This window comes from Rhizobium sp. NXC14 (assembly GCF_002117485.1).
GTDB lineage: Bacteria > Pseudomonadota > Alphaproteobacteria > Rhizobiales > Rhizobiaceae > Rhizobium.
In genome coordinates this window covers 171,278-285,045 of the sequence record NZ_CP021033.1, presented here as the reverse complement: position 1 = coordinate 285,045, position 113,768 = coordinate 171,278, and the positions used below count along the sequence as shown (strand labels likewise).

Annotated in this window: 110 protein-coding genes, 2 pseudogenes and 1 riboswitch (2 of these 113 running past the window's edge); of the genes and pseudogenes, 55 read left to right on the top strand and 57 right to left on the bottom strand. The window is 60.9% G+C overall.

Annotated elements, in window-relative coordinates; genetic code table 11:
* The 5 genes in view from NXC14_RS29370 to NXC14_RS29350 are tightly spaced (at most 8 nt apart) and all read right to left on the bottom strand, a layout consistent with a single transcriptional unit that may run on beyond the window.
* Positions 1-37, bottom strand: the 5' portion of a protein-coding gene (locus NXC14_RS29370) for an ABC transporter permease (RefSeq protein ID WP_085781536.1). 908 nt of this gene lie to the left of the window's left edge; the window shows 37 of its 945 coding nt (coding positions 1-37); it begins with the start codon at positions 35-37; its stop codon lies beyond the left edge, outside the window.
* Positions 34-1,083 carry an ABC transporter permease gene (locus NXC14_RS29365; RefSeq protein ID WP_085781535.1) on the bottom strand — a complete coding sequence of 350 codons (1,050 nt, stop codon included), beginning with the start codon at positions 1,081-1,083 and terminating at the stop codon, positions 34-36. The genes NXC14_RS29370 and NXC14_RS29365 overlap by 4 nt, the downstream gene beginning before the upstream one ends.
* Positions 1,073-2,605 (bottom strand): ABC transporter ATP-binding protein, encoded by a 1,533-nt coding sequence (locus NXC14_RS29360; RefSeq protein WP_085781534.1) that lies wholly within the window; start codon positions 2,603-2,605, stop codon positions 1,073-1,075. Before NXC14_RS29360 ends, NXC14_RS29365 begins: the two co-directional genes overlap by 11 nt.
* The gene (locus NXC14_RS29355) at positions 2,602-4,014 is read right to left on the bottom strand and encodes an amidase (RefSeq protein WP_085781533.1); all 1,413 of its coding nucleotides are present in this window, start codon (positions 4,012-4,014) and stop codon (positions 2,602-2,604) included. The genes NXC14_RS29360 and NXC14_RS29355 overlap by 4 nt, the downstream gene beginning before the upstream one ends.
* Positions 4,015-4,022: 8 nt before the next feature.
* Entirely contained in the window at positions 4,023-5,009 is a 987-nt protein-coding gene (locus NXC14_RS29350) for a BMP family protein (RefSeq protein ID WP_085781532.1), read from the bottom strand.
* A gap of 236 nt (positions 5,010-5,245) precedes the next feature.
* Between NXC14_RS29350 and NXC14_RS29345 the strand changes: the two genes are divergently transcribed.
* On the top strand, positions 5,246-5,923 hold the full coding sequence (locus NXC14_RS29345) for a lysophospholipid acyltransferase family protein (RefSeq protein WP_245362255.1): 678 nt from the start codon (positions 5,246-5,248) through the stop codon (positions 5,921-5,923).
* A complete protein-coding gene (locus tag NXC14_RS29340; RefSeq protein ID WP_085781531.1) occupies positions 5,920-6,849 on the top strand; it encodes a phosphatidate cytidylyltransferase in 930 nt (309 codons plus the stop codon). Before NXC14_RS29345 ends, NXC14_RS29340 begins: the two co-directional genes overlap by 4 nt.
* Positions 6,850-6,867: 18 nt before the next feature.
* Here the strand turns inward: NXC14_RS29340 and NXC14_RS29335 are convergent, their stop codons facing one another.
* The 5 genes from NXC14_RS29335 to NXC14_RS29315 all read right to left on the bottom strand — a co-directional run bounded on the left by NXC14_RS29335 (position 6,868) and on the right by NXC14_RS29315 (position 10,941).
* Positions 6,868-7,191, bottom strand: a complete 324-nt coding sequence (locus tag NXC14_RS29335; RefSeq protein ID WP_085781530.1) for a chaperone modulator CbpM — start codon at positions 7,189-7,191, stop codon at positions 6,868-6,870.
* A 2-nt stretch (positions 7,192-7,193) separates the two neighbouring features.
* On the bottom strand, positions 7,194-8,108 hold the full coding sequence (locus NXC14_RS29330; RefSeq protein ID WP_085781529.1) for a J domain-containing protein: 915 nt from the start codon (positions 8,106-8,108) through the stop codon (positions 7,194-7,196).
* 90 nt (positions 8,109-8,198) lie between these two features.
* On the bottom strand, positions 8,199-8,645 hold the full coding sequence (locus NXC14_RS29325; protein ID WP_085781528.1) for a universal stress protein: 447 nt from the start codon (positions 8,643-8,645) through the stop codon (positions 8,199-8,201).
* Positions 8,646-8,909: 264 nt separating this feature from the next.
* A complete protein-coding gene (locus NXC14_RS29320) occupies positions 8,910-9,734 on the bottom strand; it encodes a phosphoenolpyruvate hydrolase family protein (RefSeq protein ID WP_085781527.1) in 825 nt (274 codons plus the stop codon).
* A 10-nt stretch (positions 9,735-9,744) separates the two neighbouring features.
* Complete coding sequence (locus tag NXC14_RS29315; protein WP_085781526.1) at positions 9,745-10,941, bottom strand: Tm-1-like ATP-binding domain-containing protein; 1,197 nt, start codon at positions 10,939-10,941, stop codon at positions 9,745-9,747.
* A 131-nt stretch (positions 10,942-11,072) separates the two neighbouring features.
* On the opposite strand from NXC14_RS29315, the gene NXC14_RS29310 reads away from it, so the two are divergent.
* From NXC14_RS29310 to yghU, 7 genes are all read left to right on the top strand, one after another.
* On the top strand, positions 11,073-11,738 hold the full coding sequence (locus NXC14_RS29310; protein ID WP_085781525.1) for a GntR family transcriptional regulator: 666 nt from the start codon (positions 11,073-11,075) through the stop codon (positions 11,736-11,738).
* Between the two features lie 179 nt (positions 11,739-11,917).
* Positions 11,918-13,171: an extracellular solute-binding protein gene (locus NXC14_RS29305; protein ID WP_085781524.1), complete on the top strand. Its 1,254-nt coding sequence runs from the start codon at positions 11,918-11,920 to the stop codon at positions 13,169-13,171.
* A 59-nt stretch (positions 13,172-13,230) separates the two neighbouring features.
* Positions 13,231-14,166, top strand: a complete 936-nt coding sequence (locus NXC14_RS29300; RefSeq protein WP_085781523.1) for a sugar ABC transporter permease — start codon at positions 13,231-13,233, stop codon at positions 14,164-14,166.
* Positions 14,163-14,990, top strand: a complete 828-nt coding sequence (locus NXC14_RS29295) for a carbohydrate ABC transporter permease (protein WP_085781522.1) — start codon at positions 14,163-14,165, stop codon at positions 14,988-14,990. Before NXC14_RS29300 ends, NXC14_RS29295 begins: the two co-directional genes overlap by 4 nt.
* A 2-nt stretch (positions 14,991-14,992) precedes the next feature.
* Positions 14,993-16,084 carry a Gfo/Idh/MocA family oxidoreductase gene (locus NXC14_RS29290; protein ID WP_085781521.1) on the top strand — a complete coding sequence of 364 codons (1,092 nt, stop codon included), beginning with the start codon at positions 14,993-14,995 and terminating at the stop codon, positions 16,082-16,084.
* Positions 16,085-16,098: 14 nt separating this feature from the next.
* The gene (locus NXC14_RS29285; RefSeq protein WP_085781520.1) at positions 16,099-16,479 is read left to right on the top strand and encodes a cupin domain-containing protein; all 381 of its coding nucleotides are present in this window, start codon (positions 16,099-16,101) and stop codon (positions 16,477-16,479) included.
* Positions 16,480-16,633: 154 nt separating this feature from the next.
* Positions 16,634-17,509: a glutathione-dependent disulfide-bond oxidoreductase gene (yghU, locus tag NXC14_RS29280; RefSeq protein ID WP_085781519.1), complete on the top strand. Its 876-nt coding sequence runs from the start codon at positions 16,634-16,636 to the stop codon at positions 17,507-17,509.
* 83 nt (positions 17,510-17,592) lie between these two features.
* Here the strand turns inward: yghU and NXC14_RS29275 are convergent, their stop codons facing one another.
* From NXC14_RS29275 to NXC14_RS29255, 5 genes are read right to left on the bottom strand one after another with little or no spacing between them, the layout of a single operon-like run.
* Positions 17,593-19,107, bottom strand: a complete 1,515-nt coding sequence (locus NXC14_RS29275; RefSeq protein WP_085781518.1) for an ABC transporter substrate-binding protein — start codon at positions 19,105-19,107, stop codon at positions 17,593-17,595.
* Positions 19,108-19,126: 19 nt separating this feature from the next.
* Positions 19,127-20,827 carry an ABC transporter ATP-binding protein gene (locus tag NXC14_RS29270; protein ID WP_085781517.1) on the bottom strand — a complete coding sequence of 567 codons (1,701 nt, stop codon included), beginning with the start codon at positions 20,825-20,827 and terminating at the stop codon, positions 19,127-19,129.
* The gene (locus NXC14_RS29265; RefSeq protein ID WP_085781516.1) at positions 20,824-21,675 is read right to left on the bottom strand and encodes an ABC transporter permease; all 852 of its coding nucleotides are present in this window, start codon (positions 21,673-21,675) and stop codon (positions 20,824-20,826) included. The genes NXC14_RS29270 and NXC14_RS29265 overlap by 4 nt, the downstream gene beginning before the upstream one ends.
* Positions 21,672-22,610, bottom strand: coding sequence for an ABC transporter permease (locus NXC14_RS29260; protein ID WP_085781515.1), 939 nt, complete (start codon positions 22,608-22,610; stop codon positions 21,672-21,674). Before NXC14_RS29260 ends, NXC14_RS29265 begins: the two co-directional genes overlap by 4 nt.
* Positions 22,611-22,661: 51 nt before the next feature.
* The gene (locus tag NXC14_RS29255; protein ID WP_085781514.1) at positions 22,662-23,552 is read right to left on the bottom strand and encodes a proline iminopeptidase-family hydrolase; all 891 of its coding nucleotides are present in this window, start codon (positions 23,550-23,552) and stop codon (positions 22,662-22,664) included.
* 129 nt (positions 23,553-23,681) lie between these two features.
* Here NXC14_RS29255 and NXC14_RS29250 point away from each other — a divergent pair, with 129 nt between their 5' ends.
* Positions 23,682-24,476 carry a LuxR family transcriptional regulator gene (locus NXC14_RS29250; RefSeq protein WP_085781513.1) on the top strand — a complete coding sequence of 265 codons (795 nt, stop codon included), beginning with the start codon at positions 23,682-23,684 and terminating at the stop codon, positions 24,474-24,476.
* Positions 24,477-24,526: 50 nt separating this feature from the next.
* Positions 24,527-25,441 carry a proline iminopeptidase-family hydrolase gene (locus NXC14_RS29245; RefSeq protein WP_085781512.1) on the top strand — a complete coding sequence of 305 codons (915 nt, stop codon included), beginning with the start codon at positions 24,527-24,529 and terminating at the stop codon, positions 25,439-25,441.
* Between the two features lie 16 nt (positions 25,442-25,457).
* Here NXC14_RS29245 and NXC14_RS29240 read toward each other — a convergent pair whose 3' ends face one another.
* The gene (locus tag NXC14_RS29240) at positions 25,458-26,372 is read right to left on the bottom strand and encodes an acetamidase/formamidase family protein (protein WP_085781511.1); all 915 of its coding nucleotides are present in this window, start codon (positions 26,370-26,372) and stop codon (positions 25,458-25,460) included.
* A 261-nt stretch (positions 26,373-26,633) separates the two neighbouring features.
* Between NXC14_RS29240 and NXC14_RS29235 the strand changes: the two genes are divergently transcribed.
* Positions 26,634-26,888, top strand: coding sequence for a type II toxin-antitoxin system Phd/YefM family antitoxin (locus NXC14_RS29235; protein ID WP_085781510.1), 255 nt, complete (start codon positions 26,634-26,636; stop codon positions 26,886-26,888).
* Positions 26,885-27,307, top strand: a complete 423-nt coding sequence (locus tag NXC14_RS29230) for a type II toxin-antitoxin system VapC family toxin (protein ID WP_085781509.1) — start codon at positions 26,885-26,887, stop codon at positions 27,305-27,307. The genes NXC14_RS29235 and NXC14_RS29230 overlap by 4 nt, the downstream gene beginning before the upstream one ends.
* Positions 27,308-27,419: 112 nt before the next feature.
* On the opposite strand, the gene NXC14_RS29225 is transcribed toward NXC14_RS29230, so the two are convergent.
* A complete protein-coding gene (locus tag NXC14_RS29225) occupies positions 27,420-30,893 on the bottom strand; it encodes an AAA family ATPase (RefSeq protein ID WP_085781508.1) in 3,474 nt (1,157 codons plus the stop codon).
* Positions 30,893-32,161 (bottom strand): DNA repair exonuclease, encoded by a 1,269-nt coding sequence (locus NXC14_RS29220; RefSeq protein ID WP_085781507.1) that lies wholly within the window; start codon positions 32,159-32,161, stop codon positions 30,893-30,895. Before NXC14_RS29220 ends, NXC14_RS29225 begins: the two co-directional genes overlap by 1 nt.
* A gap of 263 nt (positions 32,162-32,424) precedes the next feature.
* Positions 32,425-32,556: riboswitch (TPP riboswitch) on the top strand.
* Between the two features lie 94 nt (positions 32,557-32,650).
* Between NXC14_RS29220 and thiC the strand changes: the two genes are divergently transcribed.
* The 6 genes from thiC to NXC14_RS29190 all read left to right on the top strand — a co-directional run bounded on the left by thiC (position 32,651) and on the right by NXC14_RS29190 (position 39,184).
* Positions 32,651-34,483, top strand: coding sequence for a phosphomethylpyrimidine synthase ThiC (thiC, locus tag NXC14_RS29215; protein WP_085781506.1), 1,833 nt, complete (start codon positions 32,651-32,653; stop codon positions 34,481-34,483).
* A gap of 2 nt (positions 34,484-34,485) precedes the next feature.
* Positions 34,486-35,472 (top strand): glycine oxidase ThiO, encoded by a 987-nt coding sequence (thiO, locus tag NXC14_RS29210; RefSeq protein ID WP_085781505.1) that lies wholly within the window; start codon positions 34,486-34,488, stop codon positions 35,470-35,472.
* Positions 35,469-35,666, top strand: coding sequence for a sulfur carrier protein ThiS (gene thiS / locus NXC14_RS29205; protein WP_085781504.1), 198 nt, complete (start codon positions 35,469-35,471; stop codon positions 35,664-35,666). The genes thiO and thiS overlap by 4 nt, the downstream gene beginning before the upstream one ends.
* Position 35,667: 1 nt before the next feature.
* Positions 35,668-36,441 (top strand): thiazole synthase, encoded by a 774-nt coding sequence (locus tag NXC14_RS29200; protein ID WP_085782045.1) that lies wholly within the window; start codon positions 35,668-35,670, stop codon positions 36,439-36,441.
* Positions 36,438-37,073 (top strand): thiamine phosphate synthase, encoded by a 636-nt coding sequence (locus NXC14_RS29195; protein WP_085781503.1) that lies wholly within the window; start codon positions 36,438-36,440, stop codon positions 37,071-37,073. The genes NXC14_RS29200 and NXC14_RS29195 overlap by 4 nt, the downstream gene beginning before the upstream one ends.
* A gap of 275 nt (positions 37,074-37,348) precedes the next feature.
* On the top strand, positions 37,349-39,184 hold the full coding sequence (locus tag NXC14_RS29190) for a HAMP domain-containing methyl-accepting chemotaxis protein (protein ID WP_085781502.1): 1,836 nt from the start codon (positions 37,349-37,351) through the stop codon (positions 39,182-39,184).
* 265 nt (positions 39,185-39,449) lie between these two features.
* Here the strand turns inward: NXC14_RS29190 and NXC14_RS29185 are convergent, their stop codons facing one another.
* Genes NXC14_RS29185 through NXC14_RS29170 form a run of 4 tightly spaced genes read right to left on the bottom strand, consistent with a single transcriptional unit; the run spans position 39,450 to position 42,424 of the window.
* A complete protein-coding gene (locus tag NXC14_RS29185; protein ID WP_085781501.1) occupies positions 39,450-40,256 on the bottom strand; it encodes an ATP-binding cassette domain-containing protein in 807 nt (268 codons plus the stop codon).
* A 12-nt stretch (positions 40,257-40,268) separates the two neighbouring features.
* Entirely contained in the window at positions 40,269-40,970 is a 702-nt protein-coding gene (locus NXC14_RS29180; RefSeq protein WP_085781500.1) for an ABC transporter permease, read from the bottom strand.
* Positions 40,967-41,692, bottom strand: coding sequence for an ABC transporter permease subunit (locus NXC14_RS29175; protein WP_085781499.1), 726 nt, complete (start codon positions 41,690-41,692; stop codon positions 40,967-40,969). The genes NXC14_RS29180 and NXC14_RS29175 overlap by 4 nt, the downstream gene beginning before the upstream one ends.
* A 33-nt stretch (positions 41,693-41,725) precedes the next feature.
* Positions 41,726-42,424, bottom strand: a complete 699-nt coding sequence (locus NXC14_RS29170) for a GntR family transcriptional regulator (RefSeq protein WP_085781498.1) — start codon at positions 42,422-42,424, stop codon at positions 41,726-41,728.
* Positions 42,425-42,600: 176 nt separating this feature from the next.
* Between NXC14_RS29170 and speB the strand changes: the two genes are divergently transcribed.
* The 9 genes and pseudogenes from speB to NXC14_RS29130 all read left to right on the top strand — a co-directional run bounded on the left by speB (position 42,601) and on the right by NXC14_RS29130 (position 52,796).
* Positions 42,601-43,647: an agmatinase gene (gene speB / locus NXC14_RS29165; protein ID WP_085781497.1), complete on the top strand. Its 1,047-nt coding sequence runs from the start codon at positions 42,601-42,603 to the stop codon at positions 43,645-43,647.
* 78 nt (positions 43,648-43,725) lie between these two features.
* Positions 43,726-44,568: a transporter substrate-binding domain-containing protein gene (locus NXC14_RS29160; RefSeq protein WP_085781496.1), complete on the top strand. Its 843-nt coding sequence runs from the start codon at positions 43,726-43,728 to the stop codon at positions 44,566-44,568.
* Between the two features lie 115 nt (positions 44,569-44,683).
* Positions 44,684-46,066 carry an aspartate aminotransferase family protein gene (locus NXC14_RS29155; RefSeq protein WP_085781495.1) on the top strand — a complete coding sequence of 461 codons (1,383 nt, stop codon included), beginning with the start codon at positions 44,684-44,686 and terminating at the stop codon, positions 46,064-46,066.
* Between the two features lie 17 nt (positions 46,067-46,083).
* The gene (gene ggt / locus NXC14_RS29150) at positions 46,084-47,676 is read left to right on the top strand and encodes a gamma-glutamyltransferase (RefSeq protein ID WP_085782044.1); all 1,593 of its coding nucleotides are present in this window, start codon (positions 46,084-46,086) and stop codon (positions 47,674-47,676) included.
* A gap of 17 nt (positions 47,677-47,693) precedes the next feature.
* Positions 47,694-49,126: pseudogene (locus NXC14_RS29145) on the top strand (NAD-dependent succinate-semialdehyde dehydrogenase).
* Between the two features lie 61 nt (positions 49,127-49,187).
* Positions 49,188-49,676 carry a hypothetical protein gene (locus NXC14_RS33755; RefSeq protein WP_245362254.1) on the top strand — a complete coding sequence of 163 codons (489 nt, stop codon included), beginning with the start codon at positions 49,188-49,190 and terminating at the stop codon, positions 49,674-49,676.
* A 46-nt stretch (positions 49,677-49,722) separates the two neighbouring features.
* Positions 49,723-50,253 (top strand): phosphotransferase, encoded by a 531-nt coding sequence (locus NXC14_RS33750; protein WP_245362253.1) that lies wholly within the window; start codon positions 49,723-49,725, stop codon positions 50,251-50,253.
* Positions 50,254-50,297: 44 nt separating this feature from the next.
* The gene (locus NXC14_RS29135) at positions 50,298-51,620 is read left to right on the top strand and encodes an aspartate aminotransferase family protein (RefSeq protein ID WP_085781494.1); all 1,323 of its coding nucleotides are present in this window, start codon (positions 50,298-50,300) and stop codon (positions 51,618-51,620) included.
* 174 nt (positions 51,621-51,794) lie between these two features.
* The gene (locus NXC14_RS29130) at positions 51,795-52,796 is read left to right on the top strand and encodes an IS30 family transposase (protein WP_085780658.1); all 1,002 of its coding nucleotides are present in this window, start codon (positions 51,795-51,797) and stop codon (positions 52,794-52,796) included.
* A 326-nt stretch (positions 52,797-53,122) separates the two neighbouring features.
* On the opposite strand, the gene vapB is transcribed toward NXC14_RS29130, so the two are convergent.
* Positions 53,123-53,401, bottom strand: coding sequence for a type II toxin-antitoxin system VapB family antitoxin (vapB, locus tag NXC14_RS29125; RefSeq protein ID WP_085782043.1), 279 nt, complete (start codon positions 53,399-53,401; stop codon positions 53,123-53,125).
* Positions 53,402-53,619: 218 nt separating this feature from the next.
* Here vapB and NXC14_RS29120 point away from each other — a divergent pair, with 218 nt between their 5' ends.
* The 9 genes from NXC14_RS29120 to NXC14_RS29075 all read left to right on the top strand — a co-directional run bounded on the left by NXC14_RS29120 (position 53,620) and on the right by NXC14_RS29075 (position 62,449).
* Positions 53,620-53,871 carry a hypothetical protein gene (locus tag NXC14_RS29120; RefSeq protein ID WP_085781493.1) on the top strand — a complete coding sequence of 84 codons (252 nt, stop codon included), beginning with the start codon at positions 53,620-53,622 and terminating at the stop codon, positions 53,869-53,871.
* A gap of 166 nt (positions 53,872-54,037) precedes the next feature.
* The gene (locus NXC14_RS29115) at positions 54,038-56,440 is read left to right on the top strand and encodes an FdhF/YdeP family oxidoreductase (RefSeq protein WP_085781492.1); all 2,403 of its coding nucleotides are present in this window, start codon (positions 54,038-54,040) and stop codon (positions 56,438-56,440) included.
* 215 nt (positions 56,441-56,655) lie between these two features.
* Positions 56,656-57,198 carry a cytochrome c gene (locus NXC14_RS29110; RefSeq protein WP_085782042.1) on the top strand — a complete coding sequence of 181 codons (543 nt, stop codon included), beginning with the start codon at positions 56,656-56,658 and terminating at the stop codon, positions 57,196-57,198.
* A complete protein-coding gene (gene coxB, locus NXC14_RS29105) occupies positions 57,195-58,178 on the top strand; it encodes a cytochrome c oxidase subunit II (protein WP_085781491.1) in 984 nt (327 codons plus the stop codon). The genes NXC14_RS29110 and coxB overlap by 4 nt, the downstream gene beginning before the upstream one ends.
* Positions 58,175-60,088, top strand: coding sequence for a cytochrome c oxidase subunit I (gene ctaD / locus NXC14_RS29100; RefSeq protein WP_085781490.1), 1,914 nt, complete (start codon positions 58,175-58,177; stop codon positions 60,086-60,088). The genes coxB and ctaD overlap by 4 nt, the downstream gene beginning before the upstream one ends.
* Positions 60,085-60,687 (top strand): cytochrome c oxidase subunit 3, encoded by a 603-nt coding sequence (locus tag NXC14_RS29095; RefSeq protein WP_085781489.1) that lies wholly within the window; start codon positions 60,085-60,087, stop codon positions 60,685-60,687. Before ctaD ends, NXC14_RS29095 begins: the two co-directional genes overlap by 4 nt.
* The gene (locus NXC14_RS29090) at positions 60,684-61,577 is read left to right on the top strand and encodes a cytochrome c oxidase assembly protein (RefSeq protein ID WP_085781488.1); all 894 of its coding nucleotides are present in this window, start codon (positions 60,684-60,686) and stop codon (positions 61,575-61,577) included. The genes NXC14_RS29095 and NXC14_RS29090 overlap by 4 nt, the downstream gene beginning before the upstream one ends.
* Positions 61,552-61,974 carry a c-type cytochrome gene (locus tag NXC14_RS29085; RefSeq protein ID WP_085781487.1) on the top strand — a complete coding sequence of 141 codons (423 nt, stop codon included), beginning with the start codon at positions 61,552-61,554 and terminating at the stop codon, positions 61,972-61,974. The genes NXC14_RS29090 and NXC14_RS29085 overlap by 26 nt, the downstream gene beginning before the upstream one ends.
* A gap of 211 nt (positions 61,975-62,185) precedes the next feature.
* Positions 62,186-62,449 carry a hypothetical protein gene (locus tag NXC14_RS29075; RefSeq protein ID WP_085781485.1) on the top strand — a complete coding sequence of 88 codons (264 nt, stop codon included), beginning with the start codon at positions 62,186-62,188 and terminating at the stop codon, positions 62,447-62,449.
* A gap of 518 nt (positions 62,450-62,967) precedes the next feature.
* Here the strand turns inward: NXC14_RS29075 and NXC14_RS29070 are convergent.
* From NXC14_RS29070 to NXC14_RS29045, 7 genes are all read right to left on the bottom strand, one after another.
* On the bottom strand, positions 62,968-63,333 hold the full coding sequence (locus NXC14_RS29070; protein WP_085781484.1) for a response regulator: 366 nt from the start codon (positions 63,331-63,333) through the stop codon (positions 62,968-62,970).
* Positions 63,334-63,607: 274 nt separating this feature from the next.
* A complete protein-coding gene (locus NXC14_RS34035; RefSeq protein WP_348630271.1) occupies positions 63,608-63,745 on the bottom strand; it encodes a helix-turn-helix domain-containing protein in 138 nt (45 codons plus the stop codon).
* Between the two features lie 727 nt (positions 63,746-64,472).
* Entirely contained in the window at positions 64,473-64,772 is a 300-nt protein-coding gene (locus NXC14_RS29060; protein WP_085781483.1) for a DUF982 domain-containing protein, read from the bottom strand.
* 194 nt (positions 64,773-64,966) lie between these two features.
* Entirely contained in the window at positions 64,967-65,455 is a 489-nt protein-coding gene (locus NXC14_RS29055) for a DUF4142 domain-containing protein (RefSeq protein WP_198175595.1), read from the bottom strand.
* Between the two features lie 129 nt (positions 65,456-65,584).
* Positions 65,585-65,926 carry a hypothetical protein gene (locus NXC14_RS29050; protein ID WP_085781481.1) on the bottom strand — a complete coding sequence of 114 codons (342 nt, stop codon included), beginning with the start codon at positions 65,924-65,926 and terminating at the stop codon, positions 65,585-65,587.
* Entirely contained in the window at positions 65,923-66,078 is a 156-nt protein-coding gene (locus NXC14_RS32780; RefSeq protein WP_157131525.1) for a hypothetical protein, read from the bottom strand. The genes NXC14_RS29050 and NXC14_RS32780 overlap by 4 nt, the downstream gene beginning before the upstream one ends.
* A 30-nt stretch (positions 66,079-66,108) precedes the next feature.
* Positions 66,109-67,386: an NAD(P)/FAD-dependent oxidoreductase gene (locus NXC14_RS29045; protein WP_245362265.1), complete on the bottom strand. Its 1,278-nt coding sequence runs from the start codon at positions 67,384-67,386 to the stop codon at positions 66,109-66,111.
* On the opposite strand from NXC14_RS29045, the gene NXC14_RS33740 reads away from it, so the two are divergent.
* The 5 genes from NXC14_RS33740 to NXC14_RS33735 all read left to right on the top strand — a co-directional run bounded on the left by NXC14_RS33740 (position 67,285) and on the right by NXC14_RS33735 (position 72,867).
* Entirely contained in the window at positions 67,285-67,503 is a 219-nt protein-coding gene (locus NXC14_RS33740) for a hypothetical protein (protein WP_245362267.1), read from the top strand. The two genes, NXC14_RS29045 and NXC14_RS33740, sit on opposite strands and share 102 nt — an antisense overlap.
* A 411-nt stretch (positions 67,504-67,914) precedes the next feature.
* Positions 67,915-70,698 (top strand): cyanophycin synthetase, encoded by a 2,784-nt coding sequence (gene cphA, locus NXC14_RS29040; protein WP_245362252.1) that lies wholly within the window; start codon positions 67,915-67,917, stop codon positions 70,696-70,698.
* Positions 70,698-71,567 (top strand): isoaspartyl peptidase/L-asparaginase family protein, encoded by an 870-nt coding sequence (locus tag NXC14_RS29035; RefSeq protein WP_085781479.1) that lies wholly within the window; start codon positions 70,698-70,700, stop codon positions 71,565-71,567. The genes cphA and NXC14_RS29035 overlap by 1 nt, the downstream gene beginning before the upstream one ends.
* Entirely contained in the window at positions 71,560-72,384 is an 825-nt protein-coding gene (locus tag NXC14_RS29030; RefSeq protein ID WP_085781478.1) for a cyanophycinase, read from the top strand. The genes NXC14_RS29035 and NXC14_RS29030 overlap by 8 nt, the downstream gene beginning before the upstream one ends.
* 6 nt (positions 72,385-72,390) lie before the next feature.
* The gene (locus tag NXC14_RS33735) at positions 72,391-72,867 is read left to right on the top strand and encodes a hypothetical protein (protein WP_245362251.1); all 477 of its coding nucleotides are present in this window, start codon (positions 72,391-72,393) and stop codon (positions 72,865-72,867) included.
* A gap of 27 nt (positions 72,868-72,894) precedes the next feature.
* On the opposite strand, the gene NXC14_RS29020 is transcribed toward NXC14_RS33735, so the two are convergent.
* From NXC14_RS29020 to NXC14_RS28960, 13 genes are all read right to left on the bottom strand, one after another.
* Positions 72,895-76,869, bottom strand: coding sequence for a CheR family methyltransferase (locus NXC14_RS29020; protein ID WP_085781477.1), 3,975 nt, complete (start codon positions 76,867-76,869; stop codon positions 72,895-72,897).
* A gap of 65 nt (positions 76,870-76,934) precedes the next feature.
* Complete coding sequence (locus tag NXC14_RS29015; RefSeq protein ID WP_085782039.1) at positions 76,935-77,957, bottom strand: chemotaxis protein CheB; 1,023 nt, start codon at positions 77,955-77,957, stop codon at positions 76,935-76,937.
* A gap of 149 nt (positions 77,958-78,106) precedes the next feature.
* The gene (locus NXC14_RS29010; protein ID WP_085781476.1) at positions 78,107-78,499 is read right to left on the bottom strand and encodes a response regulator; all 393 of its coding nucleotides are present in this window, start codon (positions 78,497-78,499) and stop codon (positions 78,107-78,109) included.
* A gap of 69 nt (positions 78,500-78,568) precedes the next feature.
* Positions 78,569-79,726: a helix-turn-helix domain-containing protein gene (locus tag NXC14_RS29005; RefSeq protein ID WP_085782038.1), complete on the bottom strand. Its 1,158-nt coding sequence runs from the start codon at positions 79,724-79,726 to the stop codon at positions 78,569-78,571.
* A 177-nt stretch (positions 79,727-79,903) separates the two neighbouring features.
* Complete coding sequence (locus NXC14_RS29000) at positions 79,904-80,818, bottom strand: cytochrome c (protein WP_085781475.1); 915 nt, start codon at positions 80,816-80,818, stop codon at positions 79,904-79,906.
* Positions 80,819-80,891: 73 nt separating this feature from the next.
* Entirely contained in the window at positions 80,892-81,626 is a 735-nt protein-coding gene (locus NXC14_RS28995; RefSeq protein WP_085781474.1) for a TIGR04290 family methyltransferase, read from the bottom strand.
* Between the two features lie 17 nt (positions 81,627-81,643).
* Complete coding sequence (locus NXC14_RS28990; RefSeq protein WP_085781473.1) at positions 81,644-82,690, bottom strand: UDP-glucuronic acid decarboxylase family protein; 1,047 nt, start codon at positions 82,688-82,690, stop codon at positions 81,644-81,646.
* Between the two features lie 12 nt (positions 82,691-82,702).
* Positions 82,703-83,803, bottom strand: a complete 1,101-nt coding sequence (locus NXC14_RS28985; protein WP_085781472.1) for a glycosyltransferase — start codon at positions 83,801-83,803, stop codon at positions 82,703-82,705.
* Positions 83,800-84,888, bottom strand: coding sequence for a glycosyltransferase (locus tag NXC14_RS28980; protein WP_085781471.1), 1,089 nt, complete (start codon positions 84,886-84,888; stop codon positions 83,800-83,802). The genes NXC14_RS28985 and NXC14_RS28980 overlap by 4 nt, the downstream gene beginning before the upstream one ends.
* Positions 84,885-86,015: a glycosyltransferase gene (locus tag NXC14_RS28975; RefSeq protein ID WP_085781470.1), complete on the bottom strand. Its 1,131-nt coding sequence runs from the start codon at positions 86,013-86,015 to the stop codon at positions 84,885-84,887. The genes NXC14_RS28980 and NXC14_RS28975 overlap by 4 nt, the downstream gene beginning before the upstream one ends.
* Positions 86,016-86,017: 2 nt before the next feature.
* The gene (locus NXC14_RS28970; protein WP_245362250.1) at positions 86,018-87,130 is read right to left on the bottom strand and encodes a glycosyltransferase family 4 protein; all 1,113 of its coding nucleotides are present in this window, start codon (positions 87,128-87,130) and stop codon (positions 86,018-86,020) included.
* A complete protein-coding gene (locus NXC14_RS28965) occupies positions 87,127-89,169 on the bottom strand; it encodes an NAD-dependent epimerase/dehydratase family protein (protein WP_085781469.1) in 2,043 nt (680 codons plus the stop codon). The genes NXC14_RS28970 and NXC14_RS28965 overlap by 4 nt, the downstream gene beginning before the upstream one ends.
* Positions 89,166-90,269: an SDR family NAD(P)-dependent oxidoreductase gene (locus tag NXC14_RS28960; RefSeq protein ID WP_085781468.1), complete on the bottom strand. Its 1,104-nt coding sequence runs from the start codon at positions 90,267-90,269 to the stop codon at positions 89,166-89,168. Before NXC14_RS28960 ends, NXC14_RS28965 begins: the two co-directional genes overlap by 4 nt.
* 198 nt (positions 90,270-90,467) lie before the next feature.
* Between NXC14_RS28960 and NXC14_RS28955 the strand changes: the two genes are divergently transcribed.
* Together NXC14_RS28955 and NXC14_RS28950 are read left to right on the top strand one after the other, a co-directional pair.
* The gene (locus NXC14_RS28955; protein WP_085781467.1) at positions 90,468-91,457 is read left to right on the top strand and encodes a zinc-binding dehydrogenase; all 990 of its coding nucleotides are present in this window, start codon (positions 90,468-90,470) and stop codon (positions 91,455-91,457) included.
* A complete protein-coding gene (locus tag NXC14_RS28950; RefSeq protein ID WP_085781466.1) occupies positions 91,454-92,479 on the top strand; it encodes a Gfo/Idh/MocA family oxidoreductase in 1,026 nt (341 codons plus the stop codon). Before NXC14_RS28955 ends, NXC14_RS28950 begins: the two co-directional genes overlap by 4 nt.
* A 4-nt stretch (positions 92,480-92,483) precedes the next feature.
* On the opposite strand, the gene NXC14_RS33220 is transcribed toward NXC14_RS28950, so the two are convergent.
* From NXC14_RS33220 to NXC14_RS28945, 3 genes are read right to left on the bottom strand one after another with little or no spacing between them, the layout of a single operon-like run.
* Positions 92,484-92,654 (bottom strand): hypothetical protein, encoded by a 171-nt coding sequence (locus tag NXC14_RS33220; RefSeq protein ID WP_198175594.1) that lies wholly within the window; start codon positions 92,652-92,654, stop codon positions 92,484-92,486.
* Positions 92,651-92,848, bottom strand: coding sequence for a hypothetical protein (locus tag NXC14_RS32775; RefSeq protein ID WP_157131523.1), 198 nt, complete (start codon positions 92,846-92,848; stop codon positions 92,651-92,653). Before NXC14_RS32775 ends, NXC14_RS33220 begins: the two co-directional genes overlap by 4 nt.
* On the bottom strand, positions 92,845-93,066 hold the full coding sequence (locus tag NXC14_RS28945; RefSeq protein ID WP_085781465.1) for a hypothetical protein: 222 nt from the start codon (positions 93,064-93,066) through the stop codon (positions 92,845-92,847). Before NXC14_RS28945 ends, NXC14_RS32775 begins: the two co-directional genes overlap by 4 nt.
* A gap of 187 nt (positions 93,067-93,253) precedes the next feature.
* Here NXC14_RS28945 and NXC14_RS28940 point away from each other — a divergent pair, with 187 nt between their 5' ends.
* A complete protein-coding gene (locus tag NXC14_RS28940) occupies positions 93,254-94,060 on the top strand; it encodes a nucleotidyltransferase family protein (protein WP_085781464.1) in 807 nt (268 codons plus the stop codon).
* A 10-nt stretch (positions 94,061-94,070) separates the two neighbouring features.
* Positions 94,071-94,793 carry a metallophosphoesterase gene (locus NXC14_RS28935; protein WP_085781463.1) on the top strand — a complete coding sequence of 241 codons (723 nt, stop codon included), beginning with the start codon at positions 94,071-94,073 and terminating at the stop codon, positions 94,791-94,793.
* Between the two features lie 18 nt (positions 94,794-94,811).
* Here NXC14_RS28935 and NXC14_RS28930 read toward each other — a convergent pair whose 3' ends face one another.
* Entirely contained in the window at positions 94,812-95,018 is a 207-nt protein-coding gene (locus NXC14_RS28930) for a hypothetical protein (RefSeq protein ID WP_085781462.1), read from the bottom strand.
* A 270-nt stretch (positions 95,019-95,288) separates the two neighbouring features.
* On the opposite strand from NXC14_RS28930, the gene NXC14_RS28925 reads away from it, so the two are divergent.
* On the top strand, positions 95,289-96,458 hold the full coding sequence (locus NXC14_RS28925) for a zinc-dependent alcohol dehydrogenase (RefSeq protein WP_085782036.1): 1,170 nt from the start codon (positions 95,289-95,291) through the stop codon (positions 96,456-96,458).
* A gap of 11 nt (positions 96,459-96,469) precedes the next feature.
* A complete protein-coding gene (locus tag NXC14_RS28920; RefSeq protein WP_085781461.1) occupies positions 96,470-97,270 on the top strand; it encodes an SDR family NAD(P)-dependent oxidoreductase in 801 nt (266 codons plus the stop codon).
* A gap of 71 nt (positions 97,271-97,341) precedes the next feature.
* Here the strand turns inward: NXC14_RS28920 and NXC14_RS28915 are convergent, their stop codons facing one another.
* From NXC14_RS28915 to NXC14_RS28905, 3 genes are all read right to left on the bottom strand, one after another.
* Positions 97,342-97,605 (bottom strand): hypothetical protein, encoded by a 264-nt coding sequence (locus NXC14_RS28915; RefSeq protein ID WP_064712032.1) that lies wholly within the window; start codon positions 97,603-97,605, stop codon positions 97,342-97,344.
* Between the two features lie 54 nt (positions 97,606-97,659).
* Complete coding sequence (locus tag NXC14_RS28910; protein ID WP_085781460.1) at positions 97,660-97,905, bottom strand: hypothetical protein; 246 nt, start codon at positions 97,903-97,905, stop codon at positions 97,660-97,662.
* Positions 97,906-97,980: 75 nt separating this feature from the next.
* Positions 97,981-99,879 (bottom strand): APC family permease, encoded by a 1,899-nt coding sequence (locus NXC14_RS28905; protein ID WP_085781459.1) that lies wholly within the window; start codon positions 99,877-99,879, stop codon positions 97,981-97,983.
* A 213-nt stretch (positions 99,880-100,092) separates the two neighbouring features.
* On the opposite strand from NXC14_RS28905, the gene NXC14_RS28900 reads away from it, so the two are divergent.
* The 7 genes and pseudogenes from NXC14_RS28900 to NXC14_RS28875 all read left to right on the top strand — a co-directional run bounded on the left by NXC14_RS28900 (position 100,093) and on the right by NXC14_RS28875 (position 107,134).
* Positions 100,093-101,499 carry a cytochrome B6 gene (locus NXC14_RS28900; protein ID WP_085781458.1) on the top strand — a complete coding sequence of 469 codons (1,407 nt, stop codon included), beginning with the start codon at positions 100,093-100,095 and terminating at the stop codon, positions 101,497-101,499.
* Between the two features lie 18 nt (positions 101,500-101,517).
* Positions 101,518-102,144 carry a DUF4142 domain-containing protein gene (locus NXC14_RS28895; RefSeq protein WP_085781457.1) on the top strand — a complete coding sequence of 209 codons (627 nt, stop codon included), beginning with the start codon at positions 101,518-101,520 and terminating at the stop codon, positions 102,142-102,144.
* Positions 102,145-102,205: 61 nt separating this feature from the next.
* The gene (locus NXC14_RS28890; protein ID WP_085781456.1) at positions 102,206-104,188 is read left to right on the top strand and encodes a protein-L-isoaspartate(D-aspartate) O-methyltransferase; all 1,983 of its coding nucleotides are present in this window, start codon (positions 102,206-102,208) and stop codon (positions 104,186-104,188) included.
* A gap of 102 nt (positions 104,189-104,290) precedes the next feature.
* Positions 104,291-104,818: a DUF4142 domain-containing protein gene (locus tag NXC14_RS28885; RefSeq protein WP_085781455.1), complete on the top strand. Its 528-nt coding sequence runs from the start codon at positions 104,291-104,293 to the stop codon at positions 104,816-104,818.
* A 51-nt stretch (positions 104,819-104,869) separates the two neighbouring features.
* Positions 104,870-104,931 (top strand): annotated as a pseudogene (locus tag NXC14_RS34030) (DUF2934 domain-containing protein); the annotation flags it as partial.
* 76 nt (positions 104,932-105,007) lie between these two features.
* Positions 105,008-105,265, top strand: a complete 258-nt coding sequence (locus NXC14_RS28880; protein ID WP_245362264.1) for a hypothetical protein — start codon at positions 105,008-105,010, stop codon at positions 105,263-105,265.
* An 84-nt stretch (positions 105,266-105,349) separates the two neighbouring features.
* Positions 105,350-107,134, top strand: a complete 1,785-nt coding sequence (locus NXC14_RS28875; protein WP_085781453.1) for a thiamine pyrophosphate-requiring protein — start codon at positions 105,350-105,352, stop codon at positions 107,132-107,134.
* Positions 107,135-107,202: 68 nt separating this feature from the next.
* Here NXC14_RS28875 and NXC14_RS28870 read toward each other — a convergent pair whose 3' ends face one another.
* The 7 genes from NXC14_RS28870 to NXC14_RS28840 all read right to left on the bottom strand — a co-directional run.
* Positions 107,203-107,967: a FadR/GntR family transcriptional regulator gene (locus NXC14_RS28870; RefSeq protein ID WP_085781452.1), complete on the bottom strand. Its 765-nt coding sequence runs from the start codon at positions 107,965-107,967 to the stop codon at positions 107,203-107,205.
* Positions 107,968-107,992: 25 nt separating this feature from the next.
* On the bottom strand, positions 107,993-109,057 hold the full coding sequence (locus tag NXC14_RS28865; RefSeq protein ID WP_085781451.1) for a four-carbon acid sugar kinase family protein: 1,065 nt from the start codon (positions 109,055-109,057) through the stop codon (positions 107,993-107,995).
* Positions 109,054-110,046, bottom strand: a complete 993-nt coding sequence (locus tag NXC14_RS28860; protein ID WP_085781450.1) for an oligopeptide/dipeptide ABC transporter ATP-binding protein — start codon at positions 110,044-110,046, stop codon at positions 109,054-109,056. The genes NXC14_RS28865 and NXC14_RS28860 overlap by 4 nt, the downstream gene beginning before the upstream one ends.
* The gene (locus tag NXC14_RS28855; RefSeq protein ID WP_085781449.1) at positions 110,046-111,053 is read right to left on the bottom strand and encodes an ABC transporter ATP-binding protein; all 1,008 of its coding nucleotides are present in this window, start codon (positions 111,051-111,053) and stop codon (positions 110,046-110,048) included. Before NXC14_RS28855 ends, NXC14_RS28860 begins: the two co-directional genes overlap by 1 nt.
* A complete protein-coding gene (locus NXC14_RS28850; RefSeq protein WP_085781448.1) occupies positions 111,050-112,009 on the bottom strand; it encodes an ABC transporter permease in 960 nt (319 codons plus the stop codon). The genes NXC14_RS28855 and NXC14_RS28850 overlap by 4 nt, the downstream gene beginning before the upstream one ends.
* Positions 112,010-112,011: 2 nt before the next feature.
* Positions 112,012-112,968: an ABC transporter permease gene (locus NXC14_RS28845; RefSeq protein WP_085781447.1), complete on the bottom strand. Its 957-nt coding sequence runs from the start codon at positions 112,966-112,968 to the stop codon at positions 112,012-112,014.
* Positions 112,969-113,100: 132 nt separating this feature from the next.
* A protein-coding gene (locus NXC14_RS28840) for an ABC transporter substrate-binding protein (protein ID WP_085781446.1) crosses the window boundary here: on the bottom strand, positions 113,101-113,768 show its 3' end. It continues 970 nt past the right edge of the window; the window shows 668 of its 1,638 coding nt (coding positions 971-1,638); its start codon lies off the right edge, out of view; the stop codon is at positions 113,101-113,103.

The following is a 113,768-nucleotide window of genomic DNA, read 5'->3' as shown; positions in this document are numbered from 1 at the left end:
GGCCGGCGGAGGCGATAATGTCGAACAATTGCGTCATCGCCGGATCCTGTACTGGGTGAAGAACAACGCGATCAGCATCGTCAGCAGCGACAGCGCCACCGTCACATCGGCGATATAGGTCGGAATGCCGAGGCCACGGCTCATGCCGTCGGCGCCGACGAACATGGTGGCCGTAAAAATCGCGGCGAAGACGACGCCGAGCGGATTGAGGTTGGCAAGCATGGCGACGACGATGCCGGCGTAACCGAAACCGGGCGACAGATCGGTCGTCACGTAACCCTTGACGCCCATCACCTCGATTGCGCCGGCGAGCCCCGCAAGCCCGCCGGAGAGACAGGCGACCTTCACCAGCGTTTTGCCGAGGGGCACGCCTGCGAAGACCGCACCGGCAGGATTGAGGCCCGCAGCGCGGGACTGCATGCCGAAGACGGTGCGGGACTGGACGAAATGGACGACGACGGCAAGAGCGATCGCGATCGCAAAGCCGATATGCAGGCGCGATCGGGCGAGCAGTTTCGGCAGCATGGCGTGATCGCTGACGGATTGCGATTGCGGCCATCCGAAGGCGAGCGGATCCTTGAGAACGCCGTCGATCAACATCGAGACGAAAAGCACGGCGATGAAGTTCAGGAGCAGGCTGGTGACGACCTCATCGACGGAAAAGCGCAGCCTGAGCCACAGCGGAACCAGGATCAGCACCATGCCGGCGACGGCGCCGATCAGCAGCAGGAGCGGGATGAGGATGGGCGCGGGGAGATTGCCAAGTAGCTTCGAACTCGCCGCAGCGACGGCGATGGCGCCGAGGTAGAACTGGCCCTCGGCGCCGATATTCCATAGCCGCGCCCGAAAGGCGACGGCGGCCGCAAGCCCGGTCAACATCAGCGGCGTTGCCCGCGTCAGTGTTTCGGTCGCCGAAAGCCGCGAGCCGAAGGCGCCGGTCAGGATGCGCCGGTAGGCATCGAGAACGGGCGCGCCGGCAATCGCGATCAGGATGCCCGCCAGAGCCAGCGCTGCGATGACCGCAACGACAGGCGTGAATATCAGCAGGGAAAGCGGGCGGTGCTCGCGGCGCTCAAATCGCATGGCCGGCCCCTGGAGTTTCCTGCCATTCACCGGCCATCATCAGCCCCAGCCTGCGGGCGTCGGCGTCTTCAGCCTCGACGGGCGGCGACAGGCGGCCGCCGACGATCGCCTGTATGCGGTCTGCAAGTGCGATCACCTCGTCAAGATCCTCCGAGATCAGCAGCACGGCGGTTCCCTGCCGGCGGGCTTCGAGCAGGCGTGCGTGCACGGCGGCGACTGCACCTTCGTCGAGGCCGCGGGCAGGCTGCGCGGCAATCAGGATACGCGGCCGTCGATACAGGCTGCGCCCGAGAATGAGCTTTTGCATATTGCCGCCGGAAAGCAGCCGAGTGCGAATTGCCGGGCCGCCGCCGCGAACGTCGAATCCGTCAATGATCTCCCTCGCGAAAGCCATGCCCGCCTTGCGGTTGACGAGACCACGGCGCGAAAAGGCCGGTGAGGCGATCCGCTCCAGCACGGCGTTTTCCCAGATCGCCATTTCGCCGATCACACCCTCGTGGTTGCGGTCCTCGGGAATGCGGCCGATGCCGGCTTCGACGACATCGGCGACGCCGAGATTGCCGATGGTTTCCCCGAACAGCTTGAGCTCGCCGGCGCTGCGCGCCAGCGTACCCGACAGAACATGCGCCAACGCCGCTTGGCCATTGCCGGAAACGCCGATAATGCCGAGGACCTCTCCCTGATGCAGCCGAAAGCTGATCGATTTCAGCCGGTCGACCCCGCCCGTGCGCACCGTTACACCGGCAGCTTCGAGGACAACGGCGCCGGGTGTCGATGGTTCGCGAACGGGCCGTGTCACGCGGCGTCCGACCATCAATTCAGCCAGCTCCACCTTGCTCGTGTCCGATGCCCTGCGTTCGGCGACCATCTTGCCTCCGCGCAAGACGACGATGCGGTCGGCCGCCGCCATGACCTCATCGAGCTTGTGCGAAATGAAGATCAACGACAGGCCCTGGCGGGCCATCTCCTTGAGCGTCGTGAACAGTCGCTCGGCCTCGATGTTGGTCAGCACCGCCGTCGGCTCGTCGAGGATCAGGATGCGGGCGTCGTTGTAGAGTGCCTTGAGGATTTCCACCCGCTGCTGCTCGCCGACCGACAGATCGCCAAGGCGGGCTTCCGGGTCGACCGTGAGGCCGAAGCGTTCGGAAATCGCCAGGAGCTTCTTGCGCGCCGCCGATGTTGCCGACCGCCAGGACCACAGTTTTTCAGTGCCGGTCATGACATTTTCGAGGACCGTCAGATTGGGGGCGAGCGAAAAATGCTGGTGCACCATGCCGACACCGGCGCGGATTGCCGCGCGTGGCTTTCCCTGCGGCACCTCCGCGCCCTCGATCAGAATTCGCCCGGCGTCCGGCATGTAATGGCCGAAAAGGATGCTCATCAGCGTCGTCTTGCCGGCACCATTCTCGCCGAGCAGGGCCACGATCTCGCCCCTCGCGAGCGTCATGGAAATATCGTCATTGGCGAGATTGTCGCCGAAGCGTTTGCTGACACCGATAATTTCCAGAACAGGCCCGGTCATGTCGCCAATCCTGCGACCGGAAAACGGTGCTGCCATAGCGCCTCGGCCTCCAGGCGTGCCGCCAGCGACAGGAGGCGTGGCTCCTGGCCCATCGACGCTATGAGTTGCACCGGCAGCGGCATGGCGTGCTCATCCTGTCCGAAAGGGAGCGTCAAAGCAGGGAAACCTGAGATATTGGCCAGACAGGCAACCGGCGCAAATGCCGCCATGCGTTCGAGATGCAAATTCGTGTCGGCATGATCGGACGGAAAGGAGCCTATCGCAAGAGGCGCGGATGCAAGCATCGGCATCAGGATGCAATCGACCTTATCGAACAGTGCCCAAAGGGCGTGGCTCACCAGAACGGCATCGTTCAGCGTGTTCCAGAGCATAGACGCCGAAAGCGCCCGGCCGCGCGCCGCGAAAGCCTGCGTGAGAGGCTCGGCTCTGCTTTCCTCAAGAGCCGCCGCCTCGATGAGTGCGGAAAGGTTGACGGAAACGATATCGGCAAAGGCGCGGCGGCTGGCGGCGATGCTCCATTCGAAATCGGCCCACGCCAAAGGAACGATGACGTGTCCGTCGCTCTCCAGCATGCGCGCCGCGTCTTCGACGGCGGCAAGCCGGCTACCCTCGGTCGGATAGGTCGGCCCGGTATCGGTCAGCAGGCCGATCCGCAGACGGCCGTTGTCGATATCGGTGGGGGCGGGATCCGGAACGGGTCCGCGGGAATTGCCGCTCAACCGGTCGAAAATCAGCGCCGTATCCCGCACCGAGCGACAGACCGCCAGTTCGCTGGCAATACCGGCGAGGTGGTTGCCGAAGGATGGACCGCCGGGAATGGCGCCGCGGGTCGGCTTCAGTCCGACGAGGCCGCAACAGGCGGCAGGCACACGGATTGAGCCGCCGGCGTCGGTGGCATGGGCGATCGCGACGATTCCGGCAGCAACCGCTGCCGCCGCGCCGCCGGATGAACCGCCAGCGGTGCGCGCCGGATCGAGCGGATTGCGGCAGACCGGTCCAATTGCCGGTTCGCTGGCGAGCGATAGACCGAATTCCGGGCTCGTCGTCAGGCCAAACGGGCAGAAGCCGGCGTCGCGAAAGCGAAAAGCGAGATCGGAATCGGTTTCGCCGCCCTTTCTTTCCAACAGGCGGGAACCCGCCGTGACCGGCAGCCCTCGAAAGGGACCGCCAAGATCTTTCGCCAAGGTCGGCACGCCGGCAAAGGGCCGGGCAGAGAAATGATCCGGCGCGCTCCGCCGCTCCCGGTCGCTGGCGTGTGCGGCGGCGAGGCCCATGGCGGCATCGAGATAGGCGATCGCGCCGAGCGACTCACGCCGTGCAGCTCTCTCAAGAGAGGCCTGCATCGCTTCCGCAGCGCTCAGGCTGCCGCGCCTGATCGCTGCCGCCAGCTCCGTTGCGTCGCCCTGCATGGACCGAACTACTTCGGCTCGTCCATCATCTTCGGAACTTCGAAGGTGCCGGCCTTGATCTCCGCGCGCTTGGCTTCCATCGCGGCTTCCGCCTCGGCAGGCGCCACGCCCTTGACGAAGACGATATCGCTGCCGCCTTCCTTCATCAGGCCGTAGGATGTGTAGTTTCGGCCCACCGGTTTGCCGGCGGCGACATCGGCGATCGCGGCATTCAGGATCGGACGGAAGTACCACATGGCATTGGCGAAGACCGTATCCGGATAACGCGGCGTATAATCGATCAGCGAGCCGACCGACCTGATGCCGCGTTCCTTGGCGGCGTCGGCCGTGCCGATGCGTTCGCCGAACAGGATGTCGGCGCCGGCGTCGATCTGGGCAAGGCCAGCTTCACGGGCCTTCGGCGGATCGAAGAAAGTGCCGATGAATGCGACGAGGTGTTTTGCATCAGGGTTGACCGCCTTGACGCCGGCGGCGAAGGCGTTGATCAGCATGTTGACCTCGGGAATCGGAATGGCGCCGACCGAACCGACGATGTTCGACTTGGTCATCTTGCCCGCAAGCATGCCAGCGAGATAGGCGCCGTCGTGATTCCAGGTGCCGAAAACACCGAAATTGTCGCCGGCTTGCTCGCCGCTCGAACCAAGCACGAAAGCGGTATCGGGATAGTCGGCCGCGACCTGACGGGCCTCCTTCTCCACGGCATAGGCCTCGCCGATAATCAGCTTGTTGCCCTGTTCGGCATATTCGCGCATGGCGCGGGGATAATCGGTGCCCGAGACGCCTTCGGAGAAGACATATTCGATGACTCCGTCCTTGGCCGCGTCCTGGAGGGCCTTGTGCAGGCATGAGTTCCAGGCATTTTCAACCGGCGACGCATGGATGCCGGCAACTTTCAGGGGCGCAGCCGCCCTTGCTAGCGAGGCGAAGCCGCTGACGCCAAGCGCAATGCCCGACGCGATCACTGCCCGGCGTGAAATCAACATGTCTTTGGTCATTGATTGTTCCCCTTTTTTTACCAGCTGGTTCAAAAATCATAGTAGCGCCTAAAAACGTGTCAAGCAGTGAACCGGGTCAAAAATCAGGCTAATCGGCCGCAGCAGCCTGGCTGAATGAACGAGACGTCCTAGGTCTGCATGCCCGGTGCCGCCGTGCTTCTCGGGCCGGATCTGCAGGGCTTGGCGCGACAACTCCGGCACGCTATGCATAGAACCGTTGGGTTGGGGAAATTGAAATGGGTGAAGAAGAAGACGCCTCGCGGCGGCCGATCGCGAGCCGGTCGTCGTCCTGGGCGATCGCCCTCGTCCGTCGCCTTCTCGTGCTGTTCGTGCGGATCATGGTCGGCGCCCGAAGCGAGTGGCGGGGCTGTACGCCCGACCTTCGCCGCCGCATCTATTTCGCCAATCACAACAGCCATGTCGATACTGTTGCCGTCATGGCTGCCCTGCCGTGGCCGGTGCGACGGCTGACCCACCCGGTCGCGGCGCGCGATTACTGGGGAACGAGCGCCTTTCGGCGTTTCATTGCCGAGAAAGGCCTGCGCGCCGTCCTGATAGACCGCAAGCCTCTGCCCGACAGCAACCCGCTGGAGCCGGTCGAGCGCCTGCTGGAGGAGGGGTGCTCGGTCCTGATCTTCCCGGAAGGAACGAGAAGCTCCAGCGAGGAGATCGCCCCGTTCCGCAGCGGCATCTATCGTCTTGCCTGTCGTTTCCCCGATGTCGATCTCGTGCCGATCCATCTCGACAATCTTCAGCGCATCTTGCCGAAGGGAAGCTGGCTCATCGTGCCGATCACCTGCACGGCCCGCTTCGGCAAGCCGCTGCGCGTCGAACCGGGCGAAGGAAAGGACGCATTCCTGGCCCGCGCCCGTGCAGCAGTCATCGAGTTAGCGGACGGAAAGCACATCGCATGAGCAGCTTTTTCTCCATCGTGCTTGCCGCAATCCTCGGCCTGCTGGCCGTCGCCTCCGCTACTGGTTTCATCCTTCAGCGGCGCGCGACCGAGCCCGGATCCGTCGCCACCGTGCATAACCTCAATGCCCGCATCCGCTCATGGTGGATCATGGTCGCGATATTCGGCGGTGCGATCCTGCTCGGCGACACCGCTGTGGTCGTCCTGTTCGCATTCCTGTCCTTCATGGCACTGCGCGAATTCTGGACGCTGACGCCATCGCGGCGCGGCGATCACCTGGCGCTTTTCCTGTCCTTCTTCGTTGTCCTGCCGGTGCAATATGTGCTGCTCGGGACTCTATGGTACGGCCTCTTTTCGATCTTCATCCCGGTCTATGCATTCCTAATCCTGCCGGCAGTGGCGACCCTGACGGGCGACGTAAACGAATTCCTGGCGCGCACCGCCAGGGTGCAATGGGGATTGATGCTGACGGTCTATTCGATCAGCCATGCCCCCGCGCTCCTGATGCTGGAGACCGGCACGCCGCCCGCCCTGCTGCTCGTCTATCTCGTCATCGTGGTGCAGCTCAGCGACGTCTTCCAGTATGTCTGGGGAAAGCTCCTGGGGAAACACCGCTTCTCGCCGAACATCAGCCCATCGAAGACGCTTGAAGGCCTCTTCGGTGGCGGCGCATCGGCCATACTGGTGGGAACGCTGCTCTATCGCCTGACGCCGTTCTCGCCTCTGCAGGCCGCAGCCGTCAGCACCGTCATCGTCGTCGCCGGCTTCTTCGGCGGCTTCGTGCTCTCCGCCATCAAGCGCGATCTCAACGCCAAGGACTGGGGTTATGTGATCGAGGGCCATGGCGGGGTGCTCGATCGTCTCGACTCCATCACCTTTGCCGCGCCGCTGTTCTTCCACATCGTCCGCTATTGGTTCACGACATAGACACGAGCTGCGGCCTAGTCAAAACTGTTCGAGATCCTCAAGACATTCTAACAACCGCCGCTGGACATCGCGTTCCTGCCTGGAGATGGCGGTCATCAGCTGACTCATTGTTCCCCTGATTCCATGAAGCTGATCGACCAGATCCATGACGACGTCGACGCCGGCTTCGTTGACGCCCATATTGCCCATGAGATCCAGAATTAACCGGGCGCGGGCGACATCGGCATCGCGAAACTGTCGCTTTTCGCCTGAGGTCTCAGGGATCAGCCAACCCTGTTCGACCCAGAAATCGAGCTGGACCACATCGATTTTCAAGTAAAGACGGAACTCATGATCATCCATGATCAGGCCTCCATGTTCTTCCTCGGATCGTATGGATGCGCCGCCGCCCACTCCTTCACCAGGGACGGCAGCCGTTCGTCAGGTTGGTCGGGCAACACGATCTTCAAGGTGACGTAGATGTCGCCATGCCCGCCGCCGCGTTTCGGAACGCCCTTGCCCTTCAGGCGCAGGACTTTCCCGGTGTTCGAATGAGGCGGCAGCGTCAGATTGACTGGGCCGGAAGGCGTGGGGACGCGAAGCTTGCCGCCGAGCACCGCTTCGCTGAGCGAAATCGGCAGCTCGAGGCGGATGTCGTCGCCGTCGCGCGTGAAGAAACGGTGCGGGCGCACATGAATTTCGATGAGCGCATCGCCCGCCGGCCCGCCGCCGATGCCCGGTTCACCCTTGCCGCGCAACCGCAAAGTCTGGCCGTCGCGCGTTCCTGGCGGGATCCCGACCTCGAGCGCGGGGCCATCGGGGAGCTTGACCTCGGTTCTGGTGCCGTTGATGGCCTCGAGAAAATCGACCTCCATGGAGAAGCGCCGGTCCTGGCCCTGGCTGCGCGCCCGGCCGCCGCCGGTACGGCGCGAAAAGAAGCTCGCAAAAATGTCATCGGCATCGCCGAAGTCGGCAAAGCCGGCGCTGTTGCGATAGGGATTATCGGCGCCGCCGGCCGAGGCATAGTCGCGATAATAGTTGCGCTGCGCCCGCTCGGCGCCTGTCATATCGATCTCGCCGCGGTCAAAGCGTCCGCGCTTTTCTTCGTCGCTCAGAATCTCGTAGGCGGTCGAAATTTCCTTGAAACGTTCCTCGGCCTTCCTGTCGCCTGGGTTCAGGTCGGGGTGCAATTTTTTGGCAAGTTTACGGAACGCGCTTTGAATATCCTTTTGCGACGCATCCCGTTTCACGCCCAGAAGCTCATAGGGATCCTGGCTCATGCATGTCTCCGCTCAGGCAGCCAATTCTGCCGTTGATTTGGCTGTGATATAGGTTGTCAAGGCGCCGGCGGGGAGGGGAGGCCCTGAGACTCAGAAAACGGCTTCGTCTTCCTGCGGCTGATCGGGACGCCGATCGATGAGGACCGAGCATCCCGCGCGACGCATGACCTTTTCGACAATCGAAGAAAAGACGTAGTCGGTGATATCGGTGACATGCGATGACAGCAGGATGAGATCGGCCGATTTTTCAGCGGCGGCCGATACGAGCATGGAGGCCGCAACGCCAATGCGAACCTCGATAGTTGCCGGAACACCCAGTTCCCTGCAGAGCGATACGAGCTTCTTTTCAGCCTCGGCCATCGCCGTCGTTTCGAACTCCTCCGGAAGATCCATGAGGTGGCGGTGCGGAATGTTCTCGATGACATGCAAGACGACAATGTTGCCGCCGTGGTCCAACAGCGCCGCCGCCCGACGCAGGAGGCGGATTGCCGTTTCCCGGGAACCCATGCCGATGCCGCAGATGATCGTTCGATACATTGAAACCGATATCCCGAATGCGAATAGCCGCACCGATCATACCGGCACCCGCGACCTCCGTTTTGACCGATATCAAACACAAATGCCGCGGCATCGCAACGCATGAACGGCGGTCGTCTTCGGAATGGGCTCGCGGCTGATCGTTCAGTTGGCGGCATGGCCGTCGGCAATAGTTTTACCGCGATGTCGTCAACCATCGAGATTCACATGCCGGCGCCCCACAACGAGGCGCCGGCGGCTGGCATGCGGCCGGTCCAACCGCGCTTATATCCTGGCGAAGTCCTCGACCTGCGCGCGGATGGCGACCTCGGTCGGCAGCCGCTCCATCGAACTTGCGCCGTAGAAACCGTTGCATCCCTTGCAACGGGCCAGCACGTAGGCCGCATCCGCCGGCATGGCGATCGGGCCGCCATGGCAGAGCACGATGACGTCGTCGCGTACCGACCTCGCGGCGTCCGACCATGCGTTGATCTTCTCCACGCATCCGTCAAGCGTCAGCGCCGTTTCCGCGCCGATCGCGCCTCCCGTGGTCAGGCCGAGGTGGCAGACGACGATATCGGCGCCGGCCTTGGTCATGGCGGCGGCGTCATCGCTGCTGAAGACATAGGGTGTCGTCAGCATATCCTTAGCGTTCGCACGGGCGACGATGTCGATTTCCAGCTCAAAGCCCATGCCGGTCTCTTCGAGATTGGCGCGGAACGTTCCGTCGATCAGCCCGACCGTCGGAAAATTCTGGACGCCGGCAAAGCCCATAGCCTTCAATTCGTCGAGGAAGTGATCGGGCAGCATGAAGGGATCGGTGCCATTGACGCCGGCAAGCACCGGCGTGTGGCGCACGACCGGCAGCACCTCGCGGCCCATTTCTTTGACGATTTCGTTGGCATTGCCGTAGGCCAACAAGCCGGCCAGCGAGCCACGCCCGGCCATGCGATAACGGCCGGAATTATAGATCACGATCAGGTCGATGCCGCCGGCCTCCTCGCTCTTGGCCGAAAGGCCCGTGCCGGCGCCGCCGCCGATGATCGGCCGGCCCTCGGCGATCTTGCGGCGAAGCTTGTTCAGAATGTCGTTTCTATCGATACGGGACAAAACTCTCTCCTCAGGCAGGGATGTCGTGGAAGCTGGCGACGAGTGTCGCGGCAAATTCCGGACTGTTGATATGGGTATCTATCTCGACGAGACGTCTGTTTGGCGCGTCGCGCCAGCCGGTCCGGATGGCGGAAAACAGCGCGGCGTCGGCTTCCGGATCGTGGAACGGCTGACCGACGGCATCGATTGCCGAGACGCCCTGAAGCGGCAGCAGGAAGCGGACCGGGCCCTGCATGAGGTTGAGCCGTTCGACGATGAAAGCGCCGATCCTGCCGTTTTCCTCCGGCGTGGTGCGCATTAGGGTCACCTGCGCATTATGGACGTGAAGCCTGCGGTCGCGGAAAGCCGCCGGCACCGTTTCCCGCGCGCCGAAATTCACCATGTCGACGGCGCCGACCGAGCCGACATAGGGCAGGCCGGTGCGGATGATTGCGCCGAAGCGATCCTCGGTCGCGGGAAAGACGCCGCCGACAAGGAGATCGGGAACCTCGGTCGTCGTCACGTCGATCACGCCCTGCAGCAGACCTGATTCAGCGAGCTTCTCCATCGATTGGCCACCGACGCCGGTCGCATGGAAGACGTAGACTTCATGGGTCTTGCCGAGCATCTCGCGGACCTGGGTCACGCAAGGCGTGGTGACGCCGAACATGGTCATGCCGATGCCCGGCCGATCATCCGTGGAGGCGGGAACGGGGTTGCGGGCCATGCCGGCCGCGGCATTGGCCGCATTCCCGATCACTCTGCGTGAAATCGCATTCAGACCGGCGATGTCGACGACCGAATACATCATGGTCAGATCATTCGGGCCGACATAGGGCGCCACATTGCCTGAGGCCACCGTCGAGACCATCAGTTTCGGCAGGCCGATCGGAAGCGCCCGCATCGCCTCGGTCACCAGCGCAGTATTGCCGGTACCGCCGAGGCCGAGCACAGCGCCGATATCGTTGCGTGATTTCAGGTAACCCGTCAGCGCCTTGGCCATGGCCGAAACCGCCGTTCCCCGGTCAGTCTGCCCGAGCACGGCCGCAGCACCATCCGGATGAAATGCCGCGACGTCGCGCGCTGGAATATCGGCGCCCGCACCCTCACCAAGCGTGCCGACATCAATCAGAACGGCCTCGGTTCCGGCTGAAAGAACCACCTCCCTGGCGTAGTTCAGTTCAGCGCCCTTGGTGTCTGAGGTGCCGACGATATAGACCTTTCCCATTGGTGTTCCTCCCCTTTTGGTCCAGCTCCCGCTGATCTTCCAACAAAATTCCCCGTTGTATATTTTCCATATTGTATATTCTTCCGTATATTGCATACTTAAATCGCGAATGCCAGACGGAAGTGGAGACCATGAACGCACCGCGCCACCTGACCCTTCGAGAGCGGATCTACGAGGAAATCGTTCGGCTGATCGTTTCCGGCGAACTGCCGAGCGGCGTCTCCATCGACGAAAAGGAACTGACGGAACGCCTGCAGGTCAGCCGCACGCCATTCCGCGAAGCGATCGGCACGCTTGCCAAGGAAGGGCTGATCGAGATCAAGCCTTATCGCGGCTTCTTCGTACGCAGCTTCACGCCCAAGGAGATCGACGACCTCTACGAGCTGCGCAAGACGCTCGAGTGTTTCGCCGTCGAGCTCGCCGTTCCGCAGATGAGCGACCGGCATATCGCCGGTTTCGAACGTATTCTGGATGAGGCAGTGGCGGCGCTGCGCCGCGGCGACATGGCGACCTACGGCATCCGCGACAAGGAATTCCACGAGACGATTGCCGAGCTTTCGGGAAGCGCCCCGTTGGTCGAAACCTTGGCACGGCTCGCGCTGCAAATCCAGATCTGCCGCTCAATCGCCAATGAGAGCCGCGATCTCGCCGAGCGGGCAGCCGAGGAGCGCGATCAGATCCTGCAGGCTTTCCGGTCGCGCGACATAACCCGCGCCAAGGCGCTGATGCACGCGCATATCAGCGACGTTCAGCAGGCCGTCATGGCGCGCTTTCAGAAGGAAAATCCGGCGCGCTAAAGCAGTCGCGCAAAAGTGTGCAGCGGTTTTGCGGTTACGACATGCGGAAACCAAAAACCTAAGCGTGGAAGCGAATTTGAAAGATCGCGACACCCGTGGCCTGATGGAATGAAGGAGAGGGGGGTCTCCTTTTCAACAAGCGAAAAACGTGGCCGTGGAGCGGCCCAGGAGGAGGGACAATGCTGAAATTTCTTGCCCGCGGAACGGCACTGGCGGCGATGATCGCCGCAAGTTCACCGGCGCATGCCGAGACCCTGAAGATGTGGGGTCCGGAACAGATCACCGAACCGCTGGTCGCCCAGTTGTGGAACGGCATCAAGGCCGATTTCGAAAAGGCCAATCCCGGTGTGACAGTCGAATTCATGCCGCCGACCGGCACGATCAGCAACGGCGCGGTGCAGGCAGCGATCCAGTCGGATGCCGGCCCCGATGTAATCCTCACCAATTCGGGCATCGGCCGCGTCAGCGTCGTCAAGAATGCCAAGCAGGTCATGCCGCTCACCGAACAATATGAAAAGCGCGGCTGGAAGGATGAGATCTACCCCTGGCTTTACACCGAACTGAAAGGCCAGTTCGGCGGGGAAATCTACGAAGTTCCCGATGGGCTCGATGCCCTCGGTATCTGGTATCACAAGGATCTTTTCGAGCAGGCGGGCTGGAAGATCCCGGCGACCTGGGCCGAGTTCGAAACGCTGATGAAGTCGATCGAGCAAAGCGGCCTGCAGCCGATCGCCATCGGTCCGCGCACGCCGGGCAGCGCCGGCCATCTTTTCGGCAATCTCCTGCAATCGGCGAGCGGCAAGGACGTGATCGGCAAGGCGCTGCGCCGCGAGATCGCCTTCAGCGATCCTTCGGTCGCCGCCGGCGCCATCCGGCTGCAGAAGCTGGTCGAGGCGGGCTACATCAAGAAGGAAATGGCGGGTCTCGACCTCGACGGCGCCTCACGCCTCTGGTTCAACAAGCGCGCCGCCATGTTCGTTGCCGGCCCCTGGTTCACCGCCAATGCCCGCAAGGCCGGCTATGACCTCGCCAATGCCGGTTATGCGCCCATGCCTTCCGACATCAAGGGGGCTGATATCCCGACCGGCGGCGTCGGCTGGAGCTGGCTGGTGCCGGTTAACTCCAAGCAGCCGGAGCTTGCGATGAAGTGGATCGACTTCATGCTGTCGGATGCGGTGATGAAAAAGCGGGCGCAGGACCCGGCAAGCACGATGATCTATCCGCGTGAAATCCCCGGCGTAGAACCACCGACCCCCGTTCTCAAAGATATCTTCGCGGCAGCCGCCGGCGGCGTCGGCTACAATCCGAGCGTCTATCTGCCCGGCCCCGTACTCGACACTTACTTCCAGGTCATCCAGGGTCTCATCTCCGGCCAGATCGGCGGCGAGGACGGCATGAAGCAGATCCAGGCGAAGATGATAGAGGCGAAATAGTGGCCATTCCAGAAACGCCGGGAAGCAAGGCCGTGGCTCCTCTTAGCACTGCACCTGCCATGGCGGGACATACGGGCGGCAAGCCCGCCCCTATGTCCAAACGCCGGGCGGCAGGCTCGGCTTCGCCCGATGGCGATGCCGGCACCGCATTCTGGCTGATGGCGCCGGCGCTCGCTCTCTATGCCCTCTTCACGCTGCTGCCGATCGCTGCCACCTTCTGGCTGAGCTTCAACAGTTCCGCCGGCTTCAATACCTCCGCGAGTTTCGTCGGCGTCGACAACTACGCCAAGGCGGCGCAGGATCCGATCGTCTGGAAGAGCCTCGGCCATACCTTCATCTGGCTGGCCTACCACGTGGTGATGGCAGGCGGGCTTGGCCTTCTGCTGGCGCTTGCGGTCAGCAGGCTCAAGATCACGCAGGTCTTCTTCCGCACCGCTTTCTTCCTGCCGCATCTGGTCTCGCTTGCCGTGGTCGGCGTCATCTGGGCCAATATCTACGACCCGTTTTTCGGGCTGCTGAACACGGCGTTGACAAGGATCGGCCTCGGCGCCTTCACCCAAGGCTGGCTTTCCGATCCCGCCCTGGTGCTGTTCTCCGTCAATGTCGCAAGCTCGTGGCAGGGGTTCGGCCTTTACATGCTGCTCTTCATCGCCGGCCTGCAGAATATCGACCACTCGCTCTATGACGCGGCCGAAGTGGACGGCGCCAACGCTTTCCAGAAGCTGATTTATGTGACGCTGCCGGGGCTTCGCGAGGTCATGACCTTCGTCGTCTCGCTGGCGATGATCAACGGCCTGAAGGGCTTCGCCACGGTCTTCGTCATGACCAACGGCGGGCCTTTCTATCAGAGCGAGCTGATCACGACCTATATCTACCGGCTTGCCTTCCAGTCCCAGGATCACGGGCTTGCGGCGGTGCTCTGCATCCTGCTCAGCCTGCTTGCGATCGCCATCACCATCGTCTTCAACCGCTGGCGCGCGAGGCTCTCCCAATGAGTGTGCGCAGCCGCGAATGGCCGGTGGCGCTGGCGCTGACCCCGGTCTTGATCCTGATCCTCTCCCCCTTCGTCTGGCTGCTGATATCGAGCTTCAAGACCGAGGCCGAGATCGGCCGGGCCGATCCCTTCACCTGGCCCGCCGACCTGATGTGGCGGAATTATCTCGACGCCTGGCAGATCGGCGGTTTCGGCGACCTCGTCGGCAACAGCCTCATCAACCTCGTCGGCGTCGTCGCCCTCTCGCTCGTCACCTGCGCGCCGGCTGGTTATGCCCTTGCCAAGATCCGTTTCCCCGGCCGGGAATGGCTGTTCTATGCCTTCATCCTCGGCCTCACCGTGCCGGTCCAGGCGATCGTCATCCCGCTCTACCAGGTGCTCTTCGGGCTGAACCTCGTCAACACGCTTGCTGGTATCGTGCTGGTCCAGGTCAGCAACGGCATTCCCTTCGGCATTTTCCTGATGCGAAGCTTCTTTATCGGCGTGCCCGACGATCTGATCGAAGCCGCCAGGATCGACGGCGCCTCGCATTTTCAGATCCTCACCAAGGTCTTTCTGCCGATCTCGACGCCGGCGGTGCAGGCGCTCGTCATCATCACCGCGCTCTCCACCTGGAACGACTTCTTCCTGCCGCTGATCGTGCTGATCAGCCCCGAAGTGCAGACGCTGCCGCTCGGGCTGGTGCGTTTCGTCAGCACCTATGCTTCCGACTACCGTCTGGTCTTCTCGGGAACCGTGATTTCGTTCCTGCCGATCATTCTTCTCTACATCCTGATGCAGCGCCGTTTCACCGAGGGGCTGACGCAGGGAGCAATCAAAGGCTGACCATGTCGCATCATGTCCAGCGGGAAATCCGCTACAATTTCGAATTCGATCACCGCATCAAGGCCTGCTTCATCGGCGCCGGCGGCCATGCCTACCGCAATGTCTATCCGGCGCTGCGCTATGCGCCCGTGGACCTCGCCGGCATCTGCGATCTCGATATCGGCCGCGCCGAGAAATTCGCCAAACTCTTCGGCGCCGGCAAAGCCTATACCGACCATCGCGAGATGCTCATGTGGGAAAAGCCGGACCTGGTCTTCCTCGTCACCGCCTATCATCCCGACGGCCGGGTGCAGGCGACCGACCTTGCGCTCGACGCACTTGCCTCGGGCGCCCACGTCTGGATGGAAAAGCCGACGGCTGCGAGCCTGGAGGATATCGAAAGGTTGCAGGCGGCAAGTACGGCGGCCGGCCGTATGGTGATGACCGGCCTCAAGAAAACCTTCTTCCCGACGATTGAGAAGCTCAAGGACCTGATCGGCTCGCCCGGTTTCGGCAGGCTGACCTCGATCAACGTCCGTTATCCCCAGAGCCTGCCGAGACCGGAAGACCGCGCCGATCTCGTCAAGATGCAGAGTTTCCTCGACCATATCTACCATCCGGGCGCGATCCTCAATTTCCTCGGCGGTGAGATCGAGCGCGCTGGCTATGAATGGGAGCCGTTGACGGGCGCGAGCGTCACCAGCCTGCGCTTCCGCTCCGGCGCGATCGGCACGCTGCATTTTGCCGCTGGCCAGTCGGGCGGCAGCATCTTCGAGCGGGTCGAAGTCATCGGCGAAGGCGCAAACGCCATTGTCGAGAACGGCAGCCGACTGACTTATTTCCGCAAGGCGGACCTGCCGTCCTACGGCCGCGCCGCAAGCTTCATCCAGCCGGACGAGAATGCGGCGCTGTTCTATGAGCCCGAACATTCGCTCGGCCAGCTCTACAACAACAACCTCTTCTATCTCGGCTATGTGCCCGAAATCCTGCACCTGACCGACGCGATCCTTGCCGGCACGCAGATATCAAGGGGCACGCTCGAAATCGCCCGCGAGATCATGAAGCTCTTCGAATTCTACAGACGCACGGATGCCGGCGTCACTTCCAATCTTTGACCGGAGGCACAGTCTTGAACGAGACCGACATCATTTTCAGGAAAGCCGGCGGCGAATTCATGCCGACCTCCTGGGGCGAACTCAACTGGAAGATCACCGGCGACGGCACGCCCGGCGCCGAGATGACCTTCGGCACCTGCCGCATCAGTCCCGGCGAGCGCAACCAGTTGCACTCGCATCCCGATTGCGAGGAGATCCTTTACGTCGTTTCAGGCAGTTGCGAGCACAAGCTTGGCGACGCCCTTTATCGGCTCGAAGCCGGCGATGCGATCCGCATCCCCCGCAACGTCAGGCACTGGGCGCGCGCGCTCGGCAGCGAACCGCTCTTCGCCCTGATCATGTTCTCCTCCGGCACCAGGACGGCGGTCAACCATGAAGGCGAGGGCGCGGCCTGAACCGGTCATTTTCCGCAACTCTGCCAAGCTCTGACGTTTGCGTGAAACCATTCCGACAGCTGTGACAAACCCTCATCACCTCTGCTATGTCAGGAAAAATGCGGCGACCCAACAGGCGTCGCGCTCTGTCCGATCAATGCCAGGAGTTTGAAAGATGAGCGGTACCTCCGACTATATCCCCCCGAAAGTCTGGACCTGGAACAAGGCGAATGGCGGCCAATTCGCCAATATCAATCGCCCGATAGCGGGACCGACACATGAGAAGGAGCTTCCGATCGGCCGTCATCCGCTGCAGCTCTATTCGCTCGGAACGCCGAACGGCCAGAAGGTCACGATCATGCTCGAGGAACTGCTGGCCCTTGGCCATAGCGGTGCTGAGTATGACGCCTGGCTGATCAAGATCGGCGAGGGTGACCAGTTCGGCAGCGGCTTTGTCGCCGTCAATCCCAACTCCAAGATTCCGGCGCTGATGGACCGCAGCGGGCCGAAGCCGATCCGCGTCTTCGAATCCGGCGCCATCCTCACCTATCTCGCCGAAAAATTCGGCGCCTTCCTGCCGACTGAGCCGGCCGAACGCGCAGAATGCCTGTCATGGCTGTTCTGGCAGATGGGAAGCGCGCCCTATCTCGGCGGCGGCTTCGGCCATTTCTACGCCTATGCGCCCGTCAAGATCGAATATGCGATCGACCGCTTCGCCATGGAAGTGAAGCGTCAGCTCGACGTGCTCGATCGCCGTCTTGCCGAAAGCGAATATGTGGCAGGCAGCCATTATACGATCGCCGATATTGCCATCTGGCCATGGTACGGCGGCCTGGTGAAGGGTTGGAGCTACGGGGCGGGCGAATTCCTGCAGGTCGAGGACTATAAGAACGTGTTGCGCTGGGCCGACACTATCTACAGCCGGCCCGCCGTGCAGCGCGGCCGGATGGTCAACCGCCTCTCCGGCGACCCGTCGAGCCAGTTGCACGAGCGTCACGACGCCAGCGACTTCGAAACCAGAACGCAGGACAAGCTCGCGGCAGCCGAATAAGCAAGCCGATCATTCACTTGTCGCGGCAATGAACGAGGCTCCGCGGCCCTAAAGGCGGCGGAGCCTTTGCATGCTGCACGAACTCAGTTCTTGACCGTGTCTTCCAGAAAGAAGCGGCCGAGCGGGTTCTGGTGGAAGTTCTCGATATTCTTGCGCGAGACGTTGATGTAAGGGCTATAATAGAGGTCAATCCAGTTGACGTCGTCCTTGGCCATTTTCTGCAGATTTACATACATCGCTTCGCGCTTCTTCGGATCGAGCTCGAGACGCGCCTTGGCGACCAGTTCCTTCACTGCCTCGTTCTTATAATTGGTCAAATAGTTGTTGTTGGAATCGTGGCCGAGGACGAAGGTGGTCTTCTGGTCCGGGTCGAGAATATCGTTGGTCCAGTAGTTGACCGAGATGTCATAGTCGCCGGCAACGAGCATATCCCATTCCTGGCTCGGGTCGACCTTCTGTAGATTGGCGGTGATGCCGGCCTTCTGTAGCTGCTGCTGGACCAAGACGGCCGTCTGCTCGTCGACTTCGTCGCCGGCACGCACCACGTAATTCAGCGTTAGGTCGGAGGCTCCGGCAGCAGCCAGCAGCTCCTTCGCCTTTGCGGGATCATAGGGCCGCTGCAGGTTGTCGGCGTAGTAATAAAGCGCACCCTTCGGAATGTAGGAATTGGCGACGGTGCCCTGGCCGAAGGTGACGGTGTCGACGATCGCCTTCTTGTCGATCGCAAGGTCCAAGGCCTGGCGAACTTCCTTCTTGCCGAGCGCGCCATGCGCGTGATTGATCAGCAGATGGTCCTCGCGTGTCGATGCGTCGATGGCGACATTCAGATTCGGATCCTTCTTCAGCTCTTCCACGCGGGAGAAGGGCACGAAAATCGCAGCGTCGAGCTCGCCGGCCTGAACGTTCAGCATGCGGGTGTTGTCATCGGGCACCGAAATCCACTCGACGCCGTCGAGCTTGACGCGGTCGGCTTCCCAGAAATTCGGGTTTTTCTTGAGGATGACGCGGTCGCCGCGCCGCCATTCGTCGACCACGAAGGCGCCGGATGCGATCGGCTTCTCGCCATACGCATCGGGTCCCAGCGATTCCATGCCCTTCTTGGAAATGACCGAGGCATTGGGCAGGGCCAGCGTCGAGAGGAAAGGCGCGGACGGATTCTTGAGCTTGATCGTCAGCGTATGCGCGTCGGTCGCAACCGCCGTGTCGATCACTTTGTAGGAATCGCTCCAGAGCGAGGTAGGGTCGTCGCGGATGCGCAGCAGGCTGTAGGCCGCATCTTCCGCCGTCAGCGACGAACCGTCGGAGAATTTCGTGTCGCGGATCTTGAGCGTATAGGTCAGCCCGTCATCCGAGGCGGTCCAGCTTTCGGCCAGCCCCGGCTCCAGCTTCGTGCCTGTCTTGTCGACGCGGATCAGCACATCGTAGACATTCGAGAACACCCAATTGTCGATGTTCTGCGCGGTCTTGATCGGATCGAATGTCGTCGAATCCTCGCGGCGGCCGATGGTGAGCACACCGGCGGCCTCGGCATAGCTCGCACTCAGCGTCAGGCCAGTGAGCATGGCGGCGAGCCCGATTGATTTCCACCTGTTTGTCATCAGTTCGTTCCCTTCTTTGTTATGGCATGCGTTTGATGGATATGGATTGCGGCTCTTCCCTGCGGCCGGTGCCTTGCAGCAGCGGCTTGTCGGGATCGATGTCGGGAATGGCAGCGATCAGCGCCGCGGTGTAGGCATGCTTCGGCCGCGCGAAGACCTCGTCGGAGCGGCCCTCCTCGACGATCTCGCCGCGATACATCACGACGACGCGTTGGCAGAGATTGCGCACGATCGCCAGATCATGGGCGATGAAGACCAGCGTGAGGTTCATCTTGGCGGTGAGCTGGCGGAAAAGCTCGATGATCTGCGCCTGGATGGTGACGTCGAGGGCCGCCACGCATTCGTCGGCGATGATCAGCTTCGGCTCGACGGCGAGCGCGCGGGCGATGCCGGCCCGCTGACACTGGCCGCCGCTCATGCTGCGCGGTTTGCGCTCGGCGAATTCGCGTTCGAGACCGACGAGATCGAGCAGCTCGCCGATGCGTGCCGAGATATCGACGGCGGCGACCTTACCTTGGACCTTCAATACCTCGGCGAGCATCTGTCCGATCGTCAGCCGCGGGTTCAGTGCATTGTAGGGGTCCTGGAACACCATCGCCGTTTCGCGCCTGAGCTTTGCAAGGCCCGCGCTCCTCTGCTGCGCGAGATCGATGCCGTCGAACGTGACGTGGCCGGCAGAAAGCGGCGTCAATCCCAGCACGGCGCGGGCAAGCGTACTCTTGCCACTGCCGGATTCGCCGACAATGCCGACCGTCTCGCCAGGCATGATCTGCAGACTGACGCCGGCAACGGCGCTGATCGTCTTGGCACTGCCCTTGAACAGGCTGCCGCCGCCCCTGAAGCGCACATGCAGATCGTCGATTTCCAGCAAGGGTCTCGCCGGCCGCCTGACCTCGGCAAGCTCGAGCGTCGGTGCGGCTATCCCGCCCGGCAGCGAAGGATGGCTGTTGATCAGGTTGATCGTATAGGGATGCTGCGGCCGCGCCAGGATGGCCCGCTTCGGCCCCTCTTCGATGAGCTTGCCGCCGCGCAGCACGGCGATGCGGTCGCAGGTCTGGGCGACGATGCCGAGATCGTGGGTGATCAGAATGATCGACAGGCCGCGCTGGTCGCGAATGTCGATCAACAGCCGCAGGATCTGCGCCTGGATGGTGACGTCGAGCGCCGTCGTCGGCTCGTCGGCGATCAGGATTTTCGGATTGCAGGACAGGGCCACACCGATCATCGCCCGCTGCCGCATACCGCCGGAAAATTCATGCGGGTAGCTATCGTACTGGCGCTTCGGATCGGGGAAGCCGACCTGCGCCAGGATGTCCGTCGCTGCCGCGCGAGCCTCGCGGGCGCCGAGACCCTGATGATAGCGGATGCCCTCGGCGATCTGGTCGCCAATGCGCATCACCGGATCGAGATGGCTGGTCGGGTTCTGGAAGATCATGCCGATCTCGCCGCCGCGCACCTTCAGCATCTCGCCATCGTCGACCCGCATGAGATCGCGCCCTTCGAGCAGCACGCTACCGCTTTCGATCGTCAGCAGCGAGGAGGGCAGCAGGCGCACCAGCGAGCGGCAGAACAGGCTCTTGCCCGAGCCGCTCTCGCCGACGAGGCCGAGAATTTCACCGCGGCCGAGGTCGAGCGAGACCGCATCGATGAGCGTTCGCGGGCCGGAATCGAGATGCGCCCTGACGGTGAGATCGCGGACGGAGAGCACGGACCCGCTCATTCGTGCACTCCCAGCAATTCGCCGAGCGCGTCGCCAAGCATGCTGAAGCCAAAGGCGAGGCAGACGATGGAGAGGCCGGGAAACAGGGTGATCCACCAGGCTGTGGTGATGAAGCTCTGCCCTTCGGCGACCATGACACCCCATTCGGCGATCGGCGGCTGGACGCCGAGGCCGAGATAGCTGACGGCCGCGCCGCTGAGCAGCACCAATGTCGCATCGGACATGGAAAAGACGATCGAGCCGGCAATCGCGTTCGGGAGCAAGTGCCGGAACATGATACGCGGGCGGCTGAAGCCGAGGCTGACGGCGGCGACGGCGTAATCGCTGCCCTTCAGCACCAGCATCTGCGCCCGGATCAGCCGCGCATAGGAAACCCAGCCGACCAGCGCCATGGCGATGTAGAAGCTGCCGAGCCCGGGGCGAAGGATCGCGATGATCGACAGCATCAGCACGAGAAAGGGAAAGGCAAGAATGATATCGACCAGACGCATGAACAGCGCGTCGACGACGCCGCCGAAAAAACCGGCGATCGTGCCGACCGTCGTGCCGATCAGAAAGGGGAAGACGACGCCGATCAGCGCCATCTGGAGATCGATGCGCGCACCCCAGATGACGCGGGAAAGGATGTCACGGCCGAAATTGTCGGTGCCGAAGGGGTGAAGCAGCGAAGGCGCCTGCAGGCGCACCTCGGCATTCTGCATGATCGGGTCATAGGGCGCGATAAGAGGCGCGCCAAGCGCCAGCAGGATGAAGAACAGCAGCACGCCGGCGCCAACGGCAAACATCGACCGCCGGCCGAGAAGGCGGCGCCAGCCAGGGGACGCGGGTGCTGTCGCCTCGATGCTCATAGCTTCACCCTCGGATCGACGGCAACGGTGACGATGTCGGCGATGAAGTTGATCAGCACGGTGGCGCAGGCAAAGACCATGGCGACGCCCTGCACCACCATATAGTCACGCGAAAAGATCGCCCTGACGAGGAGCTGCCCCATGCCTGGCAGCGCAAAGACGCTCTCGACCACAACCGTGCCGCCGATCAGCCAGCCAATGTTGACGGCGAGCAGGTTGATCGTCGGCACCAGCGAATTCGGCAGCACGTGCCGCCAGAAGACGATGGCTTCGGGCATGCCGCGGGCGCGCGCCGCCGTCGCGACATCCGATCTCAGCGCCTCGATCATTGCCGCCCGCAGGCTGCGCGTCAGCACCGTCGAGAGCGAGAGCGCCACCGTCAGGCTCGGCAGCACAAGATGCGCAAGTTTTTCGCCGAGGGTCGCGCCGTAGCCAGAAACCGGCAGCAGGCCGAGCTCGACGCTGAAGAGGATGATCAGCATCAGCCCCAGCCAGAAGGGCGGGAAACCGATACCGAAGGTCGAGACGATGCGCACCACATGGTCCGGCGCACGGCCGGCATTGCGCGCGGCGATCGCCGCCATCGGCACCGCGATCAGGACCGACAGGATGACGCTGGCGGCAACAAGCGCGAGCGTCGGCTCGATGCGGGTCGCGATCAGCTTCAGCACGTCGATCTTGTAGAGGATCGATTTGCCCATCTCGCCATTGGCGAGGTTCTTGAGGAAATAGACATATTGCAGCCACATCGGCTGGTCGAGACCGTATTGGGCGCGAATATTGGCAAGTGCCTCCGGCGTCGCCCGCGTGCCGAGGATGTTGCGTGCGGGATCGCCAGGGATCAGCCGAACCAGAATGAAGGTGATGACGCTGATGCCGAAAATGACCGGCAGGAACTGCAGCGGTCGGGTCAGAACGAATTTATAGCGATGCATGACGGCGCTCGCCCCTCTGTCTTCGTCCGGTTTGAGCCGCTTTCATTTGCATCAGGCTGCCTTGTGCCGGTCGAGGAAATCGAGAAGCGCCGGATAATAGTCCTGCGGGTTCTCGTAGAAGGGCATGTGGCTGGCATTGGCGAACACCCGGAGCTCGGCATTTGGCAGCGCGAGCTTCATCCTGAGAGCGCACGCCGGCGTCAGCTCGTCATGCTCTCCCGTGGTGATCAGCACCGGCAGCGTCAGCCGAGGCAGATCCGGGATGCGGTTCCAGTCTTTGAGGTTGCCGATATAAAGAAACTCGTTCGGCCCCTGCATCGTCGCGTAAGGCGCCATGTTCCAATCGTCGAGCGAGCGGCGCACCGGTGCCGGCCATTCGGCCAGGCGGCAGACATGGCGGTAGTTGAGGATGGTGACGGCAGCGAGATATTCCGGGTGGTCGTAAGTGCCCTGTGCCTCGTGCTTCTGCATCATCGAGACGGTCTCGGGGCCGAGTGCTGCCCGCAGCCGCTCCAGTTCCGTAATCAGATGCGGCATATCGGCGACGGTATCCTCGAGGATCAGTGTCTTGAGGTTTTCGGGATAGGTCAGCGCATAGTCGATCGCGAGCCACCCGCCCCAGGAATGGCCAAGCATGTGGACCTTTCCGAGCCCGAGCGTCTTGCGCACCGTTTCGGTCTCCTCGACATAGCGGCCGATCGTCCAGAGCGACAGATCGTCCGGCCGGTCGGAGGCGCCGGTGCCGAGCTGGTCGAAGGCGACGACTCGGTAGCCTTGGTCGATCAGGCAGGAGTGCGCCTCGCGCAGGTAATCACAGGGCAGACCGGGACCGCCGTTCAGGCAGAAAACCGTCTCGTTGCCGGTTCCGAAGCTATAGGCGACGACGCGATAGCCACCGACATCGATCTCAAATCGCGCGTCCGGCTGTATTTCACGCCACATTGATTGCTCCAGCAGAAAATACCCCTTGCTCAATATTTGGGCGTGGTTAATTTTTTACCGTAAATCGCGTTCCGTGCCAGCTATAAGAAGTGATAGGGTAGGGCGCCACGCCGAAACCGGGAGCAGCCCATGCTTGACGACATCGGAACGATCAGACGGCAGTTTACAGCGCATGAAACGCTGGACGGCCGGATCGACCAGGCCTTCGAGGCGATGAAGCAGCTGGGCTTCGAGGCTCTGATCTACGACTATACGCCGGTGCCCTACGACCTTGACGGCGCGATCATGATCCCGTCGCTGCTGAAGCTCCGGAACATCGCCGAAGATATGCACGACTATTGGTTCGATCGCGGTTATTTCCGCATCGACCCGGTGCAGCAGGTGGCGCTGCGCAGCAGCGCTCCGTTCTTCTGGAATTACGACACGAATGCCGACACGCTGATCAACCGCTTCATGAACGACGACACCGCACCGGTGACGCGCTATTTGAGTGAACGCGACATGTCGACCGGTGTCACCGTGCCGGTGCATATGCCGGGAGGCGATTATGCGACGGTCACCGGCATCCGTTTCCGGGGCGACCGCGATTTCGAACGGCATGCGTTGCGCGCTATCGCCGACTTCAACCTGCTTGCCCACGTCTTCCATGAGAGCGCCTATTCGCTTTTCGACAAGAAGGCTCGCAGCGTCGGCACCATCCGCCTGACCGAGCGGGAGCGCGAATGCCTGCGCCATTCGGCGGAAGGCTATTCCGCCAAGGAAATCTCGCGCATCATCGGCCGTTCCGTTCCGACCGTGGTCATGCATCTCAACGCCGCCGCCAAGAAACTCGGCGCCCGCAACCGTACCCAGGCCGTCGTCCGCGCCACCCATTACCGCCTGCTCGATGAGCATGGCCGATCATTGCCATCCTATAACTTGTGATAGCTGCCTTCGCCGCTGCCGCCGCGTTATGGTCTCCAGACTTCCGAGGAATGGAGATGTCGGTGGCCGAAGTCGCAACAAGTGAAGCCTATCTGCCCTTTCGCGATTATCGCACCTGGTACCGCGTCACCGGTTCGCTGAAAAGCGACAAGCTGCCTCTCGTCGTTGCGCATGGAGGCCCCGGCTGCACGCATGACTACGTCGATTCCTTCAAGGACATCGCCGCCCTCGACGGCCGCCCGGTCATCCACTACGACCAGCTCGGCAACGGCAATTCCACCCGCCTTCCGGACAAGGGCCCGGATTTCTGGACGGTCGGCCTCTTCCTCGAAGAGCTCGACGCGCTGCTTGCCCATCTCGGCATCCAGCATCGTTACGCCTTCCTCGGCCAATCCTGGGGTGGCATGCTCGGCGCCGAACATGCGGTGCGCCGGCCGCAAGGCCTGAAAGCCCTTGTCATCGCCAACTCGCCGGCCAACATGCACACCTGGGTTACCGAAGCCAATCGGCTGCGGCAGGAATTGCCGAAGGACGTACAGGACACGCTGCTGAAGCACGAACGGGCGGGAAGCCTTGCCGATCCGGACTATATTGCCGCCTCGCGCGTCTTCTATGATCGCCATGTCTGCCGCGTCGTGCCATGGCCGCCCGAAGTGGCGCGCACCTTCGCCATCATGGACGAAGACAATACCGTCTATCGCAACATGAACGGCCCGACGGAATTCCACGTCATTGGAACGATGAAGGATTGGACGATCGAAGACAGGCTCGACCGCATCGAAGCACCGACGCTGCTGATCTCGGGCAGATATGACGAGGCAACGCCCCTGGTCGTCAGGCCCTATCTCGATCGCGTCGCCGGCTGCGAGTGGGTGCTCTTCGAAAATTCCAGCCATATGCCGCATGTCGAGGAAAAGTCGCTTTGCATGACGACAGTTTCCCGCTTCCTGTCGCGGTACGACTGACGCATATGCCGGTCCGTCACGATCGGCGGACCAGCCATTTCTTGGCGACCCGGCAGGCCATCGTATAGGCCGGATCGAAGACGTTGCCGACATCGTAACGCACCACCTGACCCAGCAGATGGCTGGCCGCCGTCCTGTCGAGTCCGTAATCCGAGGCCAGCCAATTCAACATTTCGCTCGTCGCGTGCTGAAGCGCCTGATCGAGGGGCCGGGCATTGCCGATGGTGAAGATGTCTTCAGCGGTTTCTCCGCGTGGCCAGACCAGCCCGGCCTTCTTGTCCACCGTCAGCCGCACCGTGATTTCGAAAGTCGTCTCGACGCCGGTGCCGACGATCTCGCCATCTCCTTGCACGGCATGGCAGTCACCCAAAAAGAAAAGGGCGCCCGGCGCCGATACGGGCAATCGAACGGTCGTGCCCGGACCGAACAGGCGATAATCCATGTTGCCGCCATATTCGCCGCTGGTCGCCGTCGAGATTGCCTGGCCAAGGCTGGGCGCAACGCCGAAACAGCCGATCATCGGCGCAAGAGGCAGAACGAAATTATCGAGGCCGGAGACCGGCTCGGACAATCGGACCGTCAATGCTTCGCGGTCGATCGCCCAGATCGCCATATCGCGCGGCGGCAGCTCGCGAACCGTTTCGGGATCGATGACATTGGCCGCGACGATGCTGCGCGTAAAACCAGTGTCCCTCGTCGGGATCATGCTGATGATCTCGACCGTCAACGCATCTCCGGGCTCCGCGCCTTCCACGAAGATCGGGCCGTTCATCGGGTTGGGACCGGAAGCCCAGCGGATGCCGTCCTTGTCATAGCCGATGGCGTCGAGTGTCTCCGTGACGACGGTATCGCCGTCAGCGATGTGCAAGGCGGGCGGAAGAGAGCCGATGACATTGTGAAAGGTCGTCGGAATGAAGCGGTGAGTGGTCATGAGAATACGGCTCTCGCTTTTTCAAATCCATCAGCCCGCGGCTGGGTTGCGCGGCTGAGAGTCGGGACTAGATCAGAGATGATCTGGGAAGCCAATATCCCTGCATCGCTCGTGTGCCCCACATCGATTTGGCGATCGTCACCCGACGGCTCCCGCCGCGAAAAGGTGGGTTGCCCGATCCGCGCAAGAGCGTTATGGCCGATCTTGGCTTTCATTCTCCGGATGCTATATGTAGGTAAGTGCCTACATCGGAGGTGGACTATGAGCGTGACACATCTTTCCAGCCGCGAACTCAATCACGACGTGAGCAGGGCAAAGAAGGCGGCGCAAAATGGTCCGGTCATCATCACGGATCGTGGGAAGCCATCCCACGTGTTGATGACCTATGACGAATTCGAGCGGCTAACCGGCAAGCCTCGCAGTCTCGTCGATGCTCTCTCCATGCCGGGCCTGTCGAATATAGACTTCGACCTGCCTCGTGTTGAGATCGCCCCCCGAGGAGTCGATCTGTCTTGAAATATCTGCTGGATACCAATGTTGTTTCCGAACTACGCAAGGTCGGAGACGGCAAGGCCGATGCCAATGTGGTCGCATGGGCTGGAGCGCAAGATGCAACAGGCCTATGCATCTCCGCCATGACGATCCTGGAATTGGAACGTGGAATACTCGGCGTCCAGCGCCGTGTTGCAGCGCAGGGCGCTCGTCTGCGTGCGTGGCTGGAAAATCAGGTTCGGCCAGCATTTGCCGACCGTATCCTGCCGATCGACGATACGGTCGCGACGCGCTGCGCGCATCTGCATCTTCCAGACCGGCGCAATGAAGCCGATGCCTTGATTGCCGCGACTGCCCTTGTTCACGGCCTGACTGTCGTTACCCGCAATGTCCGGGGTTTCGAAGGCACGGGTATTATCGTGCTGGATCCGTGGCAAGATTGATTCCTGCCGAGACGCAGAGACAATGTTTCGGCCAGGGCTTCTCCTCACAACGAATGCCGCCAGTTCGACTCCCACCCAGAGCATTGGGGGCGCGGCGTTTCTTTGCGCCCTGTCACGGCAGTTGATGTATGGTCACGTTCGGAACAACGGCTCGAGCGATCTCGCAGAGGTGCCAATGGTGGGTAAGGTAGATAACCTGTCCGACCTTTGCCATTTCGCCGAGCAGGCGGAAAACCTCTTCGGAGCGAGGATTGTCGAAACTCTCCATGATGTCGTCGGCGACGAAGGGTACGGGTGGGCGAAACGCTGCGAATTCCTCGTAACCCGCCAGCCGCAGCGCGAGGTAGAGCTGGAACTGAGTGCCGGTCGACATCGCGTCCGCAAGCTTCGAACCACCGTCGCGCGACACGCCGATCAATATCTCCTTATCCCGGTCGGGCTGGGTTGTCAGGCCGGAATAATTGCCGCCGGTGATCAGGCGAAAGGCCTCCGATGCGCGGTTCATCATCGAACTGCGATGTTTTTCGCGATAGATATGCAGCGCCTGTTCGGCCGCGAGCGTGCCGGCGCGCAGCGTCAGGTGCCGCACGGCCAGTTCCTCGATTTCAAGGAAAATGGTTCGGCGCTTGGCCTCGATCCGGGCCACGGCGTCGTCTCCGCCGACGGCCTCGAGCTTCTGCCGCGCCAGCGACACGTCGGAATAGAGAAGCTTCGCACGCTCGGTGAGATCCTCGATCCGGGCACCAAGCTCGATGGCCTCGCGCTCGACCGCAGCGGCGTCGACACCGTCAAGGCGCCGTTCGGCTTCGGAAAAACTCGGAGCACGCAATGCCTCGGTGATCTGATGGCGTAAGGTTGCGGCCCGCTCCTCCAGCCGGTCCCGTTCTCGGGACTGGTTCAGGAATGCTTCGACCGTAGCAAGCGAGTCAGCGGCGAAATAGCCGGTCAATTCGCCCTTGCCGGCATTGTGAACGGCCAGTTCCTCCTCCAGCGCACGCCGTTTTTCCAATTGCTTGTCGAGATCCGCCTGCCGATCTGCCCGAAGCTGAGCCGCATGCCGCGCCGCCTCATGACGTTCCACAAGGGCGTTTGCAGAGGCGAGCATATCCGCCGGCGGCGGGCTGAGGTCGCAATCTCTGAGAAGACCGGCGATATGCTCGCGGAATTGCTGCTGGTCGCGCTCCATCGCGGCAACACGACTTGCGAGGTCATCCCTCTCCTTCAGGATGGAGGGCAGTGTAGCGAGCGCATTCAGCATTGCTCGGACGGCCGCCATAGAGCCGGCCTTGTCGGCAAACCAGGTTTGCGACAGTGCCTCCGCCCATTCCCGCTCCCAGGCCGCCATGGTGGCTTCCGCCTCCTGCCGGTCGCGCTGGCGCTCCCTGAGATCGTGGCTGAGATCGCCGACCGCCTTCTCATGCGCCTGCCGCGCCGCCCGCTCGGCTCTGCCGGCGGCGAGTATATCATTCGCAGCCTGCATCAGCTCGGCGACCGGTCGCTGGTCTGCGTCGTCAAGACCGGCTTCTGCAAGGCTCTCCGCAAGCGTTGCGGCATGCCTGTCCAGTTCGATGCGAAGCGCGTGCACCGTGTCTTCTGCGTGTTGCAGATCGTCCCAGGCGGCCAGCGCCGCGGCTCGCTTGGTGCTCCAAGTCTCGAGTGCGGCCACGCGCGCCGCGGCTTCAGCGTCATATTCGATGTTTTCAGGCAGCAGATCACCGATGCGCCCGGCAAGCGCATCGTGTTCGGCGCGCGCTTCGCCAAGCAGTTCCCTTTGCCGCTCGATCATTGCTGCCGTTGCCGCTTCCGCCTGGCGGAGTTGGCGCAGCTCGGCCAGTTCCTGCGCCCGCGACAGCCGGCCGGCGGATACCACGTCGTCCTGCCGCATCCGCTCCTCGAAAATCCGAGCCGTGGCGGCATTCAGGCTGGTGAGATGCGCCTGCCAGGCGGCATCGCGTTCATCGCGCAGCCGCGCGGCCTCGGTATCGTCGATAGAACCGCCGGCGACGAAGGCCGCGATCCGGGCTTTGGTCATCGCCAGTTCGGTGCCGAGATCGCGCAGCCTTCCCTCGTGATCGCCAATCCGCTTGTCGATAGCCGCCGCCCGGCCACGCCAGGCTTCGATCTGTCGAGGCTCTGCCGCGGTCGTCCGCCGCAGAGCGACGGCGTTGCCGCTCCAGGGTGCGAGCTGTTCAAACTGGTTCTCCTGCGTTCGTTTCGCCTGGACAAGTGTGCGTTCTTCCATGGTAAGCCGCACGAGGAGATCAGATCCCGCCAGCCGGCTCAGGGCGATCTCGATGTGGCCGAAACGTTCGGGATCCAGGACCCCAGCTCCATCTCGCGCGCCGCCCTCCCTGTCCAGCCTTTCGAGATTCTCCCGCGCTCGCAACAGTTCCCGATCAGCGGCTGCCAGTTTCGCCTCGACGCCGGAACGCCGTTCGATGAGGTCGCGGATGATGCCGATCAGCGAAGCGGGCAGCAGCAGGGCCTCGGGTTTCGCATGGCCCGGCTGTTCGAGATCGGCCAGCAGTCTGACCAGCTCACCCTCCTGTTCGGCCAGCGCCAGCCGGCGCTTCGGCAGGTCGCTCTCAGCCGCGAGATAGCGCGCTCGACCCTGATCCAGCAGGTCCATATGCGCGGCGACCGCCAGCGCCCTGTCGTCGATCGCGATCGCCTCGATCTCATCTGCAAGCTGGCGCAGCGTGCGGTCGGCGGTTTCGACTAGCGCCTGCAGCCGCGTCTCGTCGCGCGAAAGCTGGGGCAGGAGCGCGAACCATTCGGCCGGCGGCCGCGGCAGATCGCTCATGCCGGCTGCATCTGCATCCAGCCGCCGGAGCTCCAGGGCCGCGGGTAGGGCGCCGAGAAGGCGCGTCAGCTCCTGATGCCGGGTTTTGGCCTCGGCCAGTTCCCGCGTGGTTTTGCCATAGGCAGCGTCGGCCTGCTCATAAGTCGATTTCAGGGCCGAATAGGTGGAGGCAAGCGTGTCCATGGCATTGCGCTCGACCTTGAGCGCTTCGAGCGAGCGTTTGAGTTCCGCGAGCCTCGTGCTCGACGACCGCTTCTTGTAGATCGCGTTGGCTTCGTCGGCCGCGGTCACCAGCGAACGGCTGAGCCCTGCCAGACCCGAGCTTGCCGAGAACAGCAACTCGCCGAGTTCGCCCTTGCTTTGTATGATGGCGTTGCCGCCTTCCTTGAGCGACTGATCATCGAGCGAGAACATGGTGCGATAGGCCTCGCGACCGACGCCGCCAAGCGCGCCGGCCAGGAGCGCCTCGTTCACAGCTTGTCCCCGATCGTCGACAAGGCTGCCGGTCCGCAGCTTGAGCCGGGCGAGCTCGTATTCCGAACCACCAAATTCCAGCCGCGCACCGACCTTCATCGTATTATAGGCATGCAGGAAATTGTAGGTGCTGCGCTCACCAATGCCGTAGAGCAGATCAAGATAGGCGGCGAAGGTGGTCGACTTGCCCGCTTCGTTCAGGCCATAGACGATGTGCAAGTCCGGCGAACCTTGACGGGCCGCGCCGAAATCGATGGAGTGATCGGTGAACTTGCCATAGCGGGTGAGATCGAGGCGGCGCAGACGCATCAGCTGTCTCCCCGATCCACCGCCTTCATCCGGGCGGCGATGTCCTCGGCGCCATCGGCGAGAAGGCTGTCGATGAAGCGTTCAAAACCCGCCTCGTTCTGGCCGGCAAATGCCCGGCTTTCGGGCGGCAGGTCGGCAAGCAGGTCCCGGACCATCTCCCTGACATCGTCACGAAAACCGCCGCGGGCCATGACCTCGTCGCGCATCAGCGCGCCGAGTTCGACGACGGGATCGGCGGCGGACGCGTCTGCGGGGATCGAGGGCGCTTCGAAGGCGAGTTCCAGCTTCTCGATCCACGTGCGGCCGATCAGGTCGCTGCGCCGCTCGGCTTCCGTCTGCATGAGATCAACATCGCGCCGCAGCTGCCAGGAGAGCGGCGTGCGGCCGGAAAGCCTGAGACGTGCGACAAGATGCGGCGAAGCCGTGCGGTCGCGCTGCGCCATCAGGGCCGTCTCGACCATCATGGCCGCCTCACGCCAATCATCGACACCTGTGAGGTCGACATTGACGCGCTCGAACTGCGCGATGCTGGTGCGCCGCTCCTCGACCGTCACGGTCCGGTCGTCCGCCACGGTCACCAGCGACACGGTCTTGACGCCCGCTTCATTGATGTCGCGGCCCTGCGGCATGCCGGGCATGATGACCGTCGCCGTGCCGGGATACTGGCTGCGCTGGTGGAGATGCCCGAGCGCCCAGTAATCGAAACCAGAGGCATGCAGGTCGAGCACGTTGCAGGGCGCATAGACATCATGTCCGGCCGATCCGGCCAGGCTCGTATGCATGATGCCGATATTGACGGCATCCGCCACCGGCGGCTTGAACTTCGGCAGCAGCGGGTCCGGGGCTTGCGGTTTCGCAAAGCTCAGGCCGTGGATCGCGACCGACAAGCTGCCCTTCGTGGCCTCCACGATCTCGGCATGGCCGCCGAAGATCTTCACCGTATCAGGCATCACCAGTTCCCGAGCGATCTTCGACATGGCATCGTGATTGCCGCGGATCTTGAAGACGACAATGCCCGCCCGGTGCAGCCGCTCCAGCTGACTCGCCAGGAAGCGCGCCGTCTTCATCGACGTCTGCTCCCCGTCGTAGAGATCGCCGGCGATGACAAGCGCGTCGACCTGCTCCTCAAGGCAAAGATCGACGATCGCGACCAACGCCTGCCGGCTGGCGTCACTGACGAGATCGGCCAGCTCTGCGTTGCGAAGTGCGAGAGAGCGCAAGGGAGAGTCGAGATGGAGATCGGCAGTGTGGAAAAAACGATAGGCCATGAATACAAGAATGGTGTTGCGATAGAGTGATCCAGCAGGCGCCTGACAAATAAACGGACGTTATCGCCCGTCAGCAAAACATGAGACCATGCCACGAATATTCAGAGCATGGACGGCAGCGTCCTGGCGAGTGAAATGGGCCGGCGGAGCCGGCCCATCCACAATCAATACAGCTCTATCGGACTGGCCGCCGACTCAAAAGGTCCGGATGGGAACGCGTGAGCATTGGCTTGACATCAGGGCCGCAGCGGTCTTTGATGCCGAACATTCACCAGGGGTGTCCCGGCAAGGGGCTGAGATTCTGCTGAACAATACGGCTTTGCCTGTTGTGGCGCAGTGACCCGTTGAACCTGATCCAGTTCATACTGGCGTAGGGACGGTGCAGACGCTGCGGCTGTCGGGCGGATTTCGCTTTGTCGCATGAGGCGTCTTTCCATCATTCCAACACTGGAACTGGGTCTCCAAACGTCAAACCTTGGAGCCTCGCCCATGAATATCGTCGCACCCAAGCTTACTCCGGTCGTCACCACCGGCCCGCTTCCGGCCTCGACCAAGATCGCCAAGCCCGGAACGCTCTATCCTGATCTGCGCGTGCCGATGCGCGAAATCAGCCTTCACCCGACCTCCGGTGAACCGCCGGTCACGGTCTATGATTCCTCCGGTCCCTATACCGACCCGGCACATACGGTCTCGATCGACGCCGGGCTGCCGCGTCTGCGCGAGAACTGGATCAGAGCGCGCGGCGATGTCGAAGCCTATGTAGGCCGGGTGGTGAAGCCTGAAGATAATGGTTTTGCCGCAGGCGATCGGCTGACGCCGGAATTCCCTATTCGCAACACGCCGCTGAAGGCAAAAGCAGGCCGCGCCGTCACGCAACTCGCCTATGCGCGCGCCGGCATCGTCACGCCGGAAATGGAATTCATCGCCATCCGCGAAAACCTCGGCCGGCAGGCCGCGAAGGAGGCGCTCGCGCGCGACGGCGAGAGCTTTGGCGCTGATATTCCCGATTTCGTGACGCCCGAATTCGTGCGCCAGGAAATCGCAGCCGGCCGGGCAATCATTCCGGCCAACATCAACCACCCGGAATCCGAACCGATGATCATCGGCCGGAATTTCCTGGTGAAGATCAACGCCAATATCGGCAACTCGGCGGTCACCTCGTCGATGGCGGAAGAGGTGGAAAAGATGGTCTGGGCGATCCGCTGGGGCGCCGACACGGTTATGGACCTTTCCACCGGCCGCAACATTCACAACATCCGCGAATGGATCATTCGCAATTCGCCGGTTCCGATCGGAACGGTGCCTCTCTACCAGGCGCTTGAAAAGGTGAACGGCATTGCAGAGGATCTCACCTGGGAAGTCTATCGTGATACGCTGATCGAACAGGCCGAGCAGGGCGTCGATTATTTCACCATCCATGCGGGCGTGCGGCTTGCCTATATTCCGCTCACCGTCAATCGTGTCACCGGCATCGTCTCACGCGGCGGCTCGATCATGGCCAAGTGGTGTCTGCATCACCACAAGGAGAGCTTCCTCTACGAGCATTTCGAGGAAATCTGCGACATCTGCCGTGCCTATGACGTCTCCTTCTCGCTTGGAGACGGCCTTCGCCCGGGCTCGATCGCCGATGCCAATGACGCTGCGCAATTTGCCGAGCTCGAAACCCTCGGCGAACTGACCAAGATTGCCTGGGCCAGGGATTGCCAGGTGATGATCGAAGGCCCTGGCCACGTGCCGATGCACAAGATCAAGGAGAATATGGACAAGCAGCTCAAGGTCTGCGGCGAGGCTCCCTTCTATACGCTCGGACCGCTGACGACCGACATCGCACCGGGCTATGATCACATCACCTCCGGCATCGGAGCCGCGATGATCGGCTGGTTCGGCACGGCCATGCTCTGCTACGTCACGCCGAAGGAGCATCTGGGCCTGCCCGACCGCACCGACGTCAAGACCGGTGTCATCACCTACAAGATTGCCGCGCATGCCGCCGACCTCGCCAAGGGCCATCCGGCCGCCCGCATCCGTGACGATGCGCTGTCGCGGGCGCGGTTCGAATTCCGCTGGGAAGACCAGTTCAACCTCTCCCTCGACCCGGATACGGCGCGTTCCTTCCATGACGAGACCCTGCCGAAGGAGGCCCACAAGGTGGCGCATTTCTGTTCGATGTGCGGCCCGAAATTCTGTTCCATGCGCATTTCCCACGATATTCGCGCCGAGGCGCAGAAAGAAGGACTGGAAGCCATGGCCGCCAGGTATCGCGATGGCGGCGACCTCTACATGCCGGTCGCCGACGCTGCGAAAACGCTTGCCGGAGAATGACGATGCATGTTCTCGTCAAGGGGGCCGGCGTTGCCGGCCTCACCGTTGCCTGGCAGCTCCATCGGCACGGTTTCCGGGTCAGCGTCGCTGAGCAAGCCGAACAGGTCGGCGCCGGTGCTTCCGGCTTTGCCGGCGGCATGCTGGCTCCATGGTGCGAAAGGGAAAGCGCAGACGAGCCGGTCCTGGCGCTCGGCCGTCTTGCCGCCGATTGGTGGGAGGCAGCGCTGCCCGGCCATGTCAATCGCCGGGGGACGCTTGTGGTGGCGGCCGGGCGAGATGCCGGCGAACTCGACCGCTTTTGCCGCCGGACAAGCGGATGGGAATGGCTGGACGAGCCGGCGATCGCGACGCTTGAACCGGATCTCGCCGGCCGCTTCCGCAGGGCATTGTTCTTCCGGCAGGAAGCGCATCTCGATCCGCGGCAGGCGCTCTCCGGGCTTGCCGCCGGACTTGAGGAAGCTCGCATGCGCCTCACATTCGGCGTCAGGGGCGATGCCGACCTTGCCCGTTACGATCGCGTGATCGACTGCACCGGGGCTGCCCAGATCGGCCGTCTGCCCGGATTGCGCGGCGTTCGCGGAGAGATGCTTTGCGTCGAAACGAACGAGATCTCTCTCTCCCGTCCCGTTCGCCTGCTGCATCCGCGCCACCCGATCTATATCGTGCCGCGCCAGCGAAATCGCTTCATGATCGGGGCGACGATGATCGAAAGCAACGACATCGGCCCGATTACCGCGCGTTCGCTGATGGAGTTGCTGAATGCCGCCTATACCCTCAATCCTGCCTTCGGCGAGGCACGGGTTACGGAAACCGGGGCAGGCGTGCGCCCGGCTTATCCCGACAATCTGCCGCGGGTGACGCAGGAGGGGCGCACCTTCCATGTCAATGGCCTCTACCGTCATGGCTTTTTGCTGGCGCCGGCCATGGCAGGGGAGGTGGCGCGGCTTCTTCTTGGAAAAGACAAGCACTCGGAAAGGAAGGCATCATGACCTTCATCATCAATGGCGAGGAACAGGAGGTCGCGGCCGCGACGCTCGCGGATCTTCTTCTCGCTCTCGACTACGAAGGCGAATGGCTGGCGACCGCAGTGAACGGCGAGCTGGTGCACCGTGAGGACCGCGGCGATTTCAGACTCGGAGAACGCGACCGCATCGAAATTCTCTCCCCCATGCAAGGTGGCTGAGATGCTGAAACTTTATGATGTTGAAGTCCGCTCCCGACTGCTGCTCGGCACCGCCCGTTATCCGTCTCCAGCTATCCTTGCCGAGGCGGTCAAGCGCTCGAAGACCGAGATCGTCACCGTTTCGCTTCGCCGCGAAGCCATCGGCGGCAAAGCGGGCGGCGCCTTCTTCGACCTGATCCGCGAGCTTGGCGTGCATGTGCTGCCGAATACGGCCGGATGTCACAGCGTGCAGGAGGCCGTGCTGACGGCGAAGATGGCGCGCGACGTCTTCCGCACCGACTGGATCAAGCTCGAAGTTATCGGACATCACGATACGCTGCAGCCTGACGTCTTCGGCCTTGTCGAGGCGGCCCGCATCCTGACCGGCGAGGGCTTTCAGGTCTTCCCCTATACGACCGATGACCTTGTCGTCGCCGAAAGGCTGCTGGAAGCCGGCTGCCGCGTGCTGATGCCCTGGTGCGCGCCCATCGGTTCCGCTCAGGGGCCGCTGAACCCGATGGCGCTGCGAGCGTTCCGGGCGCACTTTCCGGATGTGCCGCTGATCATCGATGCCGGCATCGGCCGCCCGTCTCACGCCGCCACCGTAATGGAGTACGGTTATGATGCCGTCCTTCTCAACACCGCCGTTGCCGGCGCCGGAGATCCCGCCAGCATTGCCGAGGCGTTCGCGCTTGCAATCGATGCCGGCCGTCTGGCGCATGGCGCAATACCGCTGGAGCCACGCGACATCGCCGTCCCATCCACTCCCGTCATCGGCAAGGCAGTCTTCTCATGAAGCTAGACCCCTTCTATCTCATCGTCGACAACGCCGAATGGGTCGAGCGTCTCGTGCCGCTCGGCGTCAAACTCGTCCAGCTGCGCATCAAGGATTGCCCGGACTCCGTGCTTGGCGAGCAGATCCGGCGATCGAAGGCTGCCTGCGCGGCAGCGGCTTGCCAATTGGTCGTCAACGACTATTGGAAGCTGGCGATCGATGAAGGATGCGATTTCGTTCATCTCGGCCAGGAAGACCTGATGGCCGCCGACAGGAATGCCATTCGCCGCGCCGGCCTGAGGCTCGGCCTATCCACCCACGACGTATCGGAGCTGGAGACGGCGCTGGCCGCCGAGCCGGATTATGTTGCGCTCGGGCCGGTCTGGCCCACGATCCTCAAACAGATGAAATGGGCGCCGCAAGGCGTTGAACGTCTTTCCGACTGGCGCCAGCGTGTCGGCGCGATACCGCTCGTCGCCATCGGCGGGATCACCGCCGAACGCGCGCCGCTGGTATTGGAAAAAGGCGCCGACAGTGCTGCCGTGGTCACCGATATCACCCGCAACGCGGATCCCGAGGCCCGCACGCGACAGTGGCTGGCCGCGACCGCGCCGTGGCGGCGCGCGAATGAGGTATCACCGGTGACCTCTTGATACTGAAGCCGCAAAGCGCGTGGAGACGGAAGCGGATCGACGGCACAGTCAGGCACGAGGCCGTTGCCGGCCGAGCCTTTCGATCACACCTGAGTCGCCACTAACATACCCTTGATAGCAGCGAAGAGCACTTTGCTACGCTTCGTTTGTAAGCGACATAAATTATTCAAGCAGCGACGGCCGAACTATTTAAAGTTAATCCTAAATTAGCGACTCGCGCGAATTCTTCAGGTTATCTGAGCTGTATAGCCCGCCCTAGAGTACTGGAGAATTGTATGAAACGCCCCACCGTCAAACAGACCCTTATTGCCGTTTTGTCTGTTATCTGTGCCTTCCTGATTGTTCTATCGTATAATTCCCTCAGCACAATCTCGACACTGAATGACAGCGCTCAGCAGATTGGCGGCTTCTGGATGAAGCGGATGATCACTGCCAGAGATATCAAAGGCAACTTCTCTGATCTGAAGCTCGCCTATGCGCGCTACCTGTTGGAGGCGTCGCCGGAGAAGCGGGCCGCCGAGGCGAAGCTGATCGACGAGACGAAAGCCGCAGTCGAGCGGGCAATCCAAGAGTATGTGGCGGGCGTCCGGACGGAGAAAGGTCGCGAGCTGATCAATGACGTCAAGTCAGGGCTCAAGAAATATAGTGAGCTCGCCGGGCAAATGGTCCAACTGCAGGACAACGGCAAGACCGCCGAGGCAAGCAGTCTCTTTCGGCAGAACATGGAGGCACAATCTGATCTGGTGAGCCAGGAGATTGCGGACCTGGTGGCCTTCATTCTCGGACAGACCGAAACATATGTGACCACAAGCAATGCAACCGCGGGCAACGCGTTCACGACCACGGCATTGATTGCCACCCTTTCTATTCTGGTCACCTCTGCCGGAGCGCTCTTTGCCGTCTTCGGCATCGCCAATCCGATCCGCCGAATTGCCTCTGCCATGACGATCCTCTCCGACGGAGATCTGCAAAGCGAAATTCCCTACGCTGGGCGTGGCGACGAGATCGGGGCAATGGCAGGAGCAGTGGAGGTGTTTCGACAGAACGCCATCAATGTTCTTCGACTGGAGCAGGAAGCAACTGCATCGCGAAGCCAGTCGGAGGCGACGCGCGCTGCCGCACAGGAGCGCGCCGAACGGGAAGCACAGCAGTTGCGCTTTGCGACAACTACGCTTGGCGATGGATTGAGACGCCTTGCGGGCGGTGACGTTTCTTTCCAGTTGGCGGAGCCGTTCGCTCCGGAATACGAGGCGCTGCGTGGGGATTTCAATGCTTCGCTTCGACAACTCGGCACAACCATTGGTGCTGTACTGCAGACGGTGCACAGCATTGACAACGGAACATGCGAAATCGCGTCCGGTGCGCAAGATCTCTCCAAGCGGACCGAACAGCAGGCAGCTTCCCTGGAGGAAACTGCGGCAGCCCTCGATGAGATTACCGCCAATGTGACGACCGCCTCGAAGAGAACCGAGGAGGCTCGCACTGTCGCCCAGGTGGCTAATGTCAGTGCAGAACGTTCTGCTGCCGTTGTGTCTCACGCCGAACAGGCGATGCGGCGGATAGAGGAAAGCTCGGAGCGGATATCAAGCATCATCGGCGTCATTGACGACATTGCTTTCCAAACCAACCTCCTGGCGCTGAATGCTGGCGTCGAGGCAGCACGGGCCGGCGAAGCCGGCAAAGGTTTTGCGGTTGTTGCCCAGGAGGTTCGCGAGCTTGCCCAGCGCGCAGCGACGGCGGCGAAGGAAATCAAGGGCCTTATCCAAAAGTCCTCCGCCGAAGTCGGCACCGGCGTAAGACTGGTTCTCGAGACTGGCCAGTCGCTGAACGAAATCAGCGAGCAAGTGTCTCAAATCAATCAGTTGATGGACGCAATTGCTACGTCTGCGCGTGAACAGTCCACCGGACTTGCCGAAATCAATACGGCCGTCAATCAGATGGACCAGTCCACTCAGCAGAATGCCGCGATGGTCGAGCAATCCACCGCAGCGGCCGCTTCCTTGTCGGCAGAGGCGAGCAGACTGCGCGAACTGGTCAATCAGTTCACTCTCGACCGTCAACCCCCTCGGGCCGTTGAGCCTAGACACAACGTCCGCACCATGGCGGCGTGATCACGATCAGGTGCTTGTCCTGATGTAACCGGGTACGAGAACCAACAGCGCCTTGTTCTCTCCGCAGGCAACTCTTTAAGGGGTGGATCAAGAAGGGCGCAAGGGGTTCTCGGCGCGCGATTTCACGACCCTTCTTTCAAAGCATGCTTGACGTGGAGGATGGTGATCGCAACGGTTCCCACAACCATCGGAACAGCAACAAGCATGATCGCTGGATCGACATGGAACCCAGGTCGCATTGTCAAACGAGTTGCAGTCTCCTACGTCACTTTCGCTCATTGGCAAGAAACTGCCGAAACCGCTCGGATCGCGGACGGCTGAAGAGTTCAGCAGGCGTGCCCGTTTCTTCCACAACACCTTTGTGAAGAAACACCACTTTGCTGGACACGTCGCGCGCGAAAGCCATTTCGTGCGTCACGACAAGCATCGTCCTACCTTCCTCGGCAAGGGAGCGCATAACCTTGAGCACTTCGCCGACGAGTTCGGGATCGAGTGCGGAAGTCGGCTCGTCAAATAGCATTACCTTTGGGCGCTGGGCCAGTGCGCGAGCGATTGCAGCGCGTTGTTGCTGCCCGCCGGAGAGGTGCGCTGGATAGAAGTTTCGCTTGTCGGCGATACCAACCCGTTCGAGTAGAGCTTCGGCTTCGGCAACGCATTCCGCGCGGTTTCGCTTCTGTACGTGCACCGGCGCTTCTATCACATTCTCCAGGATGGTCAGATGCGACCAGAGATTGAAGCTTTGAAATACCATGCCGATGTGTTCGCGCATGCGATCGACTTGCCTGCGATCAGCAGGCTCCGTTCGATGTCCGACTTTCTTCAGAGAATATATCTCGCCGCCGATGCTGATTTCTCCGCTGTCGGGGACTTCAAGCATATTAAGACATCTGAGCATCGTGGACTTTCCGGAGCCGGATGAACCGAGAATGGAAATCACATCTCCCTCATGCGCTTCCAGCGAAACCCCCTTCAGGACTTCCAACGGGCCGAAGCATTTGCGAAGGTCCTTGACCGAAACGGCAGCGCTCTTGTTTTTGTTGTCGCTTGCCAGAACTGTTCCCCTGTCAGACATAGTCACTCCCGTCTAAGATTGCAGCCGTATGCGCATGTGCGGCGAAAGCCAAAAGTCGATCACCATGAGCATCCGGGTGACGATGAAGTTGATCGCGAGATAGATCGCGCCTGCGACAATGAAGATCTCGAAAGCGCGGAAGCTGTCGGCGATTAGTTTTCCAGCAAGGCCGGTGACTTCCATGATCGTAATGACAGACGCGAGGGCTGTTGCCTTGATCATCAGGATGATCTCGTTGCCATAGGCGGGCAGCGCATGCCTGATGGCGATTGGCAGGATGATTCGTCTGAACAGGAGAACGCTCGACATGCCGCAAGCGCGTGCCGCCTCGATCTCCGGGCTGGAGACGGCCCTGAGGCCACCGCGGAAAATTTCGCTGCAGTAGGCGGCCGTGTTCAGAGTAAGCGCCAGCACCGCACACCAATAGGGCTCGCGAAAGAACCACCAGAGCCCGAGGTCTTGCAATCCGTGCCGAAACTGGCCGAGACCATAATAGATCAGGAACATTTGGACGAGCAGAGGCGAACCTCTGAAGACGAAGACGTAGGCACCGGCTATGTTTTGTCCGATTGCACCGCCGGTCACCGCCAGCAGCGAGATCGCAAGCGCCAGGATGCTGCCTGCCAGAATGGAAGTGACCGCAAGCTCGAGGGTTAGCGGCACACCGGTCAGAAGCGTGAGAAACGTATCCCACATGAAGCCGATATCCGTCATAGCGCTCTCCTCACGCCTTGGGTCGTTCGAGCTTCCATTCGTTTGAACACAATCGAGGAGAACCAGGTTACGACGAGGTAGAGAATGACCGCCGACAGGTAGAACTCGAATGGCCGGCGAGTGGAGCCTGCAGCGATCTGCGACTGGCGCAGCAGTTCGACAAGGCCCGTGACGGAGATCAATGCCGATTCCTTCAGCACGAGTTGCCAGGTGTTTCCAAGGCCGGGAATGGCGTAACGAAGGACGAGCGGCGCGACGATACGCCTGAATTTGGGCCACGGCCGCATGCCGACGGCGGTGGCGGCTTCGATTTCGCCGCGTGCAACCGATCTGTAGGCTCCGCGAAATACTTCGGCCTGATAGGCCGCCGAAACGACGCCAAGCGCCAGCGTCCCGGTCAAAAATGCCGGCATTCCGATAAAACCCTGATACCCGAAAAGGCCGCCGACAGTCCCTAGGAATGCGCTGCCGCCGAAATAGAAGAGATAGATGACCAGAAGGTCAGGCACGCCGCGAAGGATTGTGGTGTAGCAGTCGGCAAGCCAGCGGAGTGCCATGTGGCGGGACAGCTGCATGAAGGTGACGACCGAGCCGATCACCGTTCCAGCCAGAAAGCCGCAGACGGATACACCGATCGTCATGGCCACCGCGGTCAGAAGCAGCCACCCCCAACCGGTTGGTCCGAAACCGATGAGAGTCAGGTAACTACCGATAAATGCCATGCGTGGACCTCTTGATGACAGATCAGGGTTGCTTCACTCGGCAGCGCGCCGGTGCGCCCAAATGCGCTGAAGCTTCGACATGTTCTTGAGCGAGCTTTGGACATGCGCCCGAGCTGCGATCGCGGCAGCCTCCTTGTCGCGTGCACAGATGGCGTCCGCGATTGCCCGATGCTCGTCGAGATCGGTGTGCTCCAGGTCAACCCAGAGCACTTCGAGCCAAAGCGCCAGGCGAAGCTGCTGGTAAATTTGATCCGTCGCCCTCACGAGGGCCTCGTTTCGGGTCGATTCGACGATCACGCGATGGATGTGCAATCCAAGATCGAGATTGCGCGCGGCGTCCGATGGCGCCTCGTTGGTCGTTTCCTTGAGTTCCACCATCTGGATGATGACGTCGCGAAGCCGATCGAGGTCTTCCTCGGTCGCCATCTCGCAGGCGAGCTGTGCCGCGCAAACATCGAGCGCTTCGCGAACGACTAGGAGATTGCAGAATTTGGTGACGTCGAGATCGGTCACCGTGTAACCGAAATTCCGCTGCCCGACGACAAGCCCTTCCTCTTCCAGCTTCATCAGAGCTTCGCGCAGCGGCGTTCGGCTGACGCCGAAGCGTTTGGCAAGCGTAACCTCAGAAAGGCGCTCCGAGGGGCGAAGTTGGCCGCTGAGGATCAAGTCCTTCAATTGCGAATAGGTGCTTTCGCGCAACGATCCCCGCTGTTCCGTTTTGGTCGGTGCCAATCAATTCCCCTTCCATCTCTGGTGCATTCACCGGGTCCCGGCGAATTCACCTTAACGTTTTTTCTCTTGCCCGATCAAGAAGAATACGATTATGTATACAATGTTGGCGACAACAAGCAATGGTCCTAGTTTGCTTTGTGATCGCTGCCTGATGGGGCAGAACATATGGAGGTCCGATGCCGGAGATTCTCAGCCTGGACGAATTGCGGAAGCGCTACTTGAATTCTTCGGGCGGTGAAATGTTCGATGAGGAGTTTCGAAAAGTCGCCGAACTGGTCTTTGGTGACGGCGATAGCCGTCAGGCGCCCTATTGTGGCCTTCCGACATTATTGAAGGCCCCGTATCGTCCCGATGCCGCACCCAATTTCACGGATATGGACATCGCGCTTTTCGGAATTCCCATGGATCTCGGGGTGACGAACCGATCGGGTGCGCGGTTCGGACCGAGGGCCGTACGCAACGTCGATCGCGTTGGGCCCTACAATCATGTTCTGCGAGCCGTCCCGACTGCAAATGCACGCGTTGCCGACGTGGGCGATGTCCCGTTCAAAAGCCGTTTTGATCTTGCTGCGTCCCACCAGGATATTGAGCAATTTGTCCACCGCCTGATAAGGGCTGGAGTCGTGCCCCTAGGGGTCGGCGGCGACCATTCGGTCAGCCTTCCCATTCTAAGGGCCATCGGCAGGCAACGGCCGGTGGGGATGATCCACATCGATGCGCATTGCGATACGGGCGGGTCATTTGAGGGCTGCAAATTCCATCATGGCGGGCCATTCCGCCAGGCGGTTCTCGACGGTGTTCTTGACCCCAGACGGACGATCCAGATCGGAATTCGAGGAAATTCCGAGTATCTGTGGGAGTTCTCCTATGCATCGGGCATGACCGTCATCCATGCGGAGGAAGTCGCCGATCTCGGCGCCAGGGGCGTGATCGCAAAGGCGAGAGAAATCGCCGGATCAGCCCCGACCTACGTCAGCTTCGATGTCGATTCTCTTGATCCGGCCTTTGCGCCCGGCACAGGGACGCCGGAGGTCGGTGGGCTGACATCCGCCCAGGCGCTTGGAATTCTGCGCGGTCTTTCAGGTTTGAACATCGTCGGCGGCGACGTCGTGGAGATCGCTCCGCAATACGACCCTACCTCGAACACGGCGCAAATTGCCGCTCAGGTCTTATTCGAGCTCCTCTGCCTTGCGGCCGAGGCAATCAAGGTTCGCGCGTCCTAGCAAATCGCCGGACGCGCGGAGTCTGCAACAGCCTTGCTTTGGGAAAAGGGCAGGGTGCAACAAAAGGGGAATGCCAATATGCAATTATCAAAACTTTTGCTGATGTCCGCTCTGCTTGGCGTGCTGTCGGCTGGCGTCGCCGCCGCGGAGACAAAACCGACGGAGATCACCATTGCAACCGAGGGCGCATACGAGCCCTGGAATTTTACCGGCCCCGACGGCAAGCTCGCAGGATTCGAGATCGATCTTGCCAACGACCTCTGCGCTCGCATGAAGATCAAGTGCACCATCGTCGCCCAGGATTGGGACGGGCTGATTCCATCGCTCACTGCGAAGAAGTTCGACGCCATCATGGCGTCGATGATCGTTACCGAGAAGCGTCTTGCCGTCATATCGTTCAGCAAGCCCTATGCTTCGACGGCGGCCGCCTTCATGGTCGATAAAACCGGCCCTCTCGCAAATCTGCCGGGAACCGGAACGACGGTTGACCTCGCTGGCGACAAAGCGAAGGTCGAGCAGGAATTGCAGCCGCTTCGAGACGCCCTGAAGGGCAAGGCCGTAGGCGCCCAGGTGTCGACGGCCAACGCGGCCTTTCTAGATGCCTATTTCAAGGGTGTTGTCGATCCCAGGGAATACAAGACCGTCGAACAGCATGATCTCGACCTTCAGGCCGGTCGTATCGACGCCGTCGTTGCGCAGAAGACGTCACTGAATGCAACGCTCGGCAAGGAAGACTTCAAAGACTACAAGATCGCCGGCCCCACCTTCAAAGGCGGGGTCTTCGGCCAGGGCATCGCGGCAGGCCTTCGCAAGGACGACACCGTCCTGAAGTCGATGTTCGACGCGGCGATCGAAGCTGCCGAAGCGGACGGCACGATCAACAAACTCGCCCAGAAGTGGATGAAGACGACGCTTGATTGATCAAGCGGCAGCGCTCGCATTTCGGCAGCGATTGGCAGCCGGCGCACCGAGAGGTCGCGCCGGCTGACCGGCCCAGCGTCGCCATCGAAACACACGATCATTTTGGAGAACCACTGTGACCATCCTTCTCAACTCCCTCGAATCCCGCGACGCCGCCTTCATTCTTCATCCCTACACCAACGCTTCGCAGCATTTGAAGGACGGCCCGCTGGTGATTGCCAAGGGGGAGGGGATCCACATCATCGACAGCGACGGCAATAAATACATAGAGGGGCTTGGTGGGCTGTTTTGTGCCTCGCTGGGTTTCAGCGAACAGCGGCTGGTAGACGCGGCAACCCGCCAGATGAAGGAATTGCCCTTCTATCACAGCTTCGGCGGCAAGACGCACGAGACCGCGGTCGAGCTTGCCGACCGGCTCATCCAGCTTTCACCGGTGCCGATGTCGAAGGTGTTCTTTGCCAATTCGGGTTCCGAGGCCAACGACACGGCCATGAAGCTTGTCTGGTATTATCACAATGCCATCGGCAAGCCGGAAAAGAAGAAAATCATCTCGCGGATGCGAGCCTACCACGGTGTGACGATCGCTTCGGCCAGCCTGACGGGACTTCCTAACAACCATCGCGATTTCGATCTGCCTATCGATCGGGTCCTGCATACGGATTGTCCGGAATTTTATCGTTACGGCCGCCCGGGCGAAACGGCAGAGGAGTTTGCGACGCGCTGTGCAGATTCGCTCGAACAGATGATTCTCGCCGAGGGGCCTGAAACCATCGGTGCATTTTTCGCCGAGCCGTTGATGGCATCAGGCGGCTGCATCGTCCCGCCGCCGACCTATTACGAGAAGATTCAGGCGATCCTCAAGAAATACGACGTGCTGCTGATCGCAGATGAGGTCATCTGCGGCTTCGGCAGGCTCGGCACTATGTTCGGCTCCGAAAGCTTCGGGCTTCGGCCCGATATGATCGTCATGGCAAAGCAGCTTTCGGCCGCCTATCAGCCGATATCCGCACTGATGATCAATGAAAAGGTCCATTCCGCAGTCGTTGCCGAGAGCGAGAAAATCGGAACATTCGGACATGGTTTCACCTATAGCGGCCATCCCGTTGCAACCGCTGTCGCTTTGGAAACCTTGAAAATCTATGAGGAGCGCGACATTGTCGGTCATGTCAGGGATATCGCCCCGGTATTCCAGAGGCGGTTGAAGGAGCTTGGCGACCATCCGCTCGTTGGGAACGCCCGCGGCCGCGGCCTCATCGGGACTCTCGAACTGGTTCGCAACAAGGAAACCAAAGAGCCGTTCAAGCCGACGGACGGCATTGCCATTCACGCAGGCAAGCAGGCCCAGGTCCACGGCGTCATCACCCGCGCACTTGGCGACAACTACTCGCTTTGCCCTCCGCTCATCATTACCGAAGCACAGATCAACGAATTGTTCGACCGCTCTGCCCGTGCGTTGGATGACACTTACACATGGGCCCGGGCGACCGGCCTCTACTGAGCAAGGGAATCGAAGACATGCGAAATTTCGAAATGCCGGGAAGATCGATAGCTGTCGGCCGCAATGGGATGGCAGCAACATCGCATCCTACGGCGACTTTGACTGCGATCGATATCCTCAAGGCCGGCGGCAAGGCGATCGACGCTGCGGTGGGTGCCTGTGCCGTGCAATGCGTGGTCGAGGCCGGATCCACCGGCATCGGCGGTGATTGTTTTGCGCTCCTCGCATCCAATGGCAATGATGATGTCATTGCCTATAACGGCTCCGGCCGCACGCCGGCCGCCGCGCACTTCGAGTGGTATCGGGACAATGGCATAACCTCGCTCGAGCGATCGTCGCCGCATGCGGTGACCGTTCCCGGTGCGGTGGATGCATGGGCGCGTCTGGTCGCAGATCACGGAAGGATGCCGCTCTCCGAAATTCTCGCTCCCGCGATAGCGTTGGCGCGCGATGGCTACGGGATCACTCCGCGAGTTGCCGCCGACATCTCCAATCAACGCGAATTGTTGCTGCGCGATTCTTCGACGCGCCGCATTTTCCTGGCCGATGACCAAGTGCCGCCTGTGGGATCGGTTCAACGTCAGTCGGAATTGGCCCAAACGCTGGAGACGATAGCAGCCCTGGGGCGTGACGGCTTCTATCGCGGCCCCGTGGCGGAAGACATGGTGGCGCGGCTGAATTCGCTTGGCGGGCTCCATACGCTTGAGGATTTTGCATCTACCGCCGGCGAATATGTGAAGCCGATCAGCGCGACCTACCGAGGCTGGACGGTGCATGAATGCCCGCCGAACGGGCAGGGTATCATCGCTCTGATGATATTGAGGATCCTTGAGCGTTTTGAACGCACGGGCGATCCGCTTGACGCTGATAATCTGCACATCGAAATCGAAGCCACTCGACTGGCCTACGCAGCCCGCGATCGGTGGATAGCCGACACCTCGGTATCGGATGTTCCGGTCGATTTCCTGTTGTCCGATGAACTCGCAGATAGTCTTGCGGCCAAGATCAATATGAACGAAGTTGCCGACACCACGGCGGCTCTCGACGGTGTCGCGCATGCCGACACAGTCTATATTTCGGTTGTCGACAAGGACCGAAATGTTGCGAGCTTCATCAACTCCATCTTCCATTCCTATGGAAGCGGTCTGATGGCGCCAAACTCCGGCGTGTTGTTCCACAATCGCGGGCAGAGCTTCAGCTTGAAACAGGGCCATCCAAACGCGATAGGACCGCGCAAGAGGCCTATGCACACGATCATCCCCGGATTGGTGACACGCCACGGCAAAACCGTTTTGTCATTCGGCGTGATGGGCGGGCACTATCAGGCAATGGGCCACGCCCACGTCCTCTCCAAGCTGTTCGACTTCGGTCTGGATATCCAGAGCGCGATCGATCTGCCTCGGCTCTTTCCGCTCCCCGGCACGGCGACGGTCGAGGCCGAAGCGCGTCTTCGAACCTCCATTGGTGACAATCTCGAAGCGCGCGGTTTCAAGGTTGTCGCGCCGAATTGGGCGATCGGCGGCGCCCAGGCAATCTGGATTGACGATCAACACAATGTTCTGCTGGGCGGTTCCGATCATCGAAAAGATGGTTGCGCGCTCGGCTACTGACGGCAATGGAGCGCGAAATGCCGGCTTATCCGGATACCCAGCTTTACATTGATGGCCTCTGGAGGGACGGTTCGAACGCCCGCCTTTCCATCGTCAATCCCGCCACAGGTGAGGTCATCGGCCGCGTTTCAAATGCCGGCAGGAATGATCTCGACCAAGCGCTGTCCGCCGCCGCCGCGGGGTTCGAGCAATGGCGGCAAGTCAGTCCGTTCGAGAGGGCAAAGCTGATGCGGCGAGCGGCCGAGATCCTGCGCGGCCGTTCGGCGGAAATCTCGCGACTGATGACCTTGGAGCAGGGCAAGCCGCTGGCAGAGTCCAGGGCTGAAACGGCGGGCGCCGCCGACATTATCGATTGGTTTGCCGAAGAGGCTCGGCGTAGCTACGGCCGCCTGATCCCTCCGAGAGCGACCAATGTCAGGCAAATTGTGGTCAAGGAGCCTGTCGGTCCGGTGGCGGCCTTCAGCCCCTGGAACTTCCCCCTGAACCAGGCGGTGCGGAAAGTCTCGGCGGCCCTTGCGGCCGGCTGCTCCATTATTTTGAAGGGGCCGGAGGAGACGCCGGCAAGCTGCGCCGAACTTGTTCGCGCCTTCGCCGAAGCCGGCCTGCCGGCGGGCGTCCTCAATCTGGTTTTCGGAATTCCGGGCGATATTTCAAATCACCTCATCCCGCATTCCGTCATCCGCAAGATCTCCTTCACCGGATCGACGCTGGTCGGAAAGCAGTTGGCTTCGCTCGCCGGCGCCCACATGAAGCGCGTCACGATGGAACTTGGCGGCCATGCGCCGGCTCTGGTTTTCGATGATGCGGATATCGATCTTGCGGTCAGGATCTTGGCCGGTGCGAAGTTTCGAAATGCCGGCCAGGTCTGCGTGGCCCCAACGCGCTTCCTCATCCAGGAACGGGTCTTTGAAAAATTCCTCGACGGCTTCGTCAAGGCGGCCGAGGCAGTCAATGTCGGCGATGGAATGCGCGACGGCGTAACCATGGGCCACTTGCCAACGCGCGAAGGGTCGAAGCAATGGAAGCACTGACCGCCGACGCCGTCATGCGCGGCGCGCGGATTGCAACCGGAGGCAAAAGGATCGGCAATCTCGGCAATTTCTTCCAGCCGACGGTTCTGACGGATGTTCCACAAGACGCGCGCGTGATGAACGAAGAACCTTTCGGTCCGATGGCGATCGTCAGCGCATTTTCGGATTACGGTTCTGCCGTTGCGGAAGCCAACCGCTTGCCATACGGGCTGGCTGCATACGCCTACACGACTTCGGCCAAGACGAGCGCCGAGCTTGCGCGCGACATCGAAAGCGGCATGCTTTCTATCAACCACCACGGACTAGCGCTTCCCGAGCTGCCATTCGGCGGCATCAAAGATTCCGGTTATGGTTCAGAAGGCGGGGCCGAGGCAATGGAAAGCTACTTCCATACAAAGCTAGTGACCGAAGCGACATAATTCGATTTTTGACCTCAGAAGGCCCGAAAAATTTCAAAAGACCTACCTAAAGAGGTGGAGAATGTCGGTGTTACAAAAAAAATCCAAGACTGGTGTGCTCGGCGCCGAACTGGAAACTGCTTCTGTCCCGGTGTCATGTGACAAAGCGCAACAAATTGCGTGCGACCATTATGGCCTTGCTGGTCGCGCAACATGGCTGTGGGGCGAGAAGGACAGTAATTTTCACCTGTTGCTCGAGGATGGTACGGCCTATCTTCTAAAAATCCTCAATCCTGCAGAGGATCCTCTCGTCACCTCCATGCACAGCTTAGCGCTCTTACATGTGGAAGAAGTGGATCCGGGAATTCCTACCCAGCGTGTCATTCGCACACGTGACGGAGCTGCGGATTTTCGCGTTGTGACGGACGACGGCAGCGAACGCGGCGTACGCATGGTCACCTTCGCGCCGGGCGTTGCTCAACGGACCGCGCCACAGTCTCCTCTGCAGCGGCGGCGGGTTGGCACAATGCTAGGACGTTTGCAAAAGGCCTTGAAAGAGCTTTTCGCATGAGGCCGCATCACATCGCATCAGCTGGGATTTGAAACATGCGGTAGGGATGCGCGAAGCCCTGCCGACATTTGCCGATCTACATCAGCGAACACGCCTCGAAAATGCGATCGACGAGTTCGAGACGGCGATTGTGCCGATCATGAATACGTTGGATGCCCAGGTCATCCACAACGACTTCAACATGGAAAACATCCTTGTCGATACGACAATGCCGGATACGATCACTGGTATCATCGATTTTGGCGACATGGTGCACGCCCCGACGCTTTTCGACGTGGGGGTCGCTGCTGCCTATCAGATCGGGGATGAATCTGATCCGATAGGGGCGATGTGCGATCTTATCGGGGGATATCGCAGCGAATGCTCCCTGTCCGACGCCGAAATCCCCCTCATCTACAAGGCAGCGGTCATGCGGTTGGTAATGCGGCTTTGTATTCCGAGATGGCGCGCACGGCTGTTCCCCGAGCACGCTCAGCGCTTGACCACCCAAAGTGCGGGCGTTTGGGCGCAATTGGCGCGCCTTGACGCGGTTCCAAGAACCGTCGCTGTCGAAAGACTGCGCGAAGCCAATCGGTGATCACAAGCATGAAAAAAACCGTTTCCCCCAAGCCGAGCGCACCCATGGTCAATGGTTTCGACTCGGCACGGCTCGGCAGCCTGCCGGAGCGAGAGCGAAAGATGATCGAGCGCCGACAGATGTTACTCGGACCGTCGTATCGGCTCTTTTATGAAAACCCGGTCCATGTCACGAAGGCCAAGGGCGTATGGCTGTATGGGCCGGACGGAGAAGCCTATCTCGACGCCTATAATAACGTGCCGTCGGTCGGTCATTGCCACCCGCACGTTGTGGAGGCAATAAGTTACCAGGCGTCGCAACTCAATACGCATACACGTTATCTGAACGAGCAAATCCTCTCCTACTCAGAAAGGCTTTTGGCGACATTTCCGGCCGAACTCGACCGTGTCATGTACACCTGCACCGGAAGCGAGGCGGCCGATCTGGCCCTGCGGTTGGCACGCCATTACACAGGTGGCACCGGTATCATCACTACGGAGAACGCCTATCATGGCGTGACGGCCTCGGCGGCGGAAATCTCGCCGTTGCTCGGCGACAGCGTACCCCTTGGCCAGCATGTGCTGACAGTGCCGGCGCCCGACACCTATCGCGCCAATGGTCGCGATGTCGGCGCGGCATTGGCGGACGACGTCGCCAAAGCGATCGGCCACATGCGCCGCCGGGGTATCACGCCGGCCGCCTTTATCGCCGACAGCATCTTTTCCTCGGACGGCGTTTTTGCCGATCCGCCCGGTTTCCTCAAACCCGTCGTCGATGTGCTGAAAAAAGCCGGCGTGCTTTATATCGCTGACGACGTGCAGCCCGGCTTTGGGCGAATGGGCACAAACATGTGGGGTTTCGCGCGTCACGAAGTCATCCCGGACATTGCAGTGACAGGCAAGCCGATGGGTAACGGAATGCCAATCGCAGCGGTCATTATGAAGTCGGACATCCAGGAGTGTTTCGGCCGGGATATACGTTACTTCAACACATTTGGGGCCAACAACGTTTCCTTGGCTGCTGCCTCGGCTGTACTTGACGTTATCGAGAGCGAAAATCTCATGCAAAATGCGCGCAAGACAGGGGACTACCTGCGCGCAGGAATGAAGAGCCTGAAAGAGACGTTCGGTTCGATTGGAGATGTCCGGGGCAGCGGTCTGTTTCTCGGATTGGAGTTTGTACGCAATCAGGACAGCCGCGAGCCAGATAGCGCCGTCGCGTTGAAAGTTGTGAGCGAGCTTCGCGAACGGCGTGTGTTGATAAGTGCTTCAGGACTGAATGGTAATGTTCTCAAAATTCGGCCGCCGCTCCCTTTCTCTCGCGAAAATGCCGATATGCTGCTCAACGCAATTGAGGATGCCCTTGTCGAAATAGAACGCGAGGGCTGAGTACGGCGGCTCACCGCTTTGTGCCACAGAACGCTCACCTCCAGCTTTGGAGGTCGCCACTTGTGCCGCTGTTCCATAATTCAGCTTATGCCAGATTCGCCTTGTAGCCGGTACATTCTATTTCCAAGTGCGACATGCCAATGGTTTCAATGGCTTCACTTTGGAGATTTTGGCATGTCCCGATGCTATACGCAGCTTGCCCTCGCCGATCGCCGACGCCTGCATCACTTGGTGGCGGCGAAAGTTCCGGTCAACGAGATGGCCCGTCAGCTTGGCCGTCACCGCTCGACGATTTACCGCGAGATCAAGCGCAACACGTTTCGCGATCGTGACCTGCCGGACTACGACGGCTACTACAGCACGGTTGCGAACGACATTGCGCAGGACCGACGTCGCCGGCTGAAAAAGCTGCGGCGTCACCCGAATTTGCGAACACAGATCATCAACCAGTTGGAGGCTCGCTGGTCTCCGGAACAGATTGCCGGACGCCTGCTGTCGGACGGCCTCAGTCGTGTTCGCGTTTGCAAGGAGACAATCTATCGCTTTATCTACAGCAAGGAAGATTATGGGCTTGGTCTCTATCAGTATCTACCGGAAGCGCGCCGCAAACGTCGTCCACTGCGCTCCAGGAAGCCGCGCGACGGTGTTTTTCCAGCCACGCACCGCATATCCCAACGTCCTGATTCTGTTGGAGATAGATCGCAGTTTGGGCATTGGGAGGGCGACCTCCTCATCTTCGAACGTCCACTCGGCCATGCCAATGTCACCTCCCTCGTCGAGCGCAAGAGCCGCTATACCGTTCTCATCAAGAATCCGAGCCGGCACTCGCGCCCGATCATGGACAAGATCATCAGAGCGTTTTCGCCTTTGCCGGCCTTCGCGCGTCAAAGCTTCACCTTTGATCGCGGTACCGAGTTTGCCGGATTCAGGGCTTTGGAAGAAGGGATCGGTGCGCATAGTTGGTTTTGCGACCCAAGTGCGCCTTGGCAAAAAGGAACCGTCGAGAACACCAACAAGCGCATTCGACGTTTCCTGCCAGGCACCACAGACTTGGCAGTTGTGTCGCAACACGACCTTCTCAACCTGACGCGCCATATCAACGATCAGCCGCGCAAATGCCTCGGATACAGGACACCGACCGAGGTATTTATGGCGCATTTGCGCGAAGATGGGTGATCCCCTATCCTGCAAAACAGGCATGATGCACTTGGGTTAGCTTCTCCAGCCGGTGGGTTCAAGGATGAAGTGCGACTTGCGATAGATAGGTGTGTTCAAGGACTTCATGAACGATCCGGAGGTGATTGCCAAACGACAGAAGGCGCTGGCGCGGGTGGAGGCTGCGGAATGAATGTGACGGACATAGTCTCAAAGCTAGTCTAAAGCCGGGGGTGCGTCTCATCCGCCCCCCTCCCCACCCTTGCAACCCGGCCCAGCCGGTTCGGTCGGGGGGCTGATCGTCAATGCCAGCGTCGCATTTCCAATTGGCTGGCGCCGTCGCAGTTTTAACCAGCTTTTACATCGCCACCTGAGGGTTGCATTGATCTCCACGCCCTATCCCGTTCGGCCTGCTCCTGATCACCGCGCCCCTCCGCCATGAATGAGTCGTCAAATCTTGCGAAACGCGCCAATACGCCCTCCAGGGAGGGTTTTAGCGGGCGGATGCGGAGCTCGTCACCAATGCGCTCGATTTGAAGCTCCATCTCGGTCTGGCTGTAAGCCAAATCGGCGGGAATTCTCACCGCTTGGGAATTGCCATTCCTGAATACTTTTGTCGTAAGCATGACATTCTGCTTTCCGAAGTCGAACTCGTGAATGTAAATCATCCGTGTGTACATCATAGATTTTTCGCGGCGATGCAAGTTGCCGGAAGGAAAGGGCCAGACCGCGAGTAGGCCTGCTCTGACGAGGTGCGCAGGGAACGAAATTCGGGCGATCAGGTTAGTCCAAGGAAAAGCGGTCTTTCGAGCCCTGGCGACGAGTTGAACCCGAGGAGCACGTTGTGAATGTTGTAAGTTTCCCGCGCCAGCTCCACGATGAACCCGATCGAGCTTTCGTCAACACCGACGCAGATGCGCGACCGCTCTATAAATTTGCCTTGCAGTACGACATGGACGGCAAGAGCTGGGCGACCGACGTGTGGGCCTATTCAGCCAAAGACGCCGAAGATCGCGTCGCAGCGATGCGGCGGTCGCTGACGATGTGCGGACAGCTCTATGCCGAGGTGAAGGCCGACGCTCTGACGCAGCTCTGAGCACAAGCGACACGGCTAAGATGGCCAGGCGATTGCCACCCGTCTCCCCTAACCGACTGTCGACCGCCCGCTCATCAGTTTTGGCATGTCATCTGGAACAGTTTGTTTCTCGAAGAGTTCGGGTCGCAAAAATTCGGGATCCCCACGCCGATATCGGGAGGTATCAATGTCAGCGCGATCGAAACATCCGCCAACTATTGGTGAGAGCACGCCTGCGGCCGGCGGATGGGCGGCGGCAAGATCTCTTGGAGAGATTCTTCTTCGCGAGCATGTCCCCCGCTCGGGGCCGTCGCTGCTTTCCCATCACAACAAACCAGATGGCTACATGTGCGTCAGTTGCGCCTGGGCCAAGCCTGCAAAACCCCATGCCATGGAGTTTTGCGAGAACGGCGCAAAGGCGACCGCCTGGGAGGTCACTTCACGCCGCGCCGACCGCGCCTTCTTCGCAGCCCACACATTGCATGAGCTGGAGCAATGGAGCGAGCACGATCTCGAAGAACAAGGTCGGCTGACCCATCCGATGCGGTGGAACAGCTCGACCGACAAATATGAACCGGTGGACTGGAGCGATGCGTTCTCAGAAATCGGCGAGGAGCTGCGGGCAATTTCTCCGCGTGAGGTCGATTTCTACACCTCCGGGCGCGCCGCCCTCGAAACCTCCTACATGTATCAGCTTTTTGCCCGCATCTTCGGCAGCAATAACCTGCCCGATTCTTCCAACATGTGTCACGAAAGCTCCTCGGTCGGCCTGCCGGAAAGCATCGGAGCCTCCGTCGGCACGGCAATCCTTTCCGATTTCCAGAACTGCGATTGCATTTTCTATATGGCACAGAACGTCGCCACCTCTTCCCCGCGGATGCTGCATGACCTGCAGGATGCCGTCGATCGGGGCGTGAAAATCGTCACCTTCAACCTGTTGCGCGAACCGGGCCTCGAACGTTTCATCAACCCGCAAATGCCGAGCCAGATGCTGACCGGCCGGTCGACGCCGATTTCGTCGGAATATTATCAGGTGAAGAACGGAGGCGACATCGCGGCCCTCTTCGGCGTCTGCAAAGCCTTGATCGAAGCCGACGATGCGATGAAGGCACTGGGCATGAGCAAGGTTTCAGGCTCCGATGCCGTGCCCCATAAGCCGGATAATGCCGCGGCAGTGGCGTTCGCCGCTTCCATAGCGGCGGCCGACAAAAAGCATGTTCTCGACCACGATTTCATCAACACGCACACGTCGGGTTTCGAGGAGTTTGCCGAAGCCGCCCGCCGATATGACTGGGCCGAACTGGAACGTGTTTCTGGCTTGACCCGCGAGCAGATGATTCAGGCAGCCCGCACCTATGCCCATTCGGAGGCAGTGCTGATGGTCTATGGCATGGGTCTGACGCAGCATGTGATGGGTGTCCAGAACGTTCATATGGTCGCCAATCTCGCGCTGCTGCGCGGCAATATCGGCAAGCCGGGCGCCAATATCTGCGCCGTGCGCGGCCACTCGAACGTGCAGGGCCAGCGCACGGTCGGGATAACGGAAAAGCCCGACCTCGTGCCGCTCGACAAACTGGCGCAACTCTACCAGTTCGAACCGCCACAATGGGAAGGACGCTCAACCGTCGACACCTGCAAGGCGATCCTGGAGGGCGACGCCAAAGCCTTCGTCAGCCTCGGCGGCAATTTCCTGCGCGCCGTCCCGGAAACGGAGGCGATGGAGGAGGCGTGGCGCAAACTCCGCCTGACCGTACAGATCGCGACGAAGCTCAATCGCAGCCACGTCATCCACGGCAAAGTCGCCTATCTCCTGCCCTGCCTCGGCCGTATCGAGATCGATGAACAGGCAAGCGGTCCGCAAGCCGTCTCCATCGAAAGTTCCGTGGCGCATTTTCATGGCTCGCGCGGAAAGGCGAAGCCCGCAAGCGAGGAGCTTTTGTCGGAGCCAGCCATCGTCGCCGGCATAGCCAAGGCGACGCTGACCAAAGGCCGCGTTCCTTGGGATGAATGGGTCGGCGATTATTCGAAGATCCGTGACGCGATCGAAGCGACCTATCCCGAAACGTTCAGGGATTTCAACAAACGCATGTTTCAACCGGGCGGCATTCCGAGACCGGTTCCGGCCCGGGAGCGCAAATGGACGACGCCCAACCAGAAAGCCAATTTCATCACGCCGCCGCGGCTCTTCCCCGAACTCGACATCGGTCCAGGCGCCACTGAGGTTCTCAACCTCGCCACGCTGCGCTCCAACGACCAATTCAACACGACAATCTACGGATACGGCGATCGCTACCGGGGCGTGAAGGGAACGCGGAAGGTGGTCTTCATGAACGAAGAGGATATTGGCAGACTGGGCTTCAAAGAAGGCGATTTCGTCGATCTGACGACTGCCATCGACGTCGCCACAACGCGTCGCGTCACCGGCTTCAAGGTTGCTCGGCACGCGATTCCGGCCGGGTGCTGCGCGGCCTATTACCCCGAGGCGAACCCGCTTTTTCCGCTGGCACATCACGACGCCAAAGCCAAGACCCCGTCTTACAAGATGTTGCCGGTGCGGCTCAGTCTCTCGGCCCTGTCGTCGCGGTCCTGACCCAGGTCCCGGCAATGCGCGAAAGCAAGCAGGTCCCCTGGTCGGCGGCAGTATCGCTTCTCGCGATGGCAGCCGTATGGGCCGCCATCGCCTGGGCAAGCCGTCCACGCTTGCGTCGCGCCCATCCCGTCGTCGCGTCCAATCTGTTCCCTTTGCTTGCCGATAGCACCGTCAAGAAGGGCGGCACCTGGTTCGTCTCGACGTTGCTATTCGGTATGTTGGTGATCGGAGCCGCGCTCGGCTGGGCAAGACATCCAAGACAATACCGTGCCGATCCGCCCGTCACATCATCTCTCGATCAGTTCCGCCTGATGCCGGACAGGATCGGCGGCACACCACCCGACGTCTATTTCGCGCTTGGCAAGCCCTATGAGACGACCGCCTATGATCTGAGCCAGGGCAAGCGCCTTTATTCCTGGTTCGGCTGCTCTAGTTGCCATGGAGACGGACGAGGCGGGACCGGCCCTTCGTTTCTTGACGGCTGGTGGTTTTATGGCTCGGAAATGGTATCGGTGGTGGCATCCATACGCGACGGACGGCCTCACGGCATGCCTGCCTTCGCGAACAAAATGACCAGCGACCAGATCTGGCAGCTTGCTGGCTATATCAGGACAATCGGCACCTATTCCGCCCTCTATACCGCGCCGAGCCGCAATGACGACAAGCATACGAGGCCGGCCGAGAACCGGGCGCCGGCCGCAACTCTTTTCGAGGAAGGGCCGGTGGGCATCCGCTCCGATCGAGGTGTCCGGCCTTGAAGATCGCTCCGGCATGCACCCTGTTTCTGTCCGGCTGCGCTGTCGGGACGCAATCGGCGCTGAATGCGGACGGACCTGCAGCTTCGGAACTCAAGAGCCTGTTATTCCTGTTCGTCGCCGTCTGCGGCGTCGTCTTCGTGCTCGTCATGGGCGTCATGGCATGGGCGCTGGTTCGCGGGAAGAACCAGCGCCCCGGCGAACCGCAGACCCAGCGTTCCATCGGCGGGGTCGTTACCGGCGCGATCATGACGACCTTCCTGGTCGTAAGCTTCCTGACCATCACCAGCTTTTACGCAACCAATGGCGTCGACCGCGGCCGGGACAATCCGCCGACCATCGCCGTCCGCGGGCAGCAGTGGTGGTGGCAGTTTACCTATCTCGATGCGGATCCCGCCAGAACCTTCCAGACTGCCAACGAACTGCATATCCCGGTGGGAGCCGATGTCCGGCTGCGCCTGGAGGCAACTGATGTCATTCATTCCTTCTGGGTGCCAAACCTGACGGGAAAGCAGGATCTGGTCCCCGGCCGCGAGAACGGGCTGACGCTGCATGCCAGCAAGGCCGGCATCTATCGCGGCCAATGCGCCGAATTCTGCGGCCTGCAGCACAGCCACATGGCACTGCTGGTGATTGCCGAGGAGCCGGAGGACTACGCCAGGTGGCTGGAGTCGCAGAGAAAGACGGCAGCCGCGCCGGCCGATGGTGATGCCGCTGCGGGAAAGCTCGTCTTCATGAGCAAGCCTTGCGCCGCCTGCCATACCATCCGGGGCACCGAGGCATCGGGCACTTCAGGGCCTGACCTCACCCATGTCGGCAGCCGCAGCATGATTGCGGCGGGGCTGCTGGAGAATACGCGGGGATCGGTTGCGGCATGGATTGCCGACCCGCAAACGCTGAAGCCGGGCAACAACATGCCGTTGGTTCCCCTCACCGGCGACGAGCTGCGACAGGTGAGCGCCTATATGAGTGGTCTGCCATGACAGGCGGCGGCAGAACCCCTTCCCCCGCCGATCTGGCTGCCGGCAGTGAAGAGGCGGACGCCTTCCTCAGGCGCACATGGTCGACGCCGCCTGGATTGTTGGCAGCGCTCTCCACGGTCGATCACAAGATCATCGGTCGGCGCTATATCGCGACAGCCTTTGTCTTTCTCATCCTCGGCGGCGTGCTGGCGCTTGTGATGCGCATCCAGCTCGCCTTCCCCGAGGCCCGCTTCATCAGCGCCGACCGGTACAATCAGATCTTCACCGTGCACGGGAGCAACATGATGTTCCTGTTTGCGGTGCCGGTCATGGAGGCGATGGCGGTCTATCTCGTTCCTCTGATGGTCGGAACCCGCAACATCGCCTTTCCCAGGCTGAACGCCTTCTCCTATTGGATCTACCTCGCCGGAGGACTGCTGCTGTGGATCTCGCTTGCCCTCGATACCGCGCCCGATGTCGGCTGGTTTTCCTATGTGCCACTCGCAGGCCCGCAGTATGGCGCGGGGAAACGGGCCGATCTCTGGGCGCAGATGATCACTTTCACCGAGGTGTCCGCCCTCGCGGTCGCCGTCGAGATCGTCGTGACCGTCTTCAAGCTGCGGGCGCCGGGCATGTCGCTCAATCGCATCCCGCTCTTCGTCTGGTCGATGCTGGTGACGGCCTTTCTGGTCATCCTGGCAATGCCGGCGATCATGTTCAGCTCCTCGTCGCTCATTCTCGACCGGCTGGTCGGCACGCAGTTCTACAATCCCTCCGAAGGCGGCGACGTCCTACTCTGGCAGCACCTGTTCTGGTTCTTCGGCCATCCGGAGGTCTACATCATCTTCCTGCCGGCGGTCGGCATGGTGTCCGCCATGATCTCCACCTTCACGCAGCGTCCTGTCTTCGGCTACCTGCCTTTGGTGCTGGCAATGATCGCGACAGGAGTCCTGGCCTTCGGCCTCTGGGTGCATCACATGTTCGTCGCCGGTCTGCCCCGACTGGGAAGCAGCTTCTTCACCGCCTCAAGCATGGCGATCGCCATTCCCGCCGGAACCCAGATCTTCTGCTGGCTGGCAACGCTGTGGGATGGCCGTCCAGTCTTCAAGACACCGCTGCTTTTCATCATCGGCTTCCTCATCACCTTTGTGATCGGCGGAATGACTGGCGTGATGGTTGCGTCCGTGCCGCTCGACACTCAGGTTCACGATACCTATTTCGTCGTGGCGCATTTCCATTACGTGCTGATCGGCGGCTCGGTCTTCCCTCTCATCGGCTCGATCTACTACTGGTTCCCGAAGATGACCGGCCGGATGATGAGTGAAAGGCTCGGCCGATGGGCTTTCGGCCTGATCTTCATCGGCTTTCACCTGACGTTCTTCCCCATGCACATCCTCGGCCTTGAGGGTATGCCGCGGCGTGTCTATACCTATCCGCCGGAGTTGCCCTGGGCAGGCTTGAACCTCTTTGTCAGCCTCAGCACTATCATCCTGGCCGTCGGCTTCCTGGTCTTCTTCGTTGACGCCATCCGCAGCTTCAAATTCGGGCCGCCCGCGGAACCGAACCCCTGGAACGCCTCGACGTTGGAATGGGCCACATCCTCGCCCCCTGCCCCTTACAACTTCCGCCACATCCCCGTCGTGGAATCGGCCGAACCGCTCTGGACCGACAGGGAAACATTGCCCGTGGCCACGGGACTTCGGCTCGACCGGCGAGAAGTGATCGTCAGCAGCGTTGCAGCAGCGGAGCCGGAGGCGCGGGAGTCCTCGCCAGCCGATTCCATCTGGCCGTTTCTGGCCGCCATCGCCACGAGCATCATGCTGATCGCCTCGATCTTCAGCCCGTGGGCCGTCGTCTGGGGAGCCGTTCCGGTAGCGATCACTCTGACCGGATGGTTCTGGCCCAAGCAAACACCGGAGGACGAGTCATGAAGGAGCGCGTGGTCACCGATCTGTCGAAGCTTCCCCTGCACGGCTTGGGCACCGCCAGCCTGACCTTCTGGGGCACCAGCGCCTTCATGCTGATCGAAGGCATGGGATTCGCTCTGGCGATCGTCGTTTACTTCTATCTCATGAGCCTGGCGCCGCGTTGGCCGATCGAAGCCCCTGCCCCGGATCTCCTTCCCGGCACAATTCTGACCCTGCTGCTTCTCGTCAGCATCGTGCCGAATATGCTCGTCGCGCGGTGGGCGAAGCAGAGGGATCTCCGCAAGGTGCGCGCGGGACTGATCATCATGGCTCTTCTCGGAGCAGCACCCCTCATACCCCGCGCCTATGAATTTCCTGCCCTTCACATCGGTTGGGACGACGATGCCTATGGATCGATCGTCTGGACGATGCTCGGCCTGCACGCGACCCACATCATCACCGACCTCGTCGATACCGTCGTTCTCGCCTGCCTGATGTTTTCGAAGCATGGCGACAATGCGCGGCGCTACGGCGATGTCGAAGACAACGCGCTCTACTGGAACTTTGTCGTCCTCGCCTGGCTTCCCCTCTACGGATGCATCTATTGGGTGCCACGGCTATGAGAACAGCAACGACAATCGCTTTTCTTCTTATGGCGACACCGGGATTGGCACATGAAGGCCATGCCCATTCGAATTCCCTCCCATGGACGGCCGATCCCTGGATAATCGCGCCGCTCGCAGTCTGCGCAGCCCTCTATGCAAGCGGAAGCCTTCGCTTGATGTCGCGATCATCCACGGGCCGGCGAGTCTTCGCGTACCGGTGTTGGGCCTATTGGGCGGGCTGGCTGGTGCTTGCCGGCGCGCTTGTCTCTCCCCTGCATTGGCTGGGAGAACAGCTTTTCACCGTCCATATGATCGAACATGAACTGGTTATGGCGGTTGCCGCGCCGCTCATCGTATTGGCACGCCCGTCGGCGGTGCTGCTCTGGGGGCTGCCGAGGACCGTCAGGCGTCGGGCGGGACAGGTGCTCGCCTCGAGCGTGGTCCGCAGGACCTGGACGTTGCTGAGCAACGGCACTGTCGCGACGCTGCTCCACGGGGTGGCAATCTGGGCATGGCACGCGCCTCTTCTGTTCGACGCCGCGATCGAAAGCACGCCGCTCCACCGTTTGCAGCATCTTTTCTTTTTCCTGAGTGCCATCCTGTTCTGGTGGCCTGTCATCTGGAAGACGAACAGGGGGCTTGCGGCCTGGCATCTGTTCGTGACGATGCTCCATATGAGCATTCTTGGGGCCCTTATCGCCCTGTCGCCGAACGTGCTCTACGTCGTGCAGACACGATCGTCTGGGGCTTGGGGGCTGTCGCCGCTCGAAGACCAGCAGATGGCCGGCCTGGTAATGTGGATTCCTGCCGGCATCGTCTACGCCACTGTTGCGCTGGCGCTGACGGCATTATGGATCAGGGATTCCGGAAAGGGAGGCGCAGATGGAACGCCTATCGTCGCCCCATGATTCCCTTCGCCCCGCCTTTGTCATCGCCGCCTGCGTGGTGGGCCTGACGGCGGGATTGAGCTTGACCGACATCTACCGGGAGCGATCCGAAAGGCAGGCTGTTGCCGTCGCCATGACAAAAGGCGATCCGGCGCGGGCGCCAGCGATTTTTCGCCGATATGGCTGCGCCGGATGTCACACCATTCCGGGCATCGAGGGCGCCGACGGCAAGGTCGGCGGCGATCTCTCCGGTCTGCGCAAGCGGGTCTACATTGCCGGCGTGCTCAACAATTCCACCGACAACCTCATCGCCTGGATCGTCGCGCCACAGGCCCATTCGCCAAAGACGGCGATGCCCACCACCGGAATATCCGAACAGGAAGCCCGCGATCTCGCAGCCTATCTCTATGCTCGCTAAGAAATTGGTGTTTCCGATCAACTCGCCTTCAACAGTTACTCGGACCATCACGACGCGCCAGTATGCAAACGCTGATAATAAGCGCATGATCACCCTTAGGTGCATGTCGTCCGGAAGTCTGCAGCTCCAGGATCGTGACATGCATCAAGACAAGAAACTAAAGCGCTTGGCAGGAATCAATTTTCTCGCCGCGCTTTAGAAGGAGATCCGCATGGATCGCACGATTGTGAAGAAGCATTTGGAGCAGGCGCTGGAACATGTCGCCCTGGGAGAGTTGCACGTCGCTCGGCAGCGCGAGCTCATCGCTGAGCTGACCAATCGCGGTGCTGACGTTAGGGAAGCGATACGGCTTTTGACCAATTTCGAGGAATCGCAGGTGATGCACGTGGCGCACCTTGAGAGGCTTAAGGCAGAGTTGCTCGAATGTGAAGAGAAGCGTCAGGTCGGCGGATCCGCAGGTAGTGCGACCCATTGACCGGCAACTTGATGCGGTGTAGCTGGCTGGTCTCAGCCGGAGCAAGACCTTCTCCGGCAGCAGAACCTGGCCTCCATTGCCGGGCGTCCGCATCGCTGCCTTGTCGCCTTCAGCCGTGGCCCTGGTCCTCGAGCAGATTGCTGACGGATATGGGAATTCCGATCCAGCACCTGATCCCATAGTCTCCAAGAGTGTAGGAGGTCTTGGCATTCGGCTGGTAGGCAGCGCGCTGGCGCTCAGTCAATTCTCGGCCCTGGCCGCCCCTGGCAGCCCTGGCCCAACATCTCGCGGAGCGGCCCGGTCGGACTGCAATGCCGCTTTTCCGCCGCAAGACATCAGGATTTCGAGGGGGTTCCGAGGCTGAATGCAAAACGTTTGCTGCACCCTGTCGATTCAATGGAAGTAGATCCGCTGAAACGCTGGCCATGGCGAGACAATGCTAAGTCGAGCCGTGTCGGTGCCCCGAAGGGGGAGGCTTGGTCCATGTTGTCGATAGCCGATACTTTCCGTCAGGAGCGCTACAAGGACAAGGCGGCGGCGACCTTTTCCAGGTCGATCGGTTTGCCGCAGAGCACACCGCCCTTGTACCTGGTGGGAATGACTGTTCGGTCGTAGCCAGTGGCGAAGACGAAGCTAATGTGTCGCTCCTGCAATTCATCGGCGACAGCGAAGACGAGCTCGTCACCGAGGCAGACATCGAGGATTGCCGCATCGATATGTTCGCGGGCAATAAGTCCGAGCGCGTGACCGACTCTTGCCGTCGGACCCACGACGGTTGCGCCTAAGTCTTCGAGCCTCCGGCGGGTCGCGTCGGCAAGAGAATATTCGTCTTCGACGATCAGGATACGCTTTCCCGAGAAAAGTTTTTGATTGCCTTTTTCCACTGGGCCTCTCCGAACAGGTAACAGCCGCCAACCGGCTGACGCCTTCGCGCGTCGAACCCTTGCTTAAGACAAAAGTTGCGCGATAGGTAATGTCAATCAACGTCTTACCGGTATTGACGCCATTAAGTTGGGAGCCTGGCTTGCGGACTTTCTCCCGGGAATCTGCTGTACTTCTTGGGGAAACCATCAGGCGCTCATACGCCGCCTCCGGGATACAATAAGAGCCATTGGCCTTGGCGATAAGGCCTTCCCGGTCGATGATGAACACCTTTCCTCATGTCGGCCTGATAAACCCGTCACCTTCCAGGAAGTGAAGCGCGGTTGTTACTCCAGAACGGTGGACACCGAGCATTGAAGATAGTTGCTCACGGGTGAGATGCAGCACATGGCCTTCTGACCGATCGTCGAGCATGAGCAACAAGCGGGCCAGTCTCCGCTCGAGCGTATAGAGGCTGCTGGCAAGGGCGGTGTAGCCCATTTGGATTGCGAGCGATCGAGAAAATGACGACAAAAGAGTGCGCCATCGAGGCGCTCTGTGCGTGAGACGAAGGAAGCTGTCGACGTCGATGCGCTGAGCCCTCCCCTCGACGAGAGGCGCGCGGACGCCGCTTCGGATGGTTGGGAAGAACTCGGGATAGTCAGATGTAAATGGGCGTAGCGGTGGCTTGAACAAGGTCCACTTCCAGCTGGTACGCGAGCGGACACAAAGCTTCAACCTGTTGATAAGGTTTGCCACCGGACCCAAATATGAGAAAAGCCTTATGGATCGATTTTCATGGTAAGCAGAATCAGGAGAACGCTGACCGTGCAGCAGCGCGCCACGGCGTTCGAACACACGAGTAGGGTGGCGGCGGAAACCGCTGAAGAAGAGCGTCGCCTTCGCGATGAAAAGAACGACCGCCTCCGAAAATTGCGGCTAGCGTCCAGGACGCGGCCTGACAGATAGAAGCGTTTGCTCACGGCTATAGGGACGTTGAGCATTAACACCGCCTGCCGCTCAACCTTGCAGATCGTATCGACTGATCTTACACGGCTGGTCGCCCGACAGGAGCCGCGCAGCGGCACGCCGAACGACCATGGTAGCGGTTTCGAACGGCGACCGTGGGCCGCGGCTCAAGGTGCTGCCGTGATCAGCTCATTCAGTACAGCTGAGGATCCCTATCTCGCGAAATCTGAGAGATAGCAAGGAATTGGTCTCCCGGCGCCAGCAAATCGTGTTTTTCAGCGAAGGCAACATACAGGCCGCGTGCCGTCTCCGGCTCGATCTCGCCGCGCAGCGCCGCACCGCAAGCCTTGAGTGCGATCGAATGCGCGTGATCCCGTAATGACGCCGGCCATTCGATAAGATGCCGATAGGCGTCCATCACGCTGCGGACCTCAACTGGAAATCCAAGACCAACAAGAACGGAGACAGGCTGTCTGAACATATCGGGCTTCATCATTCTCTCCTTCCCAACCCGCGATGCTGACGGGCGCCGCGGCCATGGCGCCCTCTGATGTCTGTAAGTTCGGCCGCTTTCCGTGCTGGATCAGCCGACGGCATCCGATTTGGTTTTCGTGTGTCGCGAATTCAAGAGGAATCGCAAAAGTCGCTGGCACTGATCTTGCGACAGCCCGCGGCCGTCCTAGCACATTAGCTGAGCGTGCTCTTAATGGTTTTAAGCATAACCAGATGGCTCTGAATGCCGGTTACTGCGACCATGGACGCTCCTCGTGCCATGGGGTCATCGCCATTTCTGGCGTAGCTTTTGTGGATGGTTAGCAGCTCCTCATGCCCATCGATCTGGCCGTTGATGTACATGCGGTCGAATTCCGCTCCTTTGGCCGCTTGGAGCTTCTGCACCGCCGTCTGATGTTTTTCGCTGAACCCATTAGCGCCTGGCTTGGAACCAAACGCCTCAGCAACTGCCGCTTGTTCTGCTATCTCAAGTTCGGCAAATGTCTTGACTGCGCGGTTGGTTGCTTTGGCTACAGCGAGCTCACTCGTCGCTGTCGCAAAGTCGCCTCCCATCAGGGCTTTCAACTTTCCTTTCTCGATGCCTGCATCCTGCGCAACGACACGAGTTGCCATCGGCAACAGGCTCACCGCTGCCATTCCGAATATGACGTTTCTTCTGTCCATGGGACAATCTCCTTCGTTTGCCATGTGGACGAACAAGCTCGATGCCCTCCAGTTCCCTCGGACAGAGCAGAAAAGGATGTCCGCATAAGATCCGGCAACGCGAACCGGCTGGTCCATGCCCGATCCTGATCAGCTATAGATCCAGCTCGCGACCGCCACCGCGACCGCAACAACAACCAACGTGCCAATGAAGATGCGCAACGCAGGCGAGCGGGTGGTCTGGGGAATGGTCGCCGCGCTTCCTGGCTCGCGCATCGCGACGTCGTAATTCCGCTGATGATCGGCGGCCCCGATATTCCGGGCATTCAGTGCCATCCCGACCTGTTCGGGAGTTATCGGCTGACCCGCAGCCTCGGCATCCGTTTCTAGTGGTGCGGCTGCAGGGTCGAAGCCGGGTCTGATATCGCCGGTCGCTCCCGACTGGATCGCCCCGCGGATCTGCGCGGCGGCCTTGTCCCTTTTCTTAGTCATTCAAGCTCTCCTCGTTCGATCGCGGGTGAAGGGCTCTCGTCACGACCGCTCAACTTCCAGGATGAAATGGAGCCGATGGTAATGATGACCCCGATGGTGACGATGATACCTGCGTAGGCCAGAACCAATCCGCACGGGGAATCCTGATCCATCGACATCCTCCTCCTGCTCCCTACGCGTCCTCAAGTCTGCCCCGAGTGGGTCAGGCGGCTGTCGTCCGAGGCAAGGGCAGCGGTCGGGCCGGCGCTTTCATCAATGATGCGCGCGCCGCGCTGACGCGTGAGGTAGCGCCAGATCCACTGGATGCTGACGAGAAGCCGCTTTTCGAAGTTGATAAGCAGATACACGTGCACGATTGCCCACAGCAGCCATGCGAGCCTTCCTTTCAGGGTCCACCGGCCGAAGTCAAAGACGGCGGCGTTGCGACCGATAACGGCTGTATTGCCTCTGTTGCGGAAGACGAAGCCCGGCCCCCTAATCGCAGGCTCCTTGCGAAGCCGTCGTCCAAGGTAGATGCCTTGCTGTTTAGCAACCTGCGCAAGCGCGGGGAGCGGCTTTCCGTCCGTTCCGATCAAAGCGGCTGTGTCTCCGAGCGCATAGACATCCTCGAAGCCCTGGACGCGAAGTTGATCATCGACCGGAATGCGGTTGCCGGCAGTGCCCGAGAGGCCGAGCCAGCGATGTGCTGGCGACGCTTTCACGCCGGCTCCCCAGATGATCGATCCGGCTAAGACGAAGGTGCCGCCGATGTTCGCACCGTCCTTTGTAATTTCGACGACCCGGCTTCCTGTGCGAACTTCGACGCCGATCTTTTCAAGGTATCGTGTTGCATATTCAGAGAGATGCTCAGGAAAGGCCCCCAGAATGCGGGGGCCTGCTTCCACCAGCAGAACGCGGAGATGGTCGGGCTGAAGGTTACGAAAGTCCTTGCTGATCATGAAGCGTCCGAGCTCCGAAATGGCGCCGGCCATTTCGACGCCCGTGGGGCCGCCGCCAATAATGATGCTCGTCAACAGCGCCTGCTTCTCGGCGGGGCTGTCCGCTCTTTCGGCCTTCTCAAACGCCAGAAGAAGGCGATGCCTAATCTCTCGCGCCTCATGGATCGTCTTGAGACCCGGCGCCAGAGCCTGCCACTCGTCATGTCCGAAGTAATTGTATTCGGAACCTGTGGCTATCACGAGCTGGTCGTAGGGTATATCGGCCCCGTCCGCGAGCAGGACCCGCCGCTTTGACGTGTCGACGCCAACCACTTCCGCCATGATCATTTCGATGTTCCTGTAACCCGCAAGCGTCTTTCTGATGGGCTCTGCTATGTCAGCCGGCGACAAGGCGGCGGTGGCCACCTGGTAGAGAAGCGGTTGGAAGAGATTGTGGTTGCGGCGGTCGACGACGACGCAGTCTACATCAGCATTCCCGAGCTCCCGGGCACAGGCAAGGCCTGCGAAACCGCCACCTACCACGACAACTCGGCGGCGTCCTCTCGCCGAACCTTCTGCTTCTGCCGTCGTCTTTACGTGATGCGGCATGAAATCTTCCCAAAACAGTGTTTTGCCAACGCCCGTCGCCACACAGCCTAAGCGCCGACTGTTCAAGCGCGCTTAGGCGGCTTCGGATGTCGCCAGCTTCGACCGTGCTTACTTACCCGTTTTCACGACAGATGCCGCTAACAACCGGGGACGTCGAAGGTTCCAGCACACACTTAAACTGTGGTGGGTTCGGACTGATGCTGCGAGCAGCTCCCTCATGCATCGACCCACACAGACTTTGATCGAGATGAAATGCCTATGTCGTCCAGCCGAACGAGAGCCTGAAGCTCACCTAGCAGACCACGGACCGGATTACCTTTTGCAGTGAAGGGTCGGCAGATGCGCGACAGTTCGGACGTTCCGAGAGAGTGCGGTGCCGTACAGTAGCGGAACCACCGAGGCGGAGTGCGGTTGTCGTGGACCAAAGCGACCCGAATCGCATTCGACACCCGGAGAAACAGCATGAAACCCCTCAACACCGTCACAAGCAAGCGGGCGGTGAGAGCCATGGATGTGCGCGAGGTAGCGATCTATCGCGGACCGCATCTTTACAGCCAAACGCCAATGATCCGCATCCAGCTGGACTTGGGAACGCTGGAGCAGTATCCGACGGACCGCCTTCCTGGCTTCGCGGGAAAGCTCACGCAGCTGCTTCCCGGGCTGCATCAACACGGCTGCTGCTACGGCGAAGCGGGTGGCTTCCTCCGCCGCATGGCGGAAGGAACCTGGCTCGGGCATGTGACCGAGCATGTCGCTCTGGAATTGCAGAACATGGCAGGGGCCGACGTCGCCAGGGGGAAAACTCGTTCGGTGGCAGGCGAACGAGGCGTATACAACGTCATGTTCGCCTATCAGGACGAGGAGGTTGGCCTGCTGGCCGGGCGTTTTGCGCTGGAACTGGTGGATAGCCTGCTGCCGCCAGAGCTCCAGGGTGTCTCGAGCCTCGGGAAAATCACTGCTTCTTCAATTGACACCTTCAAGCTCGCCGGAGCGCTCGACGCTCTGCGCGCGCTTCATCGGGACCGGGCGTTCGGCCCGACCACGGCATCTCTCATCAAGGAGGCGGAGCTGCGGGGGATCCCCTGGCGCCGGCGGGACTCGAGTAGCCTGGTGCAGCTGGGCTACGGCAAGCACCTCAGGCGTATCAGGGCGGGTTGCAGTTCGCTCACCTCGGAAATTGGGGCTGAGATCGCCAGCGACAAGGATCTGACATGCAAGCTGCTGCAGGAGGCCGGGCTGCCGGTTCCGCGAAGCATCATCGTGGAAGATGCCGCAGCCGCAGTGCGTGCTGCACGTCGCCTTGGTTTTCCCGTCGTCACTAAGCCGATCGATGGCAACCATGGCCGCGGCGTCAATGTCGGCCTGGCCAGCGACGAGGAAGTGGCGTGGGGTTTCCTACAGGCGCAGGCGCATAGTCCATCAGTCCTCGTCGAGCAGCAAATGGCAGGCGCCGATCACCGCATCCTGGTCGTGGGCGGAAAGCTCGTGGCCGCGGCCAAGCGAGTTCCCGCACAAGTCACCGGCGATGGGCTATCGACGATCCGGGAACTGATCGAACAGGTGAACCAGGATCCACGCCGCGGCGAGGGGCACGAGGCCGCGCTGACCAAGATTGTGATAGATGACTGCCTCCTGCATTTCATCGCGCGATCAGGTCTCAGCCTTTCGAGCGTGCCTGCCAGGAACGAGCGGGTGATGCTGCTTCCGACGGCCAACCTTTCGACCGGCGGCGTCGCAATCGACTGCACCGACGAGGTTCACCCCGACAATGCGCTCATTGCCTGCCGGGCGGCACAGATAGTCGGTCTCGACATTGCAGGTATCGATTTTATCGCGCCGGATATCGGCCAGTCTGTCCTCGAAACAGGTGGCGGTATAATTGAGGTCAATGCTGGGCCCGGTTTCCGCATGCATCTCCATCCCTCCCAGGGACGGGCCCGTAATGTCGCGAAGCCGGTTCTCGACCTTCTTTATCCGGAAGGAACGCCCTCGAGCGTACCGGTATTCGCCGTTACGGGCACGAATGGCAAGACCACCACTGCCCGGATGCTTGCCCATATTCTCTCGGCCGATGGCCAGAAAGTGGGGCTGACCACCAGCACCGGCATATACATAGACGGCCGGCAGATCATGAGCGGGGATTGCACTGGGCCAAAAAGTGCCCGCGTGGTCCTTGCCGAGCCAACGATCGACATGGCGGTACTCGAGACGGCCCGGGGCGGCATCCTGCGCGAGGGGCTGGCCTTCGACCGTTGTGACGTCGGTTGTGTGACGAACGTGTCGAGCGATCATCTCGGCTTGAAGGGCATCGACACCCTCGAGGATCTGGCTGCTGTTAAATCCATCATCGTGGAGTCGGTCAGGCGGGGCGGATGGAGCATTCTGAACGCCGACAATAGCCATACGGCCGCAATGCGTGAGGAAGCAGGTGGTCAGTTGTGCTACTTCACGGCTCAGCCGCCGGACCGCTGGCCCGATTTCCTGAAGGATCATATTTGGGAAGGCGGCAGAGCCGTCGTTTGTGACCTGGCATCCAAGCCGCAGGATATATTGCTTTATGATGGCGGCCAGGTGATGCTGGTCGCAACGGCGGATGAAATTCCGGCGACCTTCGGCGGCCTGGCCGGTTTCAACGTCGAGAATGCGCTTGCGGCGGCGGCGATGGCCTATTGCGGCGGCATCGCCCTTCCGGTGATCCGCAGCGCGCTGAGCACCTTCGGAACCTCGTTCGAGCAGTCTCCCGGCCGCCTGAACATCATCGAACGGCATGGTTTAAAGATAATTGTCGACTATGCCCATAATCCGGACGGTCTGCGCGCACTCGGCGGGCTTGTCGAAAAGCTCAGAACGGAACACGGCAGCTGCATCGGCGTGATCGGGATCGCAGGTGATCGGCGTGATGAAGACATACTGGAAATGGGCAGACTTTCTGGCGGCATCTTCGACAAGCTGATCCTGAAGGAAGATGGCGATCCACGTGGCCGGGCCGTCGGTGAGGTGGCCGCTATTCTTATGGAAGGAGCGCGACGCGCGGGTCTCCCGCTTGAGAATATCGAAATCGTGCCGAATGAAAGACGAGCCGTCGACAAGGCACTCGTCATGGCGCTGGAAAACGATCTCGTCGTCATCACTGCCGACGATGTAGGTCAAGTATGGCAGCAGGCATCGCGTCAGGTCCGCAGGCGCAAAAAGCAGGCCTTCGTTCCCCCCGAGATGACGTCGAAGGCCGAGGCAAGGATCTCGTGATGTGGTCGATCATTCTCCATGGCGGGGCCAAGAAGATCGCCGAAAAGGACGCAGCTGCGAACCGCACCGGCTGCCGCCGGGCGCTAGAGGCGGGCGCAGAGATCCTGAAGAACCACGGCAACTGCGTAGACGCCGTTGAAGCGGCGGTTCGCGTGTTGGAAGATGATCCGACATTCAATGCCGGCTATGGCAGCGCGCTCAACGCCGACGGCGAGGTGGAAATGTGCGCAGCACTGATGGAGGGAGCGGGCTTCAACGTCGGAGCCGTGGCCGTAGCAAGGGGCCTGCGCAATCCCATCTCCGTCGCCAAGGCGATGCTTTATGAAGAACCTGTCCTGATTGCCGGCGACGGCGCAAGGGCGTTCGCTGCCGAGGCGGGGGAGAGGCTCTGCGACGCCGACGCAATGATCGCTTTGCCCAAAGGATCGGCACACGAGGAAAGGGGACACGACACCGTCGGCTGTATCGCGCTCGACGACAGCGGCCGTCTTGCGGCGGCCGTCTCGACCGGCGGCCTTGACGGCGCGCCGGCCGGAAGGGTCGGCGACTCGCCGCAGCCTGGCTGCGGCTTTTACTGCGACGACAATATCGGCGCCGTCGTCTTCTCCGGCGATGGTGAGCAGATCGCGCGAACGATCCTCGCCGCGCGCGTGATGCAGGCGCTGGAGGATTTGTCGCCCGATCGGGCGGTCGAGGCGGCGCTTGCTCATCTGGAGCGCACCGGCGGCGAGGCGGGCGGCATCGTATTGACGCCCGACGGAAAGTTCGGCTGGGGCCATAACAGCGAAGATTTCGCGGTTGCTTTGGCAAGCAGCGCCCGTCCTGATCCTCAGATCTACCTGAGAAAGAGGAAAACAAGCCGTGGCTAAGGAAACGAAGGCCGCGAAAACCGGCCACGGCACCCTGATCATCATTGGCGGCCACGAAGATCACGATGGGGACCGGGTCATTCTGAAGGAGGTGGCGAGCCGCATCAAGGATGGCAAGCTCGTGCTGGCAACGGTGGCCTCGCACGAACCAGACGGCTACCTGGAAAAATACCGGTCGTCCTTTGCCGAACTCGGCGTGCCCGATGTGACCGAGCTCTATATCGATGAGCGCGACCAGGCGGCGATGGACGAGAAGCTCGACGGTCTGAGGCAGGTCAGAGCGGTGTTTTTCTCCGGCGGGGATCAGCTGCGGATCACCAGCCTGGTCGGCGATACCCCCATCTACCGGCAGATTCACGACATCTTCGCCGGCGGCGGGGTCATCGCGGGAACCTCGGCGGGCGCTTCGGCAATGAGCGAGACGATGTTGGTGCGCGGGCGGAATGCCTCGTCCTTCCGTATCGGCGATATCAGCATGGCTACTGGTCTCGGCCTTCTTCCGAACGTGATCATCGATCAGCATTTTGCTGAACGCGGGAGGATCGGCCGGCTCATCGGGGCTGTTTCGCAGAACCCGCGCGTTCTCGGCATCGGTATCGACGAGGATACAGCGATCGTTGTTCAGGGCCATCAGTTCCGGGTGATAGGCAGCGGAGCCGTCTATCTCGTCGACGGCGGCGATGTCACCCATTCGAACATTGCCGAAGCTTCTCCTGAGGAAGCTCTATCGATCTACGATCTCAGGCTTCATGTGCTGGGCTCCGGCGATAGGTTCGATCTCGAAACACGTCGGCCTGTCCGGGAGCCGCATAAGTAAGGCTGAGTGCAACGCGCTATTTCTCGGACATGCCGCCTTACATCAGACAGCGGCGCTATCGCCGGATTCACGTCTGCTGCGCTGGTGGATCGGCGAGTCGAAGCCAGGGAAGACGTCATCGCTATCGCGGGCGGTGATCGCATGGCTGCGTTTCATGAACGCGGACGCAAAGCGCGCTTCGCGCCTGGCGACCAGCGATTTCCGTTCACTAAGTCAGAGATTAGGCGCATGATCTACCGGGAGGAGATGGCCATGGAGCGGGCAATGGCGGAGAAACATTTGCAGCAGGCGCGCGAGCATGTCGCCTTGGGAGAAATGCATCTTGCTCGGCAGCGCGAAATCCTGGCCGAGCTGACTCATCGTGGCGCCGATCTCACGGAAGCCGAACGGCTTCTGACGAATTTCGAACAATTCCAAATCATCCATCTTGCTCACCTCGACAGGCTCAAAGCGGAACTTGCCTTGCCAAGAGGAGCAGCATGAGGCCGGGATCAGGCCCGCAGCATGCCCTCAGCCATAGTCCTCACCCGCGATCAGATTGGTGAGAGAAATGGGAATTGCGATCGAGCAACTGATCCCATCGTCTCCAAGAGTGTAGGTGGTCTTGGCATTCAGCTGATAGGGCAGCGCGCGCTCGATCAGTTCACGGCCCTGGCCGCCCCCTTGGGGTCCGGAATTTTCGGGCGGCATCTTCACCCCACTCTCCCGCCAGTCGACATGTAGCCATGGCTTGCCACCGTCGCCGGATTGCTCGACATGCCAGTTGATGGCCAGACGTGCCCGAGGTTGGCTCAGCGCTCCGTATTTGACCGCATTCGTCGCCAATTCATGCATTGCCAATGCCATTGTCTGTACGCTGGTCGAGCGTAGCCTGACGCCGTCCGCACCTTCGAGAGTAATCCGGTCCATCTGGCCGTCCTGCACGCCGTGCGCCGCCAGTTCCGATAGGATAAGCTGATCGAACGTGATGCGCTCCCCCTCCTGCAGGCGCGAAAGAAGACCCTGCACACGCGCCAATACATCCAGGCGGTCGCAAAACCTCTTATAAAAGTCAGGCAGATCGGCGCTGGTGCGCATGGTCTTGTCCGCCATCGACCGCACCACCGCCATGAGATTGCGCGTGCGGTGCTGAAGTTCGGCGACCAGCACTTTCGTCCGGTCGGCAGAGGCTTTTTCATCGGTGATATCGCGGCCGATACCACCAATCTGCTTCACATTGCCTTCCTCTCCTAGAATCGGAAAGTCAGCATTGCGCAGCCAGCGTATCTCATGGTCCGAAGCACGCCTGATGCGGTATTCGAACTCCACGCGTTCGCCGTTTCGCACGCGGCGGATTTCGGAGAGCGCCTGTTCGCGGTCTTCGGGAATGATCAGTTCCGCCCAGCTGCGGAAGTTGTTGCCGGTCATGGCCTGCTCCCGATCGACCCCATAGATCGTCTCGAACGCCGGCGTCAAATAGACCCATTGCAACGTCTCGGCGTCCCGGATCCACAAGACGTCGGAAGAGGCTTCGCCAAACAGACGGAACTGCTCCTCCCCCTGCCGCAAAGCGGCTTGAGCTTGTTTGCGCGCCGAGATGTCGATGCAGAACTCGGCAATCGTGCCATCGCCAAGATCGCGCCCAGCAAACAGCATCCAGCGACGCGTCCCGTCGGCGAGGACATATTCTTTTTCATAGGGCCCGAGCTTGCCGGTCTCTTTCACCGCAGCCATCTGCGCTTCGGTCTCCGCAAGGTGCTCAGCCGGCGTCAGCCGTCGCCAGTGCAGCTCGGAGCGCTCCATTTGCGAGCGCGTATAGCCTGTCATCTTCAGGAACACCTCGTTGGCATCGCAGATGACGCCCTCCTGATTGATGAACACCACTCCAACTGCATCCGTCTCCAGGACACGCTGCAAGCGCTCTTCGCTGCGGCGAAGCGCAACCTCCGCCTCGTAAGTTGCGGTCAAATCTGTGAACGTCACGACAGCCCCGCTGATATAGTTGTCGACACTGCGATATGGCAGGACACGCGCGGCGTAGTGGCGGTTGTTCGTCGGGTCGCTGACTTTTCGATCTACTGGCACCAGCGTCCTGAGAACGAGACGAACATCGTCCAGGAGCTCCGGATATGCAACGCGCGAAACGACGTGATCGAGCGGCCGTCCGACATCGGTTTCCAGCAGGTGGAATATTTCCGTCGCCGCCGGCGTGAAGCTCCTGACGCGCAGATCATTGTCGAGGAACACGGTGGCGATCTGCGTTGCCTCAAGCAAGTTCTTCAGGTCAGAATTCGTGCGGTCCAGCTCGGTGACGCGATGCGCAAGCTCGCCATTGACGGTCTGCAGTTCCTCGTTGACCGACTGCAACTCCTCTTTTGAGGTTTCCATCTCCTCGTTCGCCGACTGCAGTTCCTCATTGATCGACTGATACTCTTCGTTGGAAGACTTCAGTTCCTCATTGGTCGATTCCAATTCCTCGATCGTCGCCTGAAGCCGGTCCCGGGTGACGCGCAGATCGGTTTCCAGGCGCTGGACATGCTCTTCGCTCGTCAGCCGTCCGCCGTCGGGCGCTGTCCCCTCGGCCACCTGCCCCGCATCTTGGAACAGCACGATCAGCGAGGTGACGTCGCCGCTGCCGAGCGGTTCGACAATGATATTGACGGCGTAAGTGCGATCATCCTGACGCAGCAGCACCCTGGGCACTTCCACCTTGACGGCCTCAGTCGTGGCACGCTGCAGCGCGGAGCGCATATCGAGCCTGAGATCCCGATGCGCCAAACTGAGGAGATTAAGGGTCGCTGTCCCTGACATCGGCTCCAGATAGCGGCCCGTGCGGCCTGAAAAGTGCAGCACGTCATAATGCGAATCGACCACGACATAGGCTGGCGCGAAGCGCTCGGCGACCACTTCGGCCTGCCGACTGATCGTCGCCGACAGCCGGCCGGTTTGCAGCGTCGGAGCCGGCGCGGAAAGGGCATGGTCGGGGCTGCGCGGGCGTGGACTGAGCGGAAAGTCCGGAATGATGCGGGTCGCTGTCTCGAGCCTTCGAAACAGTCGGTTCTTGCGGTCGATGGGCGCGAAAAGCTTGGCGTGACGGGTAACGTTTTCCGACGATCCCAAAAACAGGATGCCGCTCGGCCTGAGAGCGAAGTGGAAGATCGGGATGACCCTGTTTTGCAGCTCGCTATCGAGATAGATCAGCAAGTTCCTGCAAGACAGAATGTCGATTCGGGAGAACGGCGCATCCTTGACGATGTTGTGGGGCGAGAAGATGCACATCTCCCGCAATTCCTTTACGACGCAATAAGTATCGCCCTCACGCACGAACCAGCGTGCGAGCCGGTCGGGCTGGATCTGAGAGGTGATCGCAGCTGAATAGCGCCCCGCACGCGCAATCCCCAGCGCACGGGCATCGAGGTCTGTCGCGAAGATCTGCACATCCGGAGGGTAATCCATCTTCGCCATATGCTCGCGCAGCAGCATCGCGATCGAATAGGCTTCCTCCCCGGTCGCGCAACCAAGCACCCAGACGCGCAGCTGGTCGCCCGGCTCTTTGCCCTCGAACAGCCTTGGAATTTCACGCTCGAGCGCTTCGAACTCTGCCGGATCTCTGAAAAATTGAGTGACGCCGATCAGCAGATCCTGAAAAAGGTTTTGCACCTCATCGCGGCTGGCGCGCAGCCGCTCGATATAGCTGTCGATGTTGCCGATCTGAAGCACCTGCATGCGCCGCTGGACACGCCGTGTGAAAGTTCCGCGCTTGTATCCGTGGAAGTCGTGACTGGTGACATTGCGCAGAACCGTGGCGATCTGCGTGATCTGCGCCTCCAGGGCGCTCACCGGCTCGTCATCAAGGCCGACATCTTCCTCCTCGGCGACATTGCCGGCATAAAGCGTGATGTGACCTGCAATACTCTCAGCCGGCAATCTGAGGTCGGCGATCGCCAGCGCCCCTCCTGCTTCTTCGGGAGATCTGTCGTCGCTCTCGCTGATCTCTACGATCGAGAGCCCCCCGAATTTTTTGGTTGCCGCCACCCCGGCCGTGCCGTCACTTTCCAGACCCGCCAGCACCACTGCAATGGCGCGTTCGTGAGCATGTTCTGCCAGCGAGATCAACATGGTGTCGACGGTGCCACGGTGCCCAACTGGTTCCGGGGCCGCCCGAACCCGGATATGACCATCCTCGAGGGTGATCGTATCGTCGGACCCGCCGATGTAGATATGGTTCGGAAGAATGGGCTCTCCATCCACGGCGACCGTCACCGGCAGTCGTTCCTGCCGCTGTAACATTTCAAAGACGGCAGCTGTGGTGAGCCCTTCCTGCTGGCGCACCGCTACGAGATAGGATGCGCCGAGGCCAACGCCGACTTCGGCGAATATCCGCTCCAGCGACGGAAGCGACCGCGCGCACACTGCTATGCCGACGATCACGAGCGGCCGCTCCCATTGGTCCTGCTCGGACGCGCCCGCCTGTTGCTCCATGTCTTCCCGTTCGTCGTATGCCATTCGTCTATCCATGTGTCTGCCGCCGCGATTTTAAACCTTCGGCATGGCAGAAAGATACAACTTTATCAGAGATCCTGGAAACGTGAGGCCCGACCGAGGCGCAGTGAGGTCAGAGCGGCGTCACGCAGAGTAGTAGAATATCGCCGATACTCGGCTGCTCTGGCCTCATAGAGCTCGGCGACAGCGGTGCGGCCGGTATCGCGGGCATCTCGCGCCATCCGCTCCACGAGCGTCACGCGCTCCTCCATGATTCGCATGGCGACCCTGATCGCTTCGTCAAGTTCATCGATATGCGAAGCCAGGACGTCGGCGGTAAAGGCGTGGCCGATCTGACACCGAAATCGCAGCGGCCGCGAACCACGAACCTCTGAAAGCACACCGTGGCAATCGGGACAAGTCAGAGCCGCTGGAGAGGCAATGTTCCGAAGTTCGGCACTGCCGAGCCGCGCGCCGGCGGCAATTTCGACCTCCAGCCGCAGATCCTCCGACGGCATATCAACTGTCGGTCCCGCCTTGCTTCCAGCGATGCTGGCAAGCAGCCCGCCGAGCTCAGCTGCCGAGGCAACATGATCGATCTCCACCGCCTCCAGTGCCGCCAAAGGCATCTGATCTGCCTCCGCGTCAAGCGGGTGCTGCACGACTGCGGTTCCGCCATGGGATTTAATCGCCTGCAGTCCCGCGGCTCCGTCGTTGAGCATCCCGGTCAGGATGAGCCCGACGGCTCGTGGGCCGAACGACAGGGCGGCAGAGCGAAACATCGGATCAATTGACGGCCGCACCATGTTTTCCCGGGGTCCAACTCCCAACTTGATCGTTTCACCCTCGAGGAGAAGGTGACGATCGGGCGCAGCAAGATAGATATGACTCCGCTCGATGGGTTGCCCGTCAACCGCCTGCGTCACTGGAAGCTTGGAACTTGCCGACAAGATCTGAGGTAGATAGCCGGAATAGCTTGCCGGCACATGAGTGGTGACAAATATGCTTGCCGGAAGGTTGGCAGGCAGATCGGCAACGAGGGTCTTGAGCACCGTACCACTTCCTGCCGACCCGCCGATAGCGATGATATCCCTGGTGGGGCTGGAAGACATCGTCTTACCTTTCGACTTCACACCCCAACCCCCCATGCCGCTCATGGTTCCCTGCGAATGCAGACAGAATTCGTCGCAGCAACTCGGCTCACGCGCGGGATGCACAATGCTTGCTCCGACGCGCCTCCGTTCTTCCCGCGCCGAGACGATCAATTCAGCTTTTTCAAATCATCTGGATCAAAGAGTGCGACGGCAATCTTTTCAAGTTCGGCCGCCTTTGCGCAAAGCGCAAAGCCCTCGTACTTCAGTGGGATAAAGGATGGGTCATATCCGGTAGCAAAGACGAAGTTGATCTCTCGCCTCTCCAGCTCGTCGGCCACGGCAAACACCAACTCATCGCCAAGATGCACGTCAAGGATCGCCGCATCGACCTGTTCGGAAGCGATAAGGCCAAGCGCGCTACGAATGTTTGCCGCTGGCCCCACGACCGTTGCACCAAGATCTTCCAGCCTCCTTCGGGTCTCGTCAGCGTGGAAATATTCGTCTTCGACGACCAGGATACGCTTTCCAAAGAAAAGTCTAGTCGGGTTGGCGTTCTTCACCTGGGGACCTTTCCACTGCGGTTCTGTCCATGCCCTTAGAATATTGCGACCCCGGCCGAGGCCTTACTGTTACCATTTCTCCCTGTTATTCGGTGCGTAAAAGTGAGGCCGGCCGAGAGGCTTTTTGGCATTCCCGGTGCCTCGCAATGAAAACCCCATCACGCGCTCGTATTCCGCCTCGGGGATGCCGTAAGACCCATTGGCTTTGACGACAAGGCCCTCCCGATCGACAACAATGACCTTTCCTCGCACAGACCTGATGAGTTTTTCCCCCTCCAGGATTGGAAGCGCGCTCGTAACTCCGGACCGTCGGACGCCGAGCATGGAAGACATGTGTTCGTGGGTCAGAAGCAGCAACTGGTCTTCCGATCGATCATTCAGCATGAGCAGCAAGCGGGCCAGTCTCTGCTCGATGGAATAGCGGCTGTTGGCGAGAGCCGTATAACCGATCTGGATTGCGAGTGTCCTTGAAAACGAAGATGCAAGAGAGCGTAGTTGCGGCGCTCGCTGCATCAGACGAAGGAATCCGTCGATATCAATGCGCTGGGCGCTGCCTTCTGTCAGCACGACCAGATCATAAGGCGTGCGCCAATCCCCCTCCAACAGCCCACTGCCGGTCAGGCCTTCACGCCCGATGAGGCCAACCTCGACCCGCGGACCGGTTGGAGCCGAGGCGACCACCGAAACTGTGCCGCTTTCGATGAAAAAAACAGTCGTTATCTCTCCGAATTGTTGTTCAAGAACCTCGCCTTGGGCCAGCCGAATGGGCTGGAGAAGCGGGCGAACAAGATCAATTTCGCGGGAAGAAAGCGCCGAAAGAACCAGGTTCCTTTGGCCATCCGCTGGTTTCGGTGTGGTGTTGCGGCAAGTGGAAAGGGCACCGTAAATCGCGCTCGTGTCCAACGGCTTTTCCACGAAAATTCGATCGGCGAACCGGGGAGGAACGACGTCCCGGCTGTAACCAGTCGCGAAGAAAAACGGGATATTGCGCCTCGACAGCTCATCGGCGACGGGAAATACCATCGCCCCCCCCAGATTGATGTCCAATATGGCGACTTCAATCTTGGAATCCTCAATGTATTTCAGCGCTTGTTCGACATTGGGCGCTGGCCCGACGACATTGATCCCGGCTTGGCTTAGTTTGGACGCCAGCTCGCTGGCAAGCGTGTAATCATCCTCAACGATCAGGACAGCCTGTCGCGCGAGTTTGTCAAATACCGTGTTCACCACTATCTGCTCCCGGTATCATGCCTCAAGGACAAAAACGTTCACGTTAATGGCCTGTTCCCGATCTGTGGTATTGTGGCAGATAATATCCTCTAAGGTCGGCCGCGTCCTTGCCTTCTTCTGCCGGTCGGCGAATCCAACTCCGTGGCAGTCTGCGATGATTTGCGCAGATATGCGTCAGGGATGCGGTGTTGGCCGCGGCGGCAGCGACTTCAAATATCGGGCGATGGCTATCCGGTCGGCCTCCGGGAGCTCCGCCGTATTCTCGACCACATCCGCCATGGACCAGCCGACATAGCCGTGACCCGGCGTCCTGCCGCTGTGAAGCATTTCGGCGACATCCTGCTCCGACCACGAGCCGATACCTGTCGGCGTGATGTTAGGGTTGAAGCCGACACCTTCGGAACTCACTCCGCCGGCGAACCGCGTCTTGGGCTTCACGGCGCCGAATAAGTTGCGGGACGAGTGGCACTCGGCGCAATGACCGAGAGTCTCCACGAGATAGGCGCCGCGATCATGCACGGGATCGCCGCTCGGCGTTGCTCCCGATCGGCCTTCGTGGAAGAACAGGAGCTTCCAGAAGCCCACAAACCGCCGAATCCGAAACAAGGGGGAGATGTCGTGTGGCTGCGGACGCTCCGGCACCGGCGACAGCGTGTGCAGAAAGGCATAGAGATCGCTGATATCGCCGAGTGTCATGCCGGTGTAGCTGGCATAGGGGAATACTGGGTAATAATGCTGCCCTGAAGGAGAGACGCCTGATAGCAGGGCATTGGCGAGATCGGCGACCGACCACGATCCGATACCGGCCTCCGGGTCGGGCGAGATATTGGGAACTCTGAAGGTTCCATAGGGTGAGGCGAGCGCAAGATCGCCTCCCAGCCTGAAGCGGTCGGGCTGACCGGGGGAAGCATGGCAGGAGGCACATCCGCCCGCGGCAAAGACGAGTCTGCCGCGCGCAGCATCTCCAGGCGTCAGCGTGGGATCGTCGGCCGCGAAACGTAGATGCGGCCTGGTCAGGAGCCAGGTAAAGAAGAAGACAAGGAGGACCGCGGCAACAGCTGTCGAAAACAATCGGGCACCTTTGAACATTCTGGACCCGCCAATAGTTTAGAGCGCTTCTGCAGTTCCACGAAAGCTGAACCGCTCTGGGTGAGCAATCGCCTCAACCGGGCGGCGGCTCGACCATGTATGGCCGCCGGCCTCGGCGACAGAGATAAACTTCTCGCTCGGGATGGGCCTCTATGACAAAGCCCGAGCTGCGCAGCATCGCTTCGACCGCTGCCTTGTTGGGAATGAACCAATTCGTCGGATCGGCAGCATAACGTTCTTCGACAAAGAACAGTTTCGGAAAATCCGGCCGCTCAAAAATCTTCCATTCCGAAAAGTCGTAGTCTCCTTCAAGCGTGGCGATGCCTTCTTCGCCACGCTGCAGGCATTGGAACAGCATGAGATCTGCAACCACGTGCTCGTAGAGCAGATCCAATGCCAACATCGGATGGCGCAGATGGTAAAGCACGCCCATGAAGAGCACCAGATCGAACCTCTCCTGGAGTTTCGACACCTCATAAACCGACATCTGCCTGAACTCGACATCGAGGCGGAAATGATCGGCGGCGAAACGCGCCTGCTCGAGATAACGTGGATCGCTGTCAATGCCCAACACCCGCCCGGCATTGCGGCGCTTCATCTCGAGCGCATAAAAGCCGGCATTGCAGCCGATATCGAGAACGCTGCGTCCTTCCAGATCCTTGGGCACGACATGCTTGAAGCCTTCCCATTTGAACGCCGGATAGTCGCCGAGAAAATGATCCGGCGCGGTTTCGATCTCTCCGAACCGCATATTCTGAAACCAGGGGCCCAGTTCGTTGATACGCTGTTGCAAAGCCAGGTTCATCATCGCGTGCATCCTCTCGGTCAGTTGTCCAAGGGGGCAGCCTGCGAGGCGGCCCCGGCGCGATGACGGCGAGGCGCAGCGACGCGTTTCCGGGGACCATCATCCAAATTGGCGGAAAACCAGTCGATCGTATATCTGAGCCCCTCGGCAAGGGGCACCGTCGGCTGCCAATCGAGAAGTTCTGTCGCGCGGGAAATATCGGGCCGGCGGCGTTGAGGATCATCCTTCGGCAAAGGTCTGTAGGCAACAGCCGTTCGTACCGGCACCATTGAACGGATCATCTGCGCGAGCTCGTTGATGGTGAACTCCCCGGGATTGCCGAGGTTGACGGGCACGCCGGGGTTCGGCCGCACATCCATCAGCGCCATGAGGCCGCCGACAAGATCGCTGACGTAGCAGAAGGACCGGGTCTGCATGCCGCTTCCGTAGATGGTGAGCGGTTTCCCCGAGAGGGCCTGCACGATCAGGTTGGAGACGATCCGGCCGTCATTGGCCTGCATTCGCGGCCCATAGGTGTTGAAGATGCGGGCGACCCGCACGTCGACGCGGCCGCCACGCAGCATGTCGAAGCAAAGAGCTTCGGCGGCGCGCTTTCCCTCGTCATAGCAGGCGCGCGGTCCTGTGCAGCTGACATTACCGCGATAGTCTTCCTTTTGCGGATGCTCGGCGGGATCGCCATAGACCTCGCTCGTGGAGGCCTGAAGAAAGGCGGCCCGATGCCGCTCGGCAAGCGCCAGCAGATTGCCCGTACCGGCGACGCACGTCATCATCGTGTGTACGGGATCCGCCTGATATTGCGGCGGGGACGCGGCGCAGGCCAGATTGTAGATCTGGTCGAGCGGTTCGTCGATTTCAATGAATTTGCAGATATCCTGTTCGATGAGCCGGAAGCCCGGATGGTTCATCAACGGCCTGACATTGTCCGGAGAGCCGGTAATATAGCTGTCGACGCAAATGACGGTGTCGCCACGGCCGAGCAGAGCATCGCAGAGATGCGAGCCGACAAAGCCGGCGCCTCCTGCCACCAGAACAGTCTTGCCTTTTCCGCGACGATTGACTTGAAGCATCGATACTCTCCTTCACGCTGAGATACGCTCAAAAGCTGGATTGGTGGGCAGGTCGGAAAGAGCCCCGACGAGCTCACCGGCACGTGCGGCACCGGTATGACTGCTCATCACCAGCTTTCTCGCTGCGGCGGCGACGGCCAGACGGTCGGAGTCGGGAAGCTCCGTCAGCAGCGCCACGACATCCTCCGGCGCGCGCGCAATGAACAAGGCTTCGCCGTCCGGCAGCAGCTCATCGAGGCCCTGCCAGAAGTCGCTGATAATGGGCGCCCCGCAGGCGGCAGCCTCGAACAGCCGCACGCTGGGAGACCAGCCGGCGGCGATCATGTCGCCGCGGGTCACGTTCAGCGTGAACCGCTGCCGGCTGTAAAAGCTTGCGTGATCGGCAGGCGGCAGATGCTCGATGCGCTCGACGTTGGCCGGCCATTCGATCTGGGCGGGATATTGCGGCCCGGCGACAACGAAGCGCATCGACGGCAGGCGGCGCGCCGGCTCCAGCAGAAGCCGCTCCAGTGTGGTTTGGCGGTCGGGGCTATAGGTTCCGAGATAGCCGAGATCCCAGCAAGTGGGCTCGCCGGTATCAGCATAGCGGTCTTGGTCGACCGAACAATAGAGCGCGATGGCCCTGCGCGCGCCATATCTCTGTTCGAGCCGCGTCAACACCCTTCCCCCGGAGAAGGAGAAGTAGGTGTCAAATAAAGGAATCTGGCGCAGCGCCAGATACTCCTCATCGCCGCGATCGAGCTTGGCGAGGGTGACCGGCGTGTCAATGTCATAGAAGCAGAGCCGTTTCAGCTCCAGCGCCTCGAGCCTGTCGATGAGCGGCACACCATCGGGAACGTAGGATCCGACGATGACGGCATCGGCCTTGCCGAGCCTTTCGCCGTGACGCTCGACCATTGCGCCGATACCGGAATAGTAGGCGAGCTCGCAGAAATCAGGCGAAGGCAGGTCCCGATGGCTGGCATACCAAGGCACGTCCCGCTCCAGGAACAGGACCCTATGGCCACCCTGCCTAAGGCCTTTGATCAAGGCGCGATAGGTCGTGGCATGGCCATTTCCCCAGGAAGAGGAAAGAGAGAGGCCGAGGAAGACGATGTCGAGCGGTCTCGTCATTCAGCTGCCTCCCGCGCGCCAAGACGGGCGCGAAAAATCTCGTCCGCCGTTTCGGCGCGATTGACATAGGTATGTTCGGCCAGAACGCGCCGACGCGCCCTTTCTCCGATTTCCCGTGCGGCTTGCCGGGACAAGCCGCTGAGCAGGGCAGCCACGTCCTGTCCGTCGCGGGCGACCAGGACCTCCTCGCCGGACTTCAGAAAGACATCGATGCCTTCCCAGTAATCGGTAATAAGGCAAGCCCCTGCGCCAGCCGCCTCGAAGACGCGCGTCGCAGGGGAAAAACCATTCTCCGCCATACTGGCGCGCGATATGTTGAGGAGCGCCATCGGCGTCACGTTGAAAGCATTGTGATCGCGCGTCGGGACATGGCCGATATAGCGGACGTTTGAAGGGATCGGCTTGTCCTGCCAGCCGGATCCGCCAAGCAGGAATGTCCGGTTCGGCAGACGAGACGCCGGTTCCAGGAAGAAATGCTCGACCCTCGCCTCGCGATCCGGCAGGCGGTTGCCAAGGAACCCTAGGTCGGCCGCGAAGCGGTAGTCCTGCGGCACCGGATGATGCGTTTGCGGGTCCAGCGCATTGTAGATCGGCACGCATTCGGCCGCTCCGACGGAACGGTATGCGCTCACGACAGGATCGCCGCCGCCATAGGTCAGCACGAGATCAAGCCCGGCGAGCGCACGGCGCAACGGATGATCTGGGTTGGCCCTGAGTTCGGCAAGCGTCGCCGGCGCGTCCACGTCCCAGAAGATCTTCAACGCTTGGGGCCGGGCATTGCGCAGCACCTCTTCCAGCAATCGGTCGTCCTCGAAACCGACGCCGCTTGCCTTGACGACGATATCAGCCTCGGCCGCCTCGATTGCGACGGCCTTGAGGGCGTCAATCGTCCCTTCGTAGACGACGACCCTGCACCAGTCCGGCGGATCCATGTCGCGGTTCTTCTGCCGATCATAGACATCGGGCTCATAGAAGGTGATGTCATAACCCTTCTCCGCCAGCGCCCTCAGCAGGCCGCGATAATAGGTGGCGGCGCCGTTCCAATAGGCGGAGACGAGGCTCGAACCATAAAAGGCGATCTTCATTCGGCGGCCTCCCTGGATTGCAGGTTTGCGGTGACCCTATGCGTGCCGCAGCGCGCCAGGATGGCGAAAAGCTCGTCGACGCGGTGGCGGCAGGTGTGACGGGCCTTGATCGTTTCGAGGCCGGCAGCGGCAAGGCTTGTAGCCAGATCGGTATCGGAGAGGATATCGCGCAGGCTTTTCTTCATCTCCTCGCCATCACCGACGACCAAATAGTCCCTGCCGGGTTCGAACAGATGTTCGGCGTCATTCCAGGGCGCCGAAAGCAGGGGTATTCCGCAGGCGAGCGCCTCGAAGACACGGATGGTTGGAATACCCGGCAGATGTTCGACATAGGGTCGGCGCGGAATGTGTACGGTGACCCTATGGCGGGCGAAGGCCGCGGGAACGTCGGCATTGGCTATCCAGCCGCCATAGGCGATGCCGGCCTTGCGCAGCTCGTCCAATGCACGGCCGGGATAGCGCACGCCGCGAACGACCGTGTTCAATCCGAGATCTCTGGCGGGACGGATCAGGAATTCGCCGATTTCGGCGGACCGTTCGTCGTCGCCCCAGTTGCCGATCCAGATGAGGTCTCCGGTTTTCTCGATCTCCGGCAGCGGCCGAAACAGGGCGTCGTCGGCCGCCTCGTGCCAGGTAAAGACCGACTTTCCCCAGCCGGCTCTGAGATAACGGTCGCGCAGCGTCTGCCCGAAGGCCAGCACACCATCATAGTCGTCAAGCGCCAGCCCCGCGATATCGCCTTCGGCGGAGACAGCCCGGTGATGCGTATCGTGAAAAAGCAGGGTGAAGGTCGCGCCATCGCGCCGGATGCGGCCGAGCCTCTCGACCAATTGCGGTTCCGTCCACTCGTGAACGATGACGACGTCGGCGTCGGCAAGCACTGCTTCGTGGTCGAACTCGACTCCATAAGTCCGCGAACGGTGCTGCGGAAATGCCTGGTGAAATGCCTCGACCGCAGCCGCCCCCTGGTCTCGCACCAGATTGGCCCGGCTCCAGGCATCCTGCGGCTCCAGCGCCAGCGTCTCATGACCGCGCCGCTGGAGATCGCGCATGACGCCGCGAAGAAAATGAGCATTGCCGTGATTCCAGTCGGAGACCAGCGAATGGGTGTAAAAGACAAACTTCATGATTACTCCGCTGCTGTTGAAAAGCCACGCGCCCGCATGCCGGAATAGATCGCGCACATCGCCTCTGCCTGAGCCTCGACGCTGAAGGCGGCGGACCTGGCACGCGCTTTTCGTCCGAACGCTGCCCGCAGCTGCGGATCGTCGGCAAGCCTATTGAAAGCATCGGCGAAGGCATCGGAGCGATGAGGCTCGGCAAAAAGAGCAGCCCCGTCCCATATCTCGCGATAGGTTGGGATATCAGAAAGCACCAAGGCCGCGCCCGCCCGCGCCGCCTCGAGAGCGGCTAGACCGAAAGGCTCGTAGAGGGACGCCGAGGCGACGATGGCCGCCCGCCGCGTCAAGGCGCTCATCCGCTCATGCGAAAGCTCGCCGCGGTGATCGGCATGGCGAAATCGCATGGTCTGGCCATTGGGACCGGTGGTCGCGCCGGCCGCCGCCACCGTCCATCGCGTCATAGCTGCAGCCTTATCAAGCACCGTGCCGTTTTTGCCGTCGTCCCACCAGCGCCCGGCGGCAAGAACAAACTCCTGCTTGGGCTCGTCGGAGGCCTCAAGAGCGCTGGCGTTATAAACGACCTGGAGATTTCCGATCGTTCCATAGGCCGCTTCCATCGCTCTAGCGTGGCTGCGGCTTGGTGCGATCACCGCGTCCGCACATGCAAAGCCCTCCTGGTTCAGCCGATACTGCCATTGCCAGTCCTTTGGGACTTCACTTCCGCGGACGACGGCAAACCAAGTGACGACACAGGAATGGCAAACCACGGCAATCGGCAGGTTTGTTTCCATGCCCGCCGCCTGCGACGGCAGATTGAGATGCAGAAGATCGGCCTGTTCCCGGCGCGCGAGATCGGCGATCAGCCCCGGAACTTCGGCAACTGCCTGTTCATTCTCGACCGTCCAGTCGAGCGGCGCATCCAGCCAGACGAGCTTGCCGGCCCGGCTAGCCTCCGCAACCTTGTCGTCTGTCGGGAAAGGCCCCAGCCCCGCAAAAACAACCTCGATGTTGTTCGATTTCAGGGCTGCGGCCAAATCCATCGCGTAACGCCAGACGCCGCCGATGGCATCAACCGTCATCAGCACGCGGCGGTGCCGCTTGCTTCGTTCATGTTCGCTCATGCCGATGCCTTCCGCTTTTCTCTGCGGATCTGCCGGCCACCGAAACGATGGGCCGTCAGCCATTCGGCGAGGTGCCGCAAACCATGACGCCATCCGATTCCGGCTCGCCAGCCGGTTTCCTGTTCAAGTCTCGTCGTGTCGGCCACGAAATAGAGTTGATCGCCGGCGCGCCATGGGCCAAAGCTGGTTTCGACAGGATGGCCCGCAAGCACTTCGATCTCGCGCAGCACCGCGAGCACGCTGACGGCGTTACGCGGCCCTCCGCCGAGGTTGAAGGCTTTGCCGCTGACCCGCTCGATATTGGAAAACAGCGCCCGATAGGCAGCGACGGCATCATCGACATGCAGAATGTCCCGCACCTGCTTGCCGTCGCCGTAGATGGAAATGGGCTCGCCGCCGAGCGCACGGATCAGGAAATGCGCCACCCAGCCCTGGTCCTCGGTGCCGAACTGACGCGGTCCGTAGATGCAGCTCATCCGCAGGACGGCGGCAGGGATGCCGTAGGACTTTGCGTAGTCGAGAATATACTGATCGGCCACACCCTTCGAACATCCGTAAGGCGTGCAGAAATCGAGCGGCCGGTCCTCGCCGATCCCTTGCCTCCTGACGGTCTCGTTTTCGGGAAGATAACGATCGTCGAGTTCGATCATGCCGAGATCGTCGAGAGCGCCATAGACCTTGTTGGTGCTGGCGAAGATGACCGGCGCCCGTTTGCCTGCCCTGCGCACCGATTCCAGCACATTCAGCGTGCCGCGCGCATTCGTTTCGAAATCTTGCAGCGGGTCGACGAGGCTGGTGGTCACCGCCGTTTGCGCAGCATAGTGGAACACTGCCTTGGCATCCCTGAAGGCTGCTTCGATGCCTAGCAGATCGCGAACGTCGGCGAGGACCGGATGCACCCGCCCGCCATGCCGATCTTTCAGCCAGGAGAGATTCTGATCGACTCCAGATCGCGCCAGATTGTCGAGAATGATGACGTCCTCGCCGTCGCTCAGCAGGCTATCGGCGAGATTGCAGCCGACAAACCCGCTGCCGCCGGTGACGATGATCGGCGCGGCGCCAGAGGCGATGTTGGGAGCGGCAAGGGCGGCGACCTCCTCCAGCCTCTTGACGCCTCCCTCCATAAGAAGGCGTGCAAGCAGCTTCGGTTTATTGTCGTGGCTGACAGCGCCCAGATGATAATGCCTGGGATCGAACCACAGGCCTTCCTGAACCGGAACATCCGGCGGCACGTCGCGCCATGAATACCAGTACATGCGATCGGCCGGTACTTTCAGCGCGTTGATGAAGCGCCGCGCCTGTTCGATCTCGTCATTGCGCCAGGTGGAGTAGCCGGTTTCGGTGATCCATATTTCTGCATCGGCATTATAACGATCGATAATCCCACGCATCTCTCCGAGATGCATGTCCCAGCCGCCCCAGCTTGCCTCCTCGCTGTCCCAGGTTCCAGGGAAACCGTGGAAACCGATTGCATCGACGACGCCAAGTACGCCGCGCGTGCCCATCAGATTGAGCCAATGGGGATCGAAGGGGCACGGGCCGCCAAGCACCGGCTTATAGCCCCTCTGCTTCGCCCAGAAGGCGGCGCCTCCGACCATTTCGCAGAAAAGCAGGAAGTCGCTGTCGTGGCGCCAGTCCCAATCAAGCAGGTTGTTCGGTTCGTTCCAGAGCTCGACATGGCTGATATAGCGGCCATAGCGCGTCAGGACATGATCAACGAAGTCAGCATAGGACTTGAGATCGACCGGCGGACCCGAAGACCTGCCCGTCCGGGACAGAGAAGGCGGCGTGTAGTGTATGCAGGGCAGGAGATCGATTTCACTGCCGATACGCGGGATCAGCCAATCGAACCATTCCTTGCCGCCGGGGGCCAGATATTCGGCCCAGGAAAGATGCGTACGGAGATAGCTGGCTCCGCATCTCAGCATATCCGGCAGCACGATCTCGGTCCGCTCATATTCTCCGGGCCGGAACCATTCGACAAAACCGAATTGTCTCGTCTCCTGCTGATCGGCTGCTCGAGAACCGGCCTTGTTCATGAAACCAGCCCCCGCTCTTCCAGTTGCCGCTTCATTTCGGCGCCACGATCGACAGCCCCCGTCTGCCGCACCCATTCGGCGAAGGGCGCGAGCGCATTTTCGAGACGATATTTCGGTTCGAAGCCGAGGAGTTCGCGCGCCTTGGAAATGTCGGCGAAGCAATTGCGGATGTCACCCGAACGCGCCTTGTTCATGATGTCAGGGCCGATCTCGGGCACGCCCATGGCATCGGCGAGAAGCGTCGCGACATCGGCGATCGAATAGGCCTGGCCGCTGCCGATATTGATCACGTGACCGGCTGCCGCGGGTTTTTCCAGAGCCAGGCGGAAGGCTGTCGCCACATCGCGGACATGGACGAAATCGCGCCGCTGCCTGCCGTCCTCGAAGATCATCGGCGGCTGGCCGTTGGCGAGGCGCGAACCGAAATTGGCGAGTACGCCCGTATAAGGATTGGAAAGCGCCTGGCCCGCGCCGAAAACGTTGAAGAGACGCAGCGCGACGGCATCCAGGCCGTAGGCTTCACCGAAAATCAGAACCTGCCTCTCCTGGGCGTATTTCGTCAAAGCGTAAATGGACGCAAGATCGACCGGTTTCTCCTCATCGGTGGCGACCGGAGTCAGCGGCTGGTTGTCCCGATCAAGCGGATCCCACTTGCCCTGCTTGACATGCTGCATGCGTCGCCTGACATAGCCGAGCCGCTTTCCATCCGCAGTCCGATAGAGCCCCTCTCCATAGACACTCATCGATGAGGCGACGACGATCGTCTTGACGGGAAGGCCGATCATGGCTTCGAGGAGCACCGCCGTGCCGAGGTCGTTGCAGCCGACATAGCGGGCAATTTCGTACATCGACTGTCCGACGCCTACTTCGGCAGCGAGATGGATGACGCCGTTCACACCGGCAAGCGCCGCCCGCACGGCGTCCTTGTCTCTGACGTCGCCTTGAATAATCTCGGCTCCATCAGGCACGCTGACTTCGGCATCGCCATGCACCTGGTCGATCAGCGCATCGAGGATGCGCACCTCATAGCCGTTGTTCAGAAGTTCTTCAGCAACGTGGCGACCAATGAAGCCGCACCCGCCAGTTATCAAAATCGTCATTATGAGATCCGTCCGGTTGAATAATTTGCTTCGGAGATAGGCGCCGAACCGAACGCGGATGGAAAAGTTCCTGCTTCAATGACATCTTTCCTGCTTCAATGACATCTTTATTGACTTCATCATCAATGACTTCTTTGAGCTCTACCGGAACTCTTCAGGAGGCCTATTGTTCTAGGGGTGCCACATGGAGGACATCTCATGGACATTGCGGCGACACAGAAGGCCGGGCTCATGCGGGCTGCCATCGTCACCGGCCCCGGACATATCTCGGTGGAGACCCGCCCCCTGCCCGAACCCGGTCCGGGCCAGGTCAGGGTTAAACTGGAAGGATGCGGCGTCTGCGCCTCGAACCTCACGCCCTGGGCCGGACCGGACTGGATGACGTTCCCCACCGAGGCGGGTGGATTAGGCCACGAGGGCTGGGGTATTGTCGATGCCATTGGCCCCGATGTCACGGGAATTCGCTTGGGAGAGCGGGTTGCCGCTCTTTCCTACCATGCCTACGCCACGCACGACATTGCCGATGCCTCGATGGTCGCATCACTGCCGAAGGAGTTGGATGGCAAGCCCTTTCCGGGCGAACCGCTCGGCTGCGCCATGAACATCTTCGGCCGCAGCAACATCGAGCGCGGCCAGACCGTCGTCATTATCGGCATCGGTTTCCTGGGCGCCCTCCTCACCCGGCTTGCCGCGGCAGCCGGCGCAAGGGTGATCGCCATCTCGCGCAGGCCCTATTCACTCGAGGTGGCGAGAGAGATGGGAGCGGCCGAGACCATTCCGATGGACGATCATTGGCAAATCATCGAGAGCGTCAAAGCACTTACGGGCGGAAAATTCTGCGACTGCGTCATCGAAGCCGTCGGCAAACAATGGCCGCTCGACCTGGCGGGCGAGCTTACGAAGGAACGGGGGCGACTGATCATTGCCGGCTATCACCAGGACGGGCCTCGTCAAATCAACATGCAGCTTTGGAACTGGCGCGGGCTCGACGTCATCAACGCTCATGAGCGCGAGCCGGCCGTCTATATCAAAGGCATTCGCGACGCCATAGAAGCCGTGCGCCAGGGCCGGATCGATCCGCAGCCGCTCTACACGCATATCTATCCGCTGGAGAGGCTGGACGACGCCCTCAACACGACTCGCGACCGGCCTAACGGTTTTCTCAAGGCTCTGGTGCAATATTCATGAATGTGTTGATTTCCGAAGAAAATGCGGCGAACGCCAAACGGCTGAAGCTCGGCTTTCTCGGCGTAGGCTGGATCGGCCGGCATCGGATGAAAGCGATCCTCGGGAGCGGCGTGGCCGAGGCAGTCGCCATCGCCGACCCCTCAACAAATATGGCCCGAGAGGCCCTGGCGCTTGCCCCGGATGCCAGGATCGTCGCCGATCTGGACGGGTTGCTGGCGCAGGAGCTCGACGGCGTCGTGATCGCAACGCCGAGCGCCACACATGCCGAACAGTCGATCCGCGCCCTTGGGGCAGGCTTTGCCGTCTTCTGCCAGAAGCCGCTTGGCCGAACGGCATCCGAGGTCAGGGCTGTCGTCGATGCTTCCAGAACCGCCGACAGGCTGCTTGGCGTCGATCTTTCCTATCGACACACGCAAGGCATGCAGCAGATCCGGCAGCTCATCCGCTCGCATGCCCTCGGAAAGATCTTTGCGGCCGATCTGACTTTCCACAACGCCTATGGCCCGGATAAACCCTGGTTTTACGATAAGAGCCAGTCCGGCGGCGGCTGCGTCATCGATCTCGGCGTTCACCTCGTCGACCTGGCCTTATGGTGCCTCGATTTCCCCTTCGTCACCAATGTCACGAGCGCTTTGAGAGCCGGTGGGGAAAGGCTCGAAAACAACGGTCAGGTCGAGGATTTTGCAGCCGCAACGCTGACGCTCGCCGGCGGCGAAATCATCCGACTGACATGCTCCTGGCGTCTCAATGCCGGTTGTGACGCCGAGATCGGCGCCGATTTCTTCGGAACGGAGGGAGGGGCCTCCCTCAGGAATGTCCATGGCTCATTCTACGATTTTACGGCCATCAGGATGTCCGGCACTTCGAGCGAAACTCTGGCCCTCCCCCCGGATGATTGGGGCGGAAGGGCTGCCGTGGATTGGGCAAGAAAGCTGGCCGCAGGCCAGCGCTACGATCCCGCGTGTGAGAATTTTATCGCAGTGGCGGAGGCGATCGACGGTATCTACGGCGCCGGCATGTAATCGGTCAGGAGCCCTTGATAAGGCCGTAAAGCACTATCGTCGCATAAAGGGTGAATGCGACGACGGCGACCGTGCCGACCAGGATCAGTGCTATCCTGCCGGCATTGAGCCTCGTGCGCTTGCCCACGGGAGATGACGACGGCCGCTGAACCGGATCCTTATCCCCATCGCTCATCGTTTCTGCTCCGTCGTCGCGGCAGGTGATTTCTCGTCCGGTTCGCCGTGATGCGTCATCCATGTGAATGCGAGTGCGACAAGGCAGGCGATCAGGAAGATGGTGACGACGAATATCATCATGCGCCGCGGCGGCTGGGAGTTATCGTGGCTCATTCCTGAAGGGAAAGAGCCGCCTTTCCTCACCTCGCTCATGGCGCGCCCCTTTGCGGAAGCTCCGTCTCTTCATCGAGCTTCTCCTTGAGTTCGTCGAGCCGATCGCGCAGCAGCGACGCTTTCATGCGCCTTGCTTCCGCATCCGGCACCTCAACCGTCCGGCCGCTATCATCGGGAATGCCGGGGCCGCTTTCAGCAATGGTCTCGTTTCTGGGCCTGTCATTCGTGCCGGTCGATATTTTTGCTTTTCTGTCCATGACAGCCTCCGTTCAATTCTGGGGACGGTTACGCGCCCTTTGGCCAAACGACGCGGCGCTGGCGAAGTTCCGGAATGACCCGGGGGTGTCATGGCATGTCCTCTCCGAGCTCATCGTCAGGATGGAGCGCGGCGGAACATAGACGCCATCCAAGTGTTGCTTTGCGTATCAATCACTGGGATCGACGATGACCGCTCGAAGTGCCGAAAGAGACAAAAACAACAACACGCTCATGAAAGTGAAGGCGGTTCCGGAACTCATCGATCCCGACGCCGAGCCGTTCGTGACCCAGGCCGTCCGAGAGCTCGTCGGATCGCAGATCCCGTTTCTGGTCGCCGGCACCTATGCCGTCTGCGCCTATACGGGCATTTCGCGCCAGACGAAGGACTTCGACATATTTTGCAAAGCGGGCGACTACGCGCGCATCCTCGGCCATTTCAAATCCAAGGGCTACACGGTCGAAGTCGAAGACGAGCGCTGGCTCGGAAAGGTCTTCAAGGGCAACCATTTCTTTGACGTCATCTTTGCCTCCTCCAACGGAACGATGCCGGTCGGCGACGACTGGTTCGAGGATGCGCGCAGGGTCAAGATGTGCGGCCACACGGTCAGGATCGTCAGCCCGACCGAATTGGTCTGGTCGAAGTGCTTTGTCCAACTGCGCCACCGCTATGATGGCGCCGATATCGCGCACGTCATTTTGAAGGCACATGACTCCATCGATTGGCGCAAGCTGCTGGCTTATCTGGAAGTCCACTGGGAAGTCCTCCTCATCCATCTTCTCAATTTCAGGTGGATCTACCCGACCGAGCGAGACAAGATTCCGCAATGGCTGCTGGACGAACTGCTGGATCGGCTCAAGGCGCAGCAGGAGCTGCCATTGCCGCAAATGAAAATATGCCGCGGCCGGATGTATTCCCGCGTGGATTTCGAAATTGACGTGAAGGAATGGGGTTTTGCCGATGTCGGCGGCGAAGGTGAATTGCGAGGAGATTAGGAGAACCGTAATGGATGAACAGCGAAAGAGCGTGAGAATTGCGGCGGTGGCCGATCTTCATGTGACTGAAGACGGCGCCAAGTCCTACAAGGATCTTTTCGCGGAGATTTCCTCCGTGGCCGACGTTCTCGTCATCGCCGGCGACCTCACCGACCTCGGAAAGCCCAAGGAAGCCGAACTGCTTGCGAGCGATCTGCGCCATTGCACCGTGCCGACAGTCGCCGTCCTTGGCAACCATGATCACGAGAGCGGCCAGGTCGATGACGTCTGCCGGGTGCTGACGGATGCCGGCGTGAAACTGCTCAACGGCCAGGCGGCCGAAGTCGCCGGCGTCGGTTTCGTCGGCGTCAAGGGCTTTGCCGGCGGCTTCGGGCGACACATGCTCGGCTCGTTCGGTGAGGCGGCGATCAAGGCGATGGTTGCCGAAAGCGTCGAGGAGTCAATGCGCCTGGAAAACGCGATGCGCCAAGTCCGCTCCGATCGTTCCCTCGTCATCCTGCACTACGCGCCGATTGCCGAAACAGTGGCGGGCGAACCCCTGGAAATCTATCCGTTTCTCGGCTCTTCACGGCTGGCCGAAACGATCGACCGGTTCCGCGTCAATGCGGTCGTACACGGTCATGCCCACCGGGGATCCTATGAGGGCCGCACGCCGGGCGGCGCCCCCGTCTACAATGTTGCGGCCCATATCGAGAAACCCACCGGCAAGACTTACGCGTTGCTTGATCTCTGACTGGCCCGAGTATCACGCTTATTTGTTGGTGCGTCCACGACGGCGTGGATTCACACTGCCCTGAGGCGTCGTGTCGTTGGCCGTATCGCCTTCCACGGTGTTTTCGGCCTGCATCGCTTCGTCGTCCGGCGGCGAGACGATGCCCCGCGAACGGCTGATGCCCGGATCGTCTGTAAGGTCGATATCGCTTGGCTTCGTGGTCTTGGCATGTTTGGGGGAGGTCATGATTTTCTCCTTGAAACGTTGCGACCCTTCCGGAGTGAACTCACTGGACGGTCCCCGGTTCCCCTGAGGCGGCCCAGGGCCCGTGACCATGAAAGCCCTGCATCGTCGGGAACATTTCTCCGAAGCTGAGGTTGAAGCGCCATTAGAGCGCTGCGCGTCCTTTCGGACGCTCAAAAGCGCTTTAACACCTTGGATCTGCGCATCGGCCTTTCCGAAAATCGATTCCAATTTTCGGACCGATGGGCTGGCGACCGGCGAGGAGGAACCACCGTGAGAGCTCTGACGTGGCACGGCAAGCATGACATCCGCTGTGATAGTGTCCCCGATCCTCAGATCCAGGACGGACGCGATGCCATCATCAAGGTCACGGCCTGCGCGATCTGCGGATCGGATCTGCATCTCTACGACGGCGTCATGCCGGAGATGCACAGCGGCGACGTCATGGGTCATGAGACCATGGGCGAAGTGGTGGAAGTCGGAACGGACAATACCAAGCTCAAGGTCGGCGACCGCGTCGTCGTGCCCTTTACCATCTCCTGCGGCGAATGTTTCTTCTGCAAGCGCGGCTTCTATTCCGGTTGCGAGCGCTCAAATCCCGATCGAGCCAAGGTCGCGAAACTCTGGGGCAATTCGCCGGCGGGCCTGTTCGGCTACTCGCATCTGCTCGGCGGCTATGCCGGCGGACAGGCGGAATATCTGCGCGTGCCCTATGCCGATGTCGGGCCGATCAAGGTGCCGGCAGGGCTTTCCGACGAGCAGGTGCTCTTTCTTTCGGATATTTTCCCAACCGGTTATATGGCGGCCGATTTCTGCAACATCCAGCCCGGCGATACGATCGCGATCTGGGGCTGCGGCCCGGTCGGCCAGATGGCAATACGTTCGGCCTTCCTGCTCGGAGCCGAACGGGTGATCGCCATCGATGCAGTGCCCGAGCGGATGGCGCTCGCGCAAGCGGCCGGCGCCGTCACCCTCGATTTCATGGACAAGGACGTCTACGAACAGATCATGGAATTGACCGACGGGCGAGGTGCGGACGCCTGCATCGATGCCGTCGGAACCGAAGCCGAAGCAGCCGCCAGCTGGGATTCGCGCCTCGACCGCATCAAGGTCGCCATGTTCATGGGCACGGACCGCCCGCATGTGCTGCGTCAGGCCATCCACTGCTGCCGCAACTTCGGCACGGTCTCGATCGTCGGCGTCTATGGCGGTTTTCTCGACAAGATCCCGATGGGTTCGGCAATCAACCGGGGCCTGACCTTCAAAATGGCCCAGACGCCGGTCCAGCATTATCTGCCGATCCTAATGGAGCGTATTGAAAAGGGCGACATTGATCCGTCCTTCGTCATCACACATCGCGGCACCCTGGAAGACGGTCCGGCCCTCTACAAGACGTTCCGCGACAAGCAGGACGGCTGCATCAAGGTCGTCCTAAAACCTTAAGGAGAAACATGATGGCTGATCGTCAATCAGGCAAAGGCCTGGCGGTCGTCACCGGCGCCTCCACCGGCATCGGCTACGAACTGGCGAAGTGTGCGGCCCGGGACGGTTATGATCTCATCGTTGCCGCCGACGAGGAGCGGATCAAACAGGCGGCCGCCGATCTCAAGGCGTTCGGCACCTCAGTCGATGCTGTCGAGGCCGACCTTTCAACGCTTGAAGGGGTCGACCGGCTGACGGAGCGCATCACCGCGAGCGGCCGATCGGTCGATCTGTTGATGGCCAATGCCGGGCGCGGCATCGGCGAAGGTTTCCTCGACCAGAATTTCAATGAGGCGCGCAAGGTCATCGAAACCAACATCACCGGAACGATCTACCTGATCCATCAGATCGGCAACCAGATGCGCAGCCGCGGCGCTGGCCGCATCCTGCTGACAGGCTCGATCGCCGGATTTATGCCGGGCTCCTACCAGGCCGTTTATAACGCCACCAAGGCCTTCATCAACAGCTTCTCCTTCGCCTTGCGCGAGGAATTGAAGGATTCCGGCGTCACCGTCAGCTGCCTCATGCCGGGGGCGACGGAAACCGAGTTCTTCAAACGCGCCGGTCTTCTGGATACGGCGATCGGTCAGTCGAAGAAGGACGACGCCGGCGAAGTCGCGCGCATCGGCTATGACGCGATGATGGACGGCGAAGGCGATGTTGTGAGCGGTTGGAAGAACAAGCTCCAAGCTGCCGTTGCCAATGTCACGCCGGCAAGCGTGCTCGCCCATCAGCATTCGAAGGTGGCAAAGCCCGGTTCGGGCACAAAATAGATGGCAGCTTGCCTAAACGACTGGTCGCCGCCATCATCACGGCAGCGACCAAAGCCAATGAGATCGAGCGCTCAGTCGCGCTCGACGAATTTGTTGAAGCGGCTCGTCTTTCCGTCCTTGGTTTTGTCCTGGTAAAGAAAGGCGAGCTTGTTTTCGTCGAAGATTTTGAAGAATTCGTCCCAGTCGATCTCGTCGAATTCCTCTTCCTTTTCGCCGAAATCGATCCGGAGAACGCCGCCTTTGCCGCGAGTCCGGATAGCTGCCGGCCTGCCGTCCCTTTCCTCCGCCCATTTGCGGATTTTCTTGTGATCCGTCGTTGTCTCAGAACTGCTCATTGAAGCCTCCATTCCTCTTGGTTTTGAGCGATCGTGCTGCCATGGCTCACGCGGTTACAGCAGCGGTTGTCTTTGTTTCCAGTCACGATAGGGCGCGAGCACTTGGCCAGGATAACGCCGCTCGATCTCGTCCTCGGTCAAAGCAATCCGGAAAAGAACCTCTGCCGTCGCATCGTTCTTGGCGGCATTGCTCGCTTGTTCCAGCGCGCTCATGGTCAAGAACAGCTCGTCGTCAGTCATCGCCTCGAGGCGGGTGGCAAGCTCTTCGACCGGTTCTGTCATGAGTGGATTCGCGGACATCGGCGCCTCTTTGCTGATGCCTGTCCAACTTCCCTCCGCACACTAAGTTCCGCCACGGGGCGGCGCAAAGGCCCCTCACGCCGCCGCCTGCTCCTCCCGATATAGCCGCCACGGAACCGTCGCCACCGTCAGGCGGGGACCTCCAAGCTTGACCAGTTTTGCCCTTAGCCGTCCTGCCCTGTTCATGTGCAGCAGCTTCTGCCACCATTTGTCTTTCACCGTTTCAGGGATCAGAACCGCGACCCGCCTCTCCGGACTATCGGCATCGAGCTTTTCGATCAGCCGCAAAAGCGGCTCATGCAGTTGCCGATAAGGCGCTGGGATGAGCATGAGCCGCGGCGGCTTCAGCCCGTGGGCGGCGATCGGCTCTTCCACCTCGATGCGCCATTCCTCGCGAAGCGCTTTTTCACCTTCCTCCCGATCGGGCCCACCGAGACGGATGAAATGGACGGCGACAACATCGGGCGAGATCGTCAGTGCGAACTTGATGGCGCGTTCGCTCAACCTGTTCCATGTTTCGGTTACGACGAGAACGGTTGGGGGCTCGATATCTTCGACGGTGATAGGACCAGGCGTCCTGAGTTCGCGTTGAAGCGAGCGGTAGTAGCTCTTGATCGATTTCAGAATGGCAATGGTCACCGGGACCGTGATGAGGGTGATCCACGCGCCCTCCGCAAACTTGGCGATCAGGATGATGATGAGCGCCGCACCTGTCGAAACCGCGCCGACCGCGTTCATCGTCAGCTTTGCGGTGTATCTTTTGGGATGACGGCGCCAGTGAACGGTCATCCCTGCCTGAGAAATCGTAAACGTCAAGAATGCGCCGATTGCAAAGAGCGGGATCAGATGATCGGTGATTCCTCCGAAAACGATCAGAAGCAGCGTGGCGAAGCCGGAAAGGAAGAGGATGCCGACAGTAAATACCAGCCGGCGTCCCGGCTGGGCGAAGGCCTTGGGGAGATAGCCGTCGGCGGCGACCATCTGGCAAAGACGTGGGAAGCCGACAAAGCTGGTATTGGCCGACAGGCAAAGAACGCTGAGAAGGCTTGCCATCGCGATATAGTAGAACGCGCCATGGCCGGCGACGGCGGCAATCAGCTGCGACAGCACGCTCTGATAGCCCTCTTTCGTCTGATCCATTGCGCCGATTTCGAAGACGCTGACAATGGCGGCAATACCGCCGAGAAGCAGACCGAGAATGACAACGATGACGCTGAGCGTGATATAGGCGTTCCGCATGACGGGCTGCCTGAACGACCCCATCCCGTTGGAGACGGCTTCCACTCCGGTCATCGCCGTGCAGCCGCTGGCGAATGCATGCATAAGCAGCCATATGGTCGCGCCCTGTGCTATCGGGTTCAGCGGAGGCGGGGAGACGACGGGTGCAGGTTTCTCCACCAGGGCCATCGCGATCAGGCCGTAGCCGATGACGCCCAGGAAGCAGATGATAAAGAGGTAGGTCGGCAGTGCAAATAGCCAACCGGCCTCTCCCGTTCCGCGCAAATTGGCGAGCATGACGATGAGGACCACGACGAGGCAGAGAGGCAGAATGTACGGATGAAGGCCCGGTAACGCCGAGACAAGCGCTCCGACTCCTGCCGAAACGCCCACAGCGACATTCAAGACGTAATCGATCATCAACGCCGCAGCAGCAAGCAGGCTCGGATATTCCCCCAGATTTTCCTTCGCCACCACATAGGCGCCGCCATTCGTCGGGTAGGCGGCAAGCGTCTGCCGGTAGGAGAAATATAGGATCGTCAGCAGAGCGACAATGCAGCCCATCACTGGCCCGATATAGGTCAGACCGAGCGCGCCCAGCGGCATGAGAATGGTGAGCGCTGCCTCGGGGCCGTAAGACGACGAACCCAAGCCATCGAGCCCCATTGCGGGCACTGCCTCTATCCAACCGATCTTCTTGTCTTCGTGCTCGCGATTGGCGAGACGGCGACCAAGCAGGAAAGTCGCGAGGTTCATTTCTATTCCTATCCCGGGGCTGACGGCGATAACCAACAATCGGCGCTCGCTCGGGTTCCCGGCGCCGCGGCATAGGCTATTCCCGGCACGGGACAGTCCGCTGCCCCCGAACCGATCCACCAGAAACTGCAGACCGCACGCGAATTGTGCGGAACAATTAGTTGCGCGTGCAGTTCGGACGCCAGCTCAACCCGCGAGCAGAGGAGAGGGAACATGCGGAAATCTCACGCTGTTGGACTGCTTTACGCGGCCTCTTTTGCCGGTGTCGGCGTCCTTGCTGCCGGCGCATTGTCAGACCCCTTACCGCCCGACACTACCTATCGGGCTTTGCCGACCATGCCGTTTTCCGAGGCAAGGAAAATCGACGAGGCGCAGAAACCCGAGGTCGCTCAACGGCAGCGCACCCTTCTGGAGCGGCGTTACGATCTGGCGGACAAGCCGATGCCGGGGGTCATGATGTCGGGGGGCATGAAGCCGGTGCAAGATGGCATCCGCGTGAAGCTTCCGGCGGATACGAGCTGGGATCAGCTGGCGGACATGACACCGGCAGAGATCAAGGAGAAGAACCTGCTTCCGGAAGGCTTCCTGCCCCTGCCGCATGTGAAGCAGGCGACCGGCGGGCAAGTTTTTCCCAATCGCCAGATCGATGAGATAAATGCGAGGGAAATGCGGGATCTCCGCCGCTTCGACGTCGATTTCGACCTTCCCGACAACCTCACCCCGGAATTCCCGCCACCTGTCTTTCTGACTACCCATCCGGAGCTCGGCGACGTTTCCCGTGGCCAGTTGCTGACGATCAAGAACTTCTACGAGAACATGAACGGCATCATCACGCCGGTTCAGATGGAAGGGCTGCGGCTGCTTCTGACGCCCTTTCCGCAGGAAGAGTTCAACCAGACCGAGGACAGGAAGGTCGCGGACCAGAGCATGGGCGTCGCCTGTCTCGACTGCCATGCCAATTTCCACACCAATGCAGCCTTTCACCTGACCCCGGATGTTCGCCCGCAAGCGGACCGTTTCCGCTTGGACACGACAAGCCTGCGCGGCCTTTTCAACCAGCAGATTCACGGATCGAAGCGCTCGCTGCGGTCGGTCGAAGACTTCACCGAATTCGAACAGCGAACGGCCTATTTCAACGGCGACCATGTCAGCGCGACACGCAAAGGCGTCAATCTTCCCGACCGCCCGAACCAGGTCGCGATGATGGCGCAGATGCAAAATATCATCGATTTCCCACCCGCTCCGAAGCTCGACCCGTTCGGTCGGCTGGATCCCGCGCTCGCCACCTCCCAGGAACTGGCCGGCGAAAAAATCTTCATGGGCAAGGGACGCTGCGCCGATTGCCACGTTCCGCAGACGGAGTTCATGGACAACAACATGCATGACCTGAAGCTCGAGCGCTTTTACAGGATCGGCCAGGTTTACAATGATTTCGTCACGCTGCCTGATGGCCCTATCAAAACCTTCACGCTGCGCGGCATCAAGGATTCGCCTCCTTATCTGCATGACGGCCGGCTGATGACGCTCGCCGACACCGTCGAATTCTTCAATCTTGTCCTCGGGGTCAAACTGACCGGACAGGAAAAGAAGGATCTCGTCGCCTACCTGTTGACGCTGTGAGGCATGAAGGAGAGGCCCGTGTACCGCAACCCTGTCGCCGTGCTCACCACGATCATGCTGCTCAGCAGCACTGCGTTCGCTCAGATCGGCAATCCGGCCGGAATGGGCGCCGACACGAAGATGTCGAAGCCCGGCGTTCCGGCTCCGCATCAGACCAATAACCAGGACAGGCTGTTTGCGCAGCTCGCAGCCGCCGGCGGGCTGGCGGAGGTAGAGCTGGGCAGGATGGCGTCCGGCAAGGCGGAAGCGAATGCCGCCACACAGTTCGCGGAGGTGATGGTTCGCGATCACACGGAGGCCAACGCCAAGCTGAAAGAGCTGGGTGAGGCTGCCAAGATTCCGCTTCCCGAGACGCTCGATCCGGATCATCAAGTGGTTCGCGATCAATTGGACAAGCTGAGCGGCACGCCGTTCGATATTGCCTATATCAAGGCACAGATCGTCGACCATCAGAAGACGGCGCAACTGCTGGCTTGGGAAATCTCCCTCGGTGAAGACGCCGAAATGCAACGTCTGGCGGCGTCGATGCTGCCAATCGTGCTCGATCACCTCAGACGCGCGCAGGAAATCAATGCCGAGCTGACGGGCGCGGCAATCCGGTTGCCCGCGCAAGCCATGGCGGCAAGCGGGCCGAAGCCGCAATAGCGCCATTGCCCCGGAACAACCGCCTGCTTTCAGCTGTTCTCCTTGAGAGTGGAGGTGATCCATGGATATGACCCGCAGCCGAGACCACATGGTCGAACATCATGTCGTGGGTCGCGGCATTCGCGATCGAAGCGTCACCCGAGCTATGCGGATGGTGCCGCGCGAAAAATTCGTCGATCCCGGCTTCGAGGAATTCGCCTATGAGGATGCCCCGTTATCGATCGGCGAGGGGCAGACAATTTCGCAGCCTTACATCGTCGCACTGATGATCGAAAAAGCCGATCTGGACGCCGGCGACAAGGTTCTGGAGGTCGGAACCGGTTCCGGCTACGCCTCGGCCCTCATCAGCCGGATCGCAAAACACGTCTATTCCATCGAACGGCATGAAAGATTGGCGGTTCAGGCCCGGGAGCGGTTCGACAAGCTCGGATACCGCAACATCGACGTCCGGGTCGGCGACGGCAGCAAGGGCTGGGCCAAAGCCGCTCCCTTCGATGCCATCATCGTGTCGGCGGGCGCACCGGAGGTTCCGGCCTCCTTGAAGGAGCAGCTGGATCTCGGAGGGCGCCTCATCATCCCGGTCGGCCGAGGTGAAGAGCAGCGGCTGAAACGCATCACGCGCACCGGTGCAACCACCTTCGAGGAGGAGGATCTCGGCGGCGTCTTCTTCGTTCCCCTGATCGGCGAGGATGCCTGGACTGCCGCACATCCGATGTACACGGCGGCAGCCCCGTCATCGCGCATGGAGGAAGCGCCTGACAAACTCATCGCGGCCGTGGCGGAAGAATTTCCCTTGGTCGACGACCGGAGCTTTGCCGCCCTTTTCGATCGGTTTGCCGAAAGCCGTATCGTTCTGCTTGGTGAATCCACCCATGGCACGGCCGAATTCTATGAGGCGCGCGCGGCCATCAGCCGTCACCTGATCGAACATCACGGCTTTAACATGGTGGCGGTCGAAGCGGATTGGCCGGACGCCGTGGCGGTCGACCGCTGGATAAACGGTCAGCCGTCGAAAGGCGATCAGCCATTCAGCCGTTTTCCCAAGTGGATGTGGCGGAACCTGGAATTTTCGCGGTTCCTCGGCTGGCTGAAGACGGATAATGAGCGTCGCAAGGGTTTGCACGCCGATCCGGTTCGGTTCTACGGCCTGGATCTCTACAACATGTCGGGATCGATCCGCTCCGTCCTCGACTATCTCGAAAATGTCAGCCCGGAAACCGCCCAAATTGCCAGGGAACGCTATGGCTGCCTCAGCCCCTGGCAGAGCGATCCGGCGACTTACGGCCGGGCCGTGCTTACCGATGCCTATAGATCATGCGAGGAGGCGGTGCTAAGGCAATGCACGGAGCTGCTGGCGCGCTCCCTGGACGACGCTGCCTCAGACGGTCGTGACTTTCTGAACGCCGCCCAGTCGGCGCGGTTGCTAGCCGCAGCCGAGCGGTATTACCGGATCATGTATTACGGCGGTTCTCAGGCCTGGAATCTCCGCGACACCTACATGGCCGATACCGTCGAGCATCTCCTCGACTTCCACGGTCCGACGGCAAAGATCATCATATGGGCGCACAACTCGCATATCGGCGATGCCCGCTATACCGATATGGCAGCCGCCCGCGACGAACTGAACCTTGGCCAGCTGTGCCGGCAGCGTTTCGACGGAATGACAAGCCTCATAGGACTGGGAACGCATTCCGGTGAGGTGATGGCGGCAAACGACTGGGATGGACAGGCCGAGAAGAAGCAAGTCAATCCGTCCCTGCCGCAAAGCTACGAGCGTCTCTGTCACGATTCCGGAAAGCCGCGATTTCTTCTCGACCTCGCGGCCGATGAAGAATTGCATGCAAGCCTCGTCGAACAGCGGCTTCAGCGCTTCATTGGCGTCATCTACCGGCCGGAAACGGAACGGCTGAGCCATTACATGTCGACATCGCTGTCGCGGCAATATGATGCATTTCTCTGGTTCGATGAAACTCGAGCGCTTTCACCGCTTGTGGCACCGGAGTCCGGTTCATCGGATCCGGAAACGTTTCCCTTTGGGCTCTAAGCCCCGGCCTCTGTCGGACGAACAGCGATCATCAACAACGCGATAAGGCGGGAACTCTGCGCCTGCCCGCAAGTTTGGCGATTACCAACCCAGGAGATCCTTATGAAACGCTTTGCTATCGCTTCGCTCGCCCTCTCGCTTGCTGTTCCGGCATTCGCGCAATCGGCTGCCGAAAAGAGCGGGGTCAATTCCCTGATCGGCGTGCCGCCGAAAACGGAAGATTTCGTCAAGGAAGCAGCCGCAAGCGACATGTTCGAAATCGCCTCCAGCAAGCTTGCGATCGAACGTGGCGACGATGCGACGAAGGCCTTCGCGCAGCAGATGCTCACCGACCATCAGAAGACCAGCGAAGAACTCAAGGCGTTGGTTTCCGGCGGCAAGGTCAAGGCAGCGCTTCCGAGCGCCATGACGTCGGATCAGAAAAGCATGCTCGACAAGCTGAACAGCCTGCAAGGAGCCGATTTCAACAAGCAATATCACTCCGACCAGGAATCTGCCCATGAGGACGCGGTCGATCTCTTCAAGCGCTATGGCGACGAAGGGGACAATCCAGAACTGAAGGCATGGGCTGCAAGCACGCGCCCCGCTCTGGAACATCATCTCCAGATGGCCGAGGAACTCAACAAGTAAGCGGCAAGATCGCATGGTCAAGGCGATCATGAGGCCCGCCGGGAGGCAAGGATGATCGATGAGGAGACAAGAAGGATCCGCGCCTACCGGATTTGGGAAAGCGAGGGACGCCCGGAAGGTCAGGACCTCGCACATTGGTATCGAGCGGGCGACGAAACGGTTGACCCGGCGCAAGATGGTCGGGATTACATCCGATATTCCCATGGCGCGGCGCCGGCAGGGTCGCTGATCATCAAACTCTATCGATCGAGCAACCAGATCCGGGGATATGTTCGCAAGGTCGCGGAAGGCGACCTGGATGACACGGTCTATCCCGGCGAGGAAATGGAGCCCGAGGCGGCATTCAAACTGGCAGAGTCCCATAGAGGCAACAGCAGCCAGCCCGTCTTCGTCGAACTTGTCGAGGACGTCGAATGGGATCCGTCTTGGGGCCGCCTCCGCGATTAAACCCACGGCTAAAACAGACCAGGTCGAATCGATTGGCCCGGCCCCGAAACTGCGGCTTGATCCGGAGCCGGGAGAACAGCATCCATGGCGAAAACTGTCGGCGATTTTCTTGTGGCACGGCTTGGCGAATGGGGTGTGCGACGTATGTTCGGCTATCCCGGCGACGGCATCAACGGCGTCTTCGGGGCGCTCCATCGCGCATCCGACAAGATGGAGTTCATCCAGGCACGGCACGAGGAAATGGCGGCTTTCATGGCAGCCGCCTATGCGAAGTTCTCAGGCGAACTCGGCGTCTGCATCGCAACCTCGGGACCCGGCGCCACCCATCTGATCACCGGTCTTTACGACGCTCGCATGGACCATCAGCCGGTTCTCGCCATTGTCGGCCAACAGGCGCGCCGCGCGCTCGGCGGACATTACCAGCAGGAGCTCGACCTTGCCGCCCTCTTCAAGGATGTCGCGAGCGATTTCGTGCAGCAGGCTTCCACCCCGGCGCAGGTGCGCCATCTGATCGACCGCGCGGTTCGCATCGCGCTCGCAAACCGGGCGGTGACAGCGATCATTCTGCCCAACGACCTGCAGGAAATGCCCTATGAGGAGCCAGCGCGAAAGCATGGAACCGTGCATTCGGGTCCGGGTTACCGCCCGCCGCGAGTCTTTCCGCACGGAGACGATCTTCAGGCCGCGGCCGATATTCTGAATGCGGGAAAGAAAGTGGCGATCCTCGTCGGCGCCGGCGCGCTCAACGCCACGGACGAGGTCATTGCCGTTGCGGACCGCCTCCAGGCGGGCGCTGCCAAGGCCCTGCTCGGCAAGGCCGCTCTGCCGGATGACCTGCCATGGGTGACGGGCTCGATCGGCCTTCTCGGGACGGAACCTTCATGGAACCTGATGCGCGACTGCGACACCCTGCTGATGATCGGCTCCGGTTTTCCCTATTCCGAATTCCTTCCGGAGGAAGGCCGGGCGCGCGGCGTGCAGATCGACATCAATCCCGACATGCTGTCGCTGCGCTATCCGATGGAGCTCAACCTGACGGGTGATGCGGCCGAAACGCTCAGGGCGCTGCTGCCTCTGTTGCGGGAAAATCCTGATACCAGCTGGCGGCAAACGATCGAGAAAGACGTCGCCTCCTGGTGGAAGACGCTGGACGAGCGCGCCCACGTCGACGCCAATCCCGTCAATCCGCAGCGCGTCGTCAGCGAACTTTCGCCGCGGCTGCCGGCAAATGCCGTTGTCACCAGCGATTCCGGTTCCTGCGCGAACTGGTATGCACGGGACCTGAAGATGCGCCGCGGCATGAAGGCATCGCTTTCCGGCGGACTGGCCTCGATGGGAGCTGCCGTCCCCTACGCGATCGCCGCCAAATTCGCGCATTCCGATCGCCCCGTCATCGGCCTGGTCGGTGACGGCGCCATGCAGATGAACAATCTCGCCGAGATGATCACCGTTGCCAAATACTGGAAGGACTGGGCCGATCCGACTTTCGTCATCTGCGTCTTCAACAATCAGGATCTGAACCAGGTGACGTGGGAGCAGCGGGTGATGGAGGGCGATCCGAAATTCGCAGCGTCGCAGTCCATTCCTGACATAGCCTATCACAAGTTCGCCGACCTCATCGGATTGCGCGGCATTTTCGTCGACCAGCCGGCTCAGCTCGGCGCCGCGTGGGAAGAAGCTCTGAGCGCCAATTGCCCCGTCATCCTCGAAGTAAAGACCGATCCGGAAGTGCCGCCGCTGCCGCCGCACATCAGCTTCGAGCAAATGCGGAACATCACCTCTGCCTTGATGACGGGGGATCCGCATGAAGCAGGAGTCATTGCCGGCACCTTCCGCCAGCTCTTTGCCGGCATCCTGTCACGGCGGTAGCTCACCGCATCGTTTCGCGGCGAGCATTTGGACGCCGCCCCTTTACGCAGGTTGCAACCGGGGGTGCCTCAGAAGGACAGGTCGAGCACCCTGCCCTCGAAGAGACGGTCGCGAGAACCTTCGAGATGCGCCTTCATCAACCTTTGCGCATCCTCCGGCCTGCCATCGGCGATCGCCTTGTAAATGGCGTTATGCTCTTCATAGACCTGTTCTAACCCTTGGCGCGGGCCGAGCAGGGAAAGGCCATGGAGATGCATACCGACGGCGATATGGGCTTTCAGTGCATCGATCGAGGCCGTGTAATAATGATTGTTGGCAGCCTCCGTCACCGCGCGATGGAAAGTGAAATCGGCATCGGCCCGGTGAAGCTGATGGCTGGTCGCCTCGCGCAGATCCGCAAGGGCGCTGGCGATCTTCTGGATGGCCTGCTCATTGCGTCGCTTGGCGGCAAAATAGGCGGCGGCCGGCTCGATGGTCAGGCGGAATTCGTAGCAGCGCTGAATATCGGCAATGGTTTTAACAGGCGAATAGGCGAGTTGCGTCGTCGGCGACCCATGCGCGCTGACGAAGGTGCCCGCGCCTTGCCGGGCATAGACCATGCCCTGATCGCGCAGCCGTGCCAGCGCATCACGGACGATAGGCCGGGAAACACCCAGCATCGAGGCCAGTTCGTGTTCGCCTGGAAGGCGTGAATCCGGCGGATAGTTTCCGCCGCGGATCCGCTCGAGCAGCTGGTCGAAGACACGGTCGACCAGCTTGACGGCCTTGCCGCGTTCGGGCTTGCCCGGCGGGCCGGCTTCCGCGTTCAAAGATTCGCCATTCGCGTCAACCACGTGTCATATTCTCCCCGACGGTATCTTATGCCGCCTGATTCCGAAGAACCAGTTTTAGCAGACTATCCGGTTTGCCGAAGCCCCCCGACTTAACGGCGCACCGAAAACGCCGGCCATCGGCGGCCGTCACATCGAACCACGGAATGCCGGCTTCTATCTCGCCCTGGGGCGCCAATACCCGCACCCCCAATGTGCGGAAAACGGCAAGAGCCGTATCGCCGCCCCCGACCATCAGCATATCCGGCCTCGTATCATCGATGACAGCCTTGACGCCTGACGCAAAGTTGCGAACGACGAGCCCCGCATCGACCGCCATATCGCCTGTGCAACGCAACAGCACCGGCAGCGCCAGACCCTCGCCACATTCGATCTCGCCCATCGGCGCATCCAACACCACGCGTAGGGCGCCCGTGCCTTCAAGCCGGCTCATCTGAGCGACAGTGATCGGATCGCGCGAGCCGAAGGCAAACAGGGTCCGCGGGCTTGCCGCAAATTCCCTCCTAGTCGACTGACCTGCCTCGCCGAGGCGGCGGGCAAGTGCGGCGCCGAGACCCCGGGCGCCGACGGCAAGGGTCGTCTGCCAGTCATGTCCCGCGGCGATCTGGTCAAGATCGGCATCGTCCCCGGCATCGGCAACGACAACGCGGTCCGCACCCCTTTTGAACAGCTCAGCGATCGGCAGCGGACGGTTGATGCCCCGGCCGACGACACAGCCACGGTAGGTCAACCGCTCCTGATCGGGAATGGCGGGCGCAACGAGGATGGCCTTCAGGTCGAATGCCTTCGCGAGCGCCATGCTTTCCGCCGCGACATTGCCCTTCAACCGGGAATCGATCTTCTTCATGACGACCGCAGGCTTCTCGCCACGAAAGACATCCGCCGCCAATTGAACTCTTTCGGCAGCTTCGCGCTCATCCAGTGCGCGGGAGGCGGTGTTGATGACGACGACATCGCAGGCGGTAGCCACCGCCTCCCGCGCCGCCTCTATATCGATGGCGACGGCGACCGAAAGGCCAGCTTCGACAAAGGGCGTGCCGGTATCGAGAGCGCCGGTCAGATCGTCGGCAATGATCGCCACCTTCAGCGTCATGCGATTTGCTCCGTATTGACGGCGTGGCAGGCGACGAGGTGGCCAGGCCTGGCTTCTTTCCAGGCGGGGATGACCTTGCTGCAGACATCCATGGCGATCGGGCAGCGCGTATGGAAACGGCAGCCGGACGGCGGGCTCAGGGGGCTCGGCACGTCGCCCTGCAGGATCTGGCGCTGACGGGTGCGCTCCAGTTCCGGATCGGTCTCCGGAACGGCCGACAGCAGCGCCTTGGTATAGGGGTGCAGCGGATTGTCGAAGAGGTCCTCGCGGGTGGCCAGTTCGGCCAGCCGCCCGAGATACATGACTCCGACGCGGGTGCCGATGTGGCGCACGACGGCAAGATCATGGGCGATGAAAAGATAGGTTAGCCCGTATTTCTCCTGCAAATCGAGCAGCAGGTTGATGATCTGCGCCTGGATCGACACGTCGAGCGCCGATATTGCCTCATCGCAGACAATGAATTTCGGCTGGCAGGCGAGCGCCCGGGCGATGACGACGCGCTGGCGCTGACCGCCGGAAAGCTCGTGCGGGTAACGCTGGGCAAAGCGTGTGGGCAGGCCGACATCGGTGAGCAGCGTCGCCACCCTCTCCTTCAGCTCGGCCTTGGCGCAGAGCTTATGAAAGAGGATCGGCTCGCCGATCGCTTCGCCCACCGTCATGCGCGGATTGAGCGTCGAATAGGGGTCCTGGAAAACGATCTGCAGGTCGCGGCGGAAGGGCCGCATCTGCTTTTCGTCGAGTGTGGCGAGATCCTGGCCCTTATAGACGACCTTGCCGCTGGTCGCCTTGTAGAGGTTGAGGATGGTGAAACCGGTCGTCGACTTGCCGCAGCCGGATTCGCCGACGAGGCTCAGCGTCTCGCCTTCCATGATGTCGAGATTGACATTGTCGAGCGCATAGACGGTTGCCGAGCGTTCGCCGAATGCGCCAAGCTTGACATGAAAATGCTTGACCAGGTTTTCGACCTTGAGCAGCGGTTGAGCAGCCATCACGCGGCCTCCTGCATTCTCTGGACGACGAAACAGGCGGCGCGATGATTGCTCCTGCCGGCGAGCAGTTCGAGCCGTGGCACCTTCTCGTGACAGATTGTTTCGGCGAGCGGGCAGCGCGGCGCAAAGGGGCAGCCCTTCGGCCGACGGCCGGGCTCCGGCGGCGTGCCGCCGATCGAGCTCAGCCGGCTTGCCGGCGGATCTGAAAGTTTCGGGATCGAGGAGAGCAGGCCGCGCGTATAGGGATGGCTCGGCCGGGCGTAGAGCTCGTCGACCGGCGCGTCCTCCACGACCGTGCCGGCATAGAGAACGGCGACGCGATCGACGAGGCCGGCGATCAGCGCCAGATCGTGGGTGATCCAGACGACGGACATACCGAGCTTGGCTCTGAGATCCTTCACCAGATCGACGATCTGGGCCTGGATCGTGACGTCGAGCGCCGTCGTCGGCTCGTCGGCGATCAGGAGCTTGGGATTGCAGGCAAGGCCAATCGCGATCATCACGCGCTGGCGCATACCGCCGGAAAGCTCATGCGGATAGGCCTGCAGCCGCTCTTCCGGGCCGGGAATGCCGACGAGGCGCAGCAGCTCGACAGCGCGGTCGCGGGCTTCCGCCTTCTTCATCTTGCGGTGATAGATCAGCGGCTCGCAGATCTGGTCGCCGACGCGCATGACGGGATTGAGCGAGGTCATCGGATCCTGGAAGACGAAGCCGATATCGCCGCCGCGCACCTTGCGCAATTCACGATTGGACATCGTCTGCAGGTCGCGGCCGTCGAAGGTGGCCGAGCCCTTGGCGACCTTGATCTTGTTCGGCAGCAGCCGCATCAGGCTCAGCATGGTGAGGCTCTTGCCGCAGCCGGATTCGCCGACGACGCCGAGGGTCTCTCCCTTGTCGACATGCAGATCGATGCCGTCGACGACGACGGCAGGGCCGTTGCGGCCGTCGATCTCGACGGTGAGACCCCTGACGTCGAGCAGGTGTTCTGTGCTTTTCGTGTTCATCATTTGCTGCCCCGCGGATTGAGCGCGTCGTTGAGGCCGTCGCCGAGGAAGCTGAAGGCAACGGAGGCAAGGCCGAGCACGGCCGCCGGAGCGGCGAGAAGATGCGGATAATGCTGCCAGACGCGAAGACCGTCCGAAATCATGTTGCCCCAGCTCGGCGTCGGCGGATTGACGCCGACACCGAGGAAGCTGAAAGCGCTTTCCAGCACCATCGCCGTGCCGAGACCGGCGCTGACCGAGACGATCAAAGGCCCGAGCGCATTCGGCACGACATAACGCTTGATGATGATCCAGTTGGAAAGGCCAAGCGCCTGAGCAGCCGTAATATAGGGCCGGCTGCGGATCGACAGCACCTGGGCGCGCACCAGACGGGCATAGGGCGGCCAGGAGATCAGCGCCATCGACCCGAAGACGAGAATGAAATCCACCCATATGGTCTGGCGGTAGAAGGGATTGAGGGTCTCAAGATAACGGGCCTCCATCCACTTGGTGATCGGCGATTTCAGCGAAGCGTTGATGACGACGACGAGCAGCAGGTTCGGAACCGACATCGTCACATCGGTCAGCCACATGATAGCGCGGTCGAAAGGGTTGCCGAAGAAACCGGCGACGGCGCCGAGCGTGAGGCCGATCAGCACCGCGAAAAAGGTGACGATCACGGCGACGAGGAAGGCTGTCCGCGTGCCGAAGACGACGCGGCTGAAGACGTCGCGGCCGAGATCGTCGGTTCCGAAGAGGTGGCTCATCGACGGCAGCGCGTTGCGGGCGTTGAGGTCTTGGCTCAGATAATCATAGGGCGTGAGATATGGCCCGAAGATCGCCGTGAAAGCGAGAGTTAGAACAACCATGAGACCGAAGACGGCAAGCTTGTTGCGCCGCAGACGATGCCAGGCGTCGCGCCACAGGCTGACCGGCGGCTCATCCACGGCTTCGGTGGTGGAAAGAGGGATTGCAGACATGGTCAGCGGCTCCTTCTTGAATCATTGGCGCGGGGATCGAGCAGCGGATAGAGCACGTCCACCAGCAGGTTCGACACCATGACCAGGAAAGATCCGATCAGCGTAATTGCCAGGATGACAGGATAATCGGAATTGATCAGCGCCTGCACAGTCAACCGGCCGAGACCCGGCAGGCCGAAAACGAGTTCAACGAAGATCGCACCGTTGACGATGGTGATCATGATCAGGCCGAGCTGGGTCACGACAGGCGTCAGCACCGGCCGCAGGATATGGCGCAGCGCCACGACGATCTCCGGCACGCCCTTGGCGCGCGCAGTGCGGACGAAATCCTCCGACAGAACCTCGATGACGGCGGCCCGCGTCTGGCGCACGATCAGCGCGATCGGCTGGAAGGAAAGCACGATCAGCGGCAGCAGGATGCGGACATCGAAGACGCCGCCCCAGCCGTAAGGCACGCTCGTGCCTGGCAGCAGCATGATGAGGCCGACCATCAGCAGCGGCCCGGCGACATAGGCCGGGATCGCCCAGAGAAAGAGCGCGGAGCCCAGAATGGCATAGTCGAGGCGCGAATTCTGATTCAGCGCAGCGATCATGCCGAGCGGGATCGCAATGACGGCCGTCAGGATGATGGAACAGAGGGCAAGCTGGAAGGAGACGGGTGCAGCGGCCGAAACCATCGCCCAGACGGCGCGGCCCGATGTCAGCGAATTGCCGAACCGGCCGTGCAGCAGGTTCCAGATGTAAAGGCCGAACTGTTCGATGAAGGGCCGGTTGAGACCCGCACTTTCGCGAATGGCCTCGATGCGCTGCGGATTGTAGGCGACGTCGCCCGGCGCGCGCAGGAAGATGAGCTTGATCGGATCGCCGGCGCCGTAGAAAGCCAGCGCGTAGACGGCCAACATCACCACGAGAACGGACGGAATCCAGATGGCGAACCGGGTTAGCACGTAGCGCAGCAAGGGGCCACCTCCCACCTGTTGAACGATGCGCTCCCGCTCTTTGCTGAAGCCCGGCGGATCGCATCTCTTCTTGAAACTTGCGCGAAGGCCTTGCGGCCTTCGCGCGCTTATTGTCAGAAACGAAAGTCCCGATCAGCCGATGGAGATGTTCCAGGGCTCGGCGATCTGCCAGTCGAGATTCTTCTCCATGCCCTTGACCTCCTTGGTGGCCCAGCGCGACATCGCCTGAGAATACCACGGAATGAAGGCCCAATCCTCGCGGAACGCCTTCTGGGCCTCTCGGGCGAGAGTAACGCGCTGCGGATCGTCCGCAGCCTTGGTCGCCGCTTCGGCAAGGGCGCTGTCAACCTTCTCGTTCTTGTATCCGCCGAGCTTGTTCTGCGCGTTCGACGAAGTCGAGGCGATGCTGCCCGCAAGATAGGAAACGGCGTCTGGAACACGGGTGCCGACGTCGTCGCGGAAGATCTGGACCGAGTTCTGATCCGGACCGGCATAGGCGTCCTGTTGCGGTTTCATATCGACGGCCGTGATGCCGAGATTCTGGCGCCACTGCTCGGCGATGAACTGGGCGGCGGCCTGAATGGCCGGCGCCGAGATGCCGACGAACAGGAGCTTCGGCAGGCGCTCGGGCCCGCCATAGCTCGATTCGGCAAGCAGCTTCTTGGCGGCGGCCGGATCATAGGGGAAAGGCTCGAAGCCGGAATTGTCGGCGCCGGGAACCGAATTGAGGATCTGGTCGGCCTTCTTGTGAGGCCCATCCGGATAGGAGGCCTTGAACAGACCGTCGCGATCGACGGCCA

Excerpts from the sequence above, each read along its gene's own strand:
- NXC14_RS29365 (WP_085781535.1), bottom strand. The coding sequence starts at position 1,083 with ATGCGATTTGAGCGCCGCGAGCACCGCCCGCTTTCCCTGCTGATATTC.
- NXC14_RS29360 (WP_085781534.1), bottom strand. The coding sequence starts at position 2,605 with ATGACCGGGCCTGTTCTGGAAATTATCGGTGTCAGCAAACGCTTCGGC.
- NXC14_RS29355 (WP_085781533.1), bottom strand. The coding sequence starts at position 4,014 with ATGCAGGGCGACGCAACGGAGCTGGCGGCAGCGATCAGGCGCGGCAGC.
- NXC14_RS29350 (WP_085781532.1), bottom strand. The coding sequence starts at position 5,009 with ATGACCAAAGACATGTTGATTTCACGCCGGGCAGTGATCGCGTCGGGC.
- NXC14_RS29345 (WP_245362255.1), top strand. The coding sequence starts at position 5,246 with ATGGGTGAAGAAGAAGACGCCTCGCGGCGGCCGATCGCGAGCCGGTCG.
- NXC14_RS29340 (WP_085781531.1), top strand. The coding sequence starts at position 5,920 with ATGAGCAGCTTTTTCTCCATCGTGCTTGCCGCAATCCTCGGCCTGCTG.
- NXC14_RS29335 (WP_085781530.1), bottom strand. The coding sequence starts at position 7,191 with ATGGATGATCATGAGTTCCGTCTTTACTTGAAAATCGATGTGGTCCAG.
- NXC14_RS29330 (WP_085781529.1), bottom strand. The coding sequence starts at position 8,108 with ATGAGCCAGGATCCCTATGAGCTTCTGGGCGTGAAACGGGATGCGTCG.
- NXC14_RS29325 (WP_085781528.1), bottom strand. The coding sequence starts at position 8,645 with ATGTATCGAACGATCATCTGCGGCATCGGCATGGGTTCCCGGGAAACG.
- NXC14_RS29315 (WP_085781526.1), bottom strand. The coding sequence starts at position 10,941 with ATGGGAAAGGTCTATATCGTCGGCACCTCAGACACCAAGGGCGCTGAA.
- NXC14_RS29310 (WP_085781525.1), top strand. The coding sequence starts at position 11,073 with ATGAACGCACCGCGCCACCTGACCCTTCGAGAGCGGATCTACGAGGAA.
- NXC14_RS29305 (WP_085781524.1), top strand. The coding sequence starts at position 11,918 with ATGCTGAAATTTCTTGCCCGCGGAACGGCACTGGCGGCGATGATCGCC.
- NXC14_RS29300 (WP_085781523.1), top strand. The coding sequence starts at position 13,231 with ATGGCGGGACATACGGGCGGCAAGCCCGCCCCTATGTCCAAACGCCGG.
- NXC14_RS29295 (WP_085781522.1), top strand. The coding sequence starts at position 14,163 with ATGAGTGTGCGCAGCCGCGAATGGCCGGTGGCGCTGGCGCTGACCCCG.
- NXC14_RS29290 (WP_085781521.1), top strand. The coding sequence starts at position 14,993 with ATGTCGCATCATGTCCAGCGGGAAATCCGCTACAATTTCGAATTCGAT.
- yghU (WP_085781519.1), top strand. The coding sequence starts at position 16,634 with ATGAGCGGTACCTCCGACTATATCCCCCCGAAAGTCTGGACCTGGAAC.
- NXC14_RS29275 (WP_085781518.1), bottom strand. The coding sequence starts at position 19,107 with ATGACAAACAGGTGGAAATCAATCGGGCTCGCCGCCATGCTCACTGGC.
- NXC14_RS29270 (WP_085781517.1), bottom strand. The coding sequence starts at position 20,827 with ATGAGCGGGTCCGTGCTCTCCGTCCGCGATCTCACCGTCAGGGCGCAT.
- NXC14_RS29265 (WP_085781516.1), bottom strand. The coding sequence starts at position 21,675 with ATGAGCATCGAGGCGACAGCACCCGCGTCCCCTGGCTGGCGCCGCCTT.
- NXC14_RS29260 (WP_085781515.1), bottom strand. The coding sequence starts at position 22,610 with ATGCATCGCTATAAATTCGTTCTGACCCGACCGCTGCAGTTCCTGCCG.
- NXC14_RS29255 (WP_085781514.1), bottom strand. The coding sequence starts at position 23,552 with ATGTGGCGTGAAATACAGCCGGACGCGCGATTTGAGATCGATGTCGGT.
- NXC14_RS29250 (WP_085781513.1), top strand. The coding sequence starts at position 23,682 with ATGCTTGACGACATCGGAACGATCAGACGGCAGTTTACAGCGCATGAA.
- NXC14_RS29245 (WP_085781512.1), top strand. The coding sequence starts at position 24,527 with ATGGAGATGTCGGTGGCCGAAGTCGCAACAAGTGAAGCCTATCTGCCC.
- NXC14_RS29240 (WP_085781511.1), bottom strand. The coding sequence starts at position 26,372 with ATGACCACTCACCGCTTCATTCCGACGACCTTTCACAATGTCATCGGC.
- NXC14_RS29235 (WP_085781510.1), top strand. The coding sequence starts at position 26,634 with ATGAGCGTGACACATCTTTCCAGCCGCGAACTCAATCACGACGTGAGC.
- NXC14_RS29225 (WP_085781508.1), bottom strand. The coding sequence starts at position 30,893 with ATGCGTCTGCGCCGCCTCGATCTCACCCGCTATGGCAAGTTCACCGAT.
- NXC14_RS29220 (WP_085781507.1), bottom strand. The coding sequence starts at position 32,161 with ATGGCCTATCGTTTTTTCCACACTGCCGATCTCCATCTCGACTCTCCC.
- thiC (WP_085781506.1), top strand. The coding sequence starts at position 32,651 with ATGAATATCGTCGCACCCAAGCTTACTCCGGTCGTCACCACCGGCCCG.
- thiO (WP_085781505.1), top strand. The coding sequence starts at position 34,486 with ATGCATGTTCTCGTCAAGGGGGCCGGCGTTGCCGGCCTCACCGTTGCC.
- thiS (WP_085781504.1), top strand. The coding sequence starts at position 35,469 with ATGACCTTCATCATCAATGGCGAGGAACAGGAGGTCGCGGCCGCGACG.
- NXC14_RS29200 (WP_085782045.1), top strand. The coding sequence starts at position 35,668 with ATGCTGAAACTTTATGATGTTGAAGTCCGCTCCCGACTGCTGCTCGGC.
- NXC14_RS29195 (WP_085781503.1), top strand. The coding sequence starts at position 36,438 with ATGAAGCTAGACCCCTTCTATCTCATCGTCGACAACGCCGAATGGGTC.
- NXC14_RS29190 (WP_085781502.1), top strand. The coding sequence starts at position 37,349 with ATGAAACGCCCCACCGTCAAACAGACCCTTATTGCCGTTTTGTCTGTT.
- NXC14_RS29185 (WP_085781501.1), bottom strand. The coding sequence starts at position 40,256 with ATGTCTGACAGGGGAACAGTTCTGGCAAGCGACAACAAAAACAAGAGC.
- NXC14_RS29180 (WP_085781500.1), bottom strand. The coding sequence starts at position 40,970 with ATGACGGATATCGGCTTCATGTGGGATACGTTTCTCACGCTTCTGACC.
- NXC14_RS29175 (WP_085781499.1), bottom strand. The coding sequence starts at position 41,692 with ATGGCATTTATCGGTAGTTACCTGACTCTCATCGGTTTCGGACCAACC.
- speB (WP_085781497.1), top strand. The coding sequence starts at position 42,601 with ATGCCGGAGATTCTCAGCCTGGACGAATTGCGGAAGCGCTACTTGAAT.
- NXC14_RS29160 (WP_085781496.1), top strand. The coding sequence starts at position 43,726 with ATGCAATTATCAAAACTTTTGCTGATGTCCGCTCTGCTTGGCGTGCTG.
- ggt (WP_085782044.1), top strand. The coding sequence starts at position 46,084 with ATGCGAAATTTCGAAATGCCGGGAAGATCGATAGCTGTCGGCCGCAAT.
- NXC14_RS33755 (WP_245362254.1), top strand. The coding sequence starts at position 49,188 with ATGTCGGTGTTACAAAAAAAATCCAAGACTGGTGTGCTCGGCGCCGAA.
- NXC14_RS33750 (WP_245362253.1), top strand. The coding sequence starts at position 49,723 with ATGCGCGAAGCCCTGCCGACATTTGCCGATCTACATCAGCGAACACGC.
- NXC14_RS29135 (WP_085781494.1), top strand. The coding sequence starts at position 50,298 with ATGGTCAATGGTTTCGACTCGGCACGGCTCGGCAGCCTGCCGGAGCGA.
- NXC14_RS29130 (WP_085780658.1), top strand. The coding sequence starts at position 51,795 with ATGTCCCGATGCTATACGCAGCTTGCCCTCGCCGATCGCCGACGCCTG.
- vapB (WP_085782043.1), bottom strand. The coding sequence starts at position 53,401 with ATGCTTACGACAAAAGTATTCAGGAATGGCAATTCCCAAGCGGTGAGA.
- NXC14_RS29115 (WP_085781492.1), top strand. The coding sequence starts at position 54,038 with ATGTCAGCGCGATCGAAACATCCGCCAACTATTGGTGAGAGCACGCCT.
- NXC14_RS29110 (WP_085782042.1), top strand. The coding sequence starts at position 56,656 with ATGTTGGTGATCGGAGCCGCGCTCGGCTGGGCAAGACATCCAAGACAA.
- ctaD (WP_085781490.1), top strand. The coding sequence starts at position 58,175 with ATGACAGGCGGCGGCAGAACCCCTTCCCCCGCCGATCTGGCTGCCGGC.
- NXC14_RS29095 (WP_085781489.1), top strand. The coding sequence starts at position 60,085 with ATGAAGGAGCGCGTGGTCACCGATCTGTCGAAGCTTCCCCTGCACGGC.
- NXC14_RS29090 (WP_085781488.1), top strand. The coding sequence starts at position 60,684 with ATGAGAACAGCAACGACAATCGCTTTTCTTCTTATGGCGACACCGGGA.
- NXC14_RS29085 (WP_085781487.1), top strand. The coding sequence starts at position 61,552 with ATGGAACGCCTATCGTCGCCCCATGATTCCCTTCGCCCCGCCTTTGTC.
- NXC14_RS29075 (WP_085781485.1), top strand. The coding sequence starts at position 62,186 with ATGGATCGCACGATTGTGAAGAAGCATTTGGAGCAGGCGCTGGAACAT.
- NXC14_RS34035 (WP_348630271.1), bottom strand. The coding sequence starts at position 63,745 with ATGCTCGACGATCGGTCAGAAGGCCATGTGCTGCATCTCACCCGTGAG.
- NXC14_RS29060 (WP_085781483.1), bottom strand. The coding sequence starts at position 64,772 with ATGAAGCCCGATATGTTCAGACAGCCTGTCTCCGTTCTTGTTGGTCTT.
- NXC14_RS29055 (WP_198175595.1), bottom strand. The coding sequence starts at position 65,455 with ATGGACAGAAGAAACGTCATATTCGGAATGGCAGCGGTGAGCCTGTTG.
- NXC14_RS29050 (WP_085781481.1), bottom strand. The coding sequence starts at position 65,926 with ATGACTAAGAAAAGGGACAAGGCCGCCGCGCAGATCCGCGGGGCGATC.
- NXC14_RS32780 (WP_157131525.1), bottom strand. The coding sequence starts at position 66,078 with ATGGATCAGGATTCCCCGTGCGGATTGGTTCTGGCCTACGCAGGTATC.
- cphA (WP_245362252.1), top strand. The coding sequence starts at position 67,915 with ATGAAACCCCTCAACACCGTCACAAGCAAGCGGGCGGTGAGAGCCATG.
- NXC14_RS29035 (WP_085781479.1), top strand. The coding sequence starts at position 70,698 with ATGTGGTCGATCATTCTCCATGGCGGGGCCAAGAAGATCGCCGAAAAG.
- NXC14_RS29020 (WP_085781477.1), bottom strand. The coding sequence starts at position 76,869 with ATGGCATACGACGAACGGGAAGACATGGAGCAACAGGCGGGCGCGTCC.
- NXC14_RS29015 (WP_085782039.1), bottom strand. The coding sequence starts at position 77,957 with ATGTCTTCCAGCCCCACCAGGGATATCATCGCTATCGGCGGGTCGGCA.
- NXC14_RS29000 (WP_085781475.1), bottom strand. The coding sequence starts at position 80,818 with ATGTTCAAAGGTGCCCGATTGTTTTCGACAGCTGTTGCCGCGGTCCTC.
- NXC14_RS28995 (WP_085781474.1), bottom strand. The coding sequence starts at position 81,626 with ATGATGAACCTGGCTTTGCAACAGCGTATCAACGAACTGGGCCCCTGG.
- NXC14_RS28990 (WP_085781473.1), bottom strand. The coding sequence starts at position 82,690 with ATGCTTCAAGTCAATCGTCGCGGAAAAGGCAAGACTGTTCTGGTGGCA.
- NXC14_RS28985 (WP_085781472.1), bottom strand. The coding sequence starts at position 83,803 with ATGACGAGACCGCTCGACATCGTCTTCCTCGGCCTCTCTCTTTCCTCT.
- NXC14_RS28980 (WP_085781471.1), bottom strand. The coding sequence starts at position 84,888 with ATGAAGATCGCCTTTTATGGTTCGAGCCTCGTCTCCGCCTATTGGAAC.
- NXC14_RS28975 (WP_085781470.1), bottom strand. The coding sequence starts at position 86,015 with ATGAAGTTTGTCTTTTACACCCATTCGCTGGTCTCCGACTGGAATCAC.
- NXC14_RS28970 (WP_245362250.1), bottom strand. The coding sequence starts at position 87,130 with ATGAGCGAACATGAACGAAGCAAGCGGCACCGCCGCGTGCTGATGACG.
- NXC14_RS28965 (WP_085781469.1), bottom strand. The coding sequence starts at position 89,169 with ATGAACAAGGCCGGTTCTCGAGCAGCCGATCAGCAGGAGACGAGACAA.
- NXC14_RS28960 (WP_085781468.1), bottom strand. The coding sequence starts at position 90,269 with ATGACGATTTTGATAACTGGCGGGTGCGGCTTCATTGGTCGCCACGTT.
- NXC14_RS28955 (WP_085781467.1), top strand. The coding sequence starts at position 90,468 with ATGGACATTGCGGCGACACAGAAGGCCGGGCTCATGCGGGCTGCCATC.
- NXC14_RS28950 (WP_085781466.1), top strand. The coding sequence starts at position 91,454 with ATGAATGTGTTGATTTCCGAAGAAAATGCGGCGAACGCCAAACGGCTG.
- NXC14_RS33220 (WP_198175594.1), bottom strand. The coding sequence starts at position 92,654 with ATGAGCGATGGGGATAAGGATCCGGTTCAGCGGCCGTCGTCATCTCCC.
- NXC14_RS32775 (WP_157131523.1), bottom strand. The coding sequence starts at position 92,848 with ATGAGCGAGGTGAGGAAAGGCGGCTCTTTCCCTTCAGGAATGAGCCAC.
- NXC14_RS28945 (WP_085781465.1), bottom strand. The coding sequence starts at position 93,066 with ATGGACAGAAAAGCAAAAATATCGACCGGCACGAATGACAGGCCCAGA.
- NXC14_RS28940 (WP_085781464.1), top strand. The coding sequence starts at position 93,254 with ATGACCGCTCGAAGTGCCGAAAGAGACAAAAACAACAACACGCTCATG.
- NXC14_RS28935 (WP_085781463.1), top strand. The coding sequence starts at position 94,071 with ATGGATGAACAGCGAAAGAGCGTGAGAATTGCGGCGGTGGCCGATCTT.
- NXC14_RS28930 (WP_085781462.1), bottom strand. The coding sequence starts at position 95,018 with ATGACCTCCCCCAAACATGCCAAGACCACGAAGCCAAGCGATATCGAC.
- NXC14_RS28920 (WP_085781461.1), top strand. The coding sequence starts at position 96,470 with ATGGCTGATCGTCAATCAGGCAAAGGCCTGGCGGTCGTCACCGGCGCC.
- NXC14_RS28915 (WP_064712032.1), bottom strand. The coding sequence starts at position 97,605 with ATGAGCAGTTCTGAGACAACGACGGATCACAAGAAAATCCGCAAATGG.
- NXC14_RS28910 (WP_085781460.1), bottom strand. The coding sequence starts at position 97,905 with ATGTCCGCGAATCCACTCATGACAGAACCGGTCGAAGAGCTTGCCACC.
- NXC14_RS28905 (WP_085781459.1), bottom strand. The coding sequence starts at position 99,879 with ATGAACCTCGCGACTTTCCTGCTTGGTCGCCGTCTCGCCAATCGCGAG.
- NXC14_RS28900 (WP_085781458.1), top strand. The coding sequence starts at position 100,093 with ATGCGGAAATCTCACGCTGTTGGACTGCTTTACGCGGCCTCTTTTGCC.
- NXC14_RS28890 (WP_085781456.1), top strand. The coding sequence starts at position 102,206 with ATGGATATGACCCGCAGCCGAGACCACATGGTCGAACATCATGTCGTG.
- NXC14_RS28885 (WP_085781455.1), top strand. The coding sequence starts at position 104,291 with ATGAAACGCTTTGCTATCGCTTCGCTCGCCCTCTCGCTTGCTGTTCCG.
- NXC14_RS28875 (WP_085781453.1), top strand. The coding sequence starts at position 105,350 with ATGGCGAAAACTGTCGGCGATTTTCTTGTGGCACGGCTTGGCGAATGG.
- NXC14_RS28865 (WP_085781451.1), bottom strand. The coding sequence starts at position 109,057 with ATGACGCTGAAGGTGGCGATCATTGCCGACGATCTGACCGGCGCTCTC.
- NXC14_RS28860 (WP_085781450.1), bottom strand. The coding sequence starts at position 110,046 with ATGGCTGCTCAACCGCTGCTCAAGGTCGAAAACCTGGTCAAGCATTTT.
- NXC14_RS28855 (WP_085781449.1), bottom strand. The coding sequence starts at position 111,053 with ATGATGAACACGAAAAGCACAGAACACCTGCTCGACGTCAGGGGTCTC.
- NXC14_RS28850 (WP_085781448.1), bottom strand. The coding sequence starts at position 112,009 with ATGTCTGCAATCCCTCTTTCCACCACCGAAGCCGTGGATGAGCCGCCG.